Origin of the sequence: Streptomyces sp. 142MFCol3.1 (assembly GCF_000424945.1) — a bacterium.
GTDB lineage: Bacteria > Actinomycetota > Actinomycetes > Streptomycetales > Streptomycetaceae > Streptomyces > Streptomyces siamensis.
Map to the genome: position 1 here is coordinate 168,574 of NZ_AUKV01000011.1, position 115,098 is coordinate 283,671.

The 115,098-nt window shown below is 71.9% G+C and carries 96 protein-coding genes and 1 tRNA gene (1 of these 97 only partly in view); 49 read left to right on the forward strand and 48 right to left on the reverse strand.

From position 1 onward, the window contains the following. Positions 1–1,718, reverse strand: the 5' portion of a protein-coding gene (gene arc / locus H305_RS0118150) for a proteasome ATPase (RefSeq protein WP_028801618.1). It extends 49 nt beyond the left edge of the window; 1,718 of the gene's 1,767 nt are visible here — the first part of the coding sequence; the start codon lies at positions 1,716–1,718; its stop codon lies off the left edge, out of view. Between the two features lie 254 nt (positions 1,719–1,972). Between arc and H305_RS0118155 the strand changes: the two genes are divergently transcribed. Continuing rightward, positions 1,973–2,278: a ferredoxin gene (locus H305_RS0118155; RefSeq protein ID WP_028801619.1), complete on the forward strand. Its 306-nt coding sequence runs from the start codon at positions 1,973–1,975 to the stop codon at positions 2,276–2,278. A gap of 135 nt (positions 2,279–2,413) precedes the next feature. On the opposite strand, the gene H305_RS0118160 is transcribed toward H305_RS0118155, so the two are convergent. From H305_RS0118160 to H305_RS0118170, 3 genes are all read right to left on the reverse strand, one after another. Next, a complete protein-coding gene (locus H305_RS0118160) occupies positions 2,414–2,989 on the reverse strand; it encodes a hypothetical protein (protein ID WP_028801620.1) in 576 nt (191 codons plus the stop codon). A gap of 190 nt (positions 2,990–3,179) precedes the next feature. Further along, on the reverse strand, positions 3,180–4,082 hold the full coding sequence (locus H305_RS0118165; protein ID WP_028801621.1) for a tRNA (adenine-N1)-methyltransferase: 903 nt from the start codon (positions 4,080–4,082) through the stop codon (positions 3,180–3,182). Between the two features lie 56 nt (positions 4,083–4,138). Beyond that, a complete protein-coding gene (locus H305_RS0118170) occupies positions 4,139–5,905 on the reverse strand; it encodes a site-2 protease family protein (protein WP_028801622.1) in 1,767 nt (588 codons plus the stop codon). A 199-nt stretch (positions 5,906–6,104) separates the two neighbouring features. Between H305_RS0118170 and H305_RS0118175 the strand changes: the two genes are divergently transcribed. Beyond that, positions 6,105–7,013: a PD-(D/E)XK nuclease family protein gene (locus H305_RS0118175; protein ID WP_028801623.1), complete on the forward strand. Its 909-nt coding sequence runs from the start codon at positions 6,105–6,107 to the stop codon at positions 7,011–7,013. 14 nt (positions 7,014–7,027) lie between these two features. Further along, positions 7,028–7,699, forward strand: coding sequence for a response regulator (locus tag H305_RS0118180; protein WP_028801624.1), 672 nt, complete (start codon positions 7,028–7,030; stop codon positions 7,697–7,699). Between the two features lie 110 nt (positions 7,700–7,809). Here the strand turns inward: H305_RS0118180 and H305_RS0118185 are convergent, their stop codons facing one another. From H305_RS0118185 to metH, 4 genes are all read right to left on the reverse strand, one after another. Then, positions 7,810–9,393, reverse strand: coding sequence for an ABC transporter substrate-binding protein (locus H305_RS0118185; protein WP_028801625.1), 1,584 nt, complete (start codon positions 9,391–9,393; stop codon positions 7,810–7,812). Positions 9,394–9,477: 84 nt separating this feature from the next. Next, positions 9,478–11,082 (reverse strand): ABC transporter substrate-binding protein, encoded by a 1,605-nt coding sequence (locus tag H305_RS0118190; RefSeq protein WP_028801626.1) that lies wholly within the window; start codon positions 11,080–11,082, stop codon positions 9,478–9,480. 631 nt (positions 11,083–11,713) lie between these two features. Beyond that, positions 11,714–12,415 (reverse strand): HAD family hydrolase, encoded by a 702-nt coding sequence (locus tag H305_RS0118195; protein WP_028801627.1) that lies wholly within the window; start codon positions 12,413–12,415, stop codon positions 11,714–11,716. Positions 12,416–12,556: 141 nt separating this feature from the next. Further along, on the reverse strand, positions 12,557–16,084 hold the full coding sequence (gene metH / locus H305_RS0118200; RefSeq protein WP_028801628.1) for a methionine synthase: 3,528 nt from the start codon (positions 16,082–16,084) through the stop codon (positions 12,557–12,559). Positions 16,085–16,352: 268 nt separating this feature from the next. Between metH and H305_RS0118205 the strand changes: the two genes are divergently transcribed. The 8 genes from H305_RS0118205 (at position 16,353) to H305_RS0118240 (ending at position 27,336) form a co-directional block, all read left to right on the forward strand. Continuing rightward, the gene (locus tag H305_RS0118205) at positions 16,353–17,117 is read left to right on the forward strand and encodes an IclR family transcriptional regulator (RefSeq protein WP_028801629.1); all 765 of its coding nucleotides are present in this window, start codon (positions 16,353–16,355) and stop codon (positions 17,115–17,117) included. Positions 17,118–17,953: 836 nt separating this feature from the next. Then, positions 17,954–18,748: an MIP/aquaporin family protein gene (locus H305_RS0118210; RefSeq protein WP_028801630.1), complete on the forward strand. Its 795-nt coding sequence runs from the start codon at positions 17,954–17,956 to the stop codon at positions 18,746–18,748. A 129-nt stretch (positions 18,749–18,877) separates the two neighbouring features. Next, positions 18,878–20,416 (forward strand): glycerol kinase GlpK, encoded by a 1,539-nt coding sequence (gene glpK, locus H305_RS0118215; protein WP_028801631.1) that lies wholly within the window; start codon positions 18,878–18,880, stop codon positions 20,414–20,416. 8 nt (positions 20,417–20,424) lie between these two features. Then, positions 20,425–22,041, forward strand: coding sequence for a glycerol-3-phosphate dehydrogenase/oxidase (locus H305_RS0118220; protein WP_028801632.1), 1,617 nt, complete (start codon positions 20,425–20,427; stop codon positions 22,039–22,041). 420 nt (positions 22,042–22,461) lie between these two features. Next, positions 22,462–23,133, forward strand: coding sequence for a FadR/GntR family transcriptional regulator (locus H305_RS0118225; RefSeq protein WP_028801633.1), 672 nt, complete (start codon positions 22,462–22,464; stop codon positions 23,131–23,133). Positions 23,134–23,324: 191 nt separating this feature from the next. Next, on the forward strand, positions 23,325–24,449 hold the full coding sequence (locus H305_RS46370; RefSeq protein ID WP_078629116.1) for a PAC2 family protein: 1,125 nt from the start codon (positions 23,325–23,327) through the stop codon (positions 24,447–24,449). 429 nt (positions 24,450–24,878) lie between these two features. Beyond that, entirely contained in the window at positions 24,879–26,630 is a 1,752-nt protein-coding gene (locus H305_RS0118235; protein ID WP_028801634.1) for a S8 family serine peptidase, read from the forward strand. A 55-nt stretch (positions 26,631–26,685) separates the two neighbouring features. Beyond that, positions 26,686–27,336 carry a hypothetical protein gene (locus H305_RS0118240; RefSeq protein WP_028801635.1) on the forward strand — a complete coding sequence of 217 codons (651 nt, stop codon included), beginning with the start codon at positions 26,686–26,688 and terminating at the stop codon, positions 27,334–27,336. Between the two features lie 90 nt (positions 27,337–27,426). Here the strand turns inward: H305_RS0118240 and mshC are convergent, their stop codons facing one another. The 4 genes from mshC to H305_RS0118260 form a co-directional block, all read right to left on the reverse strand. After that, complete coding sequence (gene mshC, locus H305_RS0118245) at positions 27,427–28,656, reverse strand: cysteine--1-D-myo-inosityl 2-amino-2-deoxy-alpha-D-glucopyranoside ligase (RefSeq protein WP_028801636.1); 1,230 nt, start codon at positions 28,654–28,656, stop codon at positions 27,427–27,429. A gap of 95 nt (positions 28,657–28,751) precedes the next feature. Continuing rightward, a complete protein-coding gene (locus H305_RS0118250) occupies positions 28,752–29,570 on the reverse strand; it encodes an SCO1664 family protein (protein WP_199791424.1) in 819 nt (272 codons plus the stop codon). Next, complete coding sequence (locus H305_RS0118255; protein WP_028801638.1) at positions 29,534–30,124, reverse strand: DUF3090 domain-containing protein; 591 nt, start codon at positions 30,122–30,124, stop codon at positions 29,534–29,536. The genes H305_RS0118250 and H305_RS0118255 overlap by 37 nt, the downstream gene beginning before the upstream one ends. Before the next feature lie 120 nt (positions 30,125–30,244). Next, the gene (locus H305_RS0118260; protein WP_028801639.1) at positions 30,245–30,931 is read right to left on the reverse strand and encodes a histidine phosphatase family protein; all 687 of its coding nucleotides are present in this window, start codon (positions 30,929–30,931) and stop codon (positions 30,245–30,247) included. Positions 30,932–31,029: 98 nt separating this feature from the next. Between H305_RS0118260 and corA the strand changes: the two genes are divergently transcribed. After that, positions 31,030–32,028 carry a magnesium/cobalt transporter CorA gene (corA, locus tag H305_RS0118265; protein WP_028801640.1) on the forward strand — a complete coding sequence of 333 codons (999 nt, stop codon included), beginning with the start codon at positions 31,030–31,032 and terminating at the stop codon, positions 32,026–32,028. A 27-nt stretch (positions 32,029–32,055) separates the two neighbouring features. On the opposite strand, the gene H305_RS0118270 is transcribed toward corA, so the two are convergent. Beyond that, positions 32,056–32,844 (reverse strand): hypothetical protein, encoded by a 789-nt coding sequence (locus H305_RS0118270; protein ID WP_028801641.1) that lies wholly within the window; start codon positions 32,842–32,844, stop codon positions 32,056–32,058. A 225-nt stretch (positions 32,845–33,069) separates the two neighbouring features. Continuing rightward, on the reverse strand, positions 33,070–34,125 hold the full coding sequence (locus H305_RS0118275) for an LLM class F420-dependent oxidoreductase (RefSeq protein WP_028801642.1): 1,056 nt from the start codon (positions 34,123–34,125) through the stop codon (positions 33,070–33,072). A gap of 152 nt (positions 34,126–34,277) precedes the next feature. Between H305_RS0118275 and H305_RS0118280 the strand changes: the two genes are divergently transcribed. After that, positions 34,278–35,261 carry an aldo/keto reductase gene (locus H305_RS0118280; RefSeq protein ID WP_028801643.1) on the forward strand — a complete coding sequence of 328 codons (984 nt, stop codon included), beginning with the start codon at positions 34,278–34,280 and terminating at the stop codon, positions 35,259–35,261. Continuing rightward, entirely contained in the window at positions 35,258–37,564 is a 2,307-nt protein-coding gene (locus H305_RS0118285) for an ATP-dependent DNA helicase (protein ID WP_028801644.1), read from the forward strand. The genes H305_RS0118280 and H305_RS0118285 overlap by 4 nt, the downstream gene beginning before the upstream one ends. 131 nt (positions 37,565–37,695) lie before the next feature. Here H305_RS0118285 and H305_RS0118290 read toward each other — a convergent pair whose 3' ends face one another. After that, a complete protein-coding gene (locus H305_RS0118290; protein ID WP_028801645.1) occupies positions 37,696–38,382 on the reverse strand; it encodes a hypothetical protein in 687 nt (228 codons plus the stop codon). A gap of 47 nt (positions 38,383–38,429) precedes the next feature. On the opposite strand from H305_RS0118290, the gene H305_RS0118295 reads away from it, so the two are divergent. After that, entirely contained in the window at positions 38,430–38,618 is a 189-nt protein-coding gene (locus H305_RS0118295) for a DUF5703 family protein (RefSeq protein WP_028801646.1), read from the forward strand. A gap of 113 nt (positions 38,619–38,731) precedes the next feature. Here the strand turns inward: H305_RS0118295 and H305_RS56065 are convergent, their stop codons facing one another. The 3 genes from H305_RS56065 to H305_RS0118310 all read right to left on the reverse strand — a co-directional run bounded on the left by H305_RS56065 (position 38,732) and on the right by H305_RS0118310 (position 41,430). Beyond that, positions 38,732–39,550 carry a chaplin gene (locus H305_RS56065; RefSeq protein WP_028801647.1) on the reverse strand — a complete coding sequence of 273 codons (819 nt, stop codon included), beginning with the start codon at positions 39,548–39,550 and terminating at the stop codon, positions 38,732–38,734. A 163-nt stretch (positions 39,551–39,713) separates the two neighbouring features. Next, a complete protein-coding gene (chpH, locus tag H305_RS0118305; RefSeq protein WP_028801648.1) occupies positions 39,714–39,947 on the reverse strand; it encodes a chaplin ChpH in 234 nt (77 codons plus the stop codon). A 157-nt stretch (positions 39,948–40,104) separates the two neighbouring features. Next, entirely contained in the window at positions 40,105–41,430 is a 1,326-nt protein-coding gene (locus H305_RS0118310; RefSeq protein WP_028801649.1) for a M20/M25/M40 family metallo-hydrolase, read from the reverse strand. Positions 41,431–41,617: 187 nt separating this feature from the next. Here H305_RS0118310 and H305_RS0118315 point away from each other — a divergent pair. From H305_RS0118315 to H305_RS0118330, 4 genes are all read left to right on the forward strand, one after another. After that, a tRNA-Leu gene (locus H305_RS0118315) sits at positions 41,618–41,702 on the forward strand. Between the two features lie 329 nt (positions 41,703–42,031). Beyond that, complete coding sequence (locus H305_RS0118320; RefSeq protein WP_028801650.1) at positions 42,032–45,907, forward strand: Pls/PosA family non-ribosomal peptide synthetase; 3,876 nt, start codon at positions 42,032–42,034, stop codon at positions 45,905–45,907. Between the two features lie 77 nt (positions 45,908–45,984). Then, positions 45,985–47,364, forward strand: coding sequence for a M1 family metallopeptidase (locus H305_RS0118325; protein WP_028801651.1), 1,380 nt, complete (start codon positions 45,985–45,987; stop codon positions 47,362–47,364). A gap of 14 nt (positions 47,365–47,378) precedes the next feature. Further along, the gene (locus H305_RS0118330) at positions 47,379–47,753 is read left to right on the forward strand and encodes a YchJ family protein (RefSeq protein WP_028801652.1); all 375 of its coding nucleotides are present in this window, start codon (positions 47,379–47,381) and stop codon (positions 47,751–47,753) included. Between the two features lie 58 nt (positions 47,754–47,811). On the opposite strand, the gene H305_RS0118335 is transcribed toward H305_RS0118330, so the two are convergent. Next, positions 47,812–48,513: a FadR/GntR family transcriptional regulator gene (locus H305_RS0118335; protein ID WP_028801653.1), complete on the reverse strand. Its 702-nt coding sequence runs from the start codon at positions 48,511–48,513 to the stop codon at positions 47,812–47,814. Positions 48,514–48,643: 130 nt separating this feature from the next. Here H305_RS0118335 and H305_RS0118340 point away from each other — a divergent pair, with 130 nt between their 5' ends. The 4 genes from H305_RS0118340 to H305_RS0118355 all read left to right on the forward strand — a co-directional run bounded on the left by H305_RS0118340 (position 48,644) and on the right by H305_RS0118355 (position 52,630). Beyond that, positions 48,644–49,168 (forward strand): gluconokinase, encoded by a 525-nt coding sequence (locus H305_RS0118340; RefSeq protein ID WP_028801654.1) that lies wholly within the window; start codon positions 48,644–48,646, stop codon positions 49,166–49,168. Between the two features lie 208 nt (positions 49,169–49,376). Continuing rightward, positions 49,377–50,774 carry a GntP family permease gene (locus tag H305_RS0118345; RefSeq protein ID WP_028801655.1) on the forward strand — a complete coding sequence of 466 codons (1,398 nt, stop codon included), beginning with the start codon at positions 49,377–49,379 and terminating at the stop codon, positions 50,772–50,774. 58 nt (positions 50,775–50,832) lie between these two features. Continuing rightward, complete coding sequence (locus H305_RS0118350; protein ID WP_028801656.1) at positions 50,833–51,591, forward strand: SDR family oxidoreductase; 759 nt, start codon at positions 50,833–50,835, stop codon at positions 51,589–51,591. Between the two features lie 13 nt (positions 51,592–51,604). Next, complete coding sequence (locus H305_RS0118355; protein WP_028801657.1) at positions 51,605–52,630, forward strand: L-idonate 5-dehydrogenase; 1,026 nt, start codon at positions 51,605–51,607, stop codon at positions 52,628–52,630. A gap of 18 nt (positions 52,631–52,648) precedes the next feature. On the opposite strand, the gene H305_RS0118360 is transcribed toward H305_RS0118355, so the two are convergent. The 5 genes from H305_RS0118360 to H305_RS0118380 all read right to left on the reverse strand — a co-directional run bounded on the left by H305_RS0118360 (position 52,649) and on the right by H305_RS0118380 (position 58,585). Then, the gene (locus H305_RS0118360; protein WP_028801658.1) at positions 52,649–53,293 is read right to left on the reverse strand and encodes a cytochrome b/b6 domain-containing protein; all 645 of its coding nucleotides are present in this window, start codon (positions 53,291–53,293) and stop codon (positions 52,649–52,651) included. Further along, the gene (locus H305_RS0118365; RefSeq protein WP_028801659.1) at positions 53,277–54,074 is read right to left on the reverse strand and encodes a molybdopterin-dependent oxidoreductase; all 798 of its coding nucleotides are present in this window, start codon (positions 54,072–54,074) and stop codon (positions 53,277–53,279) included. The genes H305_RS0118360 and H305_RS0118365 overlap by 17 nt, the downstream gene beginning before the upstream one ends. 114 nt (positions 54,075–54,188) lie before the next feature. Next, the gene (locus H305_RS0118370) at positions 54,189–55,754 is read right to left on the reverse strand and encodes an APC family permease (RefSeq protein WP_028801660.1); all 1,566 of its coding nucleotides are present in this window, start codon (positions 55,752–55,754) and stop codon (positions 54,189–54,191) included. A gap of 62 nt (positions 55,755–55,816) precedes the next feature. Next, complete coding sequence (locus tag H305_RS0118375; RefSeq protein WP_028801661.1) at positions 55,817–56,767, reverse strand: hypothetical protein; 951 nt, start codon at positions 56,765–56,767, stop codon at positions 55,817–55,819. Between the two features lie 162 nt (positions 56,768–56,929). Next, complete coding sequence (locus tag H305_RS0118380) at positions 56,930–58,585, reverse strand: FAD-binding dehydrogenase (RefSeq protein WP_028801662.1); 1,656 nt, start codon at positions 58,583–58,585, stop codon at positions 56,930–56,932. A gap of 283 nt (positions 58,586–58,868) precedes the next feature. Between H305_RS0118380 and H305_RS0118390 the strand changes: the two genes are divergently transcribed. The 7 genes from H305_RS0118390 to H305_RS0118420 all read left to right on the forward strand — a co-directional run bounded on the left by H305_RS0118390 (position 58,869) and on the right by H305_RS0118420 (position 64,502). Continuing rightward, on the forward strand, positions 58,869–59,762 hold the full coding sequence (locus tag H305_RS0118390; RefSeq protein WP_028801663.1) for a DMT family transporter: 894 nt from the start codon (positions 58,869–58,871) through the stop codon (positions 59,760–59,762). Positions 59,763–59,902: 140 nt separating this feature from the next. Beyond that, positions 59,903–60,418, forward strand: coding sequence for an NUDIX hydrolase (locus tag H305_RS0118395; protein ID WP_028801664.1), 516 nt, complete (start codon positions 59,903–59,905; stop codon positions 60,416–60,418). A gap of 344 nt (positions 60,419–60,762) precedes the next feature. Then, positions 60,763–61,155, forward strand: a complete 393-nt coding sequence (locus H305_RS0118400; protein ID WP_028801665.1) for a YidH family protein — start codon at positions 60,763–60,765, stop codon at positions 61,153–61,155. Then, positions 61,152–61,481 carry a DUF202 domain-containing protein gene (locus tag H305_RS0118405; protein ID WP_028801666.1) on the forward strand — a complete coding sequence of 110 codons (330 nt, stop codon included), beginning with the start codon at positions 61,152–61,154 and terminating at the stop codon, positions 61,479–61,481. The genes H305_RS0118400 and H305_RS0118405 overlap by 4 nt, the downstream gene beginning before the upstream one ends. Positions 61,482–61,784: 303 nt before the next feature. Beyond that, positions 61,785–62,081, forward strand: coding sequence for a hypothetical protein (locus H305_RS0118410; RefSeq protein ID WP_028801667.1), 297 nt, complete (start codon positions 61,785–61,787; stop codon positions 62,079–62,081). A 177-nt stretch (positions 62,082–62,258) separates the two neighbouring features. Then, complete coding sequence (locus tag H305_RS0118415) at positions 62,259–63,281, forward strand: phosphotransferase family protein (protein WP_028801668.1); 1,023 nt, start codon at positions 62,259–62,261, stop codon at positions 63,279–63,281. A gap of 6 nt (positions 63,282–63,287) precedes the next feature. After that, a complete protein-coding gene (locus tag H305_RS0118420) occupies positions 63,288–64,502 on the forward strand; it encodes an acyl-CoA dehydrogenase family protein (RefSeq protein ID WP_028801669.1) in 1,215 nt (404 codons plus the stop codon). A 177-nt stretch (positions 64,503–64,679) separates the two neighbouring features. Here the strand turns inward: H305_RS0118420 and H305_RS0118425 are convergent, their stop codons facing one another. Genes H305_RS0118425 through H305_RS0118435 form a run of 3 tightly spaced genes read right to left on the reverse strand, consistent with a single transcriptional unit; the run spans position 64,680 to position 67,743 of the window. Next, complete coding sequence (locus H305_RS0118425; protein WP_028801670.1) at positions 64,680–65,273, reverse strand: TetR/AcrR family transcriptional regulator; 594 nt, start codon at positions 65,271–65,273, stop codon at positions 64,680–64,682. 41 nt (positions 65,274–65,314) lie between these two features. Beyond that, entirely contained in the window at positions 65,315–66,982 is a 1,668-nt protein-coding gene (locus H305_RS0118430) for a class I adenylate-forming enzyme family protein (protein WP_028801671.1), read from the reverse strand. After that, complete coding sequence (locus H305_RS0118435; protein WP_028801672.1) at positions 66,979–67,743, reverse strand: SDR family oxidoreductase; 765 nt, start codon at positions 67,741–67,743, stop codon at positions 66,979–66,981. The genes H305_RS0118430 and H305_RS0118435 overlap by 4 nt, the downstream gene beginning before the upstream one ends. A gap of 542 nt (positions 67,744–68,285) precedes the next feature. On the opposite strand from H305_RS0118435, the gene H305_RS0118440 reads away from it, so the two are divergent. Continuing rightward, on the forward strand, positions 68,286–69,563 hold the full coding sequence (locus tag H305_RS0118440; RefSeq protein WP_051370713.1) for an exo-beta-N-acetylmuramidase NamZ domain-containing protein: 1,278 nt from the start codon (positions 68,286–68,288) through the stop codon (positions 69,561–69,563). Between the two features lie 86 nt (positions 69,564–69,649). Continuing rightward, positions 69,650–70,966, forward strand: coding sequence for a hypothetical protein (locus H305_RS0118445; protein ID WP_028801674.1), 1,317 nt, complete (start codon positions 69,650–69,652; stop codon positions 70,964–70,966). Between the two features lie 60 nt (positions 70,967–71,026). Here H305_RS0118445 and H305_RS0118450 read toward each other — a convergent pair whose 3' ends face one another. Further along, the gene (locus H305_RS0118450) at positions 71,027–73,813 is read right to left on the reverse strand and encodes a penicillin acylase family protein (protein ID WP_028801675.1); all 2,787 of its coding nucleotides are present in this window, start codon (positions 73,811–73,813) and stop codon (positions 71,027–71,029) included. A gap of 285 nt (positions 73,814–74,098) precedes the next feature. On the opposite strand from H305_RS0118450, the gene H305_RS0118455 reads away from it, so the two are divergent. The 3 genes from H305_RS0118455 (at position 74,099) to H305_RS0118465 (ending at position 77,249) form a co-directional block, all read left to right on the forward strand. Further along, entirely contained in the window at positions 74,099–74,701 is a 603-nt protein-coding gene (locus H305_RS0118455; RefSeq protein WP_028801676.1) for a hypothetical protein, read from the forward strand. Positions 74,702–75,319: 618 nt separating this feature from the next. Continuing rightward, positions 75,320–76,096: a 3-keto-5-aminohexanoate cleavage protein gene (locus H305_RS0118460; RefSeq protein ID WP_028801677.1), complete on the forward strand. Its 777-nt coding sequence runs from the start codon at positions 75,320–75,322 to the stop codon at positions 76,094–76,096. 85 nt (positions 76,097–76,181) lie between these two features. Further along, positions 76,182–77,249, forward strand: coding sequence for an RNA ligase (ATP) (locus H305_RS0118465; RefSeq protein WP_028801678.1), 1,068 nt, complete (start codon positions 76,182–76,184; stop codon positions 77,247–77,249). A gap of 189 nt (positions 77,250–77,438) precedes the next feature. Here the strand turns inward: H305_RS0118465 and soxR are convergent, their stop codons facing one another. Beyond that, entirely contained in the window at positions 77,439–77,936 is a 498-nt protein-coding gene (soxR, locus tag H305_RS46375; protein WP_037764464.1) for a redox-sensitive transcriptional activator SoxR, read from the reverse strand. A 107-nt stretch (positions 77,937–78,043) separates the two neighbouring features. On the opposite strand from soxR, the gene H305_RS0118475 reads away from it, so the two are divergent. Beyond that, positions 78,044–78,505: a MaoC family dehydratase gene (locus H305_RS0118475; protein WP_028801679.1), complete on the forward strand. Its 462-nt coding sequence runs from the start codon at positions 78,044–78,046 to the stop codon at positions 78,503–78,505. A gap of 21 nt (positions 78,506–78,526) precedes the next feature. Here H305_RS0118475 and H305_RS0118480 read toward each other — a convergent pair whose 3' ends face one another. From H305_RS0118480 to H305_RS0118490, 3 genes are all read right to left on the reverse strand, one after another. Then, positions 78,527–79,153 (reverse strand): TetR/AcrR family transcriptional regulator, encoded by a 627-nt coding sequence (locus tag H305_RS0118480; protein ID WP_028801680.1) that lies wholly within the window; start codon positions 79,151–79,153, stop codon positions 78,527–78,529. A 124-nt stretch (positions 79,154–79,277) separates the two neighbouring features. Next, positions 79,278–79,532: a YiaA/YiaB family inner membrane protein gene (locus H305_RS0118485; protein ID WP_028801681.1), complete on the reverse strand. Its 255-nt coding sequence runs from the start codon at positions 79,530–79,532 to the stop codon at positions 79,278–79,280. A 69-nt stretch (positions 79,533–79,601) separates the two neighbouring features. Further along, positions 79,602–80,753: an acyl-CoA dehydrogenase family protein gene (locus H305_RS0118490; protein WP_028801682.1), complete on the reverse strand. Its 1,152-nt coding sequence runs from the start codon at positions 80,751–80,753 to the stop codon at positions 79,602–79,604. Between the two features lie 89 nt (positions 80,754–80,842). On the opposite strand from H305_RS0118490, the gene H305_RS0118495 reads away from it, so the two are divergent. The 3 genes from H305_RS0118495 (at position 80,843) to H305_RS0118505 (ending at position 83,746) form a co-directional block, all read left to right on the forward strand. Further along, positions 80,843–81,484: a TetR/AcrR family transcriptional regulator gene (locus H305_RS0118495; RefSeq protein WP_028801683.1), complete on the forward strand. Its 642-nt coding sequence runs from the start codon at positions 80,843–80,845 to the stop codon at positions 81,482–81,484. 437 nt (positions 81,485–81,921) lie between these two features. Continuing rightward, positions 81,922–82,647: an ArsR/SmtB family transcription factor gene (locus H305_RS0118500; RefSeq protein WP_107440053.1), complete on the forward strand. Its 726-nt coding sequence runs from the start codon at positions 81,922–81,924 to the stop codon at positions 82,645–82,647. Between the two features lie 109 nt (positions 82,648–82,756). Continuing rightward, positions 82,757–83,746: a DMT family transporter gene (locus H305_RS0118505; RefSeq protein ID WP_028801685.1), complete on the forward strand. Its 990-nt coding sequence runs from the start codon at positions 82,757–82,759 to the stop codon at positions 83,744–83,746. A gap of 64 nt (positions 83,747–83,810) precedes the next feature. On the opposite strand, the gene H305_RS0118510 is transcribed toward H305_RS0118505, so the two are convergent. The 11 genes from H305_RS0118510 to H305_RS46380 all read right to left on the reverse strand — a co-directional run bounded on the left by H305_RS0118510 (position 83,811) and on the right by H305_RS46380 (position 97,017). Beyond that, on the reverse strand, positions 83,811–84,893 hold the full coding sequence (locus H305_RS0118510; protein WP_028801686.1) for a Zn-dependent alcohol dehydrogenase: 1,083 nt from the start codon (positions 84,891–84,893) through the stop codon (positions 83,811–83,813). A gap of 17 nt (positions 84,894–84,910) precedes the next feature. Beyond that, positions 84,911–86,299, reverse strand: coding sequence for an aldehyde dehydrogenase family protein (locus H305_RS0118515; protein WP_028801687.1), 1,389 nt, complete (start codon positions 86,297–86,299; stop codon positions 84,911–84,913). A gap of 104 nt (positions 86,300–86,403) precedes the next feature. After that, positions 86,404–86,856 (reverse strand): DUF3574 domain-containing protein, encoded by a 453-nt coding sequence (locus H305_RS0118520; protein ID WP_028801688.1) that lies wholly within the window; start codon positions 86,854–86,856, stop codon positions 86,404–86,406. Positions 86,857–86,876: 20 nt separating this feature from the next. After that, on the reverse strand, positions 86,877–88,220 hold the full coding sequence (locus tag H305_RS0118525; RefSeq protein ID WP_028801689.1) for an ABC transporter ATP-binding protein: 1,344 nt from the start codon (positions 88,218–88,220) through the stop codon (positions 86,877–86,879). 360 nt (positions 88,221–88,580) lie between these two features. Continuing rightward, complete coding sequence (locus tag H305_RS0118530) at positions 88,581–89,357, reverse strand: class F sortase (RefSeq protein WP_028801690.1); 777 nt, start codon at positions 89,355–89,357, stop codon at positions 88,581–88,583. Continuing rightward, entirely contained in the window at positions 89,344–90,018 is a 675-nt protein-coding gene (locus H305_RS0118535; protein WP_028801691.1) for a hypothetical protein, read from the reverse strand. The genes H305_RS0118530 and H305_RS0118535 overlap by 14 nt, the downstream gene beginning before the upstream one ends. A 101-nt stretch (positions 90,019–90,119) precedes the next feature. After that, complete coding sequence (locus tag H305_RS0118540) at positions 90,120–91,364, reverse strand: MFS transporter (protein ID WP_028801692.1); 1,245 nt, start codon at positions 91,362–91,364, stop codon at positions 90,120–90,122. Continuing rightward, positions 91,364–92,767: a CitMHS family transporter gene (locus tag H305_RS0118545; RefSeq protein WP_028801693.1), complete on the reverse strand. Its 1,404-nt coding sequence runs from the start codon at positions 92,765–92,767 to the stop codon at positions 91,364–91,366. The genes H305_RS0118540 and H305_RS0118545 overlap by 1 nt, the downstream gene beginning before the upstream one ends. Positions 92,768–92,888: 121 nt before the next feature. After that, positions 92,889–95,147 carry a molybdopterin oxidoreductase family protein gene (locus H305_RS0118550; protein WP_028801694.1) on the reverse strand — a complete coding sequence of 753 codons (2,259 nt, stop codon included), beginning with the start codon at positions 95,145–95,147 and terminating at the stop codon, positions 92,889–92,891. A 422-nt stretch (positions 95,148–95,569) separates the two neighbouring features. Continuing rightward, positions 95,570–96,187: a TetR/AcrR family transcriptional regulator gene (locus tag H305_RS0118555; protein WP_028801695.1), complete on the reverse strand. Its 618-nt coding sequence runs from the start codon at positions 96,185–96,187 to the stop codon at positions 95,570–95,572. 104 nt (positions 96,188–96,291) lie between these two features. Continuing rightward, entirely contained in the window at positions 96,292–97,017 is a 726-nt protein-coding gene (locus tag H305_RS46380) for a nuclear transport factor 2 family protein (protein WP_234020946.1), read from the reverse strand. 200 nt (positions 97,018–97,217) lie between these two features. On the opposite strand from H305_RS46380, the gene hmgA reads away from it, so the two are divergent. From hmgA to H305_RS0118575, 3 genes are read left to right on the forward strand one after another with little or no spacing between them, the layout of a single operon-like run. Beyond that, the gene (gene hmgA, locus H305_RS0118565) at positions 97,218–98,558 is read left to right on the forward strand and encodes a homogentisate 1,2-dioxygenase (protein ID WP_028801696.1); all 1,341 of its coding nucleotides are present in this window, start codon (positions 97,218–97,220) and stop codon (positions 98,556–98,558) included. A gap of 49 nt (positions 98,559–98,607) precedes the next feature. Then, the gene (locus H305_RS0118570; protein WP_028801697.1) at positions 98,608–99,357 is read left to right on the forward strand and encodes a GntR family transcriptional regulator; all 750 of its coding nucleotides are present in this window, start codon (positions 98,608–98,610) and stop codon (positions 99,355–99,357) included. A gap of 42 nt (positions 99,358–99,399) precedes the next feature. Beyond that, complete coding sequence (locus H305_RS0118575) at positions 99,400–100,617, forward strand: type ISP restriction/modification enzyme (protein WP_028801698.1); 1,218 nt, start codon at positions 99,400–99,402, stop codon at positions 100,615–100,617. A gap of 110 nt (positions 100,618–100,727) precedes the next feature. Here the strand turns inward: H305_RS0118575 and H305_RS0118580 are convergent, their stop codons facing one another. Then, on the reverse strand, positions 100,728–101,447 hold the full coding sequence (locus H305_RS0118580; protein WP_028801699.1) for a TetR/AcrR family transcriptional regulator: 720 nt from the start codon (positions 101,445–101,447) through the stop codon (positions 100,728–100,730). Positions 101,448–101,510: 63 nt separating this feature from the next. Between H305_RS0118580 and H305_RS0118585 the strand changes: the two genes are divergently transcribed. The 3 genes from H305_RS0118585 to H305_RS0118595 all read left to right on the forward strand — a co-directional run bounded on the left by H305_RS0118585 (position 101,511) and on the right by H305_RS0118595 (position 104,685). Beyond that, positions 101,511–102,479, forward strand: a complete 969-nt coding sequence (locus H305_RS0118585; RefSeq protein WP_028801700.1) for a daunorubicin resistance protein DrrA family ABC transporter ATP-binding protein — start codon at positions 101,511–101,513, stop codon at positions 102,477–102,479. Then, positions 102,476–103,258: an ABC transporter permease gene (locus tag H305_RS0118590; RefSeq protein ID WP_028801701.1), complete on the forward strand. Its 783-nt coding sequence runs from the start codon at positions 102,476–102,478 to the stop codon at positions 103,256–103,258. The genes H305_RS0118585 and H305_RS0118590 overlap by 4 nt, the downstream gene beginning before the upstream one ends. A 206-nt stretch (positions 103,259–103,464) precedes the next feature. Continuing rightward, positions 103,465–104,685, forward strand: a complete 1,221-nt coding sequence (locus H305_RS0118595; protein WP_051370724.1) for a CaiB/BaiF CoA transferase family protein — start codon at positions 103,465–103,467, stop codon at positions 104,683–104,685. A 158-nt stretch (positions 104,686–104,843) separates the two neighbouring features. Here H305_RS0118595 and H305_RS0118600 read toward each other — a convergent pair whose 3' ends face one another. The 3 genes from H305_RS0118600 to H305_RS0118610 all read right to left on the reverse strand — a co-directional run bounded on the left by H305_RS0118600 (position 104,844) and on the right by H305_RS0118610 (position 106,580). Beyond that, on the reverse strand, positions 104,844–105,113 hold the full coding sequence (locus tag H305_RS0118600; RefSeq protein ID WP_028801703.1) for a hypothetical protein: 270 nt from the start codon (positions 105,111–105,113) through the stop codon (positions 104,844–104,846). Positions 105,114–105,228: 115 nt separating this feature from the next. After that, entirely contained in the window at positions 105,229–106,041 is an 813-nt protein-coding gene (locus H305_RS0118605) for an anti-sigma factor (RefSeq protein ID WP_028801704.1), read from the reverse strand. Continuing rightward, a complete protein-coding gene (locus tag H305_RS0118610) occupies positions 106,038–106,580 on the reverse strand; it encodes a sigma-70 family RNA polymerase sigma factor (protein ID WP_028801705.1) in 543 nt (180 codons plus the stop codon). Before H305_RS0118610 ends, H305_RS0118605 begins: the two co-directional genes overlap by 4 nt. 238 nt (positions 106,581–106,818) lie before the next feature. Between H305_RS0118610 and H305_RS0118615 the strand changes: the two genes are divergently transcribed. From H305_RS0118615 to H305_RS0118630, 4 genes are all read left to right on the forward strand, one after another. Continuing rightward, positions 106,819–108,357: a DUF4331 domain-containing protein gene (locus H305_RS0118615; RefSeq protein ID WP_028801706.1), complete on the forward strand. Its 1,539-nt coding sequence runs from the start codon at positions 106,819–106,821 to the stop codon at positions 108,355–108,357. 122 nt (positions 108,358–108,479) lie between these two features. Continuing rightward, a complete protein-coding gene (locus tag H305_RS0118620; RefSeq protein WP_028801707.1) occupies positions 108,480–110,402 on the forward strand; it encodes a tetratricopeptide repeat protein in 1,923 nt (640 codons plus the stop codon). Further along, positions 110,399–112,294 carry a nickel transporter gene (locus H305_RS0118625; RefSeq protein ID WP_028801708.1) on the forward strand — a complete coding sequence of 632 codons (1,896 nt, stop codon included), beginning with the start codon at positions 110,399–110,401 and terminating at the stop codon, positions 112,292–112,294. The genes H305_RS0118620 and H305_RS0118625 overlap by 4 nt, the downstream gene beginning before the upstream one ends. A 45-nt stretch (positions 112,295–112,339) precedes the next feature. Next, positions 112,340–113,989: a serine/threonine-protein kinase gene (locus tag H305_RS0118630; protein WP_028801709.1), complete on the forward strand. Its 1,650-nt coding sequence runs from the start codon at positions 112,340–112,342 to the stop codon at positions 113,987–113,989. A gap of 3 nt (positions 113,990–113,992) precedes the next feature. Here H305_RS0118630 and H305_RS0118635 read toward each other — a convergent pair whose 3' ends face one another. After that, complete coding sequence (locus tag H305_RS0118635) at positions 113,993–114,802, reverse strand: SGNH/GDSL hydrolase family protein (protein WP_028801710.1); 810 nt, start codon at positions 114,800–114,802, stop codon at positions 113,993–113,995. Positions 114,803–115,098 lie beyond the last annotated feature (296 nt).

A 115,098-nucleotide genomic window follows, 5' to 3' on the forward strand; every position in this document is an offset into this window, starting at 1 on the left:
TCCGCGCCCTGCTTTCCGGTGATGAGGGTACGGATGTACACGATCCGTTCGCCCTTCTTTCCGGAGATCCGAGCCCAGTCGTCCGGGTTCGTCGTGTTCGGCAGGTCCTCGTTCTCCTTGAACTCGTCCACGCAGGCCTGGAGGAGGTGGGAGACCCTGAGACCCTTCTGGTTGTGTTCGAGGAAGTCCTTGATCGCCATCTTCTTGGCTCGGCCGACGATGTTCTCGATCATGGCGCCGGAATTGAAGTCCTTGAAGTACAGGACTTCCTTGTCACCGTTGGCGTAGGTGACCTCCAGGAAGCGGTTCTCCTCGCTTTCGGCGTACATCTGTTCCACGGCGGTCTGGATCATGCCGTGGACGGTGGCCGCCTTGTCGCCGCCGTGCTCCCCGACGTCCTCGGAGTGCAGCGGGAGGCGCTGGGTGAGGTACTTCCCGAAGATGTCCTTCGCCGCCTCGGCGTCCGGACGCTCGATCTTGATCTTCACGTCGAGCCGGCCGGGCCGCAGGATGGCGGGGTCGATCATGTCCTCGCGGTTCGAGGCACCGATCACCACCACGTTCTGCAGGCCCTCCACACCGTCGATCTCGGCGAGCAGCTGCGGGACGATGGTGTTCTCCACGTCCGAGCTGACACCCGAGCCACGGGTGCGGAAGAGGGACTCCATCTCGTCGAAGAAGACGATGACGGGCGTGCCCTCGCTGGCCTTCTCCCGGGCACGCTGGAAGACGAGGCGGATCTGCCGCTCGGTCTCACCGACGTACTTGTTCAGGAGCTCGGGGCCCTTGATGTTCAGGAAGAAGCTCTTGCCGGTGGCCTGACCGGTCACCTCGGCGACCTTCTTGGCCAGCGAGTTGGCGACGGCCTTGGCGATGAGCGTCTTGCCGCATCCGGGAGGCCCGTACAGCAGGACACCCTTCGGCGGCCGCAGCTCGTGCTCCTTGAAGAGGTCGGGGTAGAGGTACGGGAGCTCGACCGCGTCGCGGATCATCTCGATCTGGTTGCCCAGGCCGCCGATCTGCTCGTAGCCGATGTCAGGGACCTCTTCGAGGACGAGTTCCTCGACCTCGCTCTTCGGGACGACCTCGTAGACATAGCCGGAACGGGATTCGAGCAGGAGGGCGTCGCCGGGACGGATGGTGACGTCCAGCAGCGGCTCGGCGAGCCGCACCACCCGCTCCTCGTCGGTGTGCCCCACCACGAGGGCGCGCTCGCCGTCCTCCAGGATCTCCTTGAGGGTGACGATGTCGCCGACGCTCTCGTACTCCATGGCCTCGACCACGTTGAGGGCTTCGTTGAGCATCACTTCCTGGCCGCGCCTGAGCTCGTCGAGCTCGACACTGGGGCTGACGTTCACCCGGAGCTTGCGGCCCCCGGTGAAGATGTCCGCCGTGCCGTCCTCGTTCGCTGTGAGGAAGACACCGAAGCCCGCCGGCGGCTGTGCCAGCCGGTCGACCTCCTCCTTGAGGGCCACGATCTGGTCGCGGGCCTCACGGAGCGTGTTCGCGAGTCGCTCGTTCTGTGCGGACACGCCGGCCAGGTTGGTCTGCAGCTCGACGATCCGCTCTTCGAGAATCCTCGTGTGACGCGGAGAGTCGGCGAGCTTGCGTCGCAGGACGGCGATCTCCTGCTCAAGGTAGGCAATCTGTCCGGCGGGGTCATCGGACCCCCGTCCCGGGCGGATGCCGCGGTTCATGTCGTCGTCGTGGGCTGCCACGGTCCTCACCTCCTCCAAGGGGAGCTGGACGCTTCCAGACCCTACCTGGGTGGGTGTCGATTGAAACCCCTAGATCACAAAGACTGTCGGGGTGTGTCCGATCTTCACCCTTGCGCTCTCCCTCACGCCAGGGGAATACCCACCCAACATGATTGGGAAGCGGACGGAGGTAGGGTCGAAGCGTTCAACACCCGTCAGAGCTGGCCCGACTTGCAGTCAGTTCGGGTCGCTCGACGCAGGAAACGGCAGGAGAAATGACCGTGCAGCAGGATGCCGGGGCAATCGGCGAGGCGCTCGAGGTCTGGATCGACCAGGACCTCTGTACCGGCGACGGGATCTGCGCCCAGTACGCCCCGGAGGTCTTTGAGCTGGACATCGACGGTCTGGCGTACGTGAAGAGTCCCGAGGACGAACTGCTCCAGGCGCCCGGCGCCACAACGCCCGTGCCGCTGCCGCTTCTGCGCGACGTGCAGGACTCCGTGAAGGAGTGTCCCGGCGATTGCATCCACGTACGTCGGGTTTCGGACAGGGTCGAGGTCTACGGTCCCGACGCGGAGTGAGCTCACGGGCACCCCGGGTCACCGCTGTCCGGTTTCTCACACCCCCCGTTTCGCGGGGGGTGTTCTTTTTTGTTCGGAACCGGTCGGGGCCACGACGGGGTGACCGGGACGACGCCGGGACTACACGGAGTGTGCTCACACACTCCGTGCTTCGGACGGGGTGGAGCGGACGAAAGCGCCGCCCTTCCACTGCCACTTGGCGAGGTCCTTCACGTCCGGACAGCAACTCGGTACGTCGGCCGAGGAGTAGCCGAGCAAGGTGGCGGTGACCGCCCGGTCGCGCACCGCGAAGTCCGTGACGCTCAGCCGGTCCTTGGGATCGACCAGGGTGGCCACGACTCGGGGCTTCTTCTCGCCCGTGCCCTGGGTGAGGACGTAGACGCCATTGGGCGGGGTGCCCGAGCCGGCGTCGCAGCGGACGACGGCCACGGTCTCCGGGCGGCCGTCGCCGTCGAGGTCGCCGGACGCCTTCCTCTGGACGAGGGCCTTGGCCGGGCCGCACTCGATCGGGAAGGCGACGCCGGTCGGGTCGGGGGCCGCCGCCGGGGCCGCCGCGGTCCTGGCGGCCGGGCCCGGCTGGGCCGCTGTCGCGGAGTCGGGCTGCAGGACGGAGGAGAGCGCGACCACACCGGCGATGGCGGTGGCCGTGGCGACCCACTGGATGGGGCTGGTGTGCGTGTGTGCCAGTTCCGGGACGGCGGATTGCTGCACTAGGAGTGTCTCCCGTGAGGGCTGTGCCGGGGGGGTGTCCCGCATGGTGCCACACGTCACACCGTGGTGGAACGGCGGGGTCCGTACTTCTGGCTGCGTGTCAACAGAAAAGGGCCGTGGCCGAGTTCCCGGGCGCTCCCGGGAACTCGGCCACGTTCGTGGTGCGTTGGGCGGGTGTGTACCGCTCCCGTCAGCGGGCGGCTCCACCGTCGGCGTTGGGGCCGGCGTAGTCCTCGCCGTAGGCGCCCTTGGCGGGGCGGCGGCGGCGCATGGGCGGCTCGACGCCGTCCGCGAGGCGGCGGGCGGTGAGCAGGAAGCCGGTGTGGCCGATCATCCTGTGGTCCGGGCGGACGGCCAGGCCCTCGATGTGCCAGTTGCGGATCATCGACTCCCAGGCCGTCGGCTCGTTGAAGCAGCCGATCTCGCGGATGGACTCGACGGTCCGCGCGAGCTGGGTGGTGGTCGCGACGTAGCAGCAGAGGATGCCGCCGGGGACGAGCGCCTTGGAGACGGCCTCCAGGCACTCCCAGGGGGCGAGCATGTCGAGGATGACGCGGTCGACGTCCGTGTCGGACAGGTTGTCCTGGAGGTCGCCGACGGTGAGCTGCCAGGCGGGGTGCGGGCCGCCGAAGTAGCGCTCCACGTTCTGCTGGGCGATCTCTGCGAAGTCCTCGCGGCGCTCGTAGGAGTGCAGCATGCCCTGGTCGCCGATGGCACGCAGCAGGAAGCTGCTGAGCGAGCCGGAGCCGACCCCCGCCTCCACGACGCGTGCGCCGGGGAAGATGTCGGCGAAGGCCAGGATCTGCCCCGCGTCCTTGGGGTAGACCACGGCGGCGCCGCGGGGCATGGACAGGACGTAGTCGGGGAGCAGGGGGCGCAGCGCGAGATAGGCGACGTTCCCCGTGGTGCGGACAACGCTGCCCTCGGGAGCGCCGATCAGCTCGTCGTGCGGGAAGGAACCCTTGTGGGTGTGGAAGTTCTTCCCCGCTTCGAGCGTGAACGTGTAGTGGCGGCCCTTGGGGTCGGTCAGCTGAACCTGGTCCCCGACCTTGAAGGGCCCGCGCCTGCGGGCGGCACCGGTCGGTTCGGACATGTGAACAGCCTACCGGTCCCGGCGGGGGCCACCGACCAGTCCGCGGGAGGCAGGCGCTAGGACGGGTGCCGCGCCATCGCCTTCACGAAGGCGCGCTCCACGTCCGCGGCCGACAGCACTCCGTAGATCTCGCCGGACTCCTCGACCACCAGATACTCGGTGGCCGGCGTCGCGCGGAGCACGTCCAGGAGTTCCTCGCCGGCGAGCTCGGCGGACACCCGCATCCCGTCGGTCAGGTCCTGGGCGAGGCTGCTGACCGCGACCCAGGGCCGACGGTGCTCCGGTACGCCGACGATGGCGGCCTCACGGACGAGGGAGAGCGGTTCGCCGTCGGCGTCGACCACGACCAGAGCGCGGGCGCCGACCTCGTTGGCGCGGCGCAGCGCCTCCGAGAGCGGGGTGTCGGTCTCCACCGGGACCGCGCGCCTGGTGAGCGAGCGGGCCCGCAGCTCGGGCAGGTGCTCGCGCAGGCGGGCCATCCGCAGACTGTTGCCCGCGCCGGTCCAGATGATGGCGGCGAGGATCGCGGCGAGCAGTGCGTCGGTGACGGTGTCCATGCCGCCGATGTCGTCCGGGGCGTCGCCGATCATTCCGGACTGGGTGAGCAGGGGAAGCCCGATCAGTACGGAGACGGCGAGGGCTCGGCCGAACCAGGCGGCGGCGACGGTGCCGCTCATCGGCTTGCCGGTGAGCTTCCACACCACGGCGCGGAGCATGCGGCCGCCGTCGAGGGGCAGGCCGGGCAGCAGGTTGAAGGCCGCCACGATGAGGTTGGAGATCATCAGCCCGGCGAGCAGGACGCCCGGTACCGTGCCCGGTTCGACGGTCTTCATGGCCAGGTAGAAGACGCCGGACAGGACGAGCGAGAGCAGCGGGCCGACGAAGGCCAGCACGAACTCCCGGCCCGGGGTCTCGGCCTCCTTCTCGATCTCCGACACCCCGCCGAAGAACTGGAGCTGGATCCGGCGCACCGGCAGCTTGAAGCGGAGGGCGGCGACGGTGTGGGCCAGCTCGTGGACCAGTACCGACGCGTAGAAGGCGACGGCGAAGAAGAGGGAGACCAGGTAGCGGACGGCGCCGAGCTCCGGCAGCACGCGGTCGAGCTGCCCGCCGAACACCCAGGTGATCAACGCGGCGACGAGGAACCAGCTCGGCGCGACGTACACCGGGACGCCGAAGGGCCGCCCCATGAGCAGTCCGCCGCCGGGCTCCCGGCCGCGCCGCGGGGGCTTTCCCCCGCCGCCCTCCGAGCGTGCGCGGGTCCGGGCCTCTCCCACCGGGGCGGTGGACGCGGACGTCGGATGCTGCCGCGGCTCAGCGGTGCCGGCGGGCTTCGTCAGGATGGTCGTGGGTGCGTCGTCGGGGTCGTCGCCGCCGGACCGCGCCTCGCGTACCGGACCCGACGGGGCGCGGAGTCCGTCGGGAGCTTCGGTGACGGTGTCGCGCCCGGGCGAGTCGGGGGTGCCGCCGGCCGGCCCGGAGCCGTCCCCGGCACCGCGCGGGGTACTCCCGGCGCCCTCGTCGTCCGTGCCGCGCGAGGGACCGCCGGTGGCGCCGTCCCCGGCACTCCCGGCCGACCTGTCCGAGGCGGACGCGCGGGTTCCCGGGCCGTCGTGCGCCGCCGTGCCCGCGCCGGTGGCGCCGGAGGGGGGCCGGGACTCGTCGTCGCCCGGTGCCGCCGGCTCCGGTCCGCCGTGCGGGACGGACCCTGCCGGTCCGGGGCGCGGGGCGTCCGCGGCCGGCCCCGGGGAGACCTGGGGCCTCTCGTGGCGCTCGGCCGCTTCGTCGGTATGCGGCTGCCCGCTCCCGCCGCTCTCGTCCACGATGTCCCCTCGTTCGAAGCGTCCCCCGCCCCGGTCCTGCGGAACGGGAGGGTCTCTGGTCGATGGTATGCGGCCGTCGCGATGCCTTCCGCCCCGGCACCCCCTCCGTTTTCCGTGCCTTCGCCCGCACCCGGGCCCACTGCCGTCACGGCCGCGCAGGGGTGCGGCACTGTCAGTGGCGGGCCGTAAGGTCTTCGTCATGGAAACCAGCACCGAGGGCACGGGGACGGGCGCCGACGGCCCCATGGGCCCGGCCGCCGCGCCGCCCGCGTCGCTTTCGCCCTCGCGCGCCAGCGACTTCATGCAGTGTCCGCTGCTGTACCGGTTCCGGGTGATCGACCGGCTGCCCGAGAAGCCGAGCGAGGCGGCGACCCGCGGCACGCTGGTGCACGCCGTGCTGGAGCGGCTCTTCGACGCCCCGGCGGTCGACCGGACCGCGCCGCGCGCCAAGTCGTTGATCCCGGGTCAGTGGGACCGGCTGCGGGAGACCAAGCCGGAGGTCGCGGAGCTGTTCGCGGACGACCCGGAGGGCGAGCGGCTGGCTCGCTGGCTCGGTGAGGCCGAGCAGTTGGTGGAGCGCTGGTTCACGCTGGAGGATCCGACCCGGCTGGAGCCCGCCGAGCGGGAGCTGTTCGTCGAGACGCGGCTGGACTCCGGGCTGAAGCTGCGCGGCATCATCGACCGCGTCGACGTGGCGCCCACCGGCGACGTCCGGATCGTCGACTACAAGACGGGCAAGGCCCCCCGCCCCGAGTACGCGGAGGGTGCCCTGTTCCAGATGAAGTTCTACGCCCTGGTGGTGTGGCGGCTGAAGCAGGTGGTCCCGCGCAGGCTCCAGCTCGTCTACCTCGGCAGCGGTGACGTGCTGACGTACGACCCGGTGATCGCGGACCTGGAGCGCGTCGAACGCAAGCTGCTGGCCCTGTGGGACGCGATCCGGCAGGCCACCGAGACGGGCGACTGGCGACCGCGGCCGACCAAGCTCTGCGGCTGGTGCGACCACCAGGCGGTGTGTCCGGAATTCGGCGGTACTCCCCCGCCGTATCCGCTCCCCGTCAGGGCGCCGCAGTCCGGTGGCACCGAGCAGGGCAGAATGGGGCCGGACTAGCGAAGGAGACTTACGTGGCCATCCGCGTCCTACTGGTCGACGACCAGCCGCTGCTGCGCACCGGCTTCCGGATGATCCTGGAGGCGGAGCAGGACCTCGCGGTCGTCGGCGAGGCCGGAGACGGCCTCCAGGCCCTCGACCAGGTCCGCGCCCTGCAGCCCGATGTGGTTCTGATGGACATCCGTATGCCGCGGATGGACGGTGTCGAGGCGACCCGGCAGATCACCGGTCCTGGCCGGGACGGTCCGGCGAAGGTCCTCGTGCTGACGACGTTCGACCTCGACGAGTACGTGGTGGAGGCGTTGCGCGCGGGCGCCAGCGGCTTCCTCCTCAAGGACGCGCCGGCCAATGAGCTGGTGCAGGCGATCCGGGTGGTCGCGGCCGGTGAGGCGATGCTCGCGCCGAGCATCACGCGCCGCCTGCTCGACAAGTACGCGGGCCATCTGCCGTCGGGCGACGAGGCGGTGCCGGACACCCTGCACACGCTGACCGAGCGCGAGGTCGAGGTGCTGAAGCTGGTGGCCCGCGGCCTGTCGAACGCGGAGATCGCCGCCGACCTGTTCGTCAGCGAGACCACGGTCAAGACGCATGTGGGCCATGTCCTGACCAAGCTGGGGCTGCGCGACCGGGTGCAGGCCGCGGTGTACGCGTACGAGAGCGGGCTGGTGCGCCCCGGCGCGCAGTAGGGCCCGCACACCTGGAGCGGCGCGCAGGCGGCCGCACCTGGACGTCACGAAGGGCGCCCCCGTCCGGAGAGATCCGGACGGGGGCGCCCTTCGTCGTCCGCGCGGCGCGGTCAGCCCTTGCTGATCTCCCAGAAGCGGAAGACGGTCGAGGCGTCGAGGCAGTACTCCAGGCCGTAGACGTTGTCGCGGACGACGGCGTACTGCTTGGCCTGCCAGATCGGGATCATGGGCAGCTCGTCGGCCACCACGTCCTGGAGTTTGCCGTAGTCGGCGTCGGTGGAGGCGCGATCGCTCTCGGCCGCCGTCTTCGGGATGAGGTGCCCGGTGATGGTGCTGTTGGTGAAGTTGTTGCTCAGCACGTTGCCCTTGCCGAAGAACGGGGCGGTGAAGTTGTCCGGGTCCGGGTAGTCCGGCACCCAGCCCTTCACGTACACGCCGTACTTGCCCTTGGCGATGGCCTTCTCGTACTGGTCGTAGGAGACGGACTTCACGGTCGCGTCGAACAGCCCGCTGGCGTCGAGCTGCTTGGCGATCGCGGCGAACTCCTGGTCGGTGGCCGGTCCGTAGCGCGAGGGCGTCGACCACAGGGTGAGGCGCACCTTGCCGGTGATGCCCTCGGCACGCAGCGCGGCCTCGGCCTTGGACTTCGACGGGCGGGCGCCGTAGGTGTCGAAGAAGGACGTGTTGTGGCCGGTGATGCCCGCCGGAATGATCGAGTAGAGGGGCGTCGCCGTGTCCTCGTAGACCTGGCTGACCAGGGCCTCGCGGTCGAGGAGGTAGGCGACGGCCTTGCGCACGCCCAGCTTGCCGGTGATCGGGTCGTCCATGTTGAAGACGAGGTGCTGGACCTCGGCGCTGCTGCCCTCGACGACGTTGATGCCCATGCCGGTCGAGGTGTCGCCCGCGATGTCCGCGATGTCGTTGGCGGAGAGGCCTCGGTAGGCGAGGTCGATCTGGCCGCTCAGCAGCGCGTTCTTCAGGACGGCCTGGTCGCCGTGGAAGAACTTGAGCGTGACACCGGAGTTGTTGACCTTGGCGTTGCCCCGGTAGCTGTCGTTGACGGAGAAGACGGCCTTGTCCTTGCTGAACGAGTCCAGCTTGTACGGGCCGGAGCCCACGGCGCGGTTGTCCTTGCGCAGTCCGTCCGAGGAGTACTGCCGGTGGTCGACGATCGAGCCCGCGCCGGAGGCGATCTTGCTCGGGAAGGTGGCGTCGGCGTACTTGAGGTGGAAGACGACGGTCTTCTCGTCCGGGGTCTGCACCGAGTCGAGCATGGGGAACATGATCGCCGGTCCGGCGTCGTCGTTGATCTTCAGCAGGCGGTCGAAGGAGTACTTCACGTCCTTCGAGGTGAGCGGGTCGCCGTTGCTGAACTTCAGCCCGTCGCGCAGCGTGCACTTGTACACGGTCGTCGCCGTGTCGGTGAACGCGCAGTCCTTGGCCGCCTCGGGCTCCGGTTCGGTGCCGCCCTTGGGGAAGCTCAGCAACGACTGGAAAACGTTGTTGAACAACAGCCAGGAGCCGGGGTCGTAGCCGGATGCGGGGTCGGTCGCCAGGACGTCGTCCGACATTCCCATGACGATGGCGGAGCCGTCGCCCGAGGAGCCGCCCTTGTCCGAGCCGCATCCGGTGAGAACGCCGACGGCCAGTCCCGTCGCTATGGACAGAACCGGCCACTTCTTGCGCATGTTCACGTGCATGAGCCTTGTCGTCGGGTCCCGGCGCCCCGGGGCCGTGAGGGCCCCGGGGCCTTCACGGCCCCGGGGCGGGGAAGTCTGTCAGCCGCTCACACCTCGGCCGAGCTCCCACAGCTGGAGCGTCGAGGAGGAATTGAGCGCCCACTCCGAACCGGTGATGTCGTCTCGGGTGGCGATGTACTGCTTACCCTGCCACAGCGGCAGCACGGGCACATCGTCGGCCACGATGTCCTGGATCTCGGTGAGACTCTTCGACGCGGTGAGGCGGTCCGCCTCGCGCCGGGACTCCGGGATCAGGCTGTTGCTGACCTGGCTGTTCGTGTACGGCGAGCCGAGGAAGTTGTCCTTGTCGAGGAACGGCGCCAGGTAGTTGTCGGCGTCCGGGAAGTCGGGGAACCAACCCATGCCGTAGACGTCGTAGTCGCCCGCCTTCTCGGCCGGACGGAACTTGTCCCACGTCGTGCCGGCGATGCTCACGTCGAACAGACCGCTGTCGTTCAGCTGCTTCTTCAGCACCTGGAACTCGGGCTTGGTGGCCGCACCGTAGTGGTCCGTCGTGTAGTGCAGGGTGAGCTTGACCGGGGTGGTGATGCCGGCCTTGGTCAGCATCGACTTGGCCTTGTTGACGCTCGGGTCCCCGTACTTGTTGAAGAACGAGTTCGAGTGACCGGTGATGGTCGCCGGGACGAGCGAGTAGAGCGGCTCGGCCTGGGAGCCGTACACCTTGGAGATGAGCTCGCCGCGGTTGACGATCTGCGCCATGGCCTGGCGGACGGCCCGCGTCTTCACCGTCGGGGCGTCGGTGTTGAAGGCCAGGTAGCGGATTTCCAGACCCGGCATCTCGTTGAGGTCGATGTCGCTGTCGGTGGCGGTGCCGAGCTTGTTGATCTGGTCGGGCGTCATCGAGCGGGTCATCAGGTCGATGTCGCCCTTTTCGAGCGCGGAGCCCATGGCGTCGGCGCTGTCGAAGGAGCGCATCTCGACCTTGGAGTTCTTCACCGTCAGCTGCCCCTTGTAGTGGGGGTTCTTGGTGAAGACGGCCTTGACGAGCTTGTCGCCCTTGACCTCGGACTCCAGGGTGTACGGGCCGGAACCGTCCACGGCGAAGCCGTCGCGGAGCTTGTTCTTCTCGTAGTCCTTGGCGCTCACGATGCCGGCGACCGGCGTCGACAGCTTGAACGGGAAGGTGGCGTCCGCGGTCTTGAGGTGGAAGATCACCTCGCGGTCGCCCCGCGTCTCGACGGTGTCGATCGTGGACAGCAGCGCGAACACGCCGCTGTCCGCCTTGATGGACCGGGCACGGTCGATCGAGAACTTGACGTCCTTGGCGGTCACGCTGTCGCCGTTCGCGAACTTCAGGCCCTCGCGGAGCGTGCAGGTGTAACGCTCGTTGCCGGTGTCCGTGAAGCCGCACTTCTCGGCGGCCTCGGGCTCGGGCTCGCCGTCGCCGCGCGGCTGGATCATCAGCGTCTGCACGGTCTGGCGAAGGATGTTCCACGTGCCGACGTCGTAGGCGTAGGCCGGGTCGACGGGAGCCGGGGCATCCTTCGATTCGGTGAACACGTCCGTGGTACCGACAACGATGGCATCGCCGCTGTTGCTGCCGCTGTCGGACCCACCACACGCGGCGAGCACAGGGGCGAGCAGGCCGACCACGGCCGGCAGCACCAAAGTCTTGCGGTTCATGCTCGAAGTTCTCCAGAGCTGTAGATTCCACGGGCCCGCGGGCGAGGGTGTGCGGCGGGTCACGGGGATACGGCGATGTTCTCGCGATGAGATTAGTCCGCACCAGCACGACCGCCCGCAGGTACCGGAGTTGAGCCCCCATCACGCTGCGAAACCGGGCGCGGACGCACCGATAACCCGACAGCGGAAGGTTTAGTGCAGCATTCCACCAATCGGGACACAAGGGCTCGCCGACCGCCCCGAATTGGCGGATGGCGGCATATGGGGGGCCGGTTGTCGACCCCTTGGAAAGTGACGAACGTCACAGCATCAACTGGGTTGGCGAGTACTGGAATTCAGCCACACGGTCGAGAAATGCATGACCCGGGAAGCCTCCCCGGGTCGCCCCGGGGGGTCTCTGTGGGCTTCCCGTGGGGCCCCTGTGAGGCTCCTCCGGCAATTCCGTGGATTCGGCCCCACGCGCTCGCCGATTCGGGTAGACACGCTGGGTGGTACGGAATCGCACACTGAGTGATTTGATTCCGCTCCCCCGAGCCTCGGGTCGGTTACGCAGGTGTTCACTTTTCACACGCAGCGTGATTCGGCTTCCCGGGCCGGAGCATTCGTTCCACACGGTCGGTGCACGGGTCAGTCAGTGCATGTGCGTCATCAGACCGTGGAGAAAAGGCAGGTCCACCTGTTCGAGCGAGTTGACCACGGTACGTCCGGCGGCCGGTGCGATCGGCGCGACCGAGGGGACCGCCACCACCCGGCAGCCCGCGGCCTCGGCGGCCGCGACACCCGTCGCGGTGTCCTCCACGACAGCGCATCGGGCCGGGTCCGCGCCGAGCCCCGCGGCCGCGAGCAGATACGGGTCGGGGAACGGCTTGGTCCGCTCCACCTCGTCGCCCGCGACGCTCAGGGCGAAGTACTGGGGACCCAGGGAGCCCAGGATGCGGTCGATGATACGGCGGTGCGAGGCGGAGACCAGGGCGGTGGGGATCTCGTGGGCCGCCAGCTCGGCGAGCAGCCTGGCCGCGCCCGGCATCAGCGGCAGTGAGTGGCCGATACGGTCCTCGAACCCGTCGTTCAGCAGGACGGTCAGCTCGGCGAGGGGGATGTCGGCTCCGGTGGCCTCGATGAGGAAACCGGCACTACGGGTCATCGGACCACCGACCACCACATGGCGCCAGGACTCGTCGAGCGTGTGACCGAGGGCCTTGAAGACCTCGACCTCCACGTCCCACCAGAAGCCCTCGGTGTCCACCAGGGTGCCGTCCATGTCGAGGAGCACGGCCTGCAGGGCGGAGCCTTCGGCCGTACGGGTACCGAGCGCGGGGACCGTACTGGTCATCCGGGCGCACCTCCTTGAGGGACGATCAGGCCGGCCGCCCCTTTTCGGCAAAGGGACAACCGGCCTGCAGTGGATCGACCAGTGTACGACTTATCCGATCAGTGCGCGTTGTGACGCGCGGCGGTGTGCCGCGCGGCACACTCAGCGGGCGTTGAAGTACTTCGCCTCCGGGTGGTGGATGACGATGGCGTCCGTGGACTGCTCCGGGTGCAGCTGGAACTCCTCGGACAGGTGGACGCCGATGCGCTCCGGCTCCAGCAGGCGGGCGATCTTGCCCCGGTCCTCCAGGTCGGGGCAGGCCCCGTAGCCGAGCGAGAAGCGGGCCCCGCGGTACTTGAGGTCGAACATGTCCTCGACGGCGGCCGGGTCCTCGCCGGCGAAGCCGAGCTCGGAGCGCACGCGCGCGTGCCAGTACTCGGCGAGGGCCTCGGCCAGCTGCACGGACAGGCCGTGCAGTTCGAGGTAGTCGCGGTAGGAGTTGGACTCGAAGAGCTTGGCGGTCTCCTCGCCGATGCGCGAGCCCACGGTGACGACCTGGAGGCCCACGACGTCCGTCTCACCGGACTCCTCCGGGCGGAAGAAGTCGGCCAGACACAGCCGGCGGCCGCGGCGCTGACGGGGGAAGGTGAACCGGGTCCGCTCGTTGCCCCCCTCGTCCAGGATGATCAGGTCGTCGTCCTTGGACACGCACGGGAAGTAGCCGTGGACCACCGCCGCTTCCAGCAGGTTCTCGGTCTGGAGCCGGTCCAGCAGTCCGCGCAGCCGCGGCCTGCCCTCGGTCTCGACCAGTTCCTCGTACGTCGGCCCGTCGCCCGTGCGGGCCTGCTTGAGGCCCCACTGCCCCTTGAACAGGGCACCCTCGTCCAGCCAGGAGGCGTACTCCTTGAGCTGGATCCCCTTGATCACGCGGGTCCCCCAGAACGGCGGCGTCGGCACCGGGTTGTCGACGGCGACGTCGGAGCGGACGTGACCCTCCTCGGGCCGCTCCTCGACGACCGTGTTCGCCGCGGCCCGGACCCGGCGCTGCTTCAGCTCGGGCAGCGCCGCGCCGGGCACTCCGCGCTTCACGCCGATCAGCGCGTCCATCAGGCGCAGGCCCTCGAAGGCGTCCCGGGCGTAGCGCACTTCGCCCTCGTAGATCTCGTGCAGGTCCTGCTCGACGTACGCCCTGGTCAGGGCGGCGCCGCCGAGGATCACCGGGTAGTCGGCGGACAGGCCCCGCTGGTTGAGCTCCTCCAGGTTCTCCTTCATGATCACCGTGGACTTGACCAGGAGCCCGGACATGCCGATGACGTCGGCGCGGTGCTCCTCGGCCGCCTCCAGGATCGCGGAGACCGGCTGCTTGATGCCGAGGTTGACCACGTTGTAGCCGTTGTTGGACAGGATGATGTCGACGAGGTTCTTGCCGATGTCGTGGACGTCGCCGCGCACGGTGGCCAGCACGATGGTGCCCTTGCCCTCCGCCTCGGACTTCTCCATGTGGGGTTCGAGATGGGCGACGGCCGACTTCATGACCTCGGCGGACTGGAGGACGAAGGGCAGCTGCATCTGGCCGGAGCCGAACAGCTCACCGACGACCTTCATGCCGTCGAGCAGTGTCTCGTTGACGATGTCGAGGGCGGGGCGGTCCGTCAGGGCCTCGTCGAGGTCGGCCTCCAGGCCGTTCTTCTCGCCGTCGATGATGCGCCGCTTGAGCCGCTCGTCCAGCGGCAGCGCGGCCAGTTCCTCGGCCTTGCCCGCCTTCAGCGACTTGGTGGTGGCGCCCTCGAACAGGGCCATCAGCTTCTGCAGCGGGTCGTAGCCCTCGGCACGCCGGTCGTAGATGAGGTCCAGGGCGGTCTTGACCTGCTCCTCGTCGAACCGGGCGATCGGCAGGATCTTGGACGCGTGGACGATCGCCGAGTCGAGGCCCGCCTTGACGCACTCGTCGAGGAAGACCGAGTTGAGCAGGATGCGGGCGGCCGGGTTGAGTCCGAAGGAGATGTTGGACAGGCCCAGCGTGGTCTGCACGTCCGGGCGGCGGCGCTTGAGCTCGCGGATCGCCTCGATCGTCGCGATGCCGTCGCCCCGCGACTCCTCCTGGCCGGTGCAGATCGTGAAGGTGAGGCAGTCGACGAGGATGTCGGACTCGTGGATGCCCCAGTTGGCCGTCAGGTCCTCGATGAGCCGCTCGGCGATCGCCACCTTGGTCTCGACGGTGCGGGCCTGCCCCTCCTCGTCGATGGTCAGCGCGATCAGCGCGGCTCCGTGTTCCTGCGCCAGCCGGGTGACCTTGGCGAAGCGGGACTCGGGGCCGTCGCCGTCCTCGTAGTTGACCGAGTTGATGACCGCGCGGCCGCCCAGCTTCTCCAGGCCGGCGCGGATCACGTCCACCTCGGTGGAGTCGAGGACGATCGGCAGCGTGGACGCGGTGGCGAAGCGCCCGGCCAGCTCCTCCATGTCCGAGACGCCGTCGCGGCCCACGTAGTCGACGCACAGGTCGAGCATGTGCGCGCCCTCGCGGATCTGGTCGCGGGCCATCTCCACGCAGTCGTCCCAGCGGCCTTCCAGCATGGCCTCGCGGAACTTCTTGGAGCCGTTGGCGTTGGTGCGCTCACCGATCGCCATGTACGCGGTGTCCTGGCGGAAGGGCACGGTCTGGTAGAGGGATGCCGCCCCGGGCTCCGGCTGAGGGCGACGCTCGCCGGGCCTGGCCTCGCGGACCCGCTCGACCAACTGGCGCAGGTGCTCGGGGGTGGTGCCGCAGCAGCCGCCGACCAGGGAGAGGCCGTAGTCGCGTACGAAGTTCTCCTGGGCGTCGGCCAGTCCCTCGGGGCCGAGCGGGAAGTGCGCGCCGTCCTTGGTGAGCACGGGCAGACCGGCGTTCGGCATGCACAGCAGGGGGATGCGGGAGTGGCGGGTGAGGTAGCGCAGGTGCTCGCTCATCTCCGCGGGGCCGGTCGAGCAGTTCAGGCCGATCATGTCGATGCCGAGCGGCTCCAGCGCGGTGAGCGCCGCGCCGATCTCGGAGCCCAGCAGCATCGTGCCGGTCGTCTCGAAGGCCATCGAGCACAGCAGCGGCAGGTTCGCGCCGGTCGCGTCCATCGCCCGGCGCGCGCCCAGCAGCGAGGCCTTGGTCTGCAGGAGGTCCTGGGTGGTCTCCACGATCAGGGCGTCGGCACCACCGGCGATCAGGCCCTCGGCGTTCGCCTGGAAGCCGTCGCGCAGCGTGGTGTAGGAGACGTGACCGAGAGTGGGCAGCTTGGTGCCGGGGCCGATGGAGCCGAGCACCCAGCGCTGGCGGCCGTCGCGGGCGCCGAACTCGTCGGCGACCTCACGCGCGAGCCGGGCGCCCGCCTCGGACAGTTCGTGGACGCGACCGGCGATGTCGTACTCGGCCATCGCCGAGTGGTTCGCGCCGAAGGTGTTCGTCTCGACGCAGTCGACGCCCACCTCGAAGTAGGCCTCGTGGACGGAGCGGACGATGTCGGGGCGCGTGAGGTTCAGGATCTCGTTGCAGCCTTCGAGGTTCTCGAAGTCCTCCAGCGTGGGGTCCTGCGCCTGGAGCATCGTGCCCATCGCGCCGTCTGCCACCACGACGCGGGTGGCCAGCGCCTCTCGGAGGGCGTCGGTTCGCCTCCGGCTCTCGGAGAGATCGGACGAAAGGGACGGGTTCGGCAACGAGGCCATGAAGGTGCTCCCTGGAGTGCGACGGCTGTCGGCTTTGCGCTTCCCATGGAAGGCGCACGCCGTCAGGGTAGCCCGGAGCGCCGATGGAGGGTCGGGGCGTCCACGGGGCGGACGGGCGTGGCGCGCGGGACGGGGGTGCGGGCACGGACCAAACATGTGACGAGCACCCATTAGCGAGAGATCGGCAGCGACCGGTAGTGTTCGACATTGCCGAACGGCGGCAGTGAGTTGCGCGCCGACGGCCGAAGGGGACGGAGGCAGCACGGCGATGGCACGGAACATCCAGTCGCTCGAACGGGCGGCGGCGATGCTGCGGCTGCTCGCGGGCGGCGAGCGGCAGCTGGGCCTGTCGGACATCGCCTCGTCGCTGGGCCTGGCCAAGGGTACGGCCCACGGCATACTGCGGACCCTCCAGCAGGAGGGGTTCGTCGAGCAGGACACGGCCTCCGGGCGCTATCAGCTCGGCGCGGAGCTGCTGCGCCTGGGCACCACGTATCTGGACGTGCACGAGCTGCGGGCGCGCGCGCTGGTGTGGACCGACGATCTGGCCCGCTCCAGCGGGGAGAGCGTCTATCTGGGCGTGCTGCACCAGCAGGGCGTGCTGATCGTGCACCACGTGTTCCGGCCCGACGACAGCCGTCAGGTCCTGGAGGTCGGGGCCATGCAACCGCTGCACTCCACGGCCCTCGGCAAGGTCCTGTCGGCGTACGACCCGGTGGCGCACAGCGAGGTCCTGGAGGCGGAGCGCAAGACGTTCACACCGCGTACGGTCAGCGAGCTCGACCAGTTCGAGGGTGTGCTCGACATGACCCGGGCGCGCGGGTACGCCGAGGACGTCGAGGAGACCTGGACGGGGGTCGCCTCGATCGCCGCGCCCATCCACAACAGGCGGCGGATGCCGGTGGGAGCGGTGGGCGTCACCGGTGCCGTGGAGCGGGTCTGCAAGGACGGTGAGCTGCGGCCGGATCTGATCGCGGCGGTACGGGACTGTGCGCGTGCGGTGTCCCGGGACCTGGGCGCCGGACGCTTCTGACGCCCGCGCGTGGCCCCCGGAACCTCCGCGTTCCGGGGGCCTGTCTCTTTGGCACCGCGCCCCCAGGCCGGGCGCAGCCGCCCTGGGGGCCGCAGGCACCCGCGCCTGCGGCTCCGCGGGAGCCGAGCGCCCCGTTCCCCGCGGAGCCGCAGGGCCGCCGCCGCCAGGGACGCACGCCGGGGCTCAGCGCGCAGTTCCCCGCGCTCCCCGCCGGGCCCTCCAGGGGCGCGAGCGCCCACCACCACCGGCAGCACCGGCCCGGCACGCGCCCGCCAGGGGCGCGGGAAGCTGCGCGAGCGCCACCACCACAACCCCCACCGCCCAGGAACCACCCCCGGCACGCGGACCGCGCCTCCGCGCGGGCTGAGCGCGCAGTTCCCCGCGCCCCTGACCCGGCAGCACCGGCCTGGCAAGCGCCCGCCCGGGGCGCGGGAAGCTGCGCGAGCAACCCTCCACAACCCGCACGCCCGGGAACCACCCCCCGGCCCCGGCCCCCGGCAGACGCGACCGCGGCCCCGCGGGGGCCGAGCGCGCGGAAACATCGACCACCGAGCGGAGCGCAAAGTGCCCGGTCGGACGCGGTGCGGAGCCCTCTCAAGATCGATAGCCCGCATCGATCAATAACGATCGTGTTTTCGATACCCGAGCTCTTGACGAGGCGCTTACGCGAGAGCAAGACTCCCGTCCATCGGTCGGCATTGTCGAACACCTACCGGCAATACGCGCTAGAGTGTGGCAACGCCAAGGGCCGGCATCGCTCTCATTCCCCGAGAGCACGAACCACCGGAGGGACCCGGGGTTCGGCTTCCCCTGGACGAAGGACAAAGGAGTCGCGGGTGTCCAGCTCCGACATCTTCATCGGCGAGACCATCGGTACCGCCGTACTCATCCTGCTGGGCGGCGGCGTCTGCGCCGCCGTCACACTGAAGGCCTCCAAGGCGCGCAACGCCGGATGGCTCGCCATCACCTTCGGGTGGGGCTTCGCGGTCCTCACCGCGGTCTACATCTCGGCGCCCCTCTCCGGCGCGCACCTGAACCCGGCCGTGACGCTCGCGCTCGCGATCAAGGACAACGACTTCAGCAACGTCGCCACCTACTTCGCCGGACAGATGCTCGGCGCGATGATCGGTGCCGCACTGGTCTGGGCGGCCTACTACGGCCAGTTCCACGCGCACCTCACCGACCGCGAGATCGTCGGCGGTCCGGGCGCGCAGGCCACCAAGACCAAGGCCGTCGAGGCCCAGGAGACCGGCGCGGGCCCCGTGCTCGGTGTCTTCTCCACCGGCCCCGAGATCCGCAACGTGGTGCAGAACCTCGCCACGGAGATCATCGGCACCGTCGTGCTCGTCCTCGCGGTCCTCACCCAGGGCCTGAACGACAACGGCAACGGCCTGGGCACCCTGGGCGCCCTGATCACCGCGCTCGTGGTGGTGAGCATCGGCCTCTCCCTGGGCGGGCCCACGGGCTACGCCATCAACCCGGCCCGTGACCTCGGTCCGCGCATCGTGCACGCCCTGCTCCCCCTGCCCAACAAGGGCGGTTCCGACTGGAGCTACGCCTGGATCCCGATCGCCGGTCCGCTCATCGGCGGCGCGATCGCGGCAGGCATATACAACGTCGCCTTCGCTTAAGAGGACAGCCTGTAAGCGCACAGAGCAAGGCTCGGAGCACCCGCTCGCAAGCCCGCAAGCCGTACAGCACCGCTTGAAGCACCGCGCCGTAGAAAAGCCCCTCTCATACGGAACTTCCAGGAGCACACCGTGACCGACGCACACACCGCCGGCCCCTTCATCGCCGCGATCGACCAGGGGACGACCTCGTCCCGTTGCATCGTCTTCGACCGCGACGGCCGCATCGTCTCCGTCGACCAGAAGGAGCACGAGCAGATCTTCCCGAAGCCGGGCTGGGTCGAGCACAACGCCGCCGAGATCTGGACCAACGTCCAGGAGGTCGTCGCCGGGGCCATCGAGAAGGCCGGCATCACCCGCGACGACATCAAGGCCATCGGCATCACCAACCAGCGTGAGACCACGCTGCTCTGGGACAAGAACACCGGTGAGCCCGTCCACAACGCCCTCGTCTGGCAGGACACCCGCACCGACGCGCTCTGCAAGGAACTCGGCCGCAACGTCGGCCAGGACCGCTTCCGCCGCGAGACCGGCCTGCCGCTCGCGTCGTACTTCGCCGGCCCCAAGGCCCGCTGGCTGCTCGACAACGTCGAGGGCCTGCGGGAGCGCGCCGAGGCCGGGGACATCCTCTTCGGCACCATGGACACCTGGGTCATCTGGAACCTGACCGGCGGTGTCAACGGCGGCAAGCACGTCACCGACGTGACCAACGCCTCCCGCACCATGCTGATGAACCTGCACACCATGCAGTGGGACGAGAAGATCGCCGAGTCCATCGGCGTCCCGCTGGCGATGCTGCCGGAGATCCGTTCCTCCGCCGAGGTGTACGGCGAGATCACCGGCGGGAAGCTCGGCGACCTGCTCGGCGGCATCCCCGTCGCCTCCGCGCTCGGCGACCAGCAGGCGGCCCTGTTCGGCCAGACCTGCTTCTCCGAGGGCGAGGCCAAGTCCACGTACGGCACCGGCACCTTCATGCTGATGAACACCGGTGACAAGATCATCAACTCGTACAGCGGACTGCTGACCACCGTGGGCTACCAGATCGGCGACGAGGCGCCGGTCTACGCCCTGGAGGGCTCCATCGCCGTCACCGGCTCGCTGGTGCAGTGGATGCGGGACCAGATGGGCCTCATCAAGTCCGCCGCCGAGATCGAGACCCTCGCCTCGTCGGTCGAGGACAACGGCGGCGCCTACTTCGTGCCGGCCTTCTCCGGTCTGTTCGCCCCGTACTGGCGCTCCGACGCCCGCGGTGTGATCGCCGGTCTGACCCGGTACGTCACCAAGGCGCACATCGCGCGCGCCGTCCTGGAGGCCACCGCCTGGCAGACCCGCGAGATCACCGACGCCATGACGAAGGACTCCGGCGTCGAGCTCGCGGCCCTCAAGGTCGACGGCGGCATGACCTCCAACAACCTGCTGATGCAGACCCTGGCCGACGTCCTGGACGCCCCCGTGGTGCGCCCGATGGTCGCCGAGACCACCTGCCTCGGCGCTGCCTACGCCGCCGGTCTCGCCGTCGGCTTCTGGTCCAACACCGAGGACCTGCGCGCCAACTGGCGCCGGGCCGCGGAGTGGACCCCGAACATGGCCGCGGAGACCCGCGACCGTGAGTACAAGAGCTGGCTCAAGGCCGTCGAGCGGACCATGGGCTGGATCGAGGACGAGGAGTAAGAACCCGCATGACCAGTCAAGCCACCCTGCAGTCCGTGCCTGCCCTCGGTACGCACCCGGCCACCGGCTCGAACCCGAGCCGCGCCGAGACCCGGGAGCAGCTCTCCAAGGCGACGTACGACCTCCTCGTCATCGGCGGCGGCATCCTGGGCATCTCCACCGCCTGGCACGCCGCGCAGTCCGGGCTGCGGGTGGCTCTGGTGGACGCCGGCGACTTCGCCGCCGCCACCTCCTCCGCCTCCTCCAAGCTTCTCCACGGCGGCCTGCGCTATCTGCAGACCGGCGCGGTGAAGCTGGTGGCGGAGAACCACTTCGAGCGCCGTGCGGTCTCCCGCCAGGTGGCCCCCCACCTGGCGAACCCGCTCACGTTCTACCTCCCCGTGTACAAGGGCGGGCCGCACGGCGCCGCGAAGCTCGGGGCGGGCGTCTTCGCCTACTCCGCGCTCTCCGGATTCGGTGACGGCGTGGGCCACCTGCTCAGCCCCTCGAAGGCCGCGCAGGACGTGCCCGAGCTGCGCACCGACAACCTCAAGGCCGTCGCCGTCTACGGCGACGACCAGATGAACGACTCCCGGATGGCCCTGATGACGGTCCGCGCGGCCGTCGAGTCGGGTGCCGTCGTCCTCAACCACGCCGAGGTCACCGGCCTGCGCTTCACCAGGGGCCGGGTCACCGGCGCCGACCTCAAGGACCGGCTGTCCGGCGACGAGTTCGGCGTGAACGCCCGTCTCGTGCTCAACGCCACCGGCCCCTGGGTCGACCACCTGCGCAAGATGGAGGACCCGAACGCGGCGCCGTCCATCCGGCTGTCGAAGGGCGCGCACCTGGTCCTCAAGCGCACCTCCCCGTGGAAGGCCGCGCTCGCCACGCCCATCGACAAGTACCGCATCACCTTCGCCCTCCCCTGGGAGGACATGCTGCTCCTCGGCACCACCGACGAGGAGTACGAGGGCGACCCGGCCGAGGTCGCCGTCACCGAGAACGACATATCCCAGATCCTGGACGAGGCCGCGTTCTCCATCCGCGACCAGCAGCTGTCCCGCGATCTGATCACCTACTCGTTCGCCGGCCTGCGGGTGCTTCCGGGCGGCCCGGGTGACACCTCGAAGGCCAAGCGCGAGACGGTCGTCACGGAGGGCCGGGGCGGGATGCTGTCCGTCGCGGGCGGCAAGTGGACGACCTTCCGGCACATCGGCCGTACGGTCATGAAGAAGCTGGAGTCGCTGCCGGGCCACCCGCTCGGCGAGGACTTCGAGCCGATCTCCGAACTGCCGAAGAAGCTTCCGCTGCCGGGGGTCGCCAACCCGCGCGCCGTGGCCCACCGGCTGCTCGTGGACGGACCGGCGCCCGGCCCGCGCATGGCGGCCGACACCGCCAAGCACCTGGCCACGCACTACGGTTCGCTGGCCTTCGACATCGCCCGTCTGGCGAACGAGAACCCCGAGCTCGGCGAGCGCGTCCACCCGGACGCGCCGGAGATCCTCGCCCAGGTCGTCTACGCCCGTGACAACGAGTGGGCCCAAACGGCGGACGACGTGCTGCGCCGGCGGACGACGCTGACGATCCGCGGTCTCGCCACGGACGACGTCCGGGGCAAGGTGCAGGACCTGCTCGACGAGAAGTAGGCGTCTGCTCGGTCCGAAGGGGCGGCTCCCACGGGGGAGAGCCGCCCCTTCGGCGTCTCCGGCACGCGGGAGGCACCGGCCCGAGGTGCACGGTTCGTCGGCGCAGCACGGCGTTCCCCTGTTCACCGCCGACGCGATCCAGCCGCGCGCCCGTACGCCCGGCTGATCCACCACCGCCGGGAACGTGTCGACGGCGGAACAGGTCGGGACGCTGGACCGGTTCGCGCGGGAGATCGCGCCGGTGGTGCGCCGGGAGGCGCCGAGCACCCTGTGGGAACAGGCGGTCCGCGGTGGCGCCGTCCCGTCGTGCGGGTGCGCCCCGGTGCCTCGGTTTTCGTCCCGTTCAGCCTGCTGAAACCCCATAATGAGGCTGAGACGTCGGATGTCTGAACGGCATTCCGAGGACCAGGGAGGCCCGGCATGGCAGTCACCGACGAGGCGATCGAGAAGATCAAGGGAATGATCGTCTCCGGCGCGCTGCGTCCCGGTGACCGGCTGCCGAAGGAGAGCGAGCTCGCCGCCGAACTGGGGCTGTCCCGCAACTCCCTGCGGGAGGCGGTGCGCGCGCTCTCGCTGATCCGCATCCTGGACGTCCGGCAGGGCGACGGCACCTACGTGACCAGCCTGGACCCCCAGCTCCTGCTGGAGGCGCTGAGCTTCGTCGTCGACTTCCACCGGGACGACACGGTCCTCGAATTCCTCGCCGTGCGCCGCATCCTGGAGCCGGCCGCCACGGCCATGGCCGCCACCCGCATCGGTGAGCAGCAATTGGACGCGCTGACCGCCCAGCTGGACGCCCTCGGCGCGGCACCGTCGGTGGAGGAGCTCGTCGCGTGCGACCTGGAGTTCCACCGGGGCATCGTGCAGACCTCCGGCAACTCGGTGCTGTGCTCCCTCCTCGACGGTCTCTCGGGGCCGACCACCCGGGCCCGTATCTGGCGCGGCCTGACCCAGGAGGACGCGGTCAGCCGCACCCTGCACGAGCACCGCGCGATCCTGTCCGCCCTGCGCGACCGGGACGCGGAGGCCGCCAGGTCGTGGGCGACGGTGCACATCGCGAGCGTGGAGCAGTGGCTGCGCTCGACGCTCTAGACGCCGTCCGCCGGCCCTCCCGGGACAGCTCGGATGACTGAGGGGCGGCGCGCGGCGGCGATCAAGGGTGTTTCCGGCCCCCGCGCGGGGCAGTGATCCGTTCACTCCCCCGTGCAAGGGGGCTGCGGTGGGCCCCTCGGCACGCCGTAAGGTTGGGGCGTACGCGAGGGCACGTCGGAAGGAGGCGCTGGGTGATCGAGCTGGAGGGGGTTCCCGAGCTGATCGACCCAGTCATGGTGGCCGCGTTCGAGGGCTGGAACGACGCCGGCGACGCCGCCTCCACGGCTGTCGCGCATCTGGACAAGGAATGGAAGGGCGAGGTCTTCGCGGCGCTGGACGCGGAGGACTACTACGACTTCCAGGTGAACCGTCCCACGGTGTGGCTGGACGCCGGTGTCCGCAAGATCACCTGGCCGACCACGCGTCTGTCGGTGGTCCGGGTCGGTGGCGACAAGCCGCGCGACCTGGTGCTGGTCCGCGGCATCGAGCCGTCGATGCGGTGGCGCTCGTTCTGCAACGAACTCCTCGGCTTCGCGCACGAGCTGGGCGTGGAGCTGGTGGTCATCCTGGGCGCGCTGCTCGGTGACACCCCGCACACGCGTCCGGTGCCGGTCAGCGGGGTCACGTCGGACCCCGACCTGGCCCGCACGATGGACCTGGAGGAGACCAAGTACGAGGGCCCCACGGGCATCGTCGGCATCCTCCAGGAGGCGTGCACGCACGCGGGCGTCCCCGCGGTGTCTCTGTGGGCGGCCGTGCCGCACTACGTGTCGCAGCCGCCCAACCCGAAGGCGACGCTGGCCCTCCTCAACCGCCTGGAGGACCTCATCGATCTGCGCATCCCGCTGGGCGAACTGCCCGAGGACGCGCGGGCCTGGCAGCTGGGCGTGGACCAGCTGGCCGCCGAGGACAGCGAGGTCGCCGAGTACGTGCAGACGCTGGAGGAGGCCCGGGACACCGCCGAGTTGCCGGAGGCCTCGGGCGAGGCGATCGCCCGCGAGTTCGAGCGCTATCTGCGCCGACGGGACGGCGGCGGTCCGACGGCACAGGCCGGCGGTCACGCCACGGAGGGCGGCGAGGCCGCGTCGTTCCTGCGGGACGGCACCGCCGGCCGCACCCGGCCGCCGAAGCCGCTGCGTCCGGAGACGGACGCCGACGCGGGCCCCGGTGCGGACTCCGCCACGGACGCCGGTCCGCCATCGGGATCCGCCGGGGACTCCGGCTCGGAATCCGGATCCGACTCCGCCGCTGAAACCGGTCCGGACGCGGGCAGGGACACGGACGGCGACTCGTCCGAGGACTCCTCGGAGGACTGACCGTCCCCGGGGCTGACGCTCCCGCACGACCGGCCAGGAGGGGCGGTGCGCATCAGGCGCACCGCCCCTCGGTCGTCCCCGGGGTCGGCGCACGGCACAAACACCCCTGACACCACGGCAGTTGCCGTACGCCTCGGCACCCTTTGGCCGGATTACGACGGGACAGATGTTTCCAGGCAGATTGCACAGGTTTCCCAATTCAACTTGTTTTCAAACCAAGTTGGCGAAGACGGGGTGGACGAGTCGCCGTGGGCGTGCCAGGTTGTGCCCCGAAGACGCGGCCCGGGGACGGGACACGGCGAAGCGTCGCCCCGCGACAGCGGACGGCCCAGGGCAGGACAGCGGCACGGCGCGGCACCGCACAGGACAGCGCACTGCACAGCACACGCAGGGACCGGTACCCGCAGGGATCGAAGGGAGCGGTACGCGATGACCGACCAGGTACAGCCGGCGCAGGGCCCGGGGACCTCCGGGCCGGGGCCCGACGGAGCGGGATTCACCTACCGAGGAGCCGAGCAGGAGCTGATCGTCGTCGCACGTCCCGAGGCCCGGCTCCGTGCCCGGGCCGAGGGCGTCCGCTCGGCGGTGGGCGCCGACGTCTCGGCCCTCAACATGTTCCTCAGCGACGAACAGCTCGTCCTGGAGCCGCTGTTCGGCAGCGAGGACCGGCTGCACCAGCAGTCCATGGCACCGGGCGCCGAGAGCGGGCCCGACCTCGCGCTGTTCTACCGGGTGCGCGGCGGCGCGAGCCGGGCCCAGGAACTGCGCTCGAGGATCGCGGCGCTGCCGGAGATCGACACGGCGTATGTGAAGCCCGGTGCCGTACCCGCCTCGGCGGGCCCGGCCGGGTGGACCGACGACGGCACGGACGAGAGCCGCCGTCTGAAGGAAGGGGCGCCCATCACCCCCGACTTCACCAGCCGTCAGGGCTATCTGCGTCCGGCGCCGGAGGGCATCGACGCGTACTGGGCCTGGCAGCGGCCGGGCGGCACGGGTCAGGGCGTGACGGTGATCGACGTGGAGGGTGCCTGGCAGCTCGGTCACGAGGACCTGGCGGCGAAGCTCGCCGGAGTCGTCGTCGGCACCCCGTTGCAGGACGTGGCCTGGCGCAACCACGGCACCGCCGTCATCGGGGTGATCGGCGGCGACCGCAACGACCACGGCATCACCGGCATCGTGCCCGACGCGGTGACGGCCGCCGCGTCCTTCCAGCCCGGCGGCACCGCGGCGGCGATCCACGCGGCGGCCGACCGGCTGGGCCCCGGCGACGTCCTGCTGGTCGAACTGCACACCCCGGGGCCACGGTTCGACTTCGAGCAACGCGACGACCAGCGCGGCTACATCGCCGTCGAGTGGTGGCCGGACGACTTCGCGGCCATCCGGTACGCGACCGCCAAGGGCGTTGTCGTGGTGGCGGCCGCGGGCAACGGCGGCGAGTCGCTCGACGACGCGCTGTACGAGCGCCGCCCCGCCGAATTCCCGGAGTGGTGGCGCAATCCGTTCAACCCCTCCAACCAGTCCTCCGGCGCGGTCCTGGTCGGCGCGGGCGCGCCGCCGCCCGGCACGCACGGCCGCGACCACGGGCCGGACCGTTCACGGCTCGCGTTCTCCAACTACGGGGCGCGCGTGGACGCGCAGGGCTGGGGACGCGAGGTGACGACCACCGGCGGCTTCTGGGACCGGCCCGGCGATCTGCAGGGCGGCGCCGAGGAGATCGCCTGGTACACGGACACGTTCTCCGGGACCTCCTCCGCCTCCCCGGTGGTGGTCGGCGCCCTGGCCGCGCTGCAGGGCATGCTCAGGGCGGCGGGCCAGGAGCCGATGTCCCCGGAGCGTGCCCGCGCGGTGCTGCGGGCCACTGGTTCCCCGCAGCAGGACGCGCCGGGCCGGCCCGCCTCCCAGCGGATCGGCAGCCGGCCGGACATCAAGGCGGCGGTCACCCATCTGCTGCCGGAGGCGGTCGGCTCGGGCCAGGCCGAGCGGTACTGGGACGAGCTGCTGCCGTATCCGCGCGAAGTCCCGCCCAGGCTCCGGCTGTACGTGGCGGGCGCATGGCGCAACCTGAACGACCCGTCCCCCGAGATCCGCCAGGCGGTGCACGCCGCCTTCGCGGGGGGACGGCCCGACGTACGTGTCTGGTTCTCGGACGACGAGATCGTCGGCCTGGTGGTCACGGGCTGACGGCATCCGACCACTGCTCACACACGCTCGACCAATGACGGAAGGTGGCACCCGTATGAGCACCACCCCGCAGATGAGCCGGCTGGGACAGCAGCACGGGCAGCAGGGCCCGAGCACGGCTCCCCCGCAGCAGTTCGGAGCGCAGCAGAGCATGGGCCAGCAGCAGCCCTTCAGCCCGCAGACGCAGCAGCCGTACGGGCCGCAGAGCATGGGCCAGCAGATGCAGCAGCCTTACGACCAGCAGGTCATGGGCCAGCAGATGCGGCAGCCTTACGACCAGCAGGTCATCGGCCAGCCGATCCAGCAGCAGATCCCGCCGCAGCAGATCCCGCCGCAGCACATTCCGCCGCACCTTCAGCAGCAGCTCCAGCAGCTCGGCCAGCAGCAGCCCTTCCAGCAGCTGCTCCAGCAGCTCGGCGGACAGCAGGCGCAGCAGCCGGGGCAGCCGCTCGTGCTGCCGAGCGCCGTCGAGCGGGCGGCGCTGGTGAGCGGCATCGCCACGAAGTTCTGGGACGTCGTCACCCCGCTGCCGGGGCAGCCGTCGATCCTCTACCTGTACATCGACAACGCCTGGCGCCAGCTGGTGAACCCGAACCAGGTGACGCATGACGGGGTCCGGGAAGCCTTCGCCTTCGGGCAGCAGGTCATCGGGATCTACGACTCCGGCACCGGCACCCTCCAGGCCGTCGTCGTCAACAGGCAGTAGCACGGCCGGCAACGGGGGACGGCTCCACGCACAGGGCGCCGGGCGGATCGATCCGCCCGGCGCCCGACCGCGTTCGGGGTGCGGGAACCGTTACAGCGCCACTCCCAGGAGGGCGTCCACGGCACGGGACACGACGCCGGGGGCGCCCTCGTCCGTGCCGCCCGTCTCGTGCTGGCGCGCGGCCCAGCGGTCGACCGCGGCGAGCGCGGCCGGCGCGTCCAGGTCGTTCGCGAGGGCGTCGCGGATCTCCTCGACGAGCGCGTCGGCGGACGGCCCGTCGGGGCGGGAGACCGCGGAGCGCCAGTTCTCCAGCCGCGCGACGGCGGTCTCCAGGACGGCGTCCGTCCACTCCCAGTCGGCGCGGTAGTGGTGCGCGAGCAGCGCCAGGCGGATGGCGGCCGGGTCGACCCCGTCGCGCCGGAGCGCGGACACGAAGACGAGGTTGCCCTTGGACTTCGACATCTTCTCGCCGTCGAGCGCGACCATGCCGGCGTGCACGTACGCCTTGGCCATCGGGAACTCGCCGGTCAGCACCTGGGCGTGCGAGGCGCCCATCTCGTGGTGCGGGAAGGCCAGGTCGGAGCCGCCGCCCTGGACGTCGAAGCCCATGCCGAGGTGGTCGAGGGCGATGGCGACGCACTCGATGTGCCAGCCGGGCCGGCCGCGGCCCAGCGAGCCGCCGTCCCAGCTCGGCTCGCCCTCGCGGGCGGTCATCCAGAGCATCGGGTCGAGCGGGTTCTTCTTGCCCGCGCGGTCCGGGTCACCCCCGCGCTCGGCGGACAGCAGGCGCATCGCGGCGGCGTCCAGGTTGGACACCTGGCCGAAGTGCGGGTCGGACTCGACGGAGAAGTACACATCCCCTTCGAGCTCGTACGCCGCTCCTGCGTCCCGCAGCCGCTCGACGAGCGGCACGATGCCGGGTATCGCCTCGACGGCGCCTATGTAGTGCTGCGGCGGCAGCATCCGCAGGGCGGTCATGTCCTCGCGGAAAAGTGCGGTCTCCTGCTCGGCGAGCCCCACCCAGTCGACGCCGTCGCGCTGTGCCCGCTCCAGGAGCGGGTCGTCGACGTCGGTCACGTTCTGGACGTAGTGAACCTGCCGCTTGGTGTCGAGCCACACGCGCTGAACGAGGTCGAACGCGTTGTAGGTCGCCGCGTGACCCATGTGGGTCGCGTCGTACGGCGTGATGCCGCATACGTAGATACGGGCGACGGGACCGGGGTCGAGGGTGACGAGCCCACCGGTCGCGGTGTCGTGGATCCGGAGGTCGCGGCCCTCACCAGGCAGGGCGGGGACCTCAGAAGCGGGCCAGGCATGCATGTCATGAGCCTAACCGGACGGAAGTTCCGTATACGAACCGGCCGGCGCCTCACGGCCCGGAAGGCGCTGTTGCGCCGCGGGCCGAAGGTGTGCCGCTACACCGGCGGCCAGGGGATCGCCGGCCATTCCCCGCCCGGTGCCGGGTGTCTTCCGGAGGCGAGAAGCTCCTCCACGCGCGCCCGTGTGGCGTCGGTCTCGTTCGCGGTGATGAGTTCCGCCAGCCGGGTGGCCAGCGGCGCCCCCGGCAGCAGCCCGTCGCGCAGCGCGACGAGCACGTCGACCGCCTCCGCCGTCAGGGGTTCCCCGGCCCATCCCCACAGCAGGGTGCGCAGCTTGTTCTCGGCGTTGAAGGTGACCCCGTGGTCGATGCCGTAGAGGCGGCCCTCCCCGGCGGGCAGCAGGTGTCCGCCCTTGCGGTCCGCGTTGTTGATCACGGCGTCGAGGACGGCGAGCCGCCGAAGCCGGTCGTCGTCGGCGTGCACCAGCAGCGCCGTGCGGCCCTCGCCCACCTCGGCGAGGCCGATGGCCTTCCAGCCGTCCTCGGGCTCCTCGCCGTCCACCAGGGCGAGCAGCTCGGCCTCGGGGGCCGCCTCGATCCACAGCTGGCACATGCCCTCGCCGTACGGTCCGTCGCGCAGCACGGTGGGCGGCACGAGCCCCCAGCCGGTCGCCTCGGAGACCTCGTACGCCGCGACCTCGCGCTGCGCGAGCGTGCCGTCGGGGAAGTCCCACAGGGGGCGCTCCCCGGCGACGGGCTTGTAGACGCAGAACGCGTCGCGTCCCTCGTAGGAGACGGAGCAGTACAGGACCGCGTTCGAGGCTTCACGGATCTGTCCGCGCACCTTCAGCTCACCCTTGGCGAGCAGCTCGGCCGTGGTCACGCTCCGCGGCGGTATCCGTTCTGGCGCGGACATACGTGTCCTTCCGGGTCGAGCGGGAGGCTGCAGAGCGGGCAGGGGGGCCGGCCCGCGTTGACGACGTCGAGTGCGCGCTTGGCGAAGGCGCGGGCCTGTACTCCGGTGAGCCGGACCCGGAGCATCGGCGGACCGTTCTCCTCGTCCTGGAGGAGTCGTTCCTCGGCCTCCGCGAGGTCCTCCTCGGACTCCGCGTCCAGCTCGACCAGGGCCTGAGCCTCGACGATCATGCGCTGTTCGTCACCGTCCCAGGCCAGCGCCATGGTGCCGACGCGGAACTCCTCCTCGACGGGGGTGTCGAGAGGGGCGGTGTCGGACACCTCGGTCGGGGCCATGGCCGGCACGGGCGCGCTGCCCCCGGTGCGGCGCACGACCTCGTCGAGGAGCTCGTCCATGCGCTCGGCGAGCGCTGCGACCTGGGTCTTCTCCAGAGCCACGCTGGTCACCCGGTGACCTGAGGAAGCCTGCAGGAAGAAGGTACGGCGCCCGGGCAACCCGACCGTACCGGCCACGAAACGGTCCGGGGGGTCGTAGAGGAACACCTGACGGGACACGTCCTGTCTCCATTGGATCGGCATGCGGACCGGCTGACTGCACCGGCCCGCATCGGCTGCTGAGAACCTGCTGACAACTACTGTGCTGCTTCGACCGCTTCACCCTACTGCGGCCGACGATCACGGTGCGCCCGCACCGCCCCCCACCGGAGCGTCGCCGCCCGGGGGCTCCTCGCGCGGCGCCAGGGAGGCGAAGTCGCCGGTGTCCCCGAGGCGCACGAGGAAGGGCCTCAGCCGTGTGTAGCGGATCGCGGTGATCGAACACGGTTCGACAGAGATCCGCTGGAAGAGATCGAGGTGAAGTCCGAGTGCGTCGGCGACGAGGGACTTGATGATGTCGCCGTGCGAGCACATCAGGTAGACGGCGTCCCCGCCGTGGTCGCGCTCCACGCGCGTGTTCCACTCGCGGACCGCCTCGGCGGCCCTCGTCTGCATGGCCCGCATCGACTCGCCGCCGGGGAACGCCGCCGCCGAGGGGTGCGCCTGGACGACCTCCATCAGCGGCTCGTCCTTCAGCTCGGCGAGCTTGCGGCCGGACCAGTCTCCGTAATGGGCCTCCCCGATGCGCTCCTCGGTGTGCGCGCGCAGCCCGGGGCGGGCGTCGAGCAGCGGCTGGATCGTCTCCTGGCAGCGCTGGAGGGGGCTGGAGACGACCTCGGAGATCGGCAGCCCGGCGAGCCGGCCGGGCAGCGCCGCGGCCTGCTGGGCGCCGCGTTCGTCGAGGGCGACGCCGGGCGTCCACCCGGCGAGCAGTCCCGCGGTGTTGGCGGTGGAACGTCCGTGCCGGACGAGGATCAGCGTGGGCATGCGGCCCAGGGTAGACGGGGGACCCCGGCGACCGGGACGGGCCGGGCGGGGCGGTGGCCGGCGTGCGGCGCGCCCCCGGCGGCGGGAGAATACGCTCCGTGATCGTCGACTGCGCCATCTACCGTCACGGGCGGCGGACGGAGGACCCCGAGGACCTGTCCGACGCCCTGGCGCAGGCGCGCGCCGAGGGCGACGCCTTCGTGTGGATCGGTCTGCACGAGCCGACGGAGAAGGAGTTCGACCTCGTCACGAACGAGTTCGGGCTGCATCCGCTGGCGGTCGAGGACGCGCTGAAGGCGCACCAGCGGCCCAAGCTGGAGGTGTACGACGACTCGCTGTTCATCGTCCTCAAGCCGGTCTTCTACGAGCCGGACAGTGACGAGGTGTCCACCGGCGAGGTCATGGTCTTCATCGGTGACGCCTTCGTGGTGACGGTCAGGCACGGCAAGAGCTCACCGCTGGCCGCCCTGCGTCGGCGGCTGGAGTCGGAACCCGAGGTGCTGCGCAAGGGGCCCACGACGGTGCTCTACTCGATCGCGGACGTCACGGTCGATCACTATCTGGAGGTGGCGACCGAACTGGGGACCGACCTGGAGGAGCTGGAGGCGGAGGTCTTCTCGCCGTCCGGCGGCGACTCGCGGCACACCGCGTCCAGGATCTACCGTTTCAAGCGGCAGATCCTGGAGTTCCGCCGCGCCACGGTGCCGCTCGCGATGCCGCTGACCCGGCTGTCCGGAGGGGGCTCCTACAGCACGGGAGTGCCTTTCGTGAACGAGACGGCGCAGCCGTTCTTCCGCGACGTCAACGACCATCTGACACGGGTGAACGAGACCGTGGAGGGCCTGGACCGGCTGGTCTCCGACATCCTCGCGGCGCATCTCGCGCAGATGGGCGTGCGGCAGAACGACGACATGCGGAAGATCTCGGCGTGGGCGGCCATGGCCGCGGTCCCCACCTTGATCGCGGGGATCTACGGAATGAACTTCGACCACATGCCCGAGCTGCACTGGCTCCTGTCGTACCCGGCGGTGATCCTGGGGATGGTCGTTCTGGAGGTCCTGCTGTACCGGACCTTCAAACGGCGGGGCTGGATGTAGGGCGCGGTCCGGCCGTGCGGCCCGGACTCAGGCGAATTCCGGGGCCGCCGTGGCGGGGCCGCCCAGCGCGTCGCGCCGCTCGGGCATCTTCAGGGAGACCATCCGGCGCCAGCCGGCCAGCCGCTCGTACGCGTAGACGGCGCGGATGCCGGCGGCGAGCACCGCGGCCCTGGCCCTCGACCAGCCGAGGATGCGCCCCATGTGGGCCATCACGGCGAGGCTGACGTCGCGGTAGATGCGGATCTCGGCGAGGGCGCACTCGCGCAGCACGCGCTGGATGGCCCGGCCGTGTCCCGCGTACGCGAAGCGCAGCAGCTCCTCGTGGCAGTAGGCGAGGTGGTTGTCCTCGTCGTTGGAGATCATCCTCACCGCGCGGCCGATGTCGGGATGGTCGGCGAAGTGAGTGCGCAGCAGCTCCATCTGCTCGGAGGCGCGCTGCTCGGTGACCCGGCTGTGGGCGAGGTAGGTGATGATTTCCTGCACGGTGAGGGGCTGGTCGCCCTTGAGCTTCTCGTGGGCGAGACCGATGCCGTGCCGCTCCAGGAGCATGGTGTAGTCGGTGTCCGGCGGCACCGCCACGGGCTGCAGACCTCGTTTCTTCATCAGCGCGTCGAAGATCCTGCCGTGCTTGTCCTCGTCGGCGCCGTGCCGGGCGATCTTGGGCGCGAGCTCGCGCTGTTCGGGCGGGACCAGTGCGGCGATCCGCCCGTTCTCCCAGCCCCCCTGCGCTTCCCCGCTGGCGGCGATGGAGCAGAAGAGCCGGAACGACTCGTCGTTGTCGAGGATCTCCTCGAAGAGACTCTTGGCCGAAAGCATCTCTGACACCTCTCTGCAGGGCTCCGCAGAAAACGAGTCAAATGGGATGCCAGGGGCTCGGCAACCGATGTGTCGGACAAATCCGCCAAACGACGGACGGCCTGGGTGGCGCAGGCGCGTAACCAAGGGGGTGGCGGCGCGTTGTTCCCTGTGCCGGCCGTGGCGGGGTAGACCCCCGAGCCCCCACCACGGCCGCAGACTCTCCGGCGCCCGGCACCGTCCCCGCTACGCGAGCCCGGCCCGCTCCAGCGCCTCGGAACCGGCGCGCAGCGAGGCGATCCGGTCCTCCAGCGTGAAGCCCGCGGGAGCCAGCGTGAGCGTGGTGACCCCGGCCGCTGCGTACGCCTTCATCCGGTCGGCGATGCGGTCGACGGAGCCGAGCAGGGTGGTCTGGTCGATCAGCGCGTGCGGGATGGCGGCGGCGGCGCCCTCCTTGTCGCCGGACAGGTACTTGTCCTGGATCTCGGCGGCTTCCTTCTCGTAGCCCATGCGCTGGGCGAGCTGGTTGTAGAAGTTCTGCTTGCGGCTGCCCATGCCGCCCACGTACAGCGCCGTGTAGGGCCGGAACATGTCGGCGAGCGCCGTCACGTTCTTGTCGTCGCCGAGGGCGAGCGGCAGCGTCGGGCAGACGTCGAAGCCGTCCATCGTCTTCCCGGCCTTCCCCCGGCCCGCGCGCAGATGCCTGATCGCGGTGTCCTCCAGGTGCTCGGCGGAGGGGAAGATCAGCAGCGCGCCGTCGGCGATCTCGCCGGTCTGCTCAAGGTTCTTCGGGCCGATCGCGGCGATGTACAGCGGGATGTGCTCGCGCTCCGGGTGCACGGTCAGCTTGAGCGGCTTGCCCGGGCCACCGGGCAGCGGCAGGGTCCAGTGCTCGCCTTCGTAGGAGAGCCGCTCGCGCGTCATCGCCCGGCGCACGATCTCCACGTACTCGCGGGTGCGCGCCAGCGGCTTGTCGAACTTGACGCCGTACCAGCCCTCGGAGACCTGCGGTCCGGAGACGCCGAGGCCGAGGCGGAACCGCCCGCCGGAGAGCGAGTCGAGGGTCGCGGCGGTCATCGCGGTCATCGCGGGCTGGCGCGCCGGGATCTGGAAGATGGCCGAACCGACGTCTATCCGCTCGGTCTGCGCGGCGACCCAGCTGAGCACGGTGGCCGCGTCGGAGCCGTAGGCCTCGGCCGCCCAGCAGACGGAGTATCCGAGCCGGTCGGCCTCCTGGGCCACGGCGAGATTGTCCGCGTCCATTCCGGCGCCCCAGTAGCCGAGGTTGATCCCGAGCTGCATGGCCGATTCCCCTTACCGATCAGTAACGTCCCTTGTGCCGGAGACCCTAGCGCGCTGCCGGACGACGCGGCAGGCACGGGTTGCGGTACCGCCGGTCCTGGTTGTCCACAGGGCCCCCACGCCGTGAGTTCCGGACAGTAATCTCGGCGTCCATGGAGCAGAGGCATCTCGGCCGTACCGGCCTGCGTGTGTCCCGGATCGGACTCGGCACCCTGACGTGGGGTCGGGACACCGACGAGCATGACGCCGCGGACCTCTTGAAGGCGTTCTGGGAAGCGGGCGGGACCCTCGTCGACACCGCGGACGTGTACGGCGACGGGGAGGCGGAGTATCTCCTCGGGCGCCTCATGGAAGGGCTCGTGCCGCGCCGGGACCTGGTCATCTCGACGAAGGCGGGGAGCGTGCCCGACCCCTACCGCCGCTTCGACGGGTCGCGCGGCCATCTGCTGTCCGCCCTCGACGCCTCCCTCGCACGCCTGGGCACGGACTACGTGGACCTGTGGCACGTCCACGCGTACGACCCCGACACCCCCCTCGAAGAGACACTCCAGGCCCTCGACATGGCGGTCGGCAGCGGCCGCGCGCGCTACGCGGGCGTGTCCAACTTCTGCGGCTGGCAGCTCGCCAAGGCGGCGACCTGGCAGCTCGCGGCACCGGGCGCGCGCACCCGCCTGGCCAGCACGCAGATGGAGTACTCCCTGCTCCAGCGGGGCGTCGAGCGCGAGGTGCTGCCCGCCGCTCTCGACCTGGGCGTCGGCCTGCTGCCCTCCTCGCCGCTCGGCCGGGGGGTGCTCACCGGCAAGTACCGGGGCGGGACGCCGTCGGACTCCCGGGGCGGCTCCGAGCACCTCGCCCCGTTCGTCGCTCCCTACCTGGACGACACCGCGAGCAGCATCGTCGACGCGGTGACCACCGCGGCGGACGGCCTCGCGGTGACACCGCTCCAGGTCGCCCTCGCCTGGGTCCGCGACCGGCCCGGCGTGGCCGCGCCCATCGTCGGCGCACGCAACGCGCAGCAGCTCACGGCCGCGTTGTCAGTGGAGACCCTTAGTCTTCCTGACGAGATCTGCCGGGCGCTCGACGACGTGTCGGCGCCGGTGCACCACTATCCCGATCACGACTGGAGCACGCTGTGAGCACGGAGCCCGAGACCACGGAGGACACCGGGCCGGGGACGCCGGGCGCGGACACGGCCGGCGACACCCCGCAGGCCGACGGCGCCGACGCCGACGCCGGGGCCACCGGGCAGGAGACGGACGCTCCCTCCGAGGACGGGGCAGCGGACGGCGACTCCGCCGGACGCGGGGACCACGACACCGAGACCTCCGCGGACGGGGACGTCGAGAGCTCCGCGGACGGCGAGAGCGGTGCCGGGGGCTCCGCGGCCTCCGGGGACGCGCCGCAGCTGTCCGAGGCCGAGGCCGAGCTGGCCGCCCAGCGGGTGGAGCGGGAGCGGATCGAGCGGCGCAAGGCCGAGAGGCAGGGGCCGGTCGAGGCCGGGGGCAAGCTCAGCGGGAAGGCCGCGGACCTGCTCGCCGCGGTCCGGGCCGTGGAGAGCGGCGAGAAGCCCGTGGCCGGCGCGTTCCACGATCCGGAGCCCGCGCCCCGCAGGGTCGTCGTCCCGGAGCCGGAGCGGCGGCCCCAGCCCGTGACCACGTCGTCCACCTCGCCCGCGGCCGCCGCACCGGAGGCCGTCGCGGCCGTGCGTGCCGTACTGACCACCGCCGGCGCGCCCGACACGCTCGCACCACAGGTCGCCGCCGTCCTGGGCGAAGACGCCGACCGGCGGCTGCGCGAGGACCCGTGGCAGCTGCTGCGGGTCGCCGGGGTGCGGCCCGAGCAGGCCGACGGGTTCGCCCGCGCGCTGCTCGGCGCCGAGTGCGGCCCCGAGGACGAGCGGCGCGGCCGGGCGCTGACCGTGTGGCTCCTGGAGCAGGCGGCCCTCGCCGGGCACACCGCCCTCGACGCCCCGGCCCTGACCGCGGCGCTCACCCAGCGCTCGGTACCGGACCCGGACGCGGCCGTGCAGAGCGCCCTCGCGGAGGGCGACGCCCTGGTGTTCCAGGACGCCCTCGACACCGCGTCCCCCGCCCAGGAGGACACCGAGGAGCCCGAGGAGCGCCCGGTCCGCGTCCTCATCGGCCTGGAGCGGTACGCGCTGGCCGAGGAGAGCCTCGCCGACGGCCTCGCCCGGGTGATGAACTCCCTGCCCAAGGACGACGGTCCGGCCGCCGACTGGGAGCACGCCGCCGCGTCGGCGCCACGCTCCGCCGCGGAGCTGATCCGCGCGGTCGCGGGCCACGGCCTGGTGCTTCACACCGGCGGCGACGCCTCCGGGGCCGAGGTCGCGGCGCTGCTGCACGCGGTGCGGAGTCTCGGCCTGCGCGGCTGGGCCGCCACACACACCCCGGACGGCCGCCGGCGCCTCGCGTCCCGGGCGGCCGAGGACGGCCTCCGGGACGGACCCGAGGGGGCACCGGACCTCCACGTCACCACCGTCGCGGGGCTCCTGTCCGGCGCCGAGGGCCCGGGCCGGGACGCCGACGGCGCCCTGGACCTGGATCTCCTCGTCGTCATGGACGCGCCGCAGCTGGACGTCGAGACTGCGGCCGTGCTCGCCGAGTCACTGCCGGACGGGGCACGGCTCGTGCTGAGCGGGGACCCGGGAGTGCTGTGGTCGGCGGGGCCTGGCCGGGTCTTCGCGGATCTCCTCGCCGCTCACGCCTGTCCGACGGTCGCCTCGCGCACACCGGACCCCGGGCCCGTCGGTGAGCTGGTCTCCGGCATCGGGATCGGTGAGCTCCTGCAGGTGGAGGCGCCGGGCAAGGAGGTCGTGATCGTCCCGGTGCGCGCCGCGAGCGAAGCGGTGCACCGGACCGTGCAGCTGGTCGCGGACTCGGTGCCGCGTGCCATCGGCATCCCGGCCGAGCAGACGCAGGTGATCACGCCGGGACACGGCGGCGCCGTCGGCACTCGCGCGCTGAACGCCGCGCTCAAGGAGCGGCTCAACCCGGGCCCCGGCCGTTTCGGCGGCTTCGACCCCGGCGACCGGATCGCCTACTCCCCAGCATCGGGCCGTTCGGTGCCCGGGCACGTCGTGAAGGCCGACGCCGAGGGACTGCACCTGGAGTGCGCCGGTGTCCCCGTCGTCGTGCCCAAGGAGCGGGTCGAGCAGTCCGTGCGGCACGGATGGGCGCTCACGGCGCACCAGGCGGTGGGCACGACCTGGCCCGCCGCGGTCGTGGTGCTGCCCGGTGACGCGGCGCAGTCCCTGACCAGGCCCTGGGTGTACACCGCCTTCGGCCGGGCCGGGCGTCATCTGTCCGTGGTCCACGGGGTGGAGCAGGCCCTGCCGCGCGCGGTGGCCGAGGTCCCGCAGAAGCCGCGCACCACGCGGCTGCCGGCGCTGCTGAAGGCGCAGGTCCCGACGGCGGGCTGACGGCGTCCGGGAGGCACCGCGGGCGGGCGCCACAACAGGCCCCGGCCCCAGCCCCGCGTTCTCCGCACACGACAGTGGCGGCCACCGGCTCCGGTGGCCGCCACTGTCGTGCTTCCCGTGCCGCGCCCGGCTCAGCGATCCGCGTCCAGCGGCTCCAGGTCCTCGTGGGGGCCGAGGCCGTCCTCCAGGTCGTCGTCCACCTCCTCGTCGAAGACCGCGCTGACGTCGAAACGGCAGACGACCCGCTGCGGGTCGGTCGACTCGAAGGGGGCCTCCAGCCACTCGCCGGGCTCCGAGGGTTCGTCCGCGGCGGTCACCCAGAGTGTGGAATCGCCCTCCTCCAGGCCGAACTCCTTGTGCCGGGACGCGATCTCGTCCGGTTCGAACTCGCCGAAGAGGATCCCGAGAGCCCCATGGACGGTGCCGGACGCCGCGTCGAAGCCGGCGTCCGCGGTGGCCCCGTCCTCCTCCACGGCCTCCACCCGCTGGGCCTGCGCCAGCAGCCGCTGCGGCTCCACCACCGCGTAGTCCCGGCGGATCAGCACGCTCAGCGCGTTCGGCTCCTCGGGGCCCGTGTACGGCGGCAGCGTGTCGTCGGTACCGGGGATCTCGAAGGGGGTGACCTCGTCGTAGCGGTCGTAGAGGAGCTCGTCGTACTCCTCGGCCGCTGCGGCCAGCTCGTTGAACGCCTCGTAGACGGCCGGGTCGTCCTCACCCGTCCTGCGCTCGACCGCGGCCAGGTGGCGGTCGAGCGCGGTCTTGACCGCCTCGGCGGCGGCGCGTACCTCGGCAGCGGTGGGCTGCGCAGCATCAGACATAGTGCAGACGCTATCCGTACCGGGCCCCAGCCCGCACAATAGATGCGATGCCGGAATACGAATTTGTCGACGTGTACGTACCTCGCGGGGTCTCCCGCAAGGAGACGACACGTCTGCTGACGGACCATGCCGAGTACGGACACTGGGAGTTGGACCGCCTGAGCCTGCTGCGCGACGGCAGCCGCAAGGTGCGGTTGCGCCGGCGGATCATCCGCCAGGTGCGCGCCACATGGTGACGCCGGGCGGCTGAAACGGAGCGGGCCCCGCCGGCGGCGGGGCCCGCTCCGTTCTCGACGCCACAGGGGAAGTGGGTGGCGTCGTGGTCACACCTGCACCGGTCGGCTCCGGGCTACGCCGCCGATCGCGCCCGGCGGTAGAGCACCGCACCGGCCAGCAGCGCGCCGGCGCCCGCCGGTACGACCACGCCGAGCGGCAGCTCACTGCCGGTGTGGGCGAGCATCCCGGCGCCACGGGGCTGGGTGACGGACTGCGCACCCGGCTGATCGACGTGCGAGGAACCGCCGGGGTGATGTCCTCCGGAGCCGGGCGGGGTACCCGGGTTCCCCGGCTGACCCGGTGTGCCCGGGTTTCCAGGGGTGCCGGGGTGCCCGGGCACACCCGGGTGTCCCGGCGTACCCGGGTTTCCGGGGTGCCCCGGCTGCCCGGGGGTGCCGGGAGGCGGCGTCGTGTGTCCGCCGCCGGGCGGGGTCGTGGAGTGTCCGCCGCCGGCACCGCCGGCGCACTCGTTGCCCGCCGCCGCGTTGCCCACGCCGACGACGTTCACGCTGTTTCCGCAGACGTTCACGGGAGCGTCGACCGGTACCTGGACGTGGTTGCCGGAGCCGACGCCCGGCGAGCCGGCGGCGTGACCGTCGGCCCGGGAGCCGCCGGAGTGCTGGTTCCCGCCCCCGTGCGCGCCGTTGCCGCCACGGTTGACGCATGTGTTGCCCACCGCCGGGTTGAGCGCCCCGACGACATTCACGGTGTTGCCGCAGACGTTCAGCGGCGCGTGCACCGGCACCTGCACCGTGTTGCCCGACAGCACGCCGGGCGAGTTCGCGGTGGAGCCGTTCGCACCCGAGTCGGCGTGTGCGTAGCCGCCGGTGACGGCGAGTACGCCGCTCGCCGCCGCCACGGTCATCAGGCCCTTGCGGGTGACCTGTCGCATAGCTGTAATCCCTGCCTTAGCCGTTGGCTTGGACCGTCCTGAACGCGCACACACCCACCCGACGCGTGCGCGGAAAGCCGGTCGGCCCCGGAGCGCATGGTGCGGACTCCGGGGCCGACGGGCTCAGACCCTCACGAAGTGACTCATGGGGTGAGGCACGACGTCACTTGTTGACGCAGCTGTTGCCGAAGGCGGGGTTCAGCAGCCCGATCACGGAGACCGTGTTGCCGCAGACGTTCACCGGGATGTGAACGGGCACCTGAATCACGTTGCCGGACACGACGCCCGGGGAGTGCACAGCAGCACCCTGGGCACCCGAGTCGGCGACGGCCAGGCCCGCACCCGCGAGAACCAGACCACCGGTGGCAGCCGCAGCAGCGACGACCTTCTTGATCATTATTCCTCCATTGTTGGCACATGCGATCCCAGCTTCGGTTCGCATCAGGTGTAACGAGGAGGGAGTAATGGAGCTACGAGCTTATCGTCGGATTCACTCTTCTCAGTGGGGCCCGCACGCGCGGTCGATTACAGGAGTTTCGTTTTACCCGAGCAATTCAGGACGCATCGATGAAGCGGTCGAGGACGCGCACACCGAACTGCAGGGCATCCACCGGGACCCGCTCGTCGACGCCGTGGAACATGCCCGCGAAGTCCAGCTCCGGCGGCAGCTTCAGCGGGGCGAAGCCGAAGCAGCGGATGCCGAGGTCGGCGAAGGACTTGGCGTCGGTGCCGGCCGACAGCATGTAGGGCACGGCGCGCGCGATCGGGTCCTCCGCGGACAGCGCGGTCTGCATGGCGTCGACGAGCGCCCCGTCGAAACTGGTCTCCAGCGCCTTGTCCGCGTGGACGTCCTCGCGCTTCACCCGCGGGCCGAGAATGCGGTCCAGGTCGGCGAGGAATTCCTCCTCGTACCCCGGCAGATAACGGCCGTCGACATGCGCGGTGGCCTGTCCGGGAATCACGTTGACCTTGTATCCGGCGCCCAGCTGGGTCGGATTGGCGGTGTTCTGGAGGGAGGCGCCGATGAGCTTGGCGATGCCGCCGAGCTTGGCGAGCGTCTCGTCCATGTTCTCGGGGTCGAGCTCGGTGCCGAGGGCGTCGCCGAGTTCGTCCAGGAAGTGCCGCAGCGTCTTGGTCACGCGGACCGGGAACCGGTGGCGGCCGAGCCGCCCGACGGCCTCGGACAGCTCGGTGATCGCGTTGTCCCTGTGGATCATCGAACCGTGACCGGCGGTGCCGTCCACGGTCAGCTTCATCCAGTGCATGCCCTTCTGGGCGGTCTCGACGAGGTAGAGCCGCAGCTTCTCGTTGACCGTGAAGGAGAATCCGCCGACCTCGCCGATCGCCTCCGTGACGCCCTCGAAGAGGTCCGGGTGGTTGTCCACCAGGTGCCGCGCGCCCCACGTGCCGCCCGCCTCCTCGTCCGCGAGGAAGGCGAGGACGATGTCACGGGGCGGCTTGCGCCCGGTGCGCAGCCGGTCGCGCACCACGGCCAGCGTCATGGCGTCCATGTCCTTCATGTCGACCGCGCCGCGACCCCACACCATCCCGTCGACGATCTCGCCCGAGAAGGGGTGGTGGGTCCAGTCCGTGGCGTTGGCCGGTACGACGTCGGTGTGGCCGTGGATGAGCAGCGCGGGCCGCGAGGGGTCCTCGCCCTCGATTCGGGCCACCGTGGAGGCGCGACCCTTGTGCGACTCGAAGATCTGCGGTTCGAGCCCCACCTCGGCGAGCTTCTCGGCCACGTACTCGGCGGCCTTGCGCTCACCCGGACCCGAGTGGTCGCCGTAGTTGCTGGTGTCGATCTGGATCAGCTCGCGACAGAGGTCGACGACCTCGTCCTGGCCGGAGACGCTCCTGGCCGTGTTCGACTCGCTCACGCTGCTTCCTCCCACTGTCACTGCTGGTGGTCTCCCTCATCCTCTCCCCGACCGCTTCCGCGCCCCAAGGCAGGACCCGGCCCGTCACACGCCGTTCACGCGACGACGGGGGGTGATCGGGGGCCCTGGAAAGCCTGGTAATGTTTCCTCTGTCGCCGCGAGGGCAACCCCGCACGACAGACACCTTGTCCGGGTGGCGGAATGGCAGACGCGCTAGCTTGAGGTGCTAGTGCCCTTTATCGGGCGTGGGGGTTCAAGTCCCCCCTCGGACACACAGAGAAGAGCGAGGGCCGCGACCATCAGGTCGCGGCCCTCGCTCGTTGCGCCGACACCGTCGACATGCCCCTCGCTCACCGTGTCCGATGGATTACGGACAGATGTGGGGCAGATCTCGTCACGGTGACGTATCTCCATGTCAGAGCCTCGGACGCAGGGGTTCCGAGACCCCCGGAAGGCCTCCTCGCATGGCTGACGCCCAGGTCCGCGGCTAGCGTCGTACTAAAATTCCACGCTTGTTTGGAGCTGGACCGGAATATCCCCAGGCATACCTGCGGGCCCACCAGCGACCCGGACGCTCCGGGAAACAACACGTGAGGACCCGATGGCAGCCCTCCAGCAAGGCCCCGTGCTCGCGTTGTCCGACGACGAGGTGCGTGCGGAGTTCGGTGACCAGGCTCGCTTCTCCGCCTCCTCCGCCGCCTCGCCGCGCACGCTCGTCGACATCCTCGACGCCTCCGTACGGGCCCACCCCGACGAGCCCGCGCTCGACGACGGGCGGCGCTCGCTGAGCTACCGCGACCTGGCCGTCGAGGTCGAGGCCCTGCGCGGGCGGCTCGCCACGGCCGGGGTCGGCCTCGGAGACCGGGTCGGCGTGCGGGTCCCCTCCGGCACCAACGACCTGTACATAGCCGTCCTCGCCGTGCTCGCAGCCGGTGCCGCGTACGTGCCGGTGGACGCCGAGGACCCGGACGAGCGGGCCGAACTGGTCTTCGGCGAGGCAGAGGTGTGCGCGGTCGTGGGGGCCGGGCACGAACTGACCGTCACCGGTGCCACGGGCGCCCGCGCCGCCCGCCCCGGCGTCGAACACGACGCCTGGATCATCTTCACCTCCGGCTCCACCGGCAAGCCCAAGGGCGTCGCCGTCTCGCACCGCAGTGCCGCCGCGTTCGTGGACGCCGAGGCCGCGCTGTTCCTCGCCGAGGACCCGATCGGCCCGGGCGACCGGGTGATGGCGGGCCTGTCCGTCGCCTTCGACGCCTCCTGCGAGGAGATGTGGCTGGCCTGGCGGTACGGCGCCTGTCTGGTGCCGGTGCCGCGCGCGCAGGTCCGCAGCGGCGCCGACCTCGGGCCCTGGCTGGTGGAACAGGACATCACGGTCGTCTCGACCGTGCCCACACTGGCCGCCCTGTGGGAGCCGGAGACCCTCAACGAGGTCCGGCTCCTGATCTTCGGGGGCGAGGCCTGCCCGCCCGAGCTCGCGCAGCGGCTCGTCACGGAGGGCCGGGAGGTCTGGAACACGTACGGGCCGACGGAGGCGACCGTGGTGGCCTGCGCCTCGCTCATGAGCGGGGCGGAGCCGGTGCGGATCGGGCTTCCACTGAACGGCTGGGAGCTGGCCGTCGTCGACGAGGACGGGGAGCTCGTGCCGATGGGCGGCAGCGGGCAGCTGGTCATCGGCGGGGTCGGGCTGGCCCGGTACCTGGACGCGGAGAAGGACGCCGAGAAGTACGCGCCGCTGGACGCGCTCGGCTGGGAGCGGGCGTACCGCAGCGGTGACCTGGTCAGGGCCGAGCCCGAGGGGCTGGTCTTCCTCGGCCGTGCCGACGAGCAGATCAAGCTCGGCGGACGCCGGATCGAGCTCGGCGAGGTGGACGCGGCGCTGCGGGCGCTGCCCGGAGTGGCCGGAGCGGCCGCGGCCTTGCGCACCGCGCGCGGCGGCAATCAGCTGCTGGTCGGCTATGTCGTCACCCAGGACGGCTGGGACCACGCGACCGCCGTGGCGAAGCTGCGGACCGAACTGCCCGCCGCGCTGGTCCCGCTGCTGGCCCCGGTCGCCGACCTGCCGACCCGTACCTCGGGCAAGGTCGACCGGGCGGCGCTCCCCTGGCCGCTGGACGGCCTGGAGACCGGCGGTGCGCAGGAGGAGCTCTACGGAACCGAGGCCTGGCTGGCCGAGCAGTGGAGCGAGGTGCTCGGGATACCCGTGGGCGGTGGCTCCGACGACTTCTTCGCGATCGGCGGCGGCAGCCTGGCCGCCGCGCAGCTGACGACGAGGCTGCGCACCCGCTACCCGAGCGCCGCGGTGCTCGACATCTACGCGCAGCCCGTGCTGCGCAAGCTCGCCCGGCGGCTGGAGAAGTCCGCGCAGGAGGACGGCGCCGAACGCTTCGTGGCCCCGGTCCCGCTGCGCGCGAAGGTGACCCAGCTCCTGCTGCTGGTTCCGCTGTTCACCGTCCTCGGGTTGCGCTGGACCGTGGCGCTGGCCGCGGTCGGGAACGTACTGCACTGGTTCGGGCCGTATCCGTGGGCGCCGGGCACCTCGTGGTGGCTCGTCGCGGCGGGCGCGGTCGTCTTCTTCAGTCCGCCTGGCCGGCTCGCGATCGCGGCGGGCGGGGCGCGGCTGTTGCTGCGCGGGGTCGGGCCGGGCCGGTACCCGCGGGGCGGGAGCGTCCATCTGCGGCTGTGGACGGCCGAGCGGCTCGCCGAGTTCAGCGGCGCGACCTCGCTCACCGGCTCGTGGCTGGAGCGTTACGCCCGCGCCCTGGGCGCCAAGGTCGGCAGGGACGTGGATCTGCACTCCCTGCCTCCGGTCACCGGCATGCTCAAGCTGGGCCGGGGGGCCGCCGTGGAGTCCGAAGTGGATCTGTCGGGGCACTGGCTCGACGGTGACCGGCTGGAGATCGGTGCGGTGAAGGTGGGCGCCGGTGCGGTGGTCGGGACGCGGAGCATGCTGTTCCCGGGCGCACGGGTCGGCAAGCGTGCCGAGGTGGCGCCGGGTTCGGCGGTGGCCGGCCAGGTCCCGACCGGGCAGCGCTGGGCCGGGGCGCCCGCGGTCAAGCTCGGCAAGGCGAAGCGGGCCTGGCCCAAGGAGCGTCCGCAGCGCGGCACGGCGTGGCGTGCGATGTACGGGGCGACGGGGTTCGCGCTGAGCGGGCTGCCGGTGCTGGCGGGTGCGGCCGCGCTGCTGGTCGCCCGGGTGTTCGTGAGCGCGGACGCCGGGCTCGGCGGCGCGCTGCGCGGGGCGGCGCTCGCCCTGGTCCCGTCGGCCCTCGCCTTCGGTCTCGCGTACGCGCTGCTGCTGCTGGTCTTCGTACGGCTGCTCAGCCTGGGGCTGCGGGAGGGCACGCACCCGACGCACAGCCGGGTCGGCTGGCAGGCGTGGACGGTCACCCAGCTGATGGACCGCTCCCGGGAGACGCTGTTCCCGCTGTACGCGGGGCTGATCACGCCGGTGTGGCTGCGGCTGCTCGGCATGCGGATCGGGCGGGGCGCCGAGGTGTCCACCGTGCTGGCGCTGCCGAGTCTGACCACGGTCGGTGAGGGCGCCTTCCTCGCGGACGACACACTGACCGCTCCGTACGAGCTGGGCGGTGGCTGGATGCGGATCGGGCGGGCCGAGATCGGGCGCCGGGCGTTCCTCGGGAACTCCGGGATGACGGCGCCGGGCCGCAGCGTGCCCGACGGCGGCCTGGTCGGGGTGCTGTCCGCGACGCCGAAGAAGGCGAAGAAGGGCAGTTCGTATCTGGGACTGCCGCCGGTGAGGCTGCCGCGCGCGGCTCAGGGCGGCGACCAGAGCCGTACGTACGACCCGCCCGCGCGACTGCTGTGGGCGCGCGGTCTGGTGGAGCTGTGCCGGATCGTGCCGGTGCTCTGTTCGGCGGCGCTGGTCGTGCTGACGGTCGCGGCGTTGTGTGCGCTGGGTGCCTGGGCGGCGCTGTTCGGCGGGCTGGTGCTGCTGGGCGCGGGCGGTGTCGCCTGCCTGGTGTCGATCGTGGCGAAGTGGCTGCTCGTGGGGCGGCACCGGAGCGGTGAGCATCCGTTGTGGAGCGGCTTCGTGTGGCGCAACGAGCTGGCGGACACGTTCGTCGAGGTGGTGGCGGTGCCGTGGCTGGCCGGGTCGGTGCCGGGTACGCCGTTGATGACGGCGTGGCTGCGCGGGCTCGGTGCCCGGATCGGCAGGGGCGCCTGGGTGGAGAGCTACTGGCTGCCGGAGACGGATCTGGTGTCGCTCGGGGACGCGTGCACGGTCAATCGGGGCTGTGTCCTGCAGACGCACCTCTTCCACGACCGGATCTTGCGGACGGATACTGTTGTCCTCCGTGAGGGCGCCACCCTGGGCCCGGGCGGAATCGTCCTTCCCGGCAGCACCATCGGGGCTCGCGCCACCCTGGGTCCGGCGTCGCTGGTGATGGCGGCGGAGTCCGTTCCCGACGAAACCCGCTGGCTGGGCAACCCGATCGAGGCATGGCGTTCCTGACGGACGTGACCGGATCGGAGACGAAGGGCGGTACAGCGGCACGTCGTACGAGCACAGGGCAGGGAGCAGACGCAGCAGTGAGCGTTCAGCAGACACCGGATTCGGACCCGTACTTCCCGGCCAACGGTGATCCCCGCTACCGGGCGCACCGGTACGAACTCACGCTGGACTACCGCCCCGGCCCGAACCGGCTCTCCGGCACCGCGCGCATCAACGCCATAGCCGGCCGTGCGCCGCTCGCCGAATTCCAGCTGAACCTGGCCGACTTCCGGATCGGCCGGGTCCGGGTGGACGGCAAGGCGCCGCACTACACGCACCGAGGCGGCCGGCTGCGGATCCGTCCCCCGAAGCCGGTCCGGGCGGGGGCCGCCTTCACCGTGGAGGTCCACTGGGCGGGCAACCCCAAGCCGGTCAGCAGCCCCTGGGGCGGTCTCGGCTGGGAGGAGCTGGAGGACGGGGCGCTGGTGGCGAGCCAGCCGGTCGGCGCGCCGTCGTGGTACCCGTGCAACGACCGGCCGGCCGACAAGGCCTCGTACCAGATCTCGGTGACGACGCCGTCCGCGTACTCGGTGGTGGCGGGCGGGCGGCTGCTCACGCGGACGACGAGGGCGTCGACGACGACCTGGGTGTACGAGCAGTCGGCGCCGACCTCCAGCTATCTGGTCGGGCTGTCGGTCGGCAAGTACCAGACGGTGCTGCTGGGCGACCCGGGCCTGGGCGGCGTGCCGCAGTCCGGTCATCTGCCCGCGCGCCTGCTCGCCGAGTTCTCAAGGGACTTCGCACGGCAGCCCGCGATGATGGAACTGTTCGAGGAGCTCTTCGGGCCGTATCCGTTCGGCGAGTACGCGGTCGTCGTGACGGACGAGGAACTGGACGTCCCCGTCGAGGCGCAGGGTCTGTCGCTGTTCGGCGCCAACCACGTGGACGGGGCGCGGGGTTCGGAGCGGCTGGTGGCGCACGAGCTGGCGCACCAGTGGTTCGGCAACAGCGTGTCCATCGCGGACTGGCGGCACATCTGGCTGAACGAGGGTTTCGCGAAGTACGCGGAGTGGCTGTGGTCGGAGCGCTCGGGCGGCCGTACCGCGCACCAACTGGCCACCGCCGCGCACCGGAAGCTGTCCGCGCAGCCCCAGGACCTGGTTCTCGCGAACCCGGGCCGCAAGCTGATGTTCGACGACCGGCTCTACGAGCGCGGCGGTCTGGCGCTGCACGCGGTCCGGCAGGCCCTGGGGGACGACGCGTTCTTCCGGATGCTGCGTCGCTGGGCCGCCGTGCACCGGGGAGGGGCGGTCACGACGACGACGTTCACCTCGCACGTGTCGCGCTACACGGCCGAGCCGCTCGACGAGTTGTTCACGGCGTGGCTGCACGAGCGGGCGCTTCCGCCGCTGCCGGTGCCCGGCGCGGCGATTCCGGCGCGGCCCGCCCACCCGCCGCGGAAGGCCGACTCGGCGTAGGCACAATGGCAGCCATGACGAGTCGTTCCTGCCCTTGCGGGCTTCCCGAGCCGTATGCGAAGTGCTGCGGGCGGTTCCATCGCGGTGAGGCGGCGGCACCGACCGCCGAGGCGCTCATGCGGTCGCGGTACTGCGCCTTCGTGAAGGAGGACGAGGGGTATCTGCTGCGGACCTGGCATCCGCGGACGCGGCCGTCGCGGGTGGAGTTCGACCCCGGGATGCGCTGGAGCGGTCTGGAGGTCCTCGCCACGGAGCAGGGTTCGGCGTTCCACGGCACCGGCACCGTCACCTTCCGGGCTTCCTACCGGGGCGGTTCGCTGCACGAGCGGAGCCGGTTCGAGCGGGTCGACGGCGCGTGGGTGTACGTGGACGGGGACTTCCAGGAGTAGGCGGCGGGGCAGGAGTGGCCCTGGTGGCGGCGCGGCGCCCGTGCCGCCGCACCGGGGGTCACGGTGCCAGGATGTCCAGCTCCTGGAGCGCGCCGACCGTGATCTCGCGGGTGAGCTGCTCGGCGCGGGCCGCGTCGCCCTCCCGGACGGCCTCGGCGACCTGGACGTGCAGGGTGACGGCGGCCGGGTCCGGGTCCTCGAACATGACCTCGTGGTGCGTGCGACCCGCCAGGACCTCCGCGACGACGTCGCCGAGGCGTGCGAACATCTCGTTGCCCGACGCGCAGAGGATCACCCGGTGGAAGGCGACGTCGTGGACGAGATACGCCTCCAGTTGATGGCCGCGTGAGGTGGCGACCATGCCCAGGGCACACTCGGTGAGTTCGGCGCACTGCTCGGCCGTCGCGTGCCGGGCGGCCAGTTTGGCGGCGACGGGTTCGACGGCGGAGCGCAGCACGGTGAGGGAACGCAGCTGGTGCGGGCGGTCGGCACCGGCCAGCCGCCAGCGGATGACCTCGGGGTCGTAGACGTTCCACTCGGCCTTGGGGCGGACGGTGACGCCGACGCGGCGACGGGACTCGACGAGGTGCATGGATTCGAGCACCCGGACCGCCTCGCGCATCACGGAGCGTGACACCTCGAAGCGCTGCGCCAGTTCGTCGGTGCGCAGCACGCTCCCCGGCGGATACTCGCCCGCCGTGATGGCCGGCCCGAGGGTGTCCAGTACATGTCCGTGCAGCCCCCGGCCCCGTGTGGTCATGGGGTCAGCGTACGAGGCAGGGGCCCCGAACAAAAAGTCAGACTTATACGTCACAGACTCTTGAATTCGTCGTACCTAATAGGTTTCAGTGTCGTCGACATCAGATGTCGACGAAGACAGCGAGAGCACGATGCAGCAGACGCGTACCCCCCACGTCGTGGTGGTCATGGGCGTGGCAGGCACCGGGAAGACCACGATCGGTCCCCTGATCGCCGCCCGGCTCGGCGTTCCGTACGCCGAGGGCGACGACTTCCACCCCGAGGCCAACATCGCCAAGATGTCGGCGGGAACGCCGCTGACCGACGAGGACCGGTGGCCCTGGCTGGACGCCATCGGCCGCTGGGCGCACGACCGGGCCGGGCTCGGCGGGGTGGTCAGCAGCTCGGCGCTCAAGCGCAGTTACCGGGACCGGCTGCGGGCGGCCGCCCCCGGAGTCGTCTTCGTCCACCTCACCGGTGACCGCAAGCTCATCGAGGACCGGATGTCGCACCGCCAGGGCCACTTCATGCCGACGGCGCTCCTGGACTCGCAGTTCGCCACCCTCCAGCCGCTGGAGGCGGACGAGGCGGGCGTCGGCGTGGACGTCTCCGGCGGACCCGAAGAGATCACCGAGCGGGCCGTGGCCGCGCTGCGGGATCTCGACCTGCCCGCGTAGCCGAGCGCGGAGGCGACTTCGTCGGTGCGGGCCCCCGCCCCGCACGGCGTCGCCACCGGCACGGCGTGGCCACGGACATGGCGTAACCACCGGCGCGGCCGGTTCGGCCGGTCATACGCCGTTGCCCGTGGGCCCGTTCCCCCATCCACCGTCCCCCTCCCCACCCCGTCCCCCTTCCCGCACACCTCACTCAAGCAAGGGATCAACCGTGACCAGACTCAGCGTCGAGATGCTGGCAGCGGACGCCGTCGAGCCGATCACCTCGGCGGGCCACGCTCAGCTGGGCATCGCCGTACTGGCGGGCATCGCCGTCATCGTGCTGCTCATCACCCGGTTCAAGCTGCATGCGTTCCTGGCCCTGACCATCGGCTCGCTCGCCCTCGGTGCCGTCGCCGGGGCCCCGCTGGACAAAGTGATCGGCAGTTTCACCACCGGGCTCGGCTCGACCGTCGCCGGTGTGGGCGTCCTGATCGCGCTCGGCGCGATCCTCGGCAAGCTGCTCGCCGACTCCGGGGGCGCCGACCAGATCGTCGACACGATCCTCGCCAAGGCGGGCGGCCGCGCCATGCCGTGGGCGATGGTGCTCATCGCCTCCGTCATCGGCCTGCCGCTGTTCTTCGAGGTCGGCATCGTCCTGCTGATCCCGGTCGTGCTGATGGTCGCCAAGCGCGGCAACTACTCCCTGATGCGCATCGGCATCCCGGCGCTCGCCGGCCTGTCCGTGATGCACGGCCTGATCCCCCCGCACCCCGGCCCGCTCGTCGCGATCGACGCCGTGAAGGCGAACCTCGGCGTCACCCTCGCGCTCGGCGTCCTGGTCGCCATCCCCACGGTGATCATCGCCGGTCCGGTCTTCTCCCGCTACGCGGCCCGCTGGGTGGACGTTCCCGCCCCCGACCGCATGATCCCGCAGCGCGCCTCCGAGGACCTGGAGAAGCGCCCCGGCTTCGGCGCCACCCTCGCCACGATGCTCCTGCCGGTCGTGCTGATGCTGGCCAAGGCCCTGGTCGACATCGTCGTGGACGACCCCACGCACATGGTCCAGCGCGTGTTCGACGTCATAGGCTCGCCGCTGATCGCCCTCCTCGCGGCCGTCATCGTCGGCATGTTCACGCTGGGCAGGGCCGCCGGGTTCACCAAGGAACGGCTGTCGACGACCGTCGAGAAGTCCCTCGCCCCGATCGCCGGCATCCTGCTCATCGTGGGTGCGGGCGGCGGCTTCAAGCAGACGCTGATCGACTCCGGTGTGGGTCAGATGATCCTGGACATCTCCAAGGACTGGTCGATCCCCGCGCTGCTGCTGGCCTGGCTGATCGCGGTCGCGATCCGGCTCGCGACCGGCTCGGCGACCGTCGCCACCATCTCGGCGGCCGGACTCGTCGCCCCGCTCGCGGCCGACATGTCGACCACCCACGCCTCCCTCCTGGTGCTGGCGATCGGCGCGGGCTCGCTCTTCTTCAGCCACGTCAACGACGCCGGGTTCTGGCTGGTCAAGGAGTACTTCGGCCTGAGCGTCGGACAGACCGTCAAGACCTGGTCGGTGATGGAGACGATCATCTCGGTGGTGGCCGGCGGACTCGTCCTGCTGCTGTCCCTGGTGATCTAACCCTGGCCCCCGTGATCCGGTAGGCACCACAGGAGTGCCGGAAACAAGGAGTACGGCAATGGCTCACCCCCTCTTCGACATCAGCGGCCGCACGGCGCTGGTCACCGGCTCCAGCCGCGGCATCGGGCTCGCGCTCGCCCGCGGACTGCTGGAGGCGGGCTGCACCGTGGTCCTCAACGGGCGGGACGCGCGACGGCTCGACAAGGCCGCCGCGGAACTGCCCGGCGACGTCCGCACCGCGGTGTTCGACGTCACCGACGGGTCCTCGGTGGCGGCGGGCATCGCGGATGTCGAGGAGCGGGTGGGCCCGCTGGACATACTCGTCAACAACGCGGGCATGCAACTGCGCGCCCCGCTCCTGGAGTTCACGGACGCGGACTGGCACCGCGTCCTGGACACCAACCTGACGAGTGCGTTCCTCGTGGGCCGCGAGGCCGCCCGCGGGATGACCGCACGCGGTCACGGAAAGATCATCAACATCTGTTCGCTGCAGAGCGAGGTCGTCCGCCCGGGCATCGCGCCGTACGCGGCCACCAAGGGCGCGCTGAAGATGCTCACCAAGGGCATGTGCGCCGACTGGGGCCCGCACGGGGTGCAGGTCAACGGGCTCGGTCCCGGCTACATCGAGACCGAGCTCACCCGGCCGCTCGTGGACGACGAGGAGTTCAGCTCCTGGGTCCGGCGGCGCACCCCGGCCGGGCGGTGGGGCCGTACCGACGACCTGGTCGGCGGGCTGCTCTTCCTCGCCTCCCCCGCGGCGGACTTCGTCGGCGGGCAGGTGCTGTACGTCGACGGCGGTATGACGAGCGTGCTCTGAGAGGGACGTGCCGATGCTCGGCTGTGTGATCCACGGACGGGACGACCTGCGGGTCGACGAACTCCCGGAGCCCTCCCCCGGCCCCGGACAGGCGCTGGTCGCCGTCCGGTACGGCGGGGTGTGCGGTTCCGACCTGCACTACTGGCGGCACGGCGGGGTCGGGGACTTCCGGCTCCGGGAGCCGATGGTGCTGGGCCACGAGGTGGTCGGCACCGTGCTCTCGTACGGTGCCGGGGCCGGCGGACCCGCGCCGGGCACACCCGTCGCGGTACACCCGGCTACCCCCTGCGGCGCCTGCCCCGAGTGCCTCGACGGCCGCTCGAACGTGTGCCGCGACACCCGGTACCTGGGCAGCGCGGCACGCACACCGCACGTCCAGGGCGGTTTCGCCGCGCGGTTCGTGGTGCCGGCCGGGCAGCTGCGGGCCCTGCCCGCGGGGCTGGACCTGCGGCGGGCCGCCCTCGCCGAGCCCCTCTCCGTCGCGCTGCACGCGGTGCGGCGGGCCGGGGACGTGGCGGGCAGGCATGTGCTGGTGACGGGGGCCGGGCCCATCGGCTGTCTCGTGGTGGCCGCCGCCCGGGCCGCGGGCGCGGCGCGCATCACCGTCACGGACCTGCTGCCCCGGGCGCTGTCGTACGCCGTCGCGGCCGGAGCGGACGCGGTCGTAAGGGCCGACGAGCCCGACGACCCCGCGTGGCCCGCCGAGGTCGACGTCGCCGTCGAGGCGTCGGGGGTCGCCGCGGGCCTGGACACCTGTCTGCGCCTGGTGCGGCGCGGCGCGGTCGTCGTGCAGCTCGGCATGCTGCCGGCCGGCCGGAGCTCTTTCGCGGGGAATCTGCTGGTGAGCCGGGAGATCGAGTTGCGAGGCGCTTTCCGCTTCGGCGCGGAGTTCGACGAGGCCCTGACGCTGCTCGCGGCGGAGCCCGCCTTCGACGAACTGGTCAGCGCCGTGGTGCCGGTGCGGGACGCGGAGTCGGCGTTCGCTCTCGCCGCCGACCGCGGCCGGTCCTGCAAGGTGCTGCTGGACTTCGCTCCCTGAGCACCGGCGTCCGGCCGCTCAAGGGCGCCACAGCGGGTGCTCCCGGTCCGCCCACAGGCGGCTCACCGATCCGGTGCGCAGCCCGCGGCGGGCCTCCGGGTCGCCCAGCGCCATCCCGATGTGCCCGGCGAGGACGATGCCGATCGTCAGGGCCAGCCAGTCGTGCACGAAGGTGGCCGAGGTGCGCCAGAGCAGCGGGGTGAGATGGGTGAACCACATCAGCAGGCCGGTGCCCAGCATCACCAGCGTGGCCCCGGCGATCCAGGCGGCGTAGACCTTCTGCCCCGCGTTGAACTTGCCCGCGGGACGCGACTGACGGCGTTTGTCGCGTCGCAGGGCCGCCCGCAGCCAGACCCGGTCGTGCGGCCCGAAGCGGTTCAGGAAACCCAGGTCGGCGCGGAAGGCGCGGGAGGCGAGTCCCGCCAGAACCGGCACGGGCAGCAGCAGCCCCGCCCACTCGTGGACCCTCACCACCAGCTCGCGGCGCCCGACGAGCGCGGCGAACTCGGGAATGTACAGGAACGCAGCGGTCACCACGCACATGCCCATGAGTGCGGCCGTCGCCCGGTGCACCCAGCGCTCCGCGCGGCTGAAGCGCCGTACGCGTGCGGATGACCCGACGGGCGCCGGCCGGGCAGGGGTGTCGTCAACTCGTGGGTTCATCGTCGCGTCCGTTCGAACGGCCGACCCAGGCGTCGACGTCGTAGCCCCGTTCCTCCCAGTACCCGGGACGGACGTCCTCGGTGACGGTGATGCCGGAGAGCCACTTGGCCGACTTGTAGAAGTACATGGGGGCGACGTAGAGCCGGACCGGGCCGCCGTGGTCGTGGCCGAGGGGCTTGTCCTGCATCCGCAGCGCCACCAGCACGTCGGAGCGGCGGGCCTGCTTCAGCGTGAGGCTCTCCGTGTACGTCCCGTCGAAGCACTTGAAGCGGATCGCCCCGGCGGAGGAGCGCACTCCGGCGGCGTCGAGGAGGTGGGCCAGTCGTACGCCCTCGAAGGGCGTGCCCGGCACCCGCCAGCCGGTGACGCACTGGACGTCGTGCACGAGGCGGGTCTGGGGAAGGGCACGCAGGTCCGCGAGGGTGTAGCTCCTCGGACGGTCGACCAGGCCGTCGACGGTGAGGCGGTAGTCGGCGGCGGTCTTGTGCGGGACGGACGACGCCACCGAGTAGTAGCGGAAGCCGCCGCCGTTGGGCAGCAGGCCGGTGAGGCCCGTGGGGTCCTTCTCGGAGGCCCCTGCGAGGAAGGATTCGAGTGCTCGCTGGAGCGGGGACGCTGCGAGCACGCCCAGCGCGCCGAGTCCGAGCGTGCCGAGCAGGACCCGGCGGCCGATCGGCGCGCCGCGCTCCTCGGGCCGTTCGGGATCCGGTTCCCCGCGCCGCTCGTCGGCCTGCCCGGCGTCGCGGTCCGGGCCCGGCTCCTCGGGTCGTTCTGGCTTCACACACTGATTCGAGCACCCGCGACCCACAAAAAGCCAGCGGTGGCGGGTGCCCGTCAGAGTTCCGTCATCTTTTCCCACGAGCCGTCCGGGAGGACCCGGTCCGGCCTGGCGGTCTCAGGACGCGGATTCGGCCGCCTTGTCCAGCTGGAACGCCTCGTTGCCGAGACCGATGCGGGCGTGCGCCTCGGGCTTGCGGGCGCGCAGCACGAGCCCCTGGACGACACCGATCACCAGGGCGGCCCCGATGATCGACGGCAGCAGCCAGCTCAGCGAGGAGTCCGGGCCCGCGCCGACGAGGACGTCGAAGTCCTTGACCGTGTAGACCGCGATGACGAGCAGGGCGATGCCCGCGAGCGCCGACGTGACCAGGCGCCAGGCCTGGGCGCCCGCGGCACCGCGCCGGGCGAAGAAGACGATGACGGAGAGCGAGGCGATCGCCATCAGCACGATGACGCCGAGCGCGCCGATGTTGCCGCCCCAGGTGAACAGGTGCAGCACGGGTGCGGTCGGGTCACCGGTGGGCTTGTCGTCGGCGACCGCGAACGCGATCACGAACACCAGGGACACCGCGGTCTGCAGCAGCGAGCCGGAACCGGGGGCGCCGCTCGATCCGGTGGTGCGTCCGAAGGCCGCGGGCAGCAGGCCCTCCCGGCCCATGGCGAAGGCGTACCGCGCGACGACGTTGTGGAAGCTGAGCATGGCGGCGAACATGCCGGTCACGAACAGGATGTGCAGCACGTCGGTGAAGGTGCCGCCGAGCCGTGACTCGGTGAGGAAGAAGAGCAGGCCCGCACTCTGCTTCTGGGAGGCTCCGACGATGCCCGAGGGGCCGGTGGCCACGGTGAGCGCCCAGCAGCTGAGCGCGAAGAACACGGCGACGCCGCCGACGGCGAGGAACATCACGCGCGGCACCAGGATGTGCGGACGGCTGGTCTCCTCCGCGTACACGGGGGCCTGTTCGAAGCCGAGGAAGGCCGCGATGCAGAAGCACAGCGCGGTGCCGACGCCCGCGCCGGTGAGCGTGTCCGGGTTGAAGGCGTGCAGCGACAGCCCTTCGTTCGCCGGGTCGGCGACCGCGGCGACGTCGAAGATGACGACGAGGGCCACCTCGATGACGAGCAGGACACCCAGCACGCGCGCGTTGACGTCGATCTTCAGCCAGCCGAGCGCGCCGACGAGCAGGACGGCCACCAGGGCGGGGATCCACCAGGCGATCTCGAGGTCGAGGTAGGTGGAGAAGAGTCCGGAGACCTCGAAGCCGAAGATGCCGTAGATGCCGACCTGGAGGGCGTTGTAGGCGACGAGGGCGACGAGGGCCGCCGCCGCGCCCGCGGTGCCGCCGAGGCCGCGCGAGATGTACGCGTAGAAGGCGCCCGCGTTGTGGACGTGCCGGCTCATCTCGGCGTATCCGACGCTGAAGAGCACGAGGACCACGCCGAGGATGACGAAGAGCAGCGGCTGCCCGACGATGCCCATCACCGCGAATGTGGTGGGCATGACACCCGCGACCACCATGAGCGGCGCGGTGGCGGCGAGGACGGACAGCAGCAGTCCCCCCGTGCCCAGCCGGTCGGCGCGCAGGGCGCGGTCCTGTCCCTTGAACGTGCTGATGCCGGCGCCGTCGGCGTCCGGTCTGCCCGTGCTCGACGTACTCGATGTGCTCGAACTGCCCGTCGTCATCGCGGGTCGTCCTTTCGGGTGTGCGGTTTTCCGGGGGTCGCGGGTGCTCGCGGAGGTGCTGTTCAGACCGTGCCGAGCGCGCTGTCGCGTGCGGCACGGAAGGCTCGGTGGGGGTCGCGGTCGGGGTACGACCACGGCGCCTCGGTGGCGTGCTCGCCGATGCGGTGGAACAGGGCGGCGGCCTCGGCGCCGCGCCCCTCGCAGAACTTGGCGTGGGCGAGGAAGTTCAGGTCGACCAGGCGGCGCGGGTGGTCCTCGTGCTCCCACTCCAGCCACCAGTCGAAGGCGGCCTTCATCACCTGGCGGGCCCGACGTCCGACCCAGTGCCCGGAGGCGACCGGATCGACGGGTTCGCTGCCGGCGCAGGCGAGCACGCGGTAGCGCTCGGCGTGCGCGACGACGGGCAGGACGGCCAGGGGCGAGTCGGCGGGGGCCTGTTCGGCGGCCCAGTTGGCGAAGTCATAGACCTCGTGCAGCGGGTCCTGGCCCGCGGCGGCGCGGCGCTCGGCGAGCCGGGCCACCATCAGATGGTGGGCGTGATGGTGGTCGGCGTAGCGGTGGCGGACCTCGTCGAAGAGCCGCACCACCTCCTCCTCGGTGCCGAGGGTCCGCTCCAGGACGAGCAGGCCGAGCCACGGCGTGGGGTCGGCGGGCGCGAGCGCCGCGGCGGCGTGACAGGCCTCGCGGGCGCGCTCCGGCCGCACCTTGCCGTCCAGCGCGCGCTGGACGGTGGCGCAGCCGAAGAGTACGGCGGCATCGGCGGACTCGGGTTCCGCGAGCCGCCAGTCGCGGACCCAGGCGAGCGCGGCGGGCGCCTGCGCCAGCACGGTGACGCGGTGGCCGCGCCGGTCCCAGTCGTCGCCGGTCGCGGTGAGCAGTGCGCGCACGGCGGTCCAGCGGCCCTGGTTCAACGCCGTGCGTGCGGTGACGAGTTCGACGTCGTCGAGCGCGGGGTCGAAGGCATGGGCCGCGCGCTTGCGACCGCGGCCGAGGGGAGGCGGGGGTGGTGACACCGCGGGTCGTCCTCACAGGCGCGGTTCGTCGGGAGTCGATCACGCACAGCCAACCGGCAGCCAAGGCTTCACGTCAAGGGCAGCCGGTCCGCTACACGTGTCAACTCCCCTTGCAGGTCGCGGGGTTGCCCCCGCGACCCGCTGCCGCACTCCGCTTCCCGGTCAGCCGACCGCCTTGGCCGCCGCCCGGCCCGCGGTACGTCCGGAGAACAGGCAGCCGCCGAGGAACGTGCCTTCGAGCGAGCGGTAGCCGTGGACCCCGCCGCCGCCGAACCCGGCGGCCTCACCCGCGGCGTACACGCCCTCCAGCGGGTCGCCGCCCTCCGTGAGCACACGCGAGGAGAGGTCCGTCTCCAGGCCTCCGAGCGTCTTGCGGGTGAGGATGTTCAGCCGGACGGCGATCAGCGGGCCCGCCTTGGGGTCGAGGATGCGGTGCGGCGCCGCCGTGCGGATCAGCCGGTCGCCGAGGAACCTGCGGGCACCGTGGATCGCCGTGACCTGGAGATCCTTGGTGAACGGGTTGGCGATCTCGCGGTCGCGGGCGACGATCTCGTGGCGCAGCGCGGCCTCGTCGATGAGTGGTTCCTTCGTGAGCGCGTTCATCCCGCGCACCAGCGCCCCGAGGTCCTTCTCCACGACGAAGTCCGCCCCGTGGTCCATGAACGCCTTGACCGGGCCGGGCACGTCGGCGCGCGCCCGGCCGATCACGTCCTTGACCGACTTGCCGGTCAGGTCCGGGTTCTGCTCCGAGCCGGAGAGCGCGAACTCCTTGCCGATGATCCGCTGGTCGAGCACGAACCACGTGTGGTCGTACCCGGTCCGCATGATGTGTTCGAGCGTGCCCAGTGTGTCGAAGCCGGGGAAGAGCGGCACCGGCAGGCGGTTCCCGCGCGCGTCGAGCCAGAGGGAGGACGGGCCCGGGAGGATGCGGATGCCGTGGTTCTCCCAGATCGGGTTCCAGTTCTGGATGCCCTCGGTGTAGTGCCACATCCGGTCGCGGTTGATCAGACGGGCGCCGGCTTCCTCCGCGATCCCCAGCATCCTGCCGTCGACGTGCGCGGGCACGCCGGCGATCATCCGCTCGGGCGGGCTGCCCAGGCGCTCCGGCCAGTTGGCCCGTACGAGATCGTGGTTGCCGCCGATACCGCCCGACGTGACGATCACCGCCTGGGCCTTGAACTCGAAGGCGCCGGTGACCTTGCGGCTGCTGGCCCGGCCGCGTTCGATGCCGGACGGTTCCAGGATCTCGCCGGTGACGGTGTCCACGGAGCCCCCGCTGCGGGACAGGCCCGTGACGCGGTGGCGGAACTTCAGCTGCACCAGTCCGCGGGCGGCACCCGCCCGCACCCGCCGCTCGAAGGGCGCGACGAGGCCGGGCCCGGTACCCCAGGTGATGTGGAAGCGGGGTACCGAGTTGCCGTGCCCGTTGGCGTCGTAGCCGCCGCGCTCGGCCCAGCCGACCACGGGGAAGAACCGCACGCCCTGCCGGTGCAGCCAGGACCGCTTCTCACCGGCCGCGAAGTCGACGTATGCCTCCGCCCATCGCCGGGGCCAGTGGTCCTCGGGCCGGTCGAAGGCTGCCGTGCCCATCCAGTCCTGGAGCGCGAGAGCGTGGCTGTCCTTGATCCGCATGCGGCGCTGCTCGGGCGAGTCGACGAAGAAGAGCCCGCCGAACGACCAGTGCGCCTGCCCGCCGATCGACTGCTCGGGCTCCTGGTCGAGGAGGATCACCCTGCGGCCCGCGTCGACGAGCTCCGCGGTCGCCGCGAGCCCGGCGAGGCCCGCTCCGATCACGATCACATCTGCGTCGTAGGCCATGGGCCCGTCCTCTCGGCATTCCGACTGGTCGGATCGGTCGTCATGGGGGGATTCATGACGTTTGTCACGAACCGACCGGCTTCGTCGTTGGTTGATGAGACATTGGTGGAGGTCGACGTCGCCGTCGACCACAGCTTGTTACTGGTCGGTCAGATCCTTCGGCAAGAAGAGTGACCGAGTCAACTGCCTGATTACGGGTACTCCCGGGGGCAGGCCCCGGCCCATGGCACTACAGTCGGCGGGAACGCAACCGTGGCCCGCCTGACGTCAAGAGGTACTCAGCGTGTCGGTTCTCGTTCTGATCCTTGCCGTGAGCGCGGCCTGCTGTCTCGGCTTCGGCTTCGTGCTCCAGCAGGACGCGGCCTCGCACGCGCCGCTCAGCGACTTCCTCTCCCCCCGGCTGCTGCTCGACCTGCTTCGCGTCCCGCGCTGGCTCGGCGGCATAGGGCTCATGGTCTGCGGCCTGGTCCTCGGTGCGATCGCCCTGGGCAAGGGCGAGCTCTCCCTCGTGGAACCGCTCCTCGCGACGAACCTCCTCTTCGCACTCGCCCTCTCCCGTCACCGGACGAAACAGCCGCTGGGACGGCAGGGATGGGCCGGGCTCGCGCTGCTCGCGGGCGGAGTCACCGCGTTCATCGTCGCCGGACAACCGGAGGGCGGCGACGCCGTCACCGATCCGCTGCGCCACTGGCTGATCATCGGGATCGTGATCGGCCTCGCGCTGCTCCTCACCACGTACGCCAAGCGGTCCCGGCTGAGCGCGGCTCCGATGCTGCTCGCCCTCGCCGCCGGACTGCTTTACGGCGTCCAGGACGCGCTGACCCGGGTCAGCGGACAGCGGTTCGGCGACGGCGGCTGGGGCGAACTGCTCACCGGCTGGCAGCCCTACGTGGTGCTGGTCCTCGGTGTGACCGGTCTGATCCTGGTTCAGAGTGCCTTCGAGACCGCGCCGCTGCGGATGTCGCTGCCCGCACTCACCGCGGCCCAGCCGATCGCCGGCATCGTCTGCGGGGTGGGCTTCCTCGGGGACCGGCTGCGCATGGACGCCGGGGCGCTCGCGTGGGAGGCCGCGGGCCTCGCCGCCGTCGTGGTGGGCATCGTGCTGCTGGGGCTGCACCCGGCGATGCCCGCCGGCACCACGGAGACGGAGCGGTCTCGGGACCTCCAGCCGCGTTGAGGAGCACGCTCCGGACGACGCCGCCCGGGCAGGAGCGGGACGGCCGGTCCGGACGACACGGACCGCGCGGGGCACGGGACGTCAGCACCGTGCGACGGGCACACGGCCCGCGCGTCGCCCGGGACTGCTTGGATGGGGGCATGAGCGCCGCCGACGAGATCCTCGACATCGTGGACGAGAACGACCAGGTCATCGGGCAGTCCCGGCGAGGGGAGGCGTACGCGCGCGGGCTGCGCCACCGGGCCGTGTTCGTCCTGGCGCGGGACGCCGAGGGCCGTGTCTTCGTCCATCGCCGCACACCCACGAAGCTGGTCTTCCCCTCCTTCTACGACATGTTCGTCGGCGGGGTCGTCGGCGCGGGCGAGTCCTACGACGGCGCCGCGCTGCGCGAGGCGGAGGAGGAGCTCGGCGTCCAGGGGCTCCCCCGGCCCGTGCCGCTGTTCAAGTTCCTGTACGACGACGGCGCCGGGCAGAGCTGGTGGTCGGCGGTGTACGAGGTCCGCTGCGAACTGCCGGTGAACCCGCAGGCGGAAGAGGTCGCCTGGCACGACTTCCTCTCCGACGAGGAGCTGGAGAGCCGTCTGACGGACTGGACGTGGGTCCCGGACGGCCTGGCCGCCTACGAGCGGCTCAAGGAGCACCGCGCGGCGGACTGAGGGACCTGGGCCGGGCGGACCGAGGGCCGGGCCGAGGAACCGGGCCGGGCGGACCGAGGGCCTTGCCGCAGACCGCCTCGCGCAAAGGCGCCGGGCTCGGACGGAGGGGCCGGGCTCGCACGGAGGGGCCGCGCAGCGGACCGCCTCGCGCAAAGGCGCCGGACTAGGCGCAAAGGCGCCGGACTAGGACGGACGGGCCGGGCTCGCACGGACGGGCCGGGCTCGCACGGAGGGGCCCGGCAGCGGACCGCCTCGGGCAGAGGGGCCGGGCCTGGCGCAGAGGAGCCGGGCCTCGCCCAGAGGGCCCGGGATGCGCCCCGCACCGGACCGGTAGGGTCCTGGGCGTGATCGAACTCGTGCGGAATGTCCGGCTGTGGTTCGCGCCCCAGGAGATCCGCCAGGAGGGCGGGACGCCGGACTACCGGTTCTCGCTGGCGAACGAGCGGACCTTCCTCGCCTGGCTGCGCACGGCGCTCGCGCTGATCGGCGGCGGCTTCGCGGTGGACCAGTTCCTGCCGGACCTGCGCTGGGCCTGGCGCGTCGGCCTCGCGCTCGCCCTGCTGGGCGCGGGCGTGCTCTGCTCGCTACGCGCCGTCAACCACTGGGTGCGCTGCGAGCGCGCCATGCGCCGCGGCGAGGACCTGCCGGTGTCGCGCTTCCCCGCGCTGCTGAGCATCGCCGTCGCCGTCGTCGCGCTCGCGATGGTGCTCGTGGTGCTCGCCGGGTGGGCGGGGTGACATCGCAGGCCCAGGACGAGCGGGACCCGGGCCTCCAGCCGGAGCGCACCCGCCTCGCCTGGCGCCGTACGACCCTGTCGAGCACGGTCGCCGCCCTGCTCGCCATGAAGACGGCGCTGCACGGAGGCCGCTCGGTGGCCGGCCTGCTGGCCTGTGCGCTGTGCTGCGCGCTGTGGCTGGGCTTCCTGGCGCTGGCCCATCACCGCATCCGGACCCTGTCGACGGCCGGCCCGAGCGGCCCGGCGGCACTCACGTCCCGGTACGCGACCGCGGCGGTCCTGTGCACGGTGGCGCTGGCCGTGTGCGCGGTGGCGCTCGTGTTCTGAGGAACAGCCCCGCCGGTGCTTCGGGGCCGCTCCCTCCGCGCGCCCCGGGCCCGCCGCCCCGACCGACCTGCCGATCGGCCCGTCGGTCGCCCCTCTCGTCGGCCCCCGACGACGGGGGCGAGTCAACGGCGGGGACGGCCCGTCCGGCGGCCCGGCCCGTGGGACGGGTGGGCTCCGCGGGCGGGTGACGGTCTCGGCCCTCCGGGGTACACGGACGGCACGCGTGCCGGAAAAGCCGCGATTGCCCAGTTTCGCGGCGCTAGCCTGAGCCGTCATTCCACGCCACTTCCGAAGGTGAGCAGCATGACCACCCTTCACCAGGAGCACCCGACCCACGAGCACACCCACGGCCCGGACTGCGGTCACCCCCAGGTGCGGCACGGGGACCACGTCGAGTACGCGCACGACGGACACCTGCACCGCGAGCACTCCGGACACTGGGACGAGTGCGAGCCGAGCGGCCACGTCGCGCACGAGGAGCACGGACACCAGCACGGCGAGGGCTGCGGGCACACGGCCGTCGCGCACGGCGACCACCTCGACTACCTGCACGACGGCCACCGGCACGCTCGGCACGACGGGCACTGGGACGACCACTGAGCCGTCGCCCCCGGCACCGACCGGCGTACCCTCACGGCGTCTCCCCTCGGCCGCGCGGCCCGCACGTTCCGCGCGACACCGGGGAGACGCCGATCACGTTTCGCGCACCCACTGGACGACATACCGACCGGTCGGCATCATGGTCGACATCCGGTGTCCACGTGCGTAGGAGCAATGATGAGCCCAGACCACCCGCCAGGTCTCGATCTCGACCAGCTGCGGGGCCTGCTCGACCGTGAGCGCCCGGGACTGGTGCACGGCCCCCTGACCGGCCGGCTGATCGAAGGCGGACGGTCCAACCTCACCTACGCGGTCACCGACGGCACCGCGCAGTGGGTCGTCCGACGGCCTCCGCTGGGCCATGTGCTGGCCACCGCGCACGACATGAAGCGCGAGCACCGGGTGATCAGCGCCCTGCACCCGACGGCCGTGCCGGTACCCGCCCCGGTGCTGCTGTGCGAGGACGAGTCGGTGCTCGGGGCGCCGTTCTACGTCATGGAGTTCGTGGAGGGAACGCCGTACCGCACGGCGCAGCAGCTCGCCCCGCTCGGCGCGCAGCGCACCCGTGACGCCGTGCTCGGGCTGGTGGACACACTGGTCGAGCTGCACGCGGTCGACCCGGAGGAAGTGGGCCTCGGCGACTTCGGCCGCCCCGAGGGCTTCCTCGACCGGCAGTTGCGCCGCTGGGGCAAGCAGCTGGACGCGTCCAGGAACCGTGAGCTCGCGGGGATCGAGGAGCTGCACGCCGCCCTGGGACGCGAGCTGCCGCACTCCCCCGCGCCCGCCGTGGTGCACGGCGACTACCGGCTCGACAACGTGCTGATCGGCACCGACGACCGCATCAAGGCCATCCTCGACTGGGAGATGTCCACGCTCGGCGATCCGCTCACCGACCTCGGCCTGCTGGTGATGTACAGCGCGCCGCTGGACCTGCCGAACTCCCCCATCAGCACGACCGCCTCGGCCGCCGGGCACCCCGACCCGGCCGAGCTCGTCGAGCGGTACGCCGCACGCTCGGGGCGCGACGTGTCCGCCGTCTCCTGGTACACGGCCTTCGCCTGGTTCAAGCTCGCCGTGATCCTGGAGGGCATCCACTACCGCTACACGCTCGGCCAGACGGTCGGCGCCGGCTTCGACCGCATCGGCGAGCTGGTGCCCTTCTTCATCGAGCACGGCCTGACCACCCTTCAGGAAGGCTGATCCGCCATGGACTTCGCATTCGACGCACGCACCGAGGAGCTGCGCGCCAAGCTGCTCGCCTTCATGGACGAGTACGTCTATCCGGCGGAGCCCGTCGCCGAGGAACAGCGCGCCCGGCTGGCGTCGCCCTGGGACACCCCGGCCGTCGTCGGGGAGCTGAAGGCCGAGGCCCGCAGGCAGGGCCTGTGGAACCTCTTCCTGCCCGACTCGGAGTACGGCGCCGGGCTGACCAACCTCCAGTACGCGCCGCTCGCCGAGATCACCGGCCGCAGCCCGCACCTGGCGCCGACCGCGCTGAACTGCGCCGCGCCCGACACCGGGAACATGGAGGTGCTCGCGCAGTTCGGCGACGAGCAGCAGAAGAAGCAGTGGCTGGAGCCGCTGCTCGCCGGGGAGATCCGCTCGGCGTTCGCGATGACCGAGCCGGAGGTGGCCTCCTCCGACGCCACGAACATCACCACGCACATCCGGCGGGACGGCGACGAGTACGTCGTCACCGGCCGCAAGTGGTACATCTCCGGGGCGATGAACCCGGACTGCAAGATCTTCATCGTGATGGGCAAGACGGACCCCGAGGGGTCCGACATCCGCCGTCAGCAGTCGATGGTGCTGGTACCGCGCGACACCCCGGGCGTCGAGGTCCGGCGCGCCATGCAGGTGTACGGCTACGAGGACCACTCGCACGGAGGCCACGCCGAGGTCGTCTTCGACCAGGTGCGGGTGCCCGTCGGCAACCTGGTCGGCGAGGAGGGCGGCGGCTTCGCCATCGCCCAGGCCCGGCTCGGGCCGGGCCGGATCCACCACTGCATGCGCCTGATCGGCATGGCCGAGCGCGCGATCGAGCTGATGTGCCGTCGGGCCGTGTCCCGTACGGCGTTCGGCAAGCCGCTCGCCCAGCAGGGCGTCGTGCAGAACTGGATCGCCGACGCCCGGGTCGCCGTGGAGCAGCTGCGGCTGCTGGTGCTGAAGACCGCGTGGATGATGGACACGGTCGGCAACAAGGGTGCGCACACCGAGATCCAGGCCATCAAGATCGCCACGCCTCGTACCGTGGTCGACATCCTCGACAAGGCCGTGCAGTTGCACGGGGCCGGGGGCGTCAGTCAGGACTTCCCGCTGGCGGAGCTGTGGGCGAGCGCGCGCACGCTGAAGCTGGCCGACGGCCCGGACGAGGTGCACCAGCGGTCGCTGGCGCGGCGGGAGATCAAGCAGTACCTGTGACACCGGGCTCCGCGGGGGCGGAGGGGGCGTGTCCCACGGGGTTCTCGCCCCCTCCGCCCGTGTCCGTGCCCCTCGGGGGGCTTCGCCCCGGATCCCGCTCGTCGAACGCCGGGAGGGGCTGCATCGCCACGCGCCGGGCGGCGCGTGGCGATGCAGCCCCTCCGGCGACGGGCCCGGCTACGGGCGCAGGGCGCGCAGGAGCAGGTCGGCCAGATGGTCGGCGACCTGCTGGGGGGTGAGCGGGCCGTCGGGGCGGTACCACGTGGACAGGTGGTGCACGGAGCCGAAGTGGTAGTCGACGACCAGGTCCGCGGGCGTGGCCGTGGAGAAGACGCCCTTCTTCTGGCCCTCCTCGATCAGCGCGCGGAAGCGCTCGTGGTAGCGCCTCCGTTCCGCACGCACCTGCTTGTGCTTCTCGGGGCTGAGGTGGTGCATGGAGCGGAAGAAGATCGACGCGTCGTCGAGGTTGTCGATCGTCGTGACGACGACATCGGCCGCGGCACCGCGCAACCGCTCCTCGACGGGCGCGTCCGCGTCGGCGAAGGCGTCCAGCCGCTCCTGCTGGATGCGCAGCACGCGCGCGTAGACCTCGTGCAGGAGGTCGTCCTTGGATCCGAAGTAGTGGTACAGCGCCCCCTTGGTGACGCCGGCCGCCTCCACGATCTCCTGCACGGAGGTCCGGTCGTAACCCTGCTCCGCGAAGAGCCGGGTGGCGGCGGCCAAGAGCCGCTGCGGGACGGGCGTGCCGTCACCGTCCGTCGTTCTGGGCACTGCCGCCACCTGCCTTCCGAGGGTTGTCTTCGCGTTGTCGTCTACTGGGACTCATGGGAGCGGGAACGCAGTTCCCGGCGGAGGATCTTCCCACTTGCCGTCTTCGGCAGGTCGGGGAGGATCTCCACCTCCCGCGGGTATTTGTAGGCGGCCAGTCTCTCCTTGCAGTACGCGGCGAGCGCGTCGGGGTCCTCCTCGGCGCCCGGACGCAGGCTGATGTAAGCCTTGACGGTCTCGCCGCGGTAGCCGTCCGGCACCCCCACCACGGCCGCCTCGCGGACCGCCGGATGGGTGTAGAGGACGTCCTCGACCTCTCGGGGCCACACCTTGAAACCGGACGCGTTGATCATGTCCTTCTTGCGGTCGACCACGTACAGCCAGCCGTCGGCGTCCATGAAGCCGATGTCGCCGGTGCGCAGCTCGCCGTCCGGGAAGGTCTCGGCGGTGGCCTCGGGGCGGTGCCAGTAGCCGGGGACGACCTGCGGTCCCCGTACGACGATCTCGCCCTGCTCCCCGAACGGCACCTCCTGCCCGAGGTCGTCGACGATACGGACGACGGTGTCGGGGCCGGGCACACCCACCGCGAGCGTCCCCGAGACCGGGTCGACCGGCGCTTCGCGGCTCGGTGGCACGGAGGCGCAGGGCGCGGTGCACTCGGTGAGGCCGTAGCCGTTGCGGATGTACGGTCCGAAGCCGGCGCGGAACTTCTCCACGAGGGCGGGCGGCAGCGGGGCGCCGCCGGAGGAGATGACCGTGAAGGAGGCGAAGTGCCCGGGGGTGACCGCCGGGTGCGCGGCCAGGGCCATGAAGGCGGTCGACGGGCCGACGGTGTAGTGGGGCGCGTGCTCGGCGAACGCGTCGAGGACGACCCCCGGCTCGAAACGGTAGGCGAGGACGAGAGTGCCACGGCTGTTGAGGCAGGCGGCGAGCTGGCAGACCATACCGGTGATGTGGAACAGGGGCGCCATCGCGAAGTACACGGGCGACTCGGGCAGGCCGAGGCCGGTCCGCTGCCGCTCGGCGTTGTACATGATGTTGCCGTGCGTGTTGGTGGCTCCCTTGGGGGTGCCGCTCGTGCCGGAGGTGTAGCTGATCAGGGCGATGTCGGCGGGCCCGAGGTCACGGCCGCCGGGTGCCGGGTGGCCCTGCCGGGCGGCGGCCACGAGGTCGGTGGTGCCCGCGGCGGCGGGCAGCCGCCCGAAGTTCAGTACGCGGGTGTCGTTGCGCGTCTGGAGGTCCAGCTCGCACGCCGTCAGGACGAGGCGCACGGAGGAGTCGGCGGCCGTCTCCCGCAGGTAGGAGTCCCAGGCCCGGTCGGAGCAGACGAGCGCGACGACCGCGGCGTCGTCGAGCACGTGCCGGACCTCGGCCGACTTGTACATCGGGTTGACGGGGACGACGGTCGCTCCGGCCTTCCAGGCGCCGAGCAGGGCGACCACGAACTGCGGGGAGTTCTGGAGCAGGATCGCGACCCGGTCGCCGCGCTCCAGGCCGCCGGCGGCGAGGTGCCCGGCGACGGAGTCGCTCAGCGCGTCGATCTCGCGGTAGCTGAGCCGGCCGTCGAAGTAGGCGAGCGCGATGCGGTCGGGGGTGCGCGCCACGGCCTCGCGGACCGCGTGCACCAGGGTGTCGGGCGGGCTGACGGGGGCACGCTGGGCCTCGTCGAGCAGCGCCAGCCACGGCTGGGCGGCGTAGAGGGAAGTGGTCACCGGCCCGCCTCCCACTTCTGCTGGATGTGGTTCATGTTCGTCAGCCAGCGGTCGGGGTCCGCGGCCCGTGCCGCGTAGAACCCGGCGACCTCGGGGTGCGGCAGGATCAGAAACCGGTCCTCCTCGATGCCCTTGAAGAGCGCGTCGGCGACGTCCTCGGGCTCGATGGCGGTGGGCTGGAGCACCAGGTCACCGGCGCTTCCCGTGGCGTCGAGCATGTCGGTGCGCACGCCCTGCGGACAGATCGCGTGGACCTTGAGGCCGCGGTGGCGGTACGTCAGGGAGAGCCATTCGGCGAAGGCGTACGCGCCGTGCTTGGTGACGCTGTAGGGCGCGGCGCCGATCATGGTGAGCAGTCCGGCGGCGGAGACGGTGGAGACGAACCGGCCGCTGCCGCGCTCCAGCCAGGCCGGGAGCAGCTCCTGGGCGGCGCGTACGTGGGCCATCACATTGACGTCCCAGGCGAGTTCCCAGACCTTCTCGCCGGCGGCCTCGGTGCCGGCGGAGGCGAGACCGGCGTTGGCGCAGTAGACGTCGATCGTGCCGCCGAGGGCGTCGCGCGCCTCGGCGACGATCGTGGACGCGTCGCCCGGGACCGCGACAGCGCCGATCTCGTCGGCCACGGCCCGGGCCTTGGCGGCGTCCAGGTCGTTCACGACGACCCTGGCCCCCTCGGCGGCGAAGCGCCGGGCCAGGGCGGCTCCGATACCGCCTCCCGCTCCGGTGACGACCACTCGGGCATCCTGCACGGCTTCCACCATCGGTCTCCTTCGACGCGAATCGGCTCTGCTGCAGCGCCAGACTAACCAGTCGGTATGTTGCGGGGGAAGAGGTGTCCGGCGTCGCGGGAGGCCCGGGCGGTGTGATCTGTGCGGCTCCCCCGCGGCAAGGCGGCGCTCCCGGCCACCGATCCCGACGTACCGCGCCTCCCGCCGGGCATCCCCGACGGCGCCACGCGCCCCGGGACGCCTGCGGAACCCCGGGCGGGCGAATCCCGCGCGGTACGACGGGCGCCGTCCGTGGATCCCGGGCAGTGTGTAGTGATCCGGGTGCGACATGCGCGGCCTCGCCCGGACGGCACCGCGGTGCGGGACGGGACACGGGCCCGGCACACCGTCGCGGGGCGGCGGCACCGTCACGACCCGACGGCACCGTCGCCACCCGGCGGCACCGTCACAGCCCGGTGGCGCCCTCGCCGGGCGGCACGCGTACCGCGGTCCGGGCCGCGCCCGCGGTATTCCGGATCGCCCCGCGGAGCGCGTAGCGTGCCCATGCCAGCTTCCGCGATCACGGAGGTCACACCATGCGCCCCGACGCTTCCGGCTCCGCACGACGTGGGGGGACCCCCCTGTCCAGACGGGCCGTCCTCGCCGCCGGCACCGCCGCGGCGGCCCTCGCTCCGGTACCGGCCGCGGCGGCCCCGGGCCGCCGCATCAAGCTGCGCACCGGCTTCGAGCGCCTCGAAGAGGACGGCTATGCCCTGCTGGACGGCGAGCGGGTCGGCGTGGTCACCAACCCGACGGGCGTCACCCGCGACGTCCGGCACATCGTCGACGTCATGCACGCCGACGCACGCGTGAACGTGGTCGCCGTCTTCGGCCCCGAGCACGGCTTCCGCGGCACCGCGCAGGCCGGTGGTTCCGAGGGCCGCTACGACGACCCGGCGACCGGGCTCCCCGTCTACGACACGTACCAGAAGAGCGGGCAGCCGCTCGCCGACGTCTTCACCGCCTCCGGTGTGGACACCGTGGTCTTCGACATCCAGGACGTGGGCGCCCGCTTCTACACGTACATCTGGACGCTGTACGACTGCATGGAGGCGGCGCAGCTCGCCGGCAAGCGCTTCGTGGTGCTGGACCGGCCGAACCCGGTGACGGGACGGAACGCGCTCGGGCCCGTCCTGCACAAGGAGTTCGCGACCTTCGTCGGACGGCAGCCCGTCTCCCAGGCGCACGGGATGACCGTGGCGGAGCTGGCGCGGCTGTTCAACAAGGAGTTCCTGACGAAGCCGGTGAAGCTGGACACGGTCCTGATGTCCGGCTGGAAGCGCTCGGACTTCTACGACGCCTCCGGGCTGCCCTGGGTGCCGCCGAGCCCGAACATGCCGACGCCCGACACCGCCCTGGTCTACTCGGGGTCCTGTCTCTTCGAGGGCACCAACCTGTCGGAGGGGCGGGGCACCACCCGCCCGTTCGAGCTGCTCGGCGCCGAGGGTGTCGACGGGCGGTGGGCCGCGAAGGCGGAACGGCTCGGGCTGCCCGGCGTGCACTTCAGGGAGGCGTACTTCGCCCCCACGTTCTCCAAGTTCCAGGGCAAGACCATCGGGGGCGTGCAGATCCATGTGCACGACCGGGCCGCCTTCGACCCCGTACGCACCGGCATCGCACTGCTCGTGACGGCCAAGCAGGTCTGGAGCGGCTTCGCCTGGCGCTCCGACAACTGGATCGACAAGCTCACGGGCTCGACCCTGGTGCGCACGAAGATCGACACCGGGGCGACGGCCGACGAGGTCGTGGCGGCCTGGCAGGACGAGCTGAAGGCCTTCCGGCAGATGCGCAAGGAGTATCTCCTCTACGAGTGAGTGAGCCGTGACGTATGGCCAACCTCGTGCTCCGGTAGGACGATGCGCCCATGTCGCACCGCCCACGGGGGACGAGGGGGTCTGTCATGGCCGATCCGCAAGTGAGTGTCTCTCCTTACTGGGAACTCACCTTCGACGCGGACGGGGACGCCGACGGCCCAGAGCTCGGCCGGCTGCTCGCGGAGGTGCCCCGGCGGGGGGTCCGCGATCTGATCGTGTTCGCGCACGGCTGGAACAACGACCGCTCTGGTGCGACCCGCCTCTACAGCCGGTTCTTCGAACCCGTCCCCGGACTCGCCCCGAACGCGCGCCTGGGGTACGTGGGCGTCGTGTGGCCGTCGATGCGGTTCTCGGACGAGCCGATTCCCGACTTCCCCCGGCCGGTGGCCGCGCAGGACACGGCGACCGCGCAGCCGGTGCTAGACAAGAACACCCGGCACGCGCTCCTGGAGGTCTTCCCCGGGCGGGCGACGTTGGTCGAGCAGATCGCGCGGCTGCTGGACCAGAGGCCGGACGAGGGCGCCTCGCTGGAGGAGTTCGGCCGTCTCGTGCGGCTGCTCGTCGAGGTCCGGCCGCAGGGGCCGCAGACGTCCTTCGCCGCGGACACACTGGCGGAGGGTGTGCCGGAGGGCGATCCGCTGATGCTCTTCGGGGACACGGCGGCGATGTGCGACGAGTTCGCGCGGGCGCTCGCCGGGCCCGGAGCCGGTGAGGCCTTTGCGCTGCCCGGACTGTGGGACGGTGCTCACGAACTGCTGCGCCAGGCCACGTACTACGCGATGAAACGGCGCGCGGGGACGGTCGGCGAGCGGGGACTCGGGCGGGCCGTGGGCCAACTCGCGCAGACGGCCCCGGACGTGCGTGTCCATCTCGTCGGGCACAGCTTCGGCGGGCGGCTGGTCTCCTTCGCCCTGCGGGGGCTGCCGCAAGGCGTGCGTTCCGTGAAGTCGGTGACCCTGCTCCAAGGGGCCTTCTCGCACTACGCGTTCGCCGCACGGCTGCCGCACGACCCGCGGGCGAGCGGGGTTCTCGACGGCCAGCACCACCGCATCGACGGCCCCCTGGTGTGCTGCTACTCCCACTTCGACTCGGCGCTCGGGAAGATCTATCCGCTGGCCTCGCGGATGGCGGGCGACTCCCGCACGGCCACGGCGGAGTTCGGCCTCGACCGGCTGCTGGGCGCCAAGTGGGGTGCGATGGGGCACGACGGGGTGCAGGCGGTGCCGGGGACGAAGAAGTACGCGCTGGCCGAGGCCCTGCGCACGCAACTGCCCGCCTCCGGCTGCGTGAACGTGGACGCAGCGGCCGTGGTGCGGCGCGGTGGTGCGCCCTCCGGGGCCCACAGCGACATCTGCCACCGGGAGCTGGCGCGGCTGGTGCTGGCGGCGGGCCGCGTCCGCTGACCCGCCGCCCGCGAGGACGCCGGCGGCCCCCGGGCCGCCGGCGTCCTCGTGCCGGGCCGGCTACCGGTGCGAGGTGTACTCGACCACCTGCTGGTAGGTCGGCCGGTTCTGCCAGCTGATCTTGCCGTGCTTGATGCCGCCGAGGGTGCGCTGGACGATCGAGTCGGCGCACCACTGGTCGCCCGCCGAGCACTGGTCGTCGCCCGGGTAGACCTGGGCGGCGGTCTTGCCCGCGGCTTCCTTCAGAGTGTTGATCAGTGCGTCACGGCAGGCGCCGAGGCTGCCGGAACCGCAGTACTTCTGCGTCAGGCCGCCCTGCACCGACTCGCCGAGCACGGCCCGGATGTCCTTGTCGACATAGCTCCACCAGCCGTACTGGAAGGAGCTTCCGGCGTGCGAGCCGGTGGGTCCGTGTCCGGCCGACGGCGCCTCGTCGACGGGGATGCTGCCGGTGAACGCGGCGTACAGGTCGCTGCCGAGGACCGGCTCGAACTCCGCCTTCACCAGCAACGGCCACCATGCGTCCAGGACGCGGATCGCGTCGGCGTCGGCGTACGTGTGGGATCCGGCCGAGGTCTCCGTGCGCTTCGCGCCGGCCGTGACCCAGGCCGAGAGCTTGCTCACCGCCGCCGCGGCGGCGGGGTCGGTGACCGTCGAGCTGTTGATCACCTTCAGCAGCTTCGGCAGCACGTCCTCGGCCCGCAGGTCGGCGAGGGCCGCGTCGGCCATGGCCTTCACCAGCGCGGACCTGGTCACTCCGCCCGCGGAGACGAGCTTCTCGACGCGGTCCTCCAGGAGGTTGCCGCGATGCACCGAGCCCTCGCCCCAGGGGGCCGCGGCGTAGTCCTTGGCCTGCTTGTTGTTCCAGGAGATGTAGTAGTCCTGGTCCACGGAGTTGGGGTGCTCGGAGGCCGGAGTGTACTGGGCGGTGTTCGTCGCGGCGTCCCAGTTCCGCCACTCGTACGCGGGCTGCGCCCACACGGGGAAGTCGGCGTCGACACCGGTGGCGCGCACCGGGTTGTCCCCGCTGTTGTAGTACGCGGTGTGCGAGGAGTCGGCGTAGAACCAGTTGAAGGTGTAGTTGATGTGCTGCACCGCGCTCTGGAAGGTCTGCGGGCTCTTCACGTAGTCGGGGTCGTTGAGCATCTGGAAGCCGATGATCGAGTCGGCCTCGTGCATGAAGGACGAGCGCAGCGTGGTGTACGCGACCTTCTTCCCGCCGACGGTCGCGCGGTACTCCACGGGGCCGTACTCGGTCCGGTAGACCTGCATCCGGTACGAGCCCGCCGCGGTGCCGTCGGCGACGGTCGGCTTCCAGGAGTTGGTCCGCTCGACCTTGTCCATCGCCGTGCAGGTGCCGTGGTACAGGTAGTGGTAGTCGTCCTGGCACAGCTCGACGGCGTAGGTGTCGATGATGTCCTGGCCCGACGTCGTGGCGCTCCAGGAGTAGTCCTGGCCGCGGCCGAGTTCGACGTACATGCTCAGGCCGGCGAAGGAGGCGCCGCGGGCGCTCAGGCCCGGTCCCTGGATCTCCTGGAGCATGAGCAGCTGCGGCGCGAAGTAGCCGGTCTGCGGACCGAAGACGGCGATCGGGTGGCCACTCGCCGTGTGCTTGCCGCTCACCACGAGGGCGTTGGACATACCGCGCTTCGCCGAGCTGACGGAGGTCTTGGCGGCCGTCGTGGAGGCGCCGGTGGCGGCGGCGGTCCCCGCGCTGCCGGTGCGGTCGTAGACGAGCGGCTCCCGGGTCACCGAACCGGCGTCGGGCAGGGCCTGGCCCTGCGCGTCGGCCGGTTTGACGGCATACGGGAAGCTCTCGCCGTCGTGGACGGTGAGCACGGCCTCCGGGTCGTTGCGCTGCCGGAAGGACTCCCAGACCTTGGTGCCCTCCACCACGCCGTACTTGGACTGGGCGGCGAGCAGCGAGAGGGCGTTGTTGACCTCGCCGCCGCCTCCGGAGCCGAAGAGCGCGCCGATGACGGAGGCCAGCGCGACCAGGTCGGTGAGCTTGAAGTGGTCGATGGTGCCGGCGTTGGTGATGGAGTCCTTGTGCCCGGTCAGGACGTACTCGCCGGGGAAGTAGCGACCGCTGTCGGAGGCGTCGATGTAGGCGTTGATGCCGGCGATGTAGGCGTCGGCGTCGGCGAGGGCCTGCTTGCCGCGCTCGCCGGCCTGGGCGGTGGCGTTGTCGATCTGGGCCTGGAGATCCGCCTCGGTGTAGGGGGCGTTGCGCCAGAACTCCTGCTCCAGCCCCTGGTTGGACGGGGCTCCGCCGGCGAACGAGGTCAGCTGACCGCGTCCGACGTGCCGGAAGACGTCCATCAGCCACAGCCGGTCCTGGGCGGCGGCGTACCCCGCGCCGAACTCGGTGCCGTACCGGGTGGTGCCGGTGATGTGCGGGACGCCCGTCTTCTTGTCCCGCACGATCGTCACGTCGCTGCGCGGCTTGGTGGTGGAGGCGACCTGGTCCGAAGCCACGCCGAAGGACGCGTCGTTGAAGAAGTCGTTGATCTTGGCGTCGGTGAGCCCGGAGTAGCCCTTGGCCAGGTTGCCGTAGGGGGCGAGCTGGTCCTCCGCGTGGCCCGGCTGGGTACCGAATGCCTGGTTGAGCAGGATCTCGACGAGGGTCGCGTTGCCGTTCTCACCGGGCGGGAGGATGTCGGAGCACTGGCCGCCGCAGTAGTCGTTCGAGGCGGCCGCCGAGGGTGCCGCGATTGCCGCCGCCTGGGAAAGGGGTGACAAAAGACCGGCAATGAGCACGCATACGGATGCGCTCTTGAGGAACTTGGGGAATCGACGGGGAGTTCTCAGTCTGTCGAGGACGGTACGTGGGGTGCGCCGTGGCATGGCAGCTCCTCCCGACGGGGGTGGGCCGGACGTTACCGCCGGTATCCCCGAGTTGGAAGATGAACATGCGTCAGTTTTTTGGATTCATCGCACCCGGACCGGGCCGCCGGCAGGCGGCTGACAGCGGTGGGAGGCAGGCCGGGAGGGACTCGGCGGTCGGCTGGTGGCGGTCATCGGAAAAAGGATGGAGCCGAATCGCTTGTCGATACGTCTATTCGGCGACGTCCGTACGACGACGCCGAAGTGACCGAAGTTCAGGTGCAGGTGTGACGGAGGTGCAGGGCGATGGCGGGTTTCCGGAGTCTGGCGAGACAGGTGCGGGATCCGAGGTGCGATCTGGCACTGCGGCGGTACTCGCTGCGCAAGTGCCTTGAGAGGTTCGCCCCTTATGGGCACCGGGCGACCTGGGACCATCTGTGCTCCCGGGCCGGGTTCGGTCCGGAGGACCGGTCCCCCGATCCGGCGCGGCTCGTGGCCGCGCTGGAGGAGTTGGAGGAGGCCCGCTCCGTCTGGCTCGCCTACGAGGTTCAGTTCGCGCAGCGCCGCAAGAAGGAGAAGCACGACGGACTGCGCAGGCCGGGCAGTGTCGACGACTGGCACCGGCTGACCTGGGGCGGCTTCGGCGTCGCATGGTGCGACGACCCCCGCGTACACCCCCGTGAACCACTGGCCGAGGTGCTGCGGCGGCTGATCGCCGCGCTGGAGCGCGAGCCGGGCACGGTCTGCCCGGTGTGCGCCGGAGAGCGCCTCATCTGGAGGTACGACCTGGCCCACGAGCCGTCGTCGGGACCCGTCTGCACGAGCTGCGGAATCGTGGTGCCACGGCCCGTTCTGACACCCGAGGCCCTGGCGGAGTCCAGGCGTGGACGGCTGCTGATGTCGGCCTGAGCAGGACGGGGGTGCGTCGACGGAGCCGCACCCCCGCGCGAACGCCCTTGGCCCGCCGGCCCGTCGGCCGACAGGTCCGCCGAGGGCCGTCGCCCCCGCGGGGGCTGTCCCGAGGCCCGTCGACGCCGTGGGCCGCCGCGGCCTGTCGATCGTGGGGCCAGCTGGACCTGACCGCCGCCCAGGGCCGCCGCCGCGCGTCGCTCCCCCGGGCGCCGCCCAACGGCTCGCCGCCTGCGGCCCGTCGACCACCCGGGGCCGGCCTGGAGCCTGTCCACGTGGTGGGGCGCCACGGACCAACGGCCCTGGGGGGCCAACTCGGCAGAGGGCGCTCCCGGGATCGCCCGCTGCTCGCCGATCCCTGCGGCGCCGCCCCGGCTGGACCGTCCCGCAGGGCCGCCGCGCCCCGTCGTGGAGGCGTCCGCGGCGCGACGGCTCCGCAAGGCCGCCCGACGGCGCCTCGATCCCGTCGGGCCCCGGCCGACCGTCCACGACGTGGGGTCGCCAGCGACCCACGAGCGTCCGAGGCCGCCCCGGACCGCGCCGCAGTCGCCCGCGGGGTACGGTCCGGGGCGCGGCCGTCGATGTCCGGTTGTCGGTGGTGGGTGGCACCATCTAGGCATGGTGCAGGTCTGTCTGAACGGAGCGCGCGGGTCGGCCGACGGTGCCGTCGTGCCGATGTCGCCGGAGGAGATGGCCCGGTCCGCGGCCGAGGCCGTCGCGGCCGGGGCGTCGGACATCCATGTCCATCCCAAGTCCCCCTGCGGCCAGGACACTTTGTCGCCGAAGGCCCTGGCGGCCACCCTGGAGGCGATACGGGCGCGGGTGGACGTCCCGGTCGGGGTGACCACGGGCGCGTGGGCCGAGCCAGATCCGGCGGCCCGCGTGGAGCAGGTCCGGTCCTGGACCGTCCTGCCCGACCACGCCTCGGTCAACTGGCACGAGCCGGGCGCCGAGGACGTGGCGGCGGCGCTCCTCGACCGTGGCATCGACGTGGAGGCGGGCATCTGGTCGGGCACGGACGGCGCGGAGCGCTTCGCCGCGTCGCCCCTCGGGCCGCGCGTCCTGCGTGTCCTGGCCGAGGTCATGGACGACTCGCCGCGCCAGGCGCAGGAATCGGGCCTGACGCTGCTCGCCGATCTCGGCGCAGGCCCCTCGCGTGCCGGTGACCCCACCCGCACGGAGCGGCACCACGGCCGGCCCGTGCTGCTGCACGGCGTCGACGGCGGCACCTGGCCGGTGCTGCGGCTCGCGGGGCGGCAGGGGCTGTCCACCCGTATCGGCCTGGAGGACACCCTGACCCTGCCTGACGGGCAACGGGCCGCTTCCAACGCTCAGTTGGTGACGCACGCGCTGGCCGAGTACCGCACGGCGCGCAGCGGAAGCGCCACACGCTAGCAGCAGCAAATCCGCTCGATCCAGCACTTTCCCGTCCGGACAGTGGGAGGCGATGAAACACAGCTGAGGAACCCGAGGAGTCCCGATGTCGACGCTGCGCGTCACCGCCGAAGTGCTGACCATCCACGAGCATCCGAACGCCGACGCCCTCGAACTGGCCCAGGTCGGCCTCTACCGGGCCGTGGTCGCCAAGGGCGCCTACCGCACCGGCGAGCGAGCCGTCTACATCCCGGAGCAGTCCGTCCTCCCGGCCGGGCTGATCGAGGAGCTCGGTCTGACCGGCCGTCTGGCGGGGAGCGGCTCGGACCGGGTCAAGGCGGTACGGCTGCGCGGTGAGCTGTCGCAGGGCATCGTGTGCCGTCCGCGGGCGCTGGCGGACGTCGACCTGGCGCGGGCCGCCGAGGAGGGGACCGACTTCGCCGAGGTGCTCGGCATCGTCAAGTGGGTGCCGCCCGTCCCGCCCACGATGGACGGTGACGTCGAGTCCGCGCCCGACCTGCTGCCCTGGGTCGACATCGAGAACCTCCAGCGCTACCCGGACATCTTCACCCCCGGCGAACCCGTCGTCCTGACCGAGAAGCTGCACGGATCGGCCTGCCTGCTGACGTACGTCGCCGACGAGGACCGCGTGTACGTCTCCTCGAAGGGTTTCGGCGCCAAGTCCCTCGCCCTGAAGGAGGATCCGCGCAATCTGTACTGGCGGGCCGTGCGCGGGCACGGGGTCGCGGAGGCCGCGGCCCGGCTCGCCGGCCACCTGGGCGCGCGCCGCGTAGGCATCTTCGGCGAGGTGTACGGGGCGGGCGTGCAGGACCTGTCGTACGGCGCCGACGGACGCCGCGAGTCCCTGGGGTACGCCGTGTTCGACGTGTCCGCGGAGATCGACGGCGAGGTCCGCTGGCTGGACGCGGCGGCCCTGCTGGACGGCGAACTGCCGCTGGTGCCAAGGCTGTACGAGGGGCCGTACGACATCGCGAAGGTCCTGGAGACCGCGACCGGCCGGGAGACGGTGTCCGGGCGCGACCTGCACCTGCGCGAGGGCGTGGTCGTCCGTACGTCCACCGAGCGCTACAGCCCGGTGACGGGCGGCCGGGCCATCGCGAAGGCGGTCAGCCCGGCCTACCTGACCCGCAAGGGCGGCACGGAGTACGAGTGACCCACCGCGCCCACCGGTCCCGGCCCCCGACGCGCCGGGACCGGACGTGGCGCAGGTGCGCCGCCGGAGCCCGCCCCGACGCGGGGCCCCGCGACGATGCCCGGCGGCCGTCGCGCACCGGCTCACGTCAGCCCGGTGACCAGCCTGGAGGCCGTCACACGAAGGCTTCCGCAAGGCCGGTGACCAGGCTCAGCGGCAGTCGTTCGCCGGCTCCGGCCGCGTGGTGCGGCCGGAGCGTTCCACCATGAGCCGGGAGCCGGCCTGACGCTCGCCGAAGACGTCGTCCGGGTTGGAGAGCACACAGTTCTCCAGGGACAGGCAGCCGCAGCCGATGCAGTCGGTGAGGTGGTCCCGCAGCCGGCCCAGCTGCTTGATGCGCTCGTCGAGTTCGGAGCGCCATGCCTCCGAGAGCCGGGCCCAGTCCTCCCGCGTCGGGGTGCGCTCCTCGGGGAGTTCGGCCAGGGCCTCGCGGATCGTGGCGAGCGGGATGCCGACGCGCTGCGCGGCCCGGACGAAGGCGACGCGACGCAGTGCGTCTCGGTGGTAGCGGCGTTGGTTCCCGCTGGTGCGGCGGCTGCTGATCAGGCCCTTGGACTCGTAGAAGTGCAGGGCGGAGACGGCCGCGCCGCTGCGGGCGGACAGCTGACCGACCGTGAGCTCGTGGATCTTCTCTGGAATCTGGGGCACCCCTCGAACCTAACCCACCCCGGCATGCCCGCGGTGCGTTGACAGGAGCCCTCCACCCGACCATGCTAAGCAGTTGCTTAGACATTGCGACGTGGGAGGCCAGGGACATGGCAGAGCCGAGGATCTTCACGTCCGCCGACGACCTGAAGGCGGCGGTGGGCGAACAGCTGGGACACAGCGACTGGCTGGAGGTCGACCAGAAGCGGATCGACCTGTTCGCGGACGCCACGGGCGACCACCAGTGGATCCACGTGGACCCGGAGAAGGCCGCCGCGGGCCCGTTCGGCACGACCATCGCGCACGGCTACCTCACGCTGTCGCTGCTGCCCGCGCTGGTGCCGCAGGTCATGCGCGTCGAGGGTATGAAGATGGGCGTCAACTACGGCAGCAACAAGGTGCGCTTCCCCGCCCCGGTGCCGGTGGGCTCCCGGCTGCGTGCCACCGCGGTCCTCACGGAGGTCACCGAGGCGGGCGGCGGCGTGCAGGTCACGGCCGCGGTGACCGTCGAGCGCGAGGGCGGCGACAAGCCGGTGTGCGTGGCCGAGTCGGTGTCCCGCTACTACTTCTGACCGCCGCGCGGTGCGCCCGGGCTACTTCCCGGCTCCCACCATCCGCAGCACGAGGTCGGCGTAGAGCGCGCCGACCTCGTCCGGCGTCCGGGGTCCGTTCACGTTGAACCAGCGGGCCACGTCGATGCAGAGGGAGAGCACGGCGAGGGTGGTGCCGGGGACGTCCGGGACGTCGAAGTCGCCCGCGGCCACGCCGTCCTGGATGATCCCGCGCACCTCGGCGTCGACCTGGCGGCGCAGGCCGATGATCTCGGCGCGGGCGTCGGGTCCGAGCGAGTCCAGTTCGTACTGCACGACCCGCGCGGTGGTGCGCCCTCCGGCGTGCCAGCGCACGAAGGAGCTCACGGCGTCCGCGAGACGCTCTGTCGCGTCACCCTCGCCCCGGGCGGCCGTCCGCAGGATGTCCAGGGCCTTCGCGTGGCCGATCCTGCTGATCCGGTGGAGCAGCTCTTCCTTGGTCTTGAAGTGGATGTACAGGGCGGCAGGGCTCATGCCCGCGCGGCCCGCGATGTCCCGGGTCGTCGTCGCGTGGTACCCGCGCTCGGCGAAGGCCTCCACGGCGGCGACGAGCAGCCGCCGGGCCGCGTCCGGGGTGACCTCGGCCCACGGCTGCATCTCGCCGCCGGCCGTCTCCTCCGCCGTACTCATCGCTGTTCGCCCCTTCTCCACCGACAGGGTGAACACCATACCCCTGAACCTGAGCGCCCGCTTAGATCCCCCGCTCAGGACGGGAGCCCCCGCCCGGGGCGAAATGCCCCGCCCCGGGGGTGGATCAGAGCTTCTCGAAGGGGTCGTACACCCGCCCGCCGGCGCGCATACCGTCCTGACGGTCGCGGATCACCTTGGCCAGGGTGAAGGCGGACGTCACCAGGTACAGGACCGCGATGGCGAGGAAGCCCCGCACCCAGGCGTCGGCCTGGAGCTTGAAGATGCCCAGGGCGGTCGCGGCCATCGCGACCGAGAAGGAGGCGACGGCCTGCCCGTAGAAGGCGGCCGTGTTCTGCTGCTTGACCGGTGTCTCACTCATGGGGAAAGCCTCGCCGCCGGGGCCGGGCCGTCGCATCCGCCGAGATACTCAGGAACGCGCGGGACGTACTCAGAAGGCCGAAACCCCGGTCAGGGCACGCCCGATGACCAGCTTCTGGATCTGGCTGGTGCCTTCGTAGAGGGTCATCACGCGCGCGTCGCGCAGCAGCTTGCCCGCCGGGTACTCGTCGATGTAGCCGTAGCCGCCGAAGACCTGGAGGGCGTTGTTCGCGGCGCGCACGGCGGCCTCGGAGGCGAACAGCTTGGCCTTCGACGACTCGGTGGCGAACGGCAGGCCGCGGTCGACGAGATCGGCGACCCGCCAGGTCAGCAGCCGTGCGGCGTCCACGTCGACGGCGATGTCGCTGATCAGCTCCTGCACCAGCTGGTGCTGGGCGATGGGCTTTGCGAACTGCTCCCGTTCGGACGCGTACCGCACCGCGGCGTCCAGCGCGGCCTGGGCGATGCCGACGCAGCCCGCCGCCACCGACATCCGGCCCTTGGCGAGCGCCGACATCGCGACGGCGAAGCCCCTGCCCTCGGGCGCCATCATCGCGCTCGCCGGTACCCGTACGTCCTCGAGGACCAGTTCCGCGGTGGCCTGCCCGCGCAGCCCGAGCTTGCCGTGGATGGTGCGGCGGCTAAGGCCGGGGGTGTCGGCCGGTATCAGGAAGGCCGAGACGCCCTTGTGGCCGGGCGCGTCGGTGGAGCGGGCGAACAGCAGGACGACGTCGGCCCAGGTGCCGTTGGTGATGAACATCTTGGTGCCGTTGATGACATAGTCGTCGCCGTCGCGCACGGCCCGGGTCGCCAGGCTGCCCGCGTCCGATCCCGTACCGGGCTCGGTGAGCCCGAAGCAGCCGACGTACTCGCCGGCCGTGAGCCCCGGCAGCCAGCGCCGCTTCTGCTCCTCGGTGCCCCAGTGGGCGATCGACTTGGCGACGAGGCCCAGCGAGACGGAGACGATGCCGCGGACGGACGAGTCGCCGCGTCCCAGCTCCTCCGTGACCAGGCAGTACGCCAGGTGGTCGCCGCCGCTGCCGCCGTACTCCTCGTCGATGGTCAGCCCGAGGAAGCCGACCTCGGCCAGCTTCTTCACGATGGACCGGTCGACCTCCTCGGCGCGGTCCCACTCGACGACGTGGGGGGCGATCTCGCGGTCCACGAAGTCCTTGGCGAGTTGCCGGACGGCGGTCTGCTCCTCGCTGAGCTCCAGGTTCATACCGAGTCACCCCACAGATCGCGGACATGGAAAGCAGTACATTTAAATTAGCACTGCTAGTTTCCGAATGCAGCCCTACTATGTGCGCCATGGCCCGACCGCGCAAGCCCCTGCTGAGCACCGACCGCATCGTGGACACCGCACGGGCCCTGGTGGACGCCGAGGGCCTCGCGGCCGTCTCGACGCGCCGGCTCGCCGCCGAACTCGGCGTCAGCGGGCCGTCCCTGTACAACCACTTCCGCACCAAGGACCAGATCCTGGAGGCGGTCGCGGACTCGGTCAGCGCCCAGGTCGACCTGACGATGTTCGAGGACGGCCGAGAGTGGCGCACCGCGCTGCACGACTGGGCCGTCTCCTACCGGGCCGCTCTGCGCGACCACCCGAACATCGTTCCGGTGCTCGCGCGCGGCCCCGGGCGGCGGCCCGCGGGCCTGCGGCTCGCCGACGCGGTGTTCGGCGCCATGGTCGAGGCGGGGTGGCCGCCCTCCCAGGCCACCTCGATCGGGGCGCTGATGCGGTACTTCATCATGGGCTCCGCGCTGGGCTCGTTCGCCGGGGGCTTCGTCGACGACGCGGACGCGTACGACCCCGCGGACTATCCCCACCTGGGGCAGGCACACCTGCTCGCCGAGCAGCAGGAGAAGATCGACGAACGGGCCTTCGAGACGGGCCTCACCGCGCTGCTGGACGGCCTGTCGGCCCAGTACGCGCAGCTGACGGTGGGAAGCTGAGCGAACCCGGTTCGGTCAGGCCGGCGGTCTCCCCCGTGGCCACGCCCGGGACGGCGAAGACACCTCGCCCGCCTCAGCCTCGCGCCGCAGGGCCTGTGAGGCCGCTCGACACCTCGGCCTCCCGCCGCCACGCCACGGCTCCACGCACCTCCCGGCACCTCGCCCTCCCGCCGCCACGCCACGGCTCCACGCAGGCTCCACGCACCTCCCGGCACCTCGGCCTCCGGCCTCCACGCCCGGCAGCGGTCACACCTCGGCACCTCGTCCTCCGGCGACCGCGTCCGGGACGGCTGGGACGTGCCCACGCCTCCGTCTCCGGCGGTCACGTCCGAGCTCCGCGGGCATACCCCACCTCGGCCGCCGCGTCCGGGCTCCACGGACGAACCGGCACGCCTGCGGTGAGGACGTTTCGGCGAGGGCCGTAACGTCCGTGGCGCATGCTGGAGGGCATGACGAGGCCGACGCACAGCAGGGCAGCGGGGCTCGCGGGGTTCGCGGCGCTGATCGCGGACGAGACGCGGGCCGGGTTCCTGCTCGCTCTGCTCGACGGGCGGGCCTGGACCGCGGGCGAGCTGGCCCGGCACGCCCAGGTCGCCCCCTCCACGGCCAGCGAGCACCTCGGCAGGCTCGTCACGGGCGGGCTGCTCACCGAGGAACGGCAGGGCAGGCACCGCTACGTACGGCTGGCGAGCCCCCGTGTCGCGCAGATCGTCGAGGATCTCGCCGCCCACGTCGGGCCGGCCGGGGCCGGACGCCCGCGCACGCTCCGGGAGTCGAGCGCGGTGTCGGCGATGGCCCGCGGCCGCACCTGCTACGACCATCTCGCCGGGCGCCTCGGCATCGCCCTCACCGATGCCCTCACCGCCCGCGGCCTGCTCCGCCAGGACACCGGGTTCGCCCTCACCGACGCCGGACTGCGGTGGTTCGAGTCCGTCGGCATCGGCCTCGACCTCACGGCCCGTCGCCCGCTCACCCGGGCCTGTCTGGACTGGACCGAACGCCGGCCGCACCTCGCGGGCGGCGCCGGCGCGGCCCTGTGCCGGCACGCCCTGGACGCGAAGTGGTGTGTGCGCGTCGGCACGGAGCGGGCCGTCAAGGTGACCCCCGAGGGCGAACGGGCCCTCGCGGAGCTCCTGGGTGTCGAGGCCGCCGCGCTGCGCTGACCTGCCCCTGCCCGCCCCTTGCTCGCGCACGGCGACGCGGCACCGGCGCCGCAGGCAGGCGTCCGAAATCCGCGAGACCTCCGCTCGCCCCCCGCCTAGCCTCAGGAGCATGATGAACACCTCCCGGCCCGCCCCGCCCACCGGACGCACGCGGCTGCTCGCCGCGGGCGCCGCGACCGTCACCGTCGGACTGTGGGCCTCCGCCTTCGTGTCGATCCGCAGCGCGGGCGAGGCGTACTCGCCGGGCGCGCTGGCACTGGGGCGGCTGCTCGCCGGGGCCCTCGCGCTCGGGGCCGTCTGTCTGGTCCGCAGGCAGGGGTGGCCGCCCCGGGCGGCCTGGCCCGGGATCGCGATATCCGGGCTGCTGTGGTTCGGCTTCTACATGGTCGTCCTGAACTGGGGCGAGCAGCAGGTGGACGCGGGCACGGCCGCACTCGTGGTGAACGTCGGCCCCATCCTCATCGCCCTTCTCGGCTCCCGGCTGCTCGGGGACCCGATGCCGCCCCGGCTGCTGGCGGGCATGGCCGTGTCGTTCGCGGGTGCCGTCGCCGTCGGCCTGTCGATGTCCGGCGAGGGCGGCTCGTCGGTCCTCGGGGTCGTCCTGTGTCTGCTCGCCGCGGTGGGCTACGCGGGCGGTGTCGTGGCGCAGAAGCCGGCGCTCGGCCGGGCCGGCGCGCTCCAGGTCACGACGTTCGGCTGCCTGGTCGGCGCCGTCGCCTGCCTGCCCTTCGCCGGGCAGCTCGTGGCGGAGGCCGCGAAGGCGCCGGCCTCCGCCACGCTCAACATGGTCTACCTGGGCCTCTTCCCGACCGCACTGGCCTTCACGACCTGGGCGTACGCGCTGGCCCGCACCACCGCCAGCCGTATGGGCGCGACGACGTACGCGGTGCCCGCCCTCGTCGTCCTGATGTCCTGGTTGTTCCTCGGCGAGGTGCCAGGGCCGCTCACCCTGGCGGGCGGGGCGTTGTGCCTGGCGGGTGTCGCGGTGTCGCGCTCCAGGCCCCGTGCCGGGACGGCGGCGGCCTCGGAACTCGTGCCCCCGGACGCCGGGACGGTGGCGGCCGCGCCGGAGCGCCGCCCCGAGCCGGAGCAGGCCTGATCCCGGACCGGCACCGGTCCGCCTGATCCCGGACCGGCACCGGCCCGGGATCGGGCGGCCACGGCTAGAACACGACCAGGGCCCGGCCGCCCTTGCCCGCGATCATGTTGTCGAACGCCGCCGGGATGCCGTCGAGGGCGATCCGGTCCGTGACCAGGCTCCCGAGGTCCAGGCGCCCGGCGCGGACGTGCTCCGCGAGGACCGGCAGGTCCCGCGCCGGGTCGCAGTTGCCGTAGACGCAGCCCGCGAGGGTCCTGCCCCAGTGGAAGATCTCCAGCGCGTTGAAGGTGACCTGCTGGTCCTTGCCGCCGATACCGACGACGGTGGTGCGGCCGCCGCGCCGTGTGGAGTCCCAGGCGGTGCGGATGGTCACGGCGCGCCCCACGCACTCGACGGCGACGTCGACGCCCTGCTTGCCGGTGAGGCCGCGGATCTCGCGCGCGGTGGCGTCGGAGGCGACGACGTAGTCGGTCGCTCCCGCGTCCCGCGCGAGGGACTCCTTCTCGGGCGAGACGTCTACGGCGACGATCTGCGAGGCACCCGCGATCCGGGCGGCCTGGAGGGCCGCGAGCCCGACCCCGCCGGCACCGAACACCGCGACCGTCTCGCCGGGCCGCACCTGCGCGCAGTGGTGGACGGCGCCGTAACCGGTGAGGACCGCGCAGCCGAGCAGGGCCGCGTCGACCAGGGGGACTCCGTCCGGTGCGGGCAGGACGCAGCTCGCGGCGACGACGGTCTCCTCGGCGAACGCGGCCACGTTCAGGCCGGGATGGAGGTCGCTGCCGTCCGAGGCGCGGCGCGCGTACACGTCCGCCGTGCCGGCCAGGGCGTTGGCGCACAGCCACACCTCGCCGAGCGAACAGGCGTGGCAGGCGCCGCAGGACGGCGCCCAGTTGAGGACCACGCCGTCGCCGGGCGCGACATGGGTGACGCCCTCGCCGACGGAGACGACGGTGCCGGCGCCCTCGTGTCCGAGGACGGCGGGGACGGGTACCCGCATGGTGCCGTCGGACAGGGACAGGTCGGAGTGGCAGACCCCGGCGGCGGCGAGCCTGACCCTGACCCGGCCGGGGCCCGGTTCGGGGAGGTCGATCTCGGCGATCTCCAGGGGAGCGCCCACGGCGGGAAGGACGGCGGCGCGAACCATGTGCGTGCTCCTAGGGTCTAGAACTGGAGGGATTTGGTCTGGAGGTACTCGGACAGGCCGTGCGATCCGAGCTCGCGGCCGACGCCCGACTGCTTGTAACCGCCGAACGGGGCGAGGGGGTTGAAGCGTCCTCCGTTGATGTCGACCTGCCCCGTCTCGAGCCGCCGCGCGAAGGCGACCGCCTCGGACTCCTCACCCGCCCATACCGCGCCCGCGAGCCCGTACACCGTGCCGTTGGCGATCCGCAGGGCGTCCTCCTCGTCCTCGTAGCGGATGATCGACAGGACCGGCCCGAAGATCTCCTCCTGGGCGATCGACATCTCCTCGGTCACGTCGGCGAAGACGGTGGGGCTGACGAAGAACCCCTGTGCGTGCGGGGATTCGGTGCCGCCCGCGACGAGCCGCGCGCCTTCGGCCAGGCCCTTGTCGATGTAGCCGCGGACGCGGTCGCGCTGCTTGGCGTTGACGACGGGCCCGATGCGGTCGCCGTACTTCGCGGCGGCGGTCGCGGCCAGTTCGACCGCCTCCTCGTACTGCCCGGTGTGCACGAGCATCCGGGTCCAGGCGCTGCACGTCTGGCCCGAGTTGGACATCACGTTGGCGACCCCGACGGCCACCGCCTTGGCCAGGTCGGCGCTGGGCAGGATGACGTTGGCGGACTTGCCGCCCAGTTCGAGGGCGACCCGCTTGACGGCGGCCCCTGCCGTGGCGCCGATCCGCCGGCCGACCGCGGTGGAGCCGGTGAAGGAGACCAGGTCGACGTCCGGGTGCTCGGCGAGGGACTGGCCCGCGACCGGGCCGAGACCGGTGACGAGGTTGAACACACCGGCCGGGATGCCCGCGTCGGCCACGGCCTCGGCGAAGAGCTGTGCGGTGAGCGGGGTGTCCTCGGCGGGCTTCAGGACGACGGTGCAGCCCGCCGCGAGCGCCGGGGCGACCTTGGCGACGATCTGGTGCAGCGGGTAGTTCCACGGGGTGATCGCGCCGACGACGCCGACGGGCTCCTGGTAGACGGTCGAGTTGCCGACCTTCTCCTCGAAGTCGTGCGTCGCGGCCAGTTCGGCGTAGGAGCCGGCGACCAGGATCGGCACGCCCGCGTGCACGGTCTGCGAGAACGCGAGCGGCGAGCCCAGCTCGGCCGTCACGGTCTCCGCGATCTCGTCCTTGCGCGCGACGAGTGCGTCGCGGAGCGCGCCGAGCCGCGCGGCCCGCTCGGCGGGCGGGGTCGCGGCCCAGCCCGGGAAGGCGGCGCGGGCCGCGCGCACGGCGGCGTCGACGTCCTCGGCCGTGCCCGCCGGGACCCGGCCGATCACCTGCTCGTCGACCGGGTTCACGACCTCGATCGTGTCCCGGCCGGCGGCGGGGCGCCAGGTGCCGTCGATGTACATGCCGTCATGTGCCTTCATCGTGTTCCTCCCGGGCGGGGACGCGTCGTCCGGACCCTAAACTAGCGATGATAGTTTTGGGGCGCCAGGGGTGGCCGGCCCCAGGGCGCCCTCGGTGCCGTCCGTCAGAAGTCGACCTGCTCGTGGTCGTCGACCCGGCCCACCGACTCCTGGGCGAACGCCCGCTCGTAGGCACTCCGGATCTCCTCGATCCTCCGGTCGCTCGCGGCGGCCCGCGCGACCGGGTAGAGCAGCCCCAGCTCGTACGACCGCTCCCGCTCGATCACGCCGTGCGCGTCCCGCCACCGGCCGCGCCCCTCCCGCACGGTGAGTCCGCCGGGGAACTGCGGCGTCACCTCGTGGTCGACGAAGTCCATGAACTGCCGGTCGGTGACGGCGGATCCGCCGTCGGGCCGCGCCGTGCCGAAGAGGAGCCGGGTCTCCACGTACGCGGCTCCGCGCACCGCCGTCCGCGGTTCCTCGTCGCCGAGGACGGCATGGGCGGCGGTGGCGCCGGCGAGGAGCAGGGCGGTGGCAGTGGCGGCGACCGGACGGGCGCGCAGGCTGTGCGGGGTCATGCCGGTCTGCCTAGCGGAACTCACTCCTCCAGGTCCGGCAGCCGCGCCGGAGCCGGACAGATGCGTTCACCGTGCTGGTCGAAGACGAACAGATGGGCGAGGTCCACGAGGAGGGGGACCTGCATACCGTGCCGCAGTTCGATGTCGGGCGTGGTGCGGACGACGAGATCCCCGGGCAGCCGGCCCTCGGGCGGCGCCAGGTCGGGAACGTCGGGTGCCGCGTCCCCCGGATGCTCCAGGACCACCACCGGCCCGGCCCGCAGGGCCCCCGCGCGCTCCCGCAGCCGGTCGATGACCGTGCCCTCGCGCCGCCGTCGCCGGACCGGCCGGGTGGGGCGCGGCGACTCCAGCTCCGGTACGACGGCGGGCCGCGACCCCGTGTTGAAGTGGACCAGGACCTCGTGCCCCTGGTACTCCACGTGCTCGACGAGCCCGCTGATCGCCACCTCGCCCGGCCGGGCGGCGGACGGCTTCGCGAGCCGTACGGCCTCGGAGCGCAGTCCGACGATGACCTCGCGGCCCTGCTGGACCCGCAGCAACTGGTGATCCAGGGACAGGGGTTCGGGCAGCCGGAGGTACTGCTTGCCCAGGCTGATCGACATCGCGCCGTCGAGCGGCGCCCGCACCAGGCCGCGCAGCAGGTTGATCCGCGGAGTGCCGATGAAGGCGGCGACGAAGACGTTCGCGGGCAGCGAGTAGACCGTCCGGGGTGTGCCGAGCTGTTGCAGCACCCCGCCGCGCAGCACGGCCACCCGGTCGCCGAGCGACATCGCCTCCGCCTGGTCGTGGGTGACGTAGACCGTCGTCGTACCCAGATCCCTGGTGAGCCGGGCGATCTCGGCCCGCAGGTGGTTGCGGAGCTTGGCGTCCAGGTTGGACAGCGGCTCGTCCATCAGGAAGGCGGACGGATGCCGTGCGATCGCCCGTCCCATGGCGACGCGCTGGCGTTCACCGCCGGAGAGCTGGTTCGGGAAACGGTCGAGGAGGTCCTGGATGCCGAGCATCCGGGCGGTGGCGTCCACCCGCGGGCGCGGATCGTCGCCGGGCGACTCGATGCGCAGCGGGAAGCCGATGTTGTCGCGGCTGGTCATGCTCGGGTACAGGGCGAAGTTCTGGAAGACCATGGCCATGTCACGCCCGGAGGGCGGCAGGTCGTTGGCGTACTCGCCGTCGAGACGCACCTCGCCCTCGGTGACCTCTTCGAGTCCGGCGATCATTCTCAGCACCGTCGACTTGCCGCACCCGGAGGGCCCGAGCAGGACCAGGAACTCGCCCGGCCGGATGTCGAGCGACAACCGCTCCACCACGCGGATGCCGCGTGTGTACGACTTGCTGACGCTGTGCAGGGAGATGGCGCGTGTCATGAGAGGTGCCCCCGGGGGCTCACTGGAAGCCAGAGCGTGTCGTCGAACGACCCGCGCGGGTCGTACGGGACGTATGAGTCACGGAAGTTAACGGACCGCGCACGCCCGGGGGAAGACATCCGGCGGGATCGGACCATCCGGTTCTGCGCGGGCGTAAACGGACGATCAGATACCGGCGGACGCAGGTGCCCCGCCCGGTCCTGGCACCGGCACGTCGGGCACCCGAGCGCCGGGTACCGGACCGTCCGGCTCCCGGCCGTCGAGCGCCGGACGCCCGGCCCCTCGGGCACGGCCCGGGCGGGGCGACGGACCGGTGTGCGGCGCCCCGCCCGGCGGGACAGGCCGGTGCGGCGGGCGCCCTCACGGGGTGCGGGCTCGCCCCCGTGTCTCCGTGAGGTGAGCGAAGACCACGATGTTGCCGGCGTAGCCCTTCCTGCGGTCGTAGACACCACCGCAGGTGATCAGACGCAGCTCGGGGCGCTTCCTTTCGCCGTACACCTCCTCGTCGGGGAAGCGTGCCTTCTCGTACGTCTTCACGGCGTCCACCGTGTAGACGGCGACCCGTCCGTCGGCGCGCCGGGCCTCGATCTGCCGGCCGACCGGCAGCCGCCCGAGCGCCGCGAAGACGGCGGGTCCCGTCCTGGTGTCGCGGTGCCCGACGACGACGGCCGTGCCCCGCTCGCCCGGCGTGGCTCCGCCCGCGTACCAGCCGACCACCTTCGCGTCGTCCACGGGCGGCACCGTCAGGTGCCGCTCGCTGTCGAGCCGGACGGCGACGGCCGGGGCCGCCAGCCGGAAGTACGGGATCTCGATCCCCGTCGCACGCGAGCGCGGGAGCGGTCTCGGCGGCCGGGCCGGCCGGGCGGGAGCGGTCCGGCCGGCCCGTGCGCCGCGCGTCCCGGCGCCGGGCCGCTGCGCGTCGGCCCGGTCCGCACGTCCCGCGTCCCTCCCGGGCCCCGTGGCGGCGGCCGGGCCGGGGGACTCGGCCACGGCCACCGTCCCGGACCCCGTCGGCTCGCCGCTCCCCGCCCACCGGACGGCGCCCGCCACCAGTACGGTGGCGAGCACGGCGGTCCGCGTCAGACGGTAGACGCGCGTCCGGTACCAGGGCCTCCGGGAGCGCCTACGCCGCACCATCGGTACGCCGGCGCAGCCTGAGGTAAACGACTCCCCCGGTCACGACCAGACCCACGGCCGCCGCGCCGGCGACCGGCGAGAAGTCCTGGGTGCGCGCGAGGCCGCCGCCGCCCGCGGCAGGTCCGCCGTTCGGTCCGCCGTCGAGTCCGCCCGGTCCGGCGCCGGGACCGCCCTGTCCGCCCGTGCCGGCGCCCGGAACTGTCGCCGTCGGGCTGAGGGGCGCGCCGGCACAGTCCACCTTGAAGACCTTGTGCTTGCCCGCGCCGTTGCCGCCCGCGATCGCCCAGGTCAGCTTGTACTGGCCGGTGGGCAGCACCAGGTCGGCGGTCCGGCCGTGGCCGGACGCGGGGAGGGCGAGTGTGCCCGAGAGGACGGAGCCGTCGACCACGGGGGGCTGGGCCGCGATCGACCAGCTCACGGACTGGCTCGCGTCGAAGTCGGAGGCGTCCAGGTAGAGCCCGCACACCTTCTGGTCGCGGACGGAAGTGGTCGTGCGGTGGACCGTGACGTCGCCGCTGTCGCCGGGAGCGGCGAACGCGGCCGGGGTCCCCAGAACAGCGGCGCCCGCGGCCGTGAGCGCCGCCAGGGCGACGGCGGCGCCCGCGCGTGCGGCGGCGGTGCGCGACGGCGCCGGCCGGAACGACAGAGGCGAGGTGGGCATGCACATCCTCCAAGTCAAATGATTGTCATACAAATCAGACGTTCATCTGACTCTCTTTCACATCCGTCCGGAGAAGAGCGGCAACACCGCCCCGCACCCCGTCAGATATCGCTCTTGCGGCGCAACAGCACCCCCGTCCGGGCTCCCCCGGCACGCACCCGGCCGGGCTTGGCCGGCGAACGCAGCGCGATCCCCGAGGACAGCAGCAACAGCGCGCCGAGCATCACGAACGGTGCGGCCGCGCCCGCGACTCCGGCCACCAGCCCCGCCGCGGCGGGCGCCGCCACCTGCCCCAGCCGGTTGCCCGTCAGCCGCAGCGCGAGCGCCGTGGAGCGGGCGCCGTCGGGGGCCGCCTGCACCACCGTCGTCATGGACAGCGGCTGACCGACCCCGAGGCAGAAGCCCAGGACGGCGAGCACCGCGGCCAGCGCCCACACCGGCAGCGGCAACGCGATGCCGGCGCACAGGACGGCCGCCGACAGACAGGTCACCGTGAGGAGCTGCGCGCGCCCCAGCACCCGCAGCAGGGGGGTCAGCACCAGACGGCAGGCGATGGTGGCCGCCGCGCGCAGGCTCAGCAACAGCCCCACCACGGACGGCGCGATCCCCCGGTGCTCGCCGACCACGGGGAGGTACGCCGTGAGGATGTCGGTGGCGGACAGCACGGCGAGGCTGACGAGGATGCCCGCGGGCACGCCCCTGGTACGCAGGATGCGCCCCACGGGGACCCGATCGCCCACCGCGACCGGCGACTCGACCGCCGTACGGTGCTCGATGCGCCACAGCGAGGTGAGCGCGGCCGCCGCGAGCACACCCGCGACGAGCAGCGCGAGCGCACTGGTGACCGCCATGTCGGGGCCGCCGATCAGGGCGCCCGCCGCGACCGGCCCGACGAGCTGGCCGAGCGAGGCCCCGATGGTGAAGTGTCCGAAATTGCGGTCCTGTTCGTGCGCGGCGGACTGGCGGGCGACGAGCGACTGTGCGCCGATCACGAAGCAGAGGTGGCCGAGTCCCATCACCCCGCTCCAGACCGCCATCGACCACAGGGTGCCGGCGACGCCGCTCAGCGCGCAGCCGCCGGACATGAGGACGACGCCCAGCGGCAGCAGCGGCGCGCACCGGCCGTGGTCGGTACGGCGGCCGAGCGGCACCGCGGCGAAGAGGGGCAGCAGCGCGTACACACCGGCGATCACGCCGATCGCGCGCTCGTCCGCACCCAGCGCGAGGGCCCGGTAGGAGACGGCGGGCCGGGCCATCGACACCGCCGCCTGCGCGAAGCCGAAGGCGATGACGAGGCGCAGCAGCCAGCCCCTGCCGGGCCGCTCGCGAGATGGGGCGTCGGGCATCAGATGATGCCGAAGAGGATTCCGGCGCCGAGCACCACCAGTGAGATGAGCGCCGCCCACTTCACCACGAACCGCGTGTGGTCGCCGAACTCGACCTTGGCCATGCCGACCAGGACGTACACGGCGGGCACCAGCGGGCTCGACATGTGCAGCGGCTGGCCGACGATCGATGCACGGGCGATCTCCAGGGAGGAGACGCCGTGCGCGTGTCCGGCCTCGGCGAGGACCGGGAGGATGCCGAAGTAGAAGCCGTCGTTGGACATGAAGTAAGTGAGCGGGATGCTCAGGACGCCGGTGACGAAGGCCATGTGCGGGCCCATGCCGTCGGGGATGTTGCCGACGAGCCAGCCCGCCATGTGGTCGACCATGCCGGTGCCCTGGAGGACGCCGGTGAACACGGCGGCGGCGAAGACCATGCCGGAGACGTTGAGGACGTTCCCGGCGTGGGCGCCGAGGCGGGCCTTCTGGTCGGGCATGTGGGGGAAGTTGACGGTGAGCGCGAGCGCGGCACCGAGCAGGAAGAGCACCGGGATCGGCAGCCACTCCATGATCATGGCGGTGAGGAGGGTGACCGTGAGGAGCGCGTTGAACCAGTAGAGCCTGGGGCGCAGGGTTGCGCGTTCGGGGTCGAGTCCCTTGAACGCGTCGTCCTCGCCGGTCGGGCCGGCGTCCGCGTCGGTTCCGGAACCGGCCCCACCGGTGCGCACGGGCCTGCCGGCGTCACCGCCGCCCGCCGCGATGAGCACCGTCTCGGCCTCCTGCGGCTCCAGCACCTCGTCGAGGGTGAGCACGCCGAGCCGCTTGCGCTCGCGGCGGCCGAGGACGTAGGAGAGGGCCAGGACGCCGAGCAGGCCGACGGCGAGCGCGGGGATCATCGGCACGAAGATGTCGGACGCGTCCACCTTGAGCGCGGTGGCGGCGCGGGCGGTCGGGCCGCCCCAGGGCAGCGTGTTCATCACGCCGTTGGCCATGGCGGCGACGCCGGTCATCACGACGAGACTCATCTTCAGCCGCTTGTACAGCGGGTACATCGCCGAGACCGTGATCATGAAGGTGGTCGAGCCGTCGCCGTCCAGCGACACGATCGCGGCGAGGACCGCGGTGCCGACGACGATGCGCAGCGGATCGGCCTTGCAGAACTTGAGGATCCCCCGGACGATCGGGTCGAAGAGGCCGACGTCGATCATCACACCGAAGTAGACGATCGCGAACATCAGCATCGCCGCCGTGGGGGCGAGATCGGTGACGCCGTCGATGACGTAGTCACCGAGCTCGGCGCCCTTGCCGACGAAGACACAGAAGAGTGCCGGGATCAGCACGAGCGCCGCGATCGGCGACATCTTCTTCAGCATGATCAGGACCAGGAAGGTCGCGATCATGGTGAAGCCGAGGATGGTCAGCATGAGTGGATACCTAACGTTCGCCCTTGAACATCCCACCGGGCAGGCGGTGCGACGACGTTAGGTCCCGTCAAACGGCGTTAACAAGACGTTGACACGCGAGCAATAAGCGCAAAACTCCAGGTCACAACGTTGCGGTGAGCTCGACCGGTACTCCGTTGAGGACCGCGTTGCCCGACAGCGGGTCGAGCAGGCTGCCGTCGAGGAGCTGGTTGACGTTGACTCCGGGGGCGGCGGAGGCATGCCGCGTGCGGGTGCCGGGGCGGTCGTGGCCCCAGCCGTGCGGCAGGCTCACCACGCCCGGCCTGACGCCGTCGGTGACCTCGGCCGGGGCGACCACCTCTCCCCCGGCGCCCTTCACCCGTACGTCCGCTCCGTCGCGCACGCCGAGGCGTTCCGCGTCCTCGGGGTGGATGTGCAGGGTGCAGCGGTTGGTTCCGCCGGTGAGTGCGGGCACGTTGTGCATCCAGCTGTTGTTGGAGCGCAGGTGGCGGCGGCCGATCAGGACGAGCCCGTCGGGGCGCTGTGCCAGCGCCTCCCGCAGGCGAGGCAGATCGTCCGCGAGGGGCTGCGGCAGCAGCTCGACCTTGCCGCTCCTGGTCTTCAGCGGCTGCGGCAGGCGCGGTTCCAGCGGGCCGAGGTCGATGCCGTGCGGGTGCGCGAGCAGCTGTTGCAGGGTCAGCCCGTCGGGCCGTACGCCGAAGCCGTCGCCGTAGGGGCCGAGGCGCAGCATCATGTCGAGCCGCCGCTCGGGGCCGGTGTCCCCGGTGAGTTGTGCGGCGAGTTCGCGCGGGTCCCGGCCGTGCACGGGCGAGTGCTCCTCGCGGACCGCCTTGCCGAGGGTCTGGTCGATCACCATCGTGTCGACGGCGGACGGATCCGCGCCGTGCATGCCGGTGGCGGCAAGGATCAGCCGGGCCAGGATCTCCGACTCGGCCATCCGGCCGGGCTCCAGGGGGACGGCGGGGCGGGTGTAGCGGACCTGGTTGCGTACGGCGAGGGTGTTGAAGGCGAAGTCGTGGTGCGGGCTCTGGGAGGGCGGCGGCGGGGGCAGGACGACGTGGGCGTGGCGCGAGGTCTCGTTCAGGTACGGGTCGACGCTGACCATGAAGTCCAGCGAGTCCAGGGCCTTGTCGAGCCGCGCGCCGTCGGGGGCCGAGAGCACGGGGTTGGCGGCCACGACGACGAGCGCGCGGACCGGCTCGCCCTCGGCGGTGGCGGTGTCGATCTCCTCGGCGAGTGCGGAGAGCGGCAGTTCGCCCTTCGCCTCGGGATGCCGGCGCACGCGCGAGTGCCAGCGGCCGAGCGCGAAGCCGCGGCCGGGGCCCGCGGGCCGGGGCGACTTGTCGGTGGCGGCCTGCGGGAAGAGGGCGCCGCCGGGGCGGTCGAGGTTTCCGGTGAGGATGTTGAGGACGTCCACGAGCCAGCTGGCGAGCGTGCCGTGCGGGACGGTGCAGCTGCCGATGCGCGCGTACACGGCGGCTCTCGGGGCCGCGGCGAGTTCGCGGGCCAGGGCCCGGATGGTGTCCGCGTCCACGTCGCAGGCTCCGGCGACCGCCTCCGGGTCGAAGCCGGCCAGCTCGGCGCGCAGTTCGGCGACGTCCCGGACGTGCGGCGCGAGGTCTCCCAGGTCGACGAGGTCCTCCTCGAAGAGGACCTGTGTCATCGCCGCGAGCAGCAGCGCGTCGGTGCCGGGCCGGATCGCGATGTGCCGGTCGGCGAGCCGTGCGGTACGGGTGCGGCGCGGGTCGATCACCGTGAGGGTGCCGCCGCGGGCCTTGAGCGCCTTGAGTCTGCCGGGGAAGTCGGGCGCGGTGCACAGGCTCCCGTTGGATTCCAGCGGGTTGGCCCCTATGAGGAGCAGGTGGTCCGTGTGGTCCAGGTCGGGCACGGGGATCGCGTTGGCGTCGCCGAACAGGAGCCCGCTGGAGACGTGCTTGGGCATCTGGTCGACCGTGGAGGCGGTGAACAGGCTGCGGGTGCGCAGGGCGGCGAGCAGCACGGGCGGGTAGAGGGCGCCGGCCATGGTGTGCACGTTGGGATTGCCGAGGACGATGCCGACCGCGTTCGGGCCGTGCCGCTCGGCGACGGGGCGCAGCCCCGCGGCCACGGCGTCGAAGGCCTCCTCCCAGGTGGCCTCGCGCAGCTCGCCGTCCTTGCGGACGAGGGGCGTGCGCAGCCGGTCCGGGTCGCCGTCGACCGCGCCGAAGGAGGCGCCCTTGGGGCAGATGAATCCCTTGCTGAACACGTCGTCGCGGTCACCGCGGGCACTGGTGACGCGGCTCCCCTCGACGGTGAGGGTCAGCCCGCAGGTGGCCTCGCACAGGGGGCAGATCCGCAGGGCGGTGCGGGCGTCGGAAGTGGTGCCGGAGGTGCGGGACACGGGTCCTCCCGGAGGGCTGTGGCGTCGGTGGCACACGAACTGGGGCCTGAGCATACCGACCGGTATGCATGGAGGGGAGGGCTGCCGGGGACCCGGTCGGAAATTCACCGGCCGTTCGGCACGACCGCGGACCCCGCACGCCTTACGTACGCCGCCCCGCACGGACGTCGTACGCCCACCCGCGCGACCCCGGCCGAGCGGTCACGGGCCCGTAGGCCGTACGCCCTCCTACGTCGCACGCCCGCCCGGCACAGGACCGTCGCGCCACAGGACCGTCGGCAAGATGCCGGACCGCCCGCGCGCCGTACCGCACGCCCGCATGCCCGCACGGGCGACGTCCACGCGCCTTGCCGGATCCACACGGCCGACGCCCGCGCGTGCCTCCCCGAGCGCGGGTGGGCGCCCGCCCACGCTCGTGCGGTTCAGTCGAGGACCCTGGCCAGGTACGCGCGCAGCAGCTCCCGGGTCTCCTCGATGATCCGCTCGTCCCCGTCCGGAAAGACCCGGAAGGCGAGGTGCACCAGGGTGTCGGCCGTCTCGACCGCGATCAGGAAGGTGCGGCGCAGATCTTCGTCAGGGGTGCGTCCGAGGTAGCCGGAGAGCAGGTCGGTGAGACGGTCGGCGACACGGGTGTTGGGCTCGGAGTAGCGGGAGCCGACGGGGATCTGGTTGCCGAAGTCGACGAGGGTGAAGCCGGGCGCGGTGCGCTTCATGGCCAGGTACTCGTCGAGCACGGCGTCCATGGCCGTACGCCAGCCGTCGCCCTCGGCCGCCGCCAGGCGCGCCGTCACGCGCTCGGTGTAGCGCTCCAGATTGCGCTGGGCGAGGGCGTCGGCCATGGCGCGCTTGTTGCCGAAGAAGCGGTAGACGGAGCCGATGGGCACGCCGGCCCGCTGGGCCACGGCCCGGGTGCTCAGGCCGTCGTAGCCGACCTCGTCGAGGAGGTCGGCGCAGGCGTCGAGGATTCTGGTCAGTCGTTCGGCGCTGCGCCGCTGTACGGGCGCTCTGCGCAGCGAGGTCGCATGGGGCACGGGCTTCATGATGCCTTTCCGCCGGGATCCGGTGAACCTCCCGTATCAGTACGGCCCTCGATGCGGTGGGCACTCATCTTCTCGGCGGAGCCGGGTACGACGGCGCGCGGGACTCATGCGGCGGACGTGAGACGTGCGCCGCGCGGGATCCAGCCCGCCCCGGTGAACCCGTATGCGTACGGGGAGCTGTCGGCGGTCACGGCCCCGTAGGCGCGCGCGGCCCCGGCAGCGGGCGTGGATCCGGTCGCCGAGGCGGACCCGGGCCCGGGCGCGGACAGCGACCCGCCGGTGGCCGTGTCCGTGGACCGGCCGGTCGGCGTGGCCCCCGCGTCGCCCGGCGCCCCCGATTCCGAGGCCGTGAGGTCGGCGGTGCTCTCGACGGGCTTGCCGCGGACGGCCCACACGGTGCCGTCGTCGGCGTACAGACGCGCGGTGACGTGATGGGTGCCGCGCGGGACGAGCCGCCCGGCGAGGTGGTACTCGGCGCCGCGGAGCCGGGCGATGGTCCGGCCGTCGACATAGAGGTGGGCGATGCCGCGCCGGGCCGCCGGGACGGGGCGCGTACCGGCGGGCGAGAAACGGAAGTTGCGGACCTTCAGGGTCACGTCCCAGCCGTCGTCGGAGTCCGGCTGGACCTCGATCGCGACATACGGCGCCCCCTCCTTGTCCACCTCGCGGTAGTTCCGGCCCTCTTCGTCCGTCTCGTCCAGCACCTTGCCCACGGGCGAGACCGACGGTCCGTCCTCCCGCTCGTGCGCGTCTCCGGAGCCGCAGCCCGACGGCCCGCCCAGCAGAGCGCAGACCGCGAGCGCGGCAAGCAGTCCGCGCGTCCTCGACATGCCTGGAGCGTAGAACACGGGTCCGACAGCCGGATCCCCCTGGAGTCGGGTTCTCGCACGGCTCAGCGGCCCCTGAGGACTACGTCGGTGCGCCGACCGGACCGGGGCCGGCCGACGGAGGTTGGCCGGAGTGGACCTCTTGCGCACGGAATCCGCGAATCCTACGGTGATGCATAGGAATCAGGCGCAAGGGAGCGATCATGAGCGGGGACGCCAGGAAAAGGGCCGAGGGGCTGACCTACCTCTCCGGTTTCGGCAACGAACACAGCTCGGAGGCGGTGCCCGGGGCCCTGCCGCACGGCCGCAACTCGCCGCAGCGGGCGCCGCTCGGGCTGTACGCGGAGCAGTTGAGCGGTACGGCGTTCACCGAGCCCAGGGCGCACAACCGGCGCTCCTGGCTGTACCGGATCCGGCCGTCGGCCGCGCACCCGGCGTTCACCCGCACGGACAACGGAGCGCTGCGCACGGCCCCCTTCACGGAGACCGCGCCCGACCCGAACCGCCTGCGCTGGAACCCGCTGCCGGAACCCGCCGAGGGCACCGACTTCCTCGCGGGCCTGTGGACGCTCGGCGGCAACGGCGACGCGACACAGCGCACCGGCATGGCGGTGCACCTGTATCACGCCAACTCCTCGATGGAGCGGGTGTTCAGCGACGCCGACGGCGAGCTGCTGATCGTGCCCGAGCGCGGCGGGCTGCTGCTGCACACCGAGTTCGGGCTGCTGCACGCGGAGCCGGGCCATGTCGCGCTGATCCCCCGCGGCGTGCGCTTCCGCGTGGAACTGCTGGACACCGCGCCCGACGGCGGGGCGAGCCCGGCGGCCCGCGGCTATGTGTGCGAGAACTACGGGGCTCCTTTCCAGCTGCCCGACCTGGGCCCGATCGGTGCCAACGGCCTGGCCAACGCACGCGACTTCTTCGCGCCGGTCGCCGCCTACGAGGACGTCGAGGGCCCGGTCGAGGTGGTGAACAAGTTCTGCGGCAACCTGTGGACCGCGACGTACGACCACTCGCCGCTCGACGTGGTCGCCTGGCACGGCAACCACCTGCCGTACGTCTACGACCTGCGCCGTTTCAATGTGATCGGCACCATCAGCTACGACCACCCGGACCCGTCGATCTTCACCGTGCTGACCTCCCCCTCGGACACCCCGGGTCTGGCCGGGGTCGACTTCGTCGTCTTCGCGCCGCGCTGGCTGGTCGGCGAGGACACCTTCCGGCCGCCGTACTTCCACCGGAACGTGATGAGCGAGTACATGGGGCTCATCGAGGGCGCGTACGACGCGAAGGCGGAGGGCTTCGTGCCGGGTGGTGGTTCGCTGCACAACATGATGTCGGCGCACGGTCCCGACCGGGAGACCTTCGACCGGGCGACCGCCGCGGAGCTGCGTCCGCACAAGATCGACGACGGGCTGGCGTTCATGTTCGAGACCCGCTGGCCGGTGACCGCGACGGCACAGGCGGCGCGGGCGGAGCACCTGCAACAGGCCTACGACGACGCGTGGCGGGGCCTCCAGCGGCACTTCCGTCCGACGGACTGAGATTCACCACCCGTTGCATTCGACGCCCGCGACCGGTACGGATACCCTCGTGACCTCCTTCGCCCCGGACTCGATCGTCCTGAACCGCAAGCTGCCGCTCTGGTATCAGGTGTCGCAGTCCCTGCGCGCGTCGATACTCGGCCGCTCGCCCCAGGACCCGCTGCGCCTGCCCACCGAGGAGCAGCTGGCGGGCCACTACGGCGTGAGCGTGCTGACCATGCGGCAGGCGCTCAAGGAGCTGGAGGACGAGGGTCTCATCACCCGCCATCGCCGGCGGGGCACGTTCATCGAGCCGAGCGCTCAGCGGGGCGCACCGGTGCGGCTGCTCGGCTCGGTGGACGCGATCGTGGCGCAGCAGTCGGGCATGACGACGCGGCTGCTCGACCACGGACCGGTGCCGGTGTCCGCCGAACTCGCCGAGTACTTCCCGGATCTGGCCGAGGTGGGCACGTACCACCGGCTGCGCAGCGACGAGAAGACGGGCGAGCCGACGAACCACGCGCGCAACTACGTGCGTCCCGAGCTGGCCGCGCTGATCGACCCGGAGGATCTGGTGCGCTGGCCCATGACCAAGGTGCTCCGGGACGTCGTGGGGGTGCGCATCAGCCGGATCACCGACACGGTGGAGGCGCGACTCGCGGACCCGGAGACGGCGCGGCTGCTCCAGGTGCCGCTACTGAGCCCCATCCTGCACTACACGGGCATCGTGCACGGCGAGGACGGCCGTGCCCTGGACGTGGCCCGCATCCACTACCGCGGTGACCGGTTCTCCTTCACCGTCACCCTCGACGCCCACTGACGCATGCCGCACGAAGGCGGCGGCCGGCGGCCACGTCGTACGATGCCGGGCGTGACGCACGACGACGCCCCGCTGCTCGCGGACCTCATGCCGTGGTCCGTCGCACCGCCGAGGCTGGGCCGGGGGTGGCCGACGGCCCCCGACGCGGCGTCCCTGAAGGCGCGGTGGGACGCCCTGCTGAAGGCGGAAGGCCCGGACCGCGAGGCGCTGTTCGGGCCGACGCGCTCGCGCACGACGCGGTCGGCCGTGGGCCAGCTGCCGGGGCAGTCGACCGGGACGGGCCGGCTGGCCCGCGAGTCGGGTCCGTGCCCGGAGCCGGTGCGCGTGGTGCACGGCCCCTTCGACGAGCAGTGGCTGATCCCGGACCACCGGCTGATCGACGCGGCACGGCCCGAGTTGTGGCGGGTGGCCGACGCACGGCAGGTGTTCGCGGTCGAGCAGCCCGCCGGGTCCGACCCGGCCGGGCCCGTGCTGCTCGTCTCGTCGGCGCCGCCGGTCGTCCCACCGCCCGCGAAGGCGGTCCCGGGCCGGACGCCGGCGCCCCGCTCCGGTCGCGTCCGCCCGCTGTACCGGAGGCCCGGCGGCCTGGAACCGAACCTGGCGCCCGGCCTGCTGGACCATCTCGGCACCCGGCTGGGCCACTCCCCCGAGCCCATGGACTTCCTCGCCTGGACGGTGGCCGTCGCGCGGTCCGGCCTGGACGGACCGGTGGTCCCGCTCACCGCGGACCCCCAGGAGTGGGCGTCCGGAGTCGAGTTGGGCCGTCGGCTGCTGTGGCTGATGCGCCGCGACGGAGAGCGCCCCAAACTCCCCGGCGGCCGTCGCCCTTATGTGCGCGCCCCGTTGCCCGCCCACCCCGTCGCGCTGCGCTACGACCGTGACGAGGAGGCCCTGCTGCTGGACGAGGGCCGGATCTCTCCGGTGCCCCCGCAGGCCTGGGACTTCGAGTCGGGCGGAGTCCGCGTGCTGGAGCAGTGGTTCGCGGCCAGGACGGCGGTGGCGGAGCCGGGCACCCTCGAAGCGGTGCGGCCCGCCGGCTGGCCGCAGGCCTGGACGTCCGAGCTGCTGGAACTCGTCACGGTGCTCACCCTCCTGACCGAACTCCGGCCGCAACAGCGGGACCTGACCGTCCGGGCGCCCGTCACCGCGGGCGGGCTGCGCACGGCGGGCGTCCTTCCGGTGCCGGACGCGGCCCGCAGGCCCGCCTCCGTCCTCGACCACCACGAAGAAGGCCCGGAAGGCCAGTTCGCCCTGATCTAGCGCACCGGGCGCGCGGCCGCCGCGGGGTCCGCCCCGAGCGGGCGCACCGGACACGCGGCCCGCGCGGGAGTCACCCGGCCCGCGCGGGAGTCACCCGGCCCGCGCGGGAGTCACCCCGCCCGCGCGGGGTCGAAGGCGTCGAGCACCCGGCTCAACGCCCTTTCGAAGACCGCCTCCAGGTCGATCGGGCCCGCGTCCTGCATGACGGCCGCGGCCATCCGGGGGTAGGCACCGGTCGACACCTGCCCGACGAGGTAGGAGATCCGCATCGCGTTCTCCTGCTCCTCGGACCACGGCAGGGTCCTGGCGCGTTCGGCGGTGGCGAGTTCGTTGCCCACGTACGTCGTCACGACGCCGTTGAGCATCGCGATCAGTTCCATCTTGGTGCCGTAGGGCATGTCGAGCGGGTCGAGACAGGCCAGACAGTGCTCCAGGTAGCGCAGGGCGTTGGGGCTGAAGCCGTACACCGGGGACATCAGGCGCGGCATCCAGGGATGGCGGTGCATGAGGGCGCGGGTCTGGTGCGCGACCGTCGTCATGTCGGCGCGCCAGTCGCCGGAGGGTTCTGGGATCTCGTGCTCGCCGCTGATGGCGTCGACCATCAGCTCGTACAGGTCCTCCTTGCGCGGCACGTAGTTGTAGAGCGACATCGTGCCGCAGCCCAGTTCGGCCGCCACGTGCCGCATCGAGACCGCGTCGAGTCCCTCCGCGTCCGCGATCCGCACGGCCGCCGCCGCGATGTCCGCGCGGCTGCGGGCCGGCCGCGGGCCGCGGCCCGCACGCTCCGGACGGGCCCAGATCACTTCGGGTACGGCGTTGCGCCCTGCCATTGGTCGATCACCTCGCGACCATCCTAGTTACGTACACCGTACGCAGTGCGCTATGGTGCCCTCATGACTACTACGTACGCTGTACTTAGTGAGGGTCTGGAGAAACGGTTCGGGGACGTTCGGGCGCTGCGCGGGCTGGACCTGGCCGTGGCGCGGGGCACGGTCTGCGGAGTACTCGGGCCGAACGGCGCGGGCAAGACCACGGCCGTACGCGTGCTCACCACACTGCTGCGGCCCGACGCGGGTTCCGCGCGTGTCGCGGGCCACGACCTCGTGCGGGAGGCCGGCGCCGTCCGCCGCGCCATCGGGGTCACCGGGCAGTACGCGTCGGTCGACGGCGATCTGACCGGACGGGAGAACCTGCGGCTCTTCGCGCGGCTGCACCGGATGCGGGACTCCGGGGCGCGTGCCGCCGAACTCCTCGCACGCTTCGGGCTGACCGAGGCCGCCGACCGGCCGGCCTCCACCTACTCGGGCGGCATGCGGCGCCGGCTCGACCTGGCCGCGAGCCTGGTCCGCCGCCCCGAGGTGCTGTTCCTGGACGAGCCCACCACCGGGCTCGACCCCGCGAGCCGGAACCAGATCCGGGAGGCCGTGCGCGCCCTGAAGGACGACGGCACGACCGTGCTGCTGACCACGCAGTACCTGGAGGAGGCCGACCGGCTGGCCGACGACATCGCGCTCGTCGACCGGGGCCGGGTCGCCCACACCGGATCGCCCGCCGGACTCAAGGCGCTGATCGGCTCGTACGCCGAGGTGGTCGTGGCCCACGCGGACGCGCTGACCGGGGCGGCCGGAGTGCTGGACCGGCTCACGGGCAGTGAGCCGTCGTTCGACCGCGAGCGAAGCACGGTGGGCGCCGTCACCACCGACCCGACGCTGACACTGCCGCGCCTGGTGCGCGAACTCGACGCCGCGGGGGTCCCGCTGCTGGACGCGAGCCTGCGCCCGCCGACCCTGGACGACGTCTTCCTCCGACTGACCGGAGAGCGGACCGGCACCCCGGCGCACGCGAAGGAGCCCGCGACATGAGCACATTGGCGTACGACGGCGGCGCGATGCTCGGCCGACAACTGCGGCGCATCCGGCACAATCCGGGTCTGCTGATCCTCACCCAGACCATGCCGATCACGATGCTGCTCTTCTTCGGCTATGTCTTCGGCAGCGCGCTCGCCACACCCGGCCAGGAGTACCGCGCCTTCCTCGTGCCGGGACTGATGGTGGCCACCGCCGCCAACGGGATCATGACGGGTATGTTCCAGGCCGCCCAGGACTCGCACCGCGGCGTCATGGACCGCTTCCGTACGCTGCCGATGAGCCGGGCCGCAGTGCCGCTCGGGCAGGCGACCGCGGACGTGGTCGTCACCGCCGCCGGCACGGTTGGGCTGATGCTGGTGGGGCTCGCCGTGGGCTGGCGGATCGAGGGGTCGGCCCCCGAAGCGGCCTGCGGCGTCGGGCTGCTGCTGCTCTTCCGGTTCGCGACCACATGGATCGGCATCCTGCTGGGCCTGCTGTCGCGGAGCGAGGAGGCCACGGGCCAGCTGGGCGGGGCCACCTTCGTCCTGCCCCTGCTGTCGAACGCCTACATCCCCACGGACAACCTGCCGGGCTGGCTGCGCGCGCTCGCCGAGTGGAATCCCATCAGTGCGGTGACCACCGCGCTGCGGGACCTGTTCGGCAACGCCCCCGCCCCGGCCGACGGCGCCTGGCCTGTGACGCATCCGGTAGCCGGTTCGCTGGCCTGGTGCGCCGTCATCGTCGCCGTGTTCCTGCCGGCCGCCGTCCGCCGGTACGCGACGGGCGGACGGTGACCGGCGTACCGAACGCCCGCATCCGGTCCCCGCGCCGTGTGGTGCCGTTCGGGCCCTGGGTGCTCATGCGTGGGCCCTACGCAGCCGTCCGGGAGCGCCGCCCTGGGGTGCGGCAGCCGGTGAATCGTCCGGACGATCGGCCACCCTGGGCCCCGGAAAGTTGCGCCGTCAACATCCATGCATGACAAAGGTGTGAGGTGCAGGCCATGATCCACGGCATGCAGGCACACCCGAAGTCCCAGCCGCCGCCCCTGGAGGGCATCACCGTCGTCACCGTCGAGCAGGCCGTCGCCGCCCCCTTCGCGACCCGTCAGCTGGCCGATCTCGGCGCGCGGGTCATCAAGGTCGAACGCGTCGACGGCGGGGACTTCGCCCGCGGCTACGACACCGCGGCGTCGGGGCTCGCCTCGCACTTCGTGTGGTGCAACCGGGGCAAGGAGTCCGTCGCCCTCGATCTGAAGGACCCGCGCGGGCTCGACGTCGTGCACCGGCTCGTCGCGGACGCGGACGTGTTCGTGCAGAACCTCGCTCAGGGGGCGGCGGCGCGGCTGGGCCTGGACGCGGCCACCCTGAGCGCTCGGCACCCGCGGCTGATCGCCGTGGACATCTCGGGATACGGGGCGTCCGGACCGTACGCCGGCAAGCGCGCGTACGACATGCTCGTGCAGTGCGAGGCGGGGCTCGTGTCGGTGACGGGCACGCCCGAGCAGCCGGCCAAGGCGGGGATCCCCGCGGCGGACATCGCGGCGGCCATGTACGCGTTCTCGGGAGTGCTCGCGGCACTGGTGCGGCGCGGCACGACCGGTCGCGGTGGCCCGGTGGAGGTGTCGATGCTGGACGCCCTGACGGAGTGGATGGGGCATCCCCTGCATCACGCGATGCACGGAGGAACACCCCCGGCGCGCACGGGTCTGGCACACGCCGTCATCGCGCCCTACGACGCCTATCCGACGGCGGACGGCGGACGGGTGCTGCTGTCGGTGCAGAACGACCGGGAGTGGCGGCGTCTGGCCCACCAGGTGCTGGAGCGGCCGGAACTGGCGGACGACCCGGCGTACGCGACGAACGCGGCGCGCGTCGACAACCGGGAGCGTACGGACGCGCTGGTGGCGAAAGCGCTGGAGGTGCTGGACACGGACGAGGCGGTGACCCGGCTGGAGAGCGCGGGTATCGCGTGCGCGCGACTCAGAGACGTGCGGGAGGTAGCGGAGCATCCGCAGCTGGCCGCCAGGGACCGGTGGCGCGAGGTGGACTCACCGGTGGGACCGCTGCGGGCGCTGCTGCCGCCGATCACGCTGCCGGGTGGGGAGGAGGCGCGGATGGGGTCCGTACCCCGACTCGGCGAGCACACCGGGCCGGTGCTGCGGGCGTTGGGGATGGCGGACGCGGAGGTCGCGGAGCTGCTGCGGGAGGGGGTGGCCCGCTGAGTCCGGTGACTCGACGGGGGTGGTGACCCGTGCCCCGGTGTCGTGACCCACCGGGGAGCGGCTGCCTGCCGTGGGGATGACGGACGTGGAAGGGCAGCACTGCGCCGGGCGGTGGGGCCGCCGGGGCACGGGTCGGGGAACGCCGGTGCCGGCGGCCGTCAGTGGCCGCCGAACAGCGAACGGCGCAGCCGCCTCAGCGGTGCGAAGAGCGAGACCCGCCGCACACGCGCGACCCTGCCGTTGCTGTCGTGCGCGGTGTCACGCGCGGTGAGCTCACGCATCAGCGACGTCGCCTCGGCCGTCTCACGCTGCGGGACGGCAGGGCCGCCCAGTACCGCGAGATGGCGGTCGAGACGCGAACTGGTCGCGCTGCTCCCGCAGGTGATCGCAGGGACACGGGCCCTGCTGCGCACTGTTATCTGTTCCATGTCACTCCCCACCCGTACGAGTCCACCCGGCCCGGGCAGGCTAACCCTATCGCCCCCTCATGGCACTCGTGTATCGCGGGCGCAGGATTCACCTTCCCCATAAGGGGGTTGACGATTACTCTCCGAATCCAACCGATTCCAGGGCGAGTTGGACAACCGGCTGCGTGGTGGGCCGTGCTGACCCTCCGTGAGGCTCTACCGTCACAGCGAGTGACGTCGCGCGGGTACTGAGATCGTCGGCGACCAAGGGCGTGTCGCCGTCGAAGAGGCCGAGGGAAAGCGGATTCTCGCCCGGGCGCATGAGCCACAGCTGATGCACGCGCCCTCCCGAGGGAGTGCCCAGTCCGCTCACTGTCACGACGGCGCGCCGCTCGGACGCGGAGGCGACCACTCCGATTCCTCGCCCCTGCGCGTCGCGTTCACTGGTCGCACGCGCGTCGGGCGCCGCCAGAACGTGGGCGATCTCACGTGCCTGCGCACGCTCTTGGTCGAGTTCGTCCCGGGTCTGTGTGGCCTGCACGGCGAAGAGGGAGGCGACGACGAGTGCCGCCGCCGCCGTGGCGGTGGCGAGCGGCGCCATCAGGGGCCGCAGGCGTGGTGCACGCGCGCGCGTGGGCTGCCGGTCGTCGCGGGCACGCGAGGGCGACTGCGCCGGGCGGGCTCGGGACGGCTGTGGGGCGGGTTCCTGGGGTGTGGTGCGCACGGCGGCCAGCACCCGTTCGCGCAGCGCGGCCGGCGCCGGTGCCGCCGTCGACCAGGCCAGCCGTACGGCGTCCTCGGTCAGCGCGCGCACCTCGGCGGAGCAGCGCACACAGCCCCGCAGATGGCGTTCGAAACGGCGCCGCTCCTCGGGTTCGAGGGCGTCGAGCGCGTACGGGGCGGCCAGGGAGTGCAGATCGCGGCGCATCAGCCGGTCGAGGAAGCTCATGCCGCACCTCCCAGGCACTCACGCAGCCGCGCCAGACCGTCCCGCATGCGGGTCTTGACGGTGCCCAGCGGCAGCGAGAGCCGTTCGGCGACTTCACGGTACGTGTAGCCGTCGTAGTAGGCGAGGGTCACCGACTGGCGTTGCAGCGAGGTCAGACGGTCGAGGCAGCGGCGCACCCACTCGCGCTCCAGCCCGGCCTCGACCTCCTCGGCGACCTGGTCGAAGGCCGGGTGGTGCGCGCGCCGCCCCTCCCGCTGCTCGCGTTCGGTGGCCGCGCGGGCGCTGCGCACCCGGTCGACGGCCCGGCGGTGCGCGAGGGTGAGGATCCAGGACAGCGCACTGCCACGCCCCGGGTCGAACCGCGTGGCGGAACGCCAGAGTTCGAGCAGCACCTCCTGAGCCACCTCCTCCGTCTGCGCGGGGTCCCGCACCACGCGGCGCACGAGTCCGAACACCGGACCGGACACCAGTCCGTAGAGCTCCTCGAATGCCTTCTGGTCACCTCCGGCCACGAGCACCAGAAGTTCGTCCGCCTCCACCCGTCCCCCTCTCCGGCCGCACACGGCCCGTCCTCTCCCCTACGTGTTCGCAGCGAGCGTGTCTCTGGATGGGTTACGGATCAGCGGACCGAAAACGCGGGTCCGGAGCCGAAGAAACGAGCGCCCGGTGAAACGAGCCGCGCGAGCCGCCGTAAAGACGTTTGGGATTCGACCAATCCACCCCGGCGACCGCTCCGAATGGCGTGCGTCAGGCAATTGGGACGTGAGGACGGACGGCATGACACCTATCTCCAGGAGTGGCGCGGGACGCAGGAGTCTTGCGACCCTCATCTGTGGTGCGCTGGCCGCCGGGGGGCTCGCAGCCGCCGGCATGACCGCGCTGGAACCGGGGGCGGCATCCGCCTCCAGCCACCGGGAGGCTCCGCTGATCTCGGGGCAACCCCAGTACGACAACACGGACGTGTACGCGTTCGTGAGCCCGGACAAGCCCGACACGACCACCATCGTGGCGAACTGGATCCCCTTCGAGGAACCCGCCGGCGGACCGAACTTCTACACGTTCGCCGACGACGCCCAGTACGACCTCCACATCGACAACAACGGTGACGCGCAAGGCGAGCTGGTCTACCGCTACACCTTCAAGACGCACCGCAAGAACGGCGACACCTTCCTCTACAACACGGGTCCGGTCACCAGTCTCGACGACCCCGACCTGAACATCACGCAGACGTACGACATCGACCTGCTGCGGCTGCACGACCAGAAGCTGATGTCGCGGACCAAGGTGGCCGACGACGTCCCGGTGGCGCCGTCCAACGTCGGCAAGGCCTCGATGCCGGACTACGGCAAGCTCCGCTACCAGGCCGTGCACAAGCTCGCGGGCGGTTCGACGACCTTCGCGGGCCAGGCGGACGACCCCTTCTTCCTGGACCTGCGCGTCTTCGACCTGCTCTACGGCGGCAACCTGAGCGAGGTCGGTCGGGACACGCTGAAGGGCTACAACGTCAACTCCATAGCCCTCCAGGTGCCGAACGACATGATCCGCGAGTCGGCGGGCCAGCCGGTCGTCGGCATCTGGTCCACCACCCAGCGCAAGGACGCGCACGGCGACTGGGCCCAGGTCTCCCGGCTCGGCATGCCGCTGGTCAACGAGGTCGTCAACCCGCAGAAGGACAAGGACAAGTTCAACGCGTCCGCGCCGTGGAACGACGGCCAGTTCCTGAAGAACGTGACCAACCCCGAGCTGCCGAAGCTCATCGAGGCGATCTACAAGATCAAGGCGCCCGCCGAGCCCCGCAACGACCTGGTCGACGTCTTCCTGAAGGGCGTGAAGGGCCTCAACCAGCCGCCGAACGTCCGCCCGGCCGAGGAACTGCGGCTCAACACCTCGATCAAGCCGACGATGCACCCCAAGCGGCTCGGTGTGCTCGACGGCGACAACGCGGGCTTCCCGAACGGACGCCGACTCTCCGACGACGTGATCGACGCCTCGCTCCAGGTCGTCGAGGGTGAACTGGTCGGCTCCAAGAGCGACTTGGGCGACGCGGTCGACAAGAACGACAAGAAGTTCGAGAAGTACTTCCCGTACGTGGCCGAGCCGACCTCGGGCTCGCGCGGCGCGCTCGCCAAGGGCACGACCAGCGGGACCGACGTGCGCAGCCAGCTGGGCGACGCGCTGGAGCCCGCGGGTGCGACCGGCGGCGGCACCGACACCACGCTGATCGCGGCCTCCGCCGCGGCCGGCGCCGCCGGGTTCCTGCTGATCACCACCGGGTTCCTGTGGTGGCGCCGGCGGATGCACAACCGGGCCTACTGACCCGGTCCACCGACAGGCGCGGCCCGCACGCCACCGTCCCCCACGGCGCGGGCCGCGCCGTCATCAGCTCGGCAACGACCGTTCCCGCACAGGTGTTTCGCACCGGACCTTGAGGAGAGGGCATGTCCCCGCGTACGAACGAGAGCGCGCCGGAGAGCGAACGCGGCGAGCCGTCGGTCGCCGCGCCCGAGACGGACGCTGTGCCCGAGACGGACGGCGTGCCCGAGCCGTCGGTCGCCGCGCCCGAGACGGACGCTGTGCCCGAGACGGACGGCGTGCCCGTCACGTCCGCCGGGGCCGCACGGGCCGCACGGGCCGCCGGGGCCGCGCGGGCCGACGAGAGCACACCGGCCGCCGTGTCCGCCGGGGACGGAGAAGGCCTCGCGGGCGCCGGGCAGGATCTCGTGGGCGCCGGGCAGGATGTCGAGACTGCGGACGGTGGTCACGCCGAAGGCGGCACGGGTGCCGGGCACACCGAAGACGGCACGGACGGCGCTCACGCCGAAGGCGGCGCGGGCGACGGGCACGCCGGACGTGCGGCCTGCGCCGGGCACGCCGAAGGCAGCGCGGGTGCCGGGCATGGTGGGGACCCCGCGGGGGGCGAGGACGACGCCGCGGGAGGCGTGCCCGTCGAGGGCACCGCGAGCGGCGCGCGCCGGCAGGGCTCCGCGCACGACGACGAGCGTGTCGCCGCCGTGCGCCGGCTGTCCGTCTCCGGACGTCGCCGACGCGCCGCCCAACTCGCCTTCTGCTCAGGCGCATTGGCAGTCGCCATGACGGCCGGGGCGATCGTGCTGGGGGCGGCCCGGGACAGCGGCGGTCGCACCGTCGCCACCGTGCCCCGCGCCGTCTCGCCGCAACTGCTCGCCGGCGGCGACCTCGACACGAGCATCAGCTCCCTCCAGGCCCACCTCAAGACTCAGCCGAAGGACTTCGGCGGCTGGGCGACGCTCGGGCTCGCCTACGTGGAGCAGGCCCGCACCAAGGGCGACCCCTCCCGCTATCCGCAGGCCCAGAAGGCGCTCGACCGTTCCCTGCGGCTGCGCCCCGACAACGATCCCGCGCTCGCCGGCCGCGCGGCCCTCGCGGCGGCACGGCACGACTTCACCGGCGCCCTGAAGTACGCGGACAAGGCCCTGAAGCAGAACCCTTACAGCGAGCGCGCCCTCTCCTCCCGTATCGACGCCCTCGTCGAACTAGGGCGCTACGACGACGCGTCGAAGGCCGCCGACCTGGCCGACAAGCGGCGACCGGGCGTCCCCGTCTTCACGCGGTACGCCTACGTCCACGAGCTGCGCGGCGACACCAGGACGGCCCGCCGGGTCCTGCGCCAGGCCCTCGACTCGGCGACCACCCGCGGCGACGTCTCCTACGTCGCCACCGCGCTCGGTCAACTCGCCTGGAGCCAGGGCGACTACGACAGCGCACTCACCTACTACGCACGAGCGCTGAGCGCCGACGACAGCTATCTGCCGGCTCTCGAAGGCCGCGCCCGCGCCCAGGCCGCCCAGGGCGACGAAGCGGCGGCGATCCGCGGCATGGAACAAGTCGTCGAGCGCTACCCGCTCCCCCAACCCCTGGTGGAACTGGGCGAGTTGTATGAGGCACGCGGCGCTGCGGGAGACGCCCGGAAGGCCCACGACCAGTACTCCCTGGTAAAGGCCTGGGTCTCGCTGGCCCGCGCCAACGGCGTCGACGCCGACCTGGACACGGCCCTGGCCGCCGCCGACCACGGGGACCACGCCGCCGCGCTGAAGGCGGCGCGCGCCGAATGGGCCCGCCGCCACACCGTGCACACCGCGGACGCGATGGCCTGGGCGCTGCACGTCGACGGACGCGACGCGCAGGCGCTGCCCTACGCCCGCGAGGCCACCGCCACCGGCTACCGCAACGCGTCCTTCCTCTACCACCGCGGCATGATCGAGCGCGCCACCGGCCACGAGAAGGAGGCACGGGCGTCGCTGAAGGCCGCCCTCGGCCTGAACCCGGGCTTCTCCCCGCTCGGCGCCCGCGAGGCCCGTACGGCATTGGAGGCCGCGAAGTGAGGCCCCGCCGACTGCTCGCCTCCTGCGCCGCCGCCTTCACCGCGGCCTGCGCGCTCGCGGTCGTCCCGGCCGGCCGGGCGAGCGCCCACCCGCTCGGGAACTTCACCGTCAACCGGTACGACGGACTCGTCGCCGCCCAGGGGCAGTTGCGGATCGACCACGTCGAGGACCTGGCCGAGATCCCGGCCACGCAGGCCCGGCCGCGGATCGACGAGCTGGGGATGACCGGCTGGGCGCGCGAGCGGTGCGCGTCGGCCGCGCACGGCAGCGAACTCTCGGTCGGCGGGCGCGACGTGCCCCTCGCGGTCGGCGAGAGCCACGCGCGCGTACGGCCCGGACAGGCCGGGCTCGACACCCTGCGTGTGGAGTGCCGGCTGACGGCGCCGCTGCCCGAGGCGGACGCCGTGTCCCTGCGCTTCCGCAGCGCGGGGAGCGACCGGGGGCCCGGCTGGCGCGAGATCACGGCGCGCGGCGACCGGATGACGCTCACCGCGTCGGACGTACCGAGCAAGTCGGTGTCCGAGAAGCTGACGGAATACCCCAAGGCGCTGCTCTCCTCGCCCGCCGACACCGCCACCGCCACCCTGCGGATCAGCCCCGGCGGGCCGGCGCTCACGGAGGAACGGCGGAACGCGCCCGCCGCGTCGGTGCTGCCGCGCGGCGCCGACCGGTGGACCGAGGCACTCGACGGCCTGGTGGCGCGCCACGACCTCACCTTCGGTTTCGCCGCGCTGGCCCTCGTCGTCGCCGTCGCGCTGGGCGCGATGCACGCGCTCGCGCCCGGTCATGGCAAGACGCTGATGGCCGCCACGGCGGCAGCCCGCGGGGGCCGGGCCCGGCTCAAGGACGTCCTGCCGCTCGCCGCCTCGGTGACGGTCACCCACACGATGGGCGTGGTCGCGCTCGGCCTGCTGGTCACGGCCGGCTCCGCCGCGGCGCCGACCGTGATCGCGTGGCTGGGCGTGGCGAGCGGGGTCCTGGTCACGGCGGCCGGCGCCACCCTCGTACGACGCGCCTTGCGGAACCGGTCGCACGGCCCCGCAGACCCCCACGACCACTCCCACTCCCACTCTCACGGTCACTCCCACGACGACGCTCACGGCGACGGGCATGCGCACGACCACACGCACGCGGGCGCGCACGGGCACCCCCACGGACACGGGCACGCCCACGAGCTCTCTACGGGACACGACCCGGACCACGACCGACCGCACGGGCACGACCACGACCACCATCACGACCACGACCACGACCACAGCCACGGATCCGGTGGGACCCGCGCCCCCGAGCGCACCCCGCACCGCCAACGGCCCCTGGTCCTGGCCCACTCCGCCGCGCCCACCGCCACCAGCACCGCCGCTGCGCCGAGCACGGCCGACACCTCGGACACGTCCGACACACGCGAACGCACCGTCGACAGCGCCCACAAGCGACCTCACACCGACGACCACGACCACGCACACGGGCACCCCCACTCCCCCGGCACCCCCCGCTCCCGCACCCTCGAACACACCCACGGCGGCTTCACCCACACGCACGAGATCGCGCCCACCCTGCGCGGCTCGATCCTGCTCGGCTTCGCCGGCGGCCTCGTGCCCAGCCCGTCCGCGGTCGTGGTGCTGGTCGGTGCCGCCGCGCTGGGCAAGGCGTGGTTCGGGTTCCTCCTGGTCCTCGCCTACGGCGCCGGGCTCGCGCTGACGCTCACGGCGGCCGGGTTCGCCGTCGTCAGGCTCGGCGGCGGGATGAGCCGGGTCCTCGCACGGCGTCCGCGATGGGCGGCGGGCCGCACCGCGGCTCTCGTGCGCAGGGCCGCGCCCCTGGGATCGGCGCTCGTCGTCGTAGCGCTTGGGGCTGGATTGGTGTTCAGGGGGGCCGCATCCGTACTCGGCTGAGCTACTTTTGTGGAGAAATCGCGCGGATGCGAAGAGGGGGCCCACGTGTCCGAAGGCCCGGGCAGTGAACGTGTGATCGCGGGGCGCTACCGTCTGCTGTCGCCCTTGGGCGAGGGCGGCATGGGCACGGTGTGGCGCGCCCGCGACGAGGTGCTGCAGCGCGAGGTGGCGGTGAAGGAGGTCCGTGCCCCGGCCGGGCTCTTGGACTCCGAGGTCGAGCGGATGTACGCCCGGCTGGAGCGGGAGGCCTGGGCCGCCGCACGCATCTCGCACCGCAATGTGGTGACGGTGTACGACGTGGCCACCGAGGACGGCCGCCCGTGGATCGTCATGGAGCTGGTCCGCGGCCTCGCCCTCTCCGATCTGCTGGACGCGGAGGGCCCGTTGGCCCCGGCACGCGCCGCGCACATCGGCGCCGAGGTGCTCGCCGCGCTGCGCGCCGCGCACGAGGCGGGGGTCCTGCACCGCGACGTCAAGCCCGGCAACGTCCTGATGGCGAACGACGGGCGGATCGTCCTCACGGACTTCGGGATCGCGATGGTCGAGGGCAGCTCGGCGCTGACGATGACCGGTGAGGTCATCGGCTCCCCCGAATTCCTCGCTCCTGAGCGGGCGCTGGGCCGCACGCCGGGCCCGGAGTCCGATCTGTGGTCGCTCGGCGTCCTGCTGTACGCGGCGGTCGAGGGCAATTCCCCGTTCCGGCAGAACACTCCGCTGAGCACACTGCGGGCGATCGTCGACGAGCCGTTGCCGGCGCCGCGGCGGGCGGGTTCCCTCGGTCCCGTCATCGAGGGCCTGCTGGCCAAGGACCCGGCCGAGCGGACGAACGCGGACCAGGCCGAGCACGACCTGCGCGTCGTCGCGGCGGGCGGCGCGGCGCCGACCACCCGCCGGAACACACGGCCCGTCACACCTCCGGGGCCGACGGGCTCCGACGCGCCGACGCTCGGCACGTTCGGCCCCGCTCCCCAAGGTCCACCCGGGCCCCGGGGCCCCGCCGGACCCTTGTCGGGCACCGCGCCCACGACGGCCGCGACGCGCGAACCGGACCGCAACCGCCGCGCGGCCGTGGTCCTGGTCGCGGGCCTGGTCGCGCTGGCGCTGGCCCTCGGCGGGCTGACGTACGCGCTGCTGAACCGGGACGGCGGGGGCGGCGACCAGGGCAGTGGTGGCAGCAGCAGCGGTGCTCCGGGCAACGGCGGCGGGAGCTCCGGCGCGGGTGGGACGCACAGCGAGAGCGGCAGCACCGCCTCGACGGGTCCGAGTCCCTCGACGAGCGCTCCCGGCGGGGGCCACGCGACGACCACTCCGCCCGCGCAGTCCGTGCAGGTGACGGTCACGGGTGAGCACACCGACTATGTGGGCGCCTGCCCGCCGCCCGGGGACGGGGCGCCCTCGTTCACGGCGACGTTCACGGTGGGCCGTGTCCCGGTGGACGTCGAGTACCGCTGGGTGACGAAGTCGGGCGAGGTGACGGACCCCGGCTGGAAGACGCTGTCGTTCCCCGCGGGAGGCGGCAAGACCCGGCAGAAGACGGTCGTCGCGACGACGTACGACACGAGCGGGACGTTCCGGAACGAGATCGGCGTGGAGGTCCGGGCACCGGTCCGGGTGACGTCGAACTCGGTCGCGTTCACCATCACCTGTGCGACGGAGACCCCGACGGACGGGGTCTCCGCCTCCGTGTCGCCCTGAGGGTCAGGCCGTCGAGGTGAGGACCGGCAGGTAGCCGCCGGAATGACCGGACGCGGTCGGGTGGTACGACTCGCCGATGTTCAGCCAGTTCAAGCTGTGCAGCCAGGCGGCGCCGGAGCAGATCTCGTGCCCGGTGAAGGTGCCCCTGACGTCGCCGAAGGTGAAGCCGTGGTCGGCGGCACGCTTCGCGATCGCGCTGTCCAGGTAGTCGGCCGCGCCGTTGATCGCGGCCCGTTCGGTCTCCGAAAGTCCGGTGATGCAGCTGCCGTTGAGCTTGTAGAAGCGGGGATAGCCCAGGACGACCACGTGGGCGGCCGGGGCCTTCGCGCTGATCGCCGAGTAGACGGTGTCGAGATTGCCGGGGAGCGTCGAGTCGACGTACGCCTTCGCGGTGGCGATCCGCGAGAGGCAGGAGCTCTCCGACTGGAGCACACATGTCGTCATGACGTCGGAGAAGCCTGCGTCGTTGCCGCCGATGCTGATGGTGACCAGGCCCGTGGAGGCGCTGAGCGGGCCCAGCTGATTCGCCGTGACATCACCCGTTCGGGCTCCGGAGCAGGCGGTGAAGTCGAACGACGAGGGTGAATTGGCGGCTGCCCAGAGGTAGGGGTAGGCCTTCGTGCTGCGCTTGCAGTCGCCGCTGGAGCTGATGTAACTGCCCGCGCCGACACCGGAGGAGTAGCTGTCGCCAAGTGCCACGTATCCGGTGGCCGCGGCGGTCGAGGACGCCTGCGCCGTCGCAGCCCCGGTGAGGGCGAAACCGGCGGCGAGGAGGAGCGAGGTCACGTATGCCGTAATTCGGGAACGTCTCATGGAACCTCCCTTTAGCAGGATCTCTGCCACAACTTTGGTAGCAGCTACGCGTGTTGACTGGAAGTGTCCATGCCAAGAATTTTCGACTCTTACCGTTGTTGCCCGAACTTGTTCACCGGCCTGTTCGTTGCCCTGACGGCGCGCTCATGCCCCTGCGTCAGATGACGTCAGGGCGTCCGGACGGGCGAGACCGTCACCGGCAAGGGAACGACCCCGAACGTCGGACCGGGCTTCCGGAGATCGTCACGAACGAGATGGAGCGGGCCCCTTCCGATCGGCAACTCCCTTGATCCGCA

What these genes read in the sequence shown, in the direction of transcription:
- H305_RS0118155 (WP_028801619.1), top strand. Translation starts at nt 1,973, where the DNA reads ATGACCGTGCAGCAGGATGCCGGGGCAATCGGCGAGGCGCTCGAGGTC.
- H305_RS0118165 (WP_028801621.1), bottom strand. Translation starts at nt 4,082, where the DNA reads ATGTCCGAACCGACCGGTGCCGCCCGCAGGCGCGGGCCCTTCAAGGTC.
- H305_RS0118175 (WP_028801623.1), top strand. Translation starts at nt 6,105, where the DNA reads ATGGAAACCAGCACCGAGGGCACGGGGACGGGCGCCGACGGCCCCATG.
- H305_RS0118190 (WP_028801626.1), bottom strand. Translation starts at nt 11,082, where the DNA reads ATGAACCGCAAGACTTTGGTGCTGCCGGCCGTGGTCGGCCTGCTCGCC.
- H305_RS0118195 (WP_028801627.1), bottom strand. Translation starts at nt 12,415, where the DNA reads ATGACCAGTACGGTCCCCGCGCTCGGTACCCGTACGGCCGAAGGCTCC.
- metH (WP_028801628.1), bottom strand. Translation starts at nt 16,084, where the DNA reads ATGGCCTCGTTGCCGAACCCGTCCCTTTCGTCCGATCTCTCCGAGAGC.
- H305_RS0118205 (WP_028801629.1), top strand. Translation starts at nt 16,353, where the DNA reads ATGGCACGGAACATCCAGTCGCTCGAACGGGCGGCGGCGATGCTGCGG.
- H305_RS0118220 (WP_028801632.1), top strand. Translation starts at nt 20,425, where the DNA reads ATGACCAGTCAAGCCACCCTGCAGTCCGTGCCTGCCCTCGGTACGCAC.
- H305_RS0118225 (WP_028801633.1), top strand. Translation starts at nt 22,462, where the DNA reads ATGGCAGTCACCGACGAGGCGATCGAGAAGATCAAGGGAATGATCGTC.
- H305_RS0118235 (WP_028801634.1), top strand. Translation starts at nt 24,879, where the DNA reads ATGACCGACCAGGTACAGCCGGCGCAGGGCCCGGGGACCTCCGGGCCG.
- H305_RS0118240 (WP_028801635.1), top strand. Translation starts at nt 26,686, where the DNA reads ATGAGCACCACCCCGCAGATGAGCCGGCTGGGACAGCAGCACGGGCAG.
- mshC (WP_028801636.1), bottom strand. Translation starts at nt 28,656, where the DNA reads ATGCATGCCTGGCCCGCTTCTGAGGTCCCCGCCCTGCCTGGTGAGGGC.
- H305_RS0118250 (WP_199791424.1), bottom strand. Translation starts at nt 29,570, where the DNA reads ATGTCCGCGCCAGAACGGATACCGCCGCGGAGCGTGACCACGGCCGAG.
- H305_RS0118260 (WP_028801639.1), bottom strand. Translation starts at nt 30,931, where the DNA reads ATGCCCACGCTGATCCTCGTCCGGCACGGACGTTCCACCGCCAACACC.
- H305_RS0118270 (WP_028801641.1), bottom strand. Translation starts at nt 32,844, where the DNA reads ATGCTTTCGGCCAAGAGTCTCTTCGAGGAGATCCTCGACAACGACGAG.
- H305_RS0118275 (WP_028801642.1), bottom strand. Translation starts at nt 34,125, where the DNA reads ATGCAGCTCGGGATCAACCTCGGCTACTGGGGCGCCGGAATGGACGCG.
- H305_RS0118280 (WP_028801643.1), top strand. Translation starts at nt 34,278, where the DNA reads ATGGAGCAGAGGCATCTCGGCCGTACCGGCCTGCGTGTGTCCCGGATC.
- H305_RS0118290 (WP_028801645.1), bottom strand. Translation starts at nt 38,382, where the DNA reads ATGTCTGATGCTGCGCAGCCCACCGCTGCCGAGGTACGCGCCGCCGCC.
- H305_RS0118295 (WP_028801646.1), top strand. Translation starts at nt 38,430, where the DNA reads ATGCCGGAATACGAATTTGTCGACGTGTACGTACCTCGCGGGGTCTCC.
- H305_RS56065 (WP_028801647.1), bottom strand. Translation starts at nt 39,550, where the DNA reads ATGCGACAGGTCACCCGCAAGGGCCTGATGACCGTGGCGGCGGCGAGC.
- chpH (WP_028801648.1), bottom strand. Translation starts at nt 39,947, where the DNA reads ATGATCAAGAAGGTCGTCGCTGCTGCGGCTGCCACCGGTGGTCTGGTT.
- H305_RS0118320 (WP_028801650.1), top strand. Translation starts at nt 42,032, where the DNA reads ATGGCAGCCCTCCAGCAAGGCCCCGTGCTCGCGTTGTCCGACGACGAG.
- H305_RS0118330 (WP_028801652.1), top strand. Translation starts at nt 47,379, where the DNA reads ATGACGAGTCGTTCCTGCCCTTGCGGGCTTCCCGAGCCGTATGCGAAG.
- H305_RS0118335 (WP_028801653.1), bottom strand. Translation starts at nt 48,513, where the DNA reads ATGACCACACGGGGCCGGGGGCTGCACGGACATGTACTGGACACCCTC.
- H305_RS0118340 (WP_028801654.1), top strand. Translation starts at nt 48,644, where the DNA reads ATGCAGCAGACGCGTACCCCCCACGTCGTGGTGGTCATGGGCGTGGCA.
- H305_RS0118350 (WP_028801656.1), top strand. Translation starts at nt 50,833, where the DNA reads ATGGCTCACCCCCTCTTCGACATCAGCGGCCGCACGGCGCTGGTCACC.
- H305_RS0118355 (WP_028801657.1), top strand. Translation starts at nt 51,605, where the DNA reads ATGCTCGGCTGTGTGATCCACGGACGGGACGACCTGCGGGTCGACGAA.
- H305_RS0118360 (WP_028801658.1), bottom strand. Translation starts at nt 53,293, where the DNA reads ATGAACCCACGAGTTGACGACACCCCTGCCCGGCCGGCGCCCGTCGGG.
- H305_RS0118370 (WP_028801660.1), bottom strand. Translation starts at nt 55,754, where the DNA reads ATGACGACGGGCAGTTCGAGCACATCGAGTACGTCGAGCACGGGCAGA.
- H305_RS0118380 (WP_028801662.1), bottom strand. Translation starts at nt 58,585, where the DNA reads ATGGCCTACGACGCAGATGTGATCGTGATCGGAGCGGGCCTCGCCGGG.
- H305_RS0118395 (WP_028801664.1), top strand. Translation starts at nt 59,903, where the DNA reads ATGAGCGCCGCCGACGAGATCCTCGACATCGTGGACGAGAACGACCAG.
- H305_RS0118410 (WP_028801667.1), top strand. Translation starts at nt 61,785, where the DNA reads ATGACCACCCTTCACCAGGAGCACCCGACCCACGAGCACACCCACGGC.
- H305_RS0118415 (WP_028801668.1), top strand. Translation starts at nt 62,259, where the DNA reads ATGAGCCCAGACCACCCGCCAGGTCTCGATCTCGACCAGCTGCGGGGC.
- H305_RS0118420 (WP_028801669.1), top strand. Translation starts at nt 63,288, where the DNA reads ATGGACTTCGCATTCGACGCACGCACCGAGGAGCTGCGCGCCAAGCTG.
- H305_RS0118435 (WP_028801672.1), bottom strand. Translation starts at nt 67,743, where the DNA reads ATGGTGGAAGCCGTGCAGGATGCCCGAGTGGTCGTCACCGGAGCGGGA.
- H305_RS0118440 (WP_051370713.1), top strand. Translation starts at nt 68,286, where the DNA reads ATGCGCCCCGACGCTTCCGGCTCCGCACGACGTGGGGGGACCCCCCTG.
- H305_RS0118445 (WP_028801674.1), top strand. Translation starts at nt 69,650, where the DNA reads ATGGCCGATCCGCAAGTGAGTGTCTCTCCTTACTGGGAACTCACCTTC.
- H305_RS0118450 (WP_028801675.1), bottom strand. Translation starts at nt 73,813, where the DNA reads ATGCCACGGCGCACCCCACGTACCGTCCTCGACAGACTGAGAACTCCC.
- H305_RS0118455 (WP_028801676.1), top strand. Translation starts at nt 74,099, where the DNA reads ATGGCGGGTTTCCGGAGTCTGGCGAGACAGGTGCGGGATCCGAGGTGC.
- H305_RS0118460 (WP_028801677.1), top strand. Translation starts at nt 75,320, where the DNA reads ATGGTGCAGGTCTGTCTGAACGGAGCGCGCGGGTCGGCCGACGGTGCC.
- H305_RS0118465 (WP_028801678.1), top strand. Translation starts at nt 76,182, where the DNA reads ATGTCGACGCTGCGCGTCACCGCCGAAGTGCTGACCATCCACGAGCAT.
- H305_RS0118475 (WP_028801679.1), top strand. Translation starts at nt 78,044, where the DNA reads ATGGCAGAGCCGAGGATCTTCACGTCCGCCGACGACCTGAAGGCGGCG.
- H305_RS0118480 (WP_028801680.1), bottom strand. Translation starts at nt 79,153, where the DNA reads ATGAGTACGGCGGAGGAGACGGCCGGCGGCGAGATGCAGCCGTGGGCC.
- H305_RS0118485 (WP_028801681.1), bottom strand. Translation starts at nt 79,532, where the DNA reads ATGAGTGAGACACCGGTCAAGCAGCAGAACACGGCCGCCTTCTACGGG.
- H305_RS0118490 (WP_028801682.1), bottom strand. Translation starts at nt 80,753, where the DNA reads ATGAACCTGGAGCTCAGCGAGGAGCAGACCGCCGTCCGGCAACTCGCC.
- H305_RS0118495 (WP_028801683.1), top strand. Translation starts at nt 80,843, where the DNA reads ATGGCCCGACCGCGCAAGCCCCTGCTGAGCACCGACCGCATCGTGGAC.
- H305_RS0118500 (WP_107440053.1), top strand. Translation starts at nt 81,922, where the DNA reads ATGCTGGAGGGCATGACGAGGCCGACGCACAGCAGGGCAGCGGGGCTC.
- H305_RS0118505 (WP_028801685.1), top strand. Translation starts at nt 82,757, where the DNA reads ATGATGAACACCTCCCGGCCCGCCCCGCCCACCGGACGCACGCGGCTG.
- H305_RS0118510 (WP_028801686.1), bottom strand. Translation starts at nt 84,893, where the DNA reads ATGGTTCGCGCCGCCGTCCTTCCCGCCGTGGGCGCTCCCCTGGAGATC.
- H305_RS0118515 (WP_028801687.1), bottom strand. Translation starts at nt 86,299, where the DNA reads ATGAAGGCACATGACGGCATGTACATCGACGGCACCTGGCGCCCCGCC.
- H305_RS0118520 (WP_028801688.1), bottom strand. Translation starts at nt 86,856, where the DNA reads ATGACCCCGCACAGCCTGCGCGCCCGTCCGGTCGCCGCCACTGCCACC.
- H305_RS0118525 (WP_028801689.1), bottom strand. Translation starts at nt 88,220, where the DNA reads ATGACACGCGCCATCTCCCTGCACAGCGTCAGCAAGTCGTACACACGC.
- H305_RS0118530 (WP_028801690.1), bottom strand. Translation starts at nt 89,357, where the DNA reads ATGGTGCGGCGTAGGCGCTCCCGGAGGCCCTGGTACCGGACGCGCGTC.
- H305_RS0118535 (WP_028801691.1), bottom strand. Translation starts at nt 90,018, where the DNA reads ATGCCCACCTCGCCTCTGTCGTTCCGGCCGGCGCCGTCGCGCACCGCC.
- H305_RS0118540 (WP_028801692.1), bottom strand. Translation starts at nt 91,364, where the DNA reads ATGCCCGACGCCCCATCTCGCGAGCGGCCCGGCAGGGGCTGGCTGCTG.
- H305_RS0118545 (WP_028801693.1), bottom strand. Translation starts at nt 92,767, where the DNA reads ATGCTGACCATCCTCGGCTTCACCATGATCGCGACCTTCCTGGTCCTG.
- H305_RS0118555 (WP_028801695.1), bottom strand. Translation starts at nt 96,187, where the DNA reads ATGAAGCCCGTGCCCCATGCGACCTCGCTGCGCAGAGCGCCCGTACAG.
- H305_RS46380 (WP_234020946.1), bottom strand. Translation starts at nt 97,017, where the DNA reads ATGTCGAGGACGCGCGGACTGCTTGCCGCGCTCGCGGTCTGCGCTCTG.
- hmgA (WP_028801696.1), top strand. Translation starts at nt 97,218, where the DNA reads ATGAGCGGGGACGCCAGGAAAAGGGCCGAGGGGCTGACCTACCTCTCC.
- H305_RS0118575 (WP_028801698.1), top strand. Translation starts at nt 99,400, where the DNA reads ATGCCGGGCGTGACGCACGACGACGCCCCGCTGCTCGCGGACCTCATG.
- H305_RS0118580 (WP_028801699.1), bottom strand. Translation starts at nt 101,447, where the DNA reads ATGGCAGGGCGCAACGCCGTACCCGAAGTGATCTGGGCCCGTCCGGAG.
- H305_RS0118585 (WP_028801700.1), top strand. Translation starts at nt 101,511, where the DNA reads ATGACTACTACGTACGCTGTACTTAGTGAGGGTCTGGAGAAACGGTTC.
- H305_RS0118590 (WP_028801701.1), top strand. Translation starts at nt 102,476, where the DNA reads ATGAGCACATTGGCGTACGACGGCGGCGCGATGCTCGGCCGACAACTG.
- H305_RS0118595 (WP_051370724.1), top strand. Translation starts at nt 103,465, where the DNA reads ATGATCCACGGCATGCAGGCACACCCGAAGTCCCAGCCGCCGCCCCTG.
- H305_RS0118600 (WP_028801703.1), bottom strand. Translation starts at nt 105,113, where the DNA reads ATGGAACAGATAACAGTGCGCAGCAGGGCCCGTGTCCCTGCGATCACC.
- H305_RS0118605 (WP_028801704.1), bottom strand. Translation starts at nt 106,041, where the DNA reads ATGAGCTTCCTCGACCGGCTGATGCGCCGCGATCTGCACTCCCTGGCC.
- H305_RS0118615 (WP_028801706.1), top strand. Translation starts at nt 106,819, where the DNA reads ATGACACCTATCTCCAGGAGTGGCGCGGGACGCAGGAGTCTTGCGACC.
- H305_RS0118620 (WP_028801707.1), top strand. Translation starts at nt 108,480, where the DNA reads ATGTCCCCGCGTACGAACGAGAGCGCGCCGGAGAGCGAACGCGGCGAG.
- H305_RS0118635 (WP_028801710.1), bottom strand. Translation starts at nt 114,802, where the DNA reads ATGAGACGTTCCCGAATTACGGCATACGTGACCTCGCTCCTCCTCGCC.